103 protein-coding genes and 1 pseudogene (1 of these 104 cut by a window edge) are annotated in these 113860 nt (G+C 68.4%); 48 read left to right on the top strand and 56 right to left on the bottom strand.

The genetic code is table 11. The features are described 5' to 3' along the window. On the top strand, nt 1–506 hold the 3' portion of the coding sequence (locus MKK50_RS11070; protein ID WP_253373078.1) for a cytochrome ubiquinol oxidase subunit I. 910 nt of this gene lie to the left of the window's left edge; only the last 506 of its 1416 coding nucleotides appear in the window; its start codon lies off the left edge, out of view; it ends in the stop codon at nt 504–506. 60 nt (nt 507–566) lie between these two features. Here the strand turns inward: MKK50_RS11070 and MKK50_RS11065 are convergent, their stop codons facing one another. From MKK50_RS11065 to MKK50_RS11050, 4 genes are all read right to left on the bottom strand, one after another. After that, nucleotides 567–1262, bottom strand: coding sequence for a response regulator transcription factor (locus tag MKK50_RS11065; RefSeq protein ID WP_499022238.1), 696 nt, complete (start codon nt 1260–1262; stop codon nt 567–569). Nucleotides 1263–1456: 194 nt separating this feature from the next. Then, a complete protein-coding gene (locus MKK50_RS11060) occupies nt 1457–2353 on the bottom strand; it encodes a GGDEF domain-containing response regulator (RefSeq protein WP_253373074.1) in 897 nt (298 codons plus the stop codon). A 105-nt stretch (nt 2354–2458) separates the two neighbouring features. Then, nucleotides 2459–2896 (bottom strand): hypothetical protein, encoded by a 438-nt coding sequence (locus tag MKK50_RS11055; RefSeq protein WP_499022235.1) that lies wholly within the window; start codon nt 2894–2896, stop codon nt 2459–2461. Between the two features lie 171 nt (nt 2897–3067). Then, nucleotides 3068–3313 carry a hypothetical protein gene (locus MKK50_RS11050; protein ID WP_253373071.1) on the bottom strand — a complete coding sequence of 82 codons (246 nt, stop codon included), beginning with the start codon at nt 3311–3313 and terminating at the stop codon, nt 3068–3070. Between the two features lie 453 nt (nt 3314–3766). Here MKK50_RS11050 and MKK50_RS11045 point away from each other — a divergent pair, with 453 nt between their 5' ends. Next, on the top strand, nt 3767–4597 hold the full coding sequence (locus MKK50_RS11045) for an FTR1 family iron permease (RefSeq protein WP_253373069.1): 831 nt from the start codon (nt 3767–3769) through the stop codon (nt 4595–4597). Nucleotides 4598–4790: 193 nt separating this feature from the next. Here the strand turns inward: MKK50_RS11045 and MKK50_RS11040 are convergent, their stop codons facing one another. The 4 genes from MKK50_RS11040 to MKK50_RS11025 form a co-directional block, all read right to left on the bottom strand. Further along, entirely contained in the window at nt 4791–5264 is a 474-nt protein-coding gene (locus MKK50_RS11040; protein WP_499022233.1) for an arsenate-mycothiol transferase ArsC, read from the bottom strand. Between the two features lie 307 nt (nt 5265–5571). Next, nucleotides 5572–6096, bottom strand: a complete 525-nt coding sequence (locus MKK50_RS11035; protein ID WP_253373065.1) for a UPF0262 family protein — start codon at nt 6094–6096, stop codon at nt 5572–5574. Between the two features lie 170 nt (nt 6097–6266). Then, nucleotides 6267–7562 (bottom strand): histidinol dehydrogenase, encoded by a 1296-nt coding sequence (hisD, locus tag MKK50_RS11030; protein ID WP_499022231.1) that lies wholly within the window; start codon nt 7560–7562, stop codon nt 6267–6269. A gap of 31 nt (nt 7563–7593) precedes the next feature. Beyond that, nucleotides 7594–8049: a DUF2948 family protein gene (locus MKK50_RS11025; protein ID WP_499022229.1), complete on the bottom strand. Its 456-nt coding sequence runs from the start codon at nt 8047–8049 to the stop codon at nt 7594–7596. 306 nt (nt 8050–8355) lie between these two features. Here MKK50_RS11025 and MKK50_RS11020 point away from each other — a divergent pair, with 306 nt between their 5' ends. Continuing rightward, nucleotides 8356–8736, top strand: coding sequence for a hypothetical protein (locus tag MKK50_RS11020; protein ID WP_499022227.1), 381 nt, complete (start codon nt 8356–8358; stop codon nt 8734–8736). A gap of 94 nt (nt 8737–8830) precedes the next feature. On the opposite strand, the gene murA is transcribed toward MKK50_RS11020, so the two are convergent. Continuing rightward, nucleotides 8831–10120 carry a UDP-N-acetylglucosamine 1-carboxyvinyltransferase gene (gene murA / locus MKK50_RS11015; protein WP_499022225.1) on the bottom strand — a complete coding sequence of 430 codons (1290 nt, stop codon included), beginning with the start codon at nt 10118–10120 and terminating at the stop codon, nt 8831–8833. Between the two features lie 294 nt (nt 10121–10414). After that, nucleotides 10415–10564, bottom strand: a complete 150-nt coding sequence (locus MKK50_RS11010; protein WP_253373058.1) for a hypothetical protein — start codon at nt 10562–10564, stop codon at nt 10415–10417. 572 nt (nt 10565–11136) lie between these two features. On the opposite strand from MKK50_RS11010, the gene hemA reads away from it, so the two are divergent. Genes hemA through MKK50_RS10995 form a run of 3 tightly spaced genes read left to right on the top strand, consistent with a single transcriptional unit; the run spans nt 11137 to nt 13595 of the window. After that, complete coding sequence (gene hemA / locus MKK50_RS11005) at nt 11137–12525, top strand: 5-aminolevulinate synthase (protein WP_499022223.1); 1389 nt, start codon at nt 11137–11139, stop codon at nt 12523–12525. Between the two features lie 39 nt (nt 12526–12564). Further along, entirely contained in the window at nt 12565–13131 is a 567-nt protein-coding gene (locus MKK50_RS11000; RefSeq protein WP_499022221.1) for a hypothetical protein, read from the top strand. Next, entirely contained in the window at nt 13128–13595 is a 468-nt protein-coding gene (locus MKK50_RS10995) for a hypothetical protein (RefSeq protein ID WP_499022218.1), read from the top strand. Before MKK50_RS11000 ends, MKK50_RS10995 begins: the two co-directional genes overlap by 4 nt. A gap of 6 nt (nt 13596–13601) precedes the next feature. Here MKK50_RS10995 and MKK50_RS10990 read toward each other — a convergent pair whose 3' ends face one another. After that, a complete protein-coding gene (locus tag MKK50_RS10990; protein WP_499022216.1) occupies nt 13602–14156 on the bottom strand; it encodes a DUF2059 domain-containing protein in 555 nt (184 codons plus the stop codon). Between the two features lie 205 nt (nt 14157–14361). Here MKK50_RS10990 and MKK50_RS10985 point away from each other — a divergent pair, with 205 nt between their 5' ends. Next, a complete protein-coding gene (locus MKK50_RS10985; protein WP_499022214.1) occupies nt 14362–14667 on the top strand; it encodes an alkylphosphonate utilization protein in 306 nt (101 codons plus the stop codon). Between the two features lie 25 nt (nt 14668–14692). Here the strand turns inward: MKK50_RS10985 and MKK50_RS10980 are convergent, their stop codons facing one another. After that, nucleotides 14693–15424 (bottom strand): MBL fold metallo-hydrolase, encoded by a 732-nt coding sequence (locus MKK50_RS10980; RefSeq protein ID WP_499022213.1) that lies wholly within the window; start codon nt 15422–15424, stop codon nt 14693–14695. Nucleotides 15425–15804: 380 nt separating this feature from the next. On the opposite strand from MKK50_RS10980, the gene MKK50_RS10975 reads away from it, so the two are divergent. The 3 genes from MKK50_RS10975 to MKK50_RS10965 all read left to right on the top strand — a co-directional run bounded on the left by MKK50_RS10975 (nt 15805) and on the right by MKK50_RS10965 (nt 18919). Beyond that, a complete protein-coding gene (locus tag MKK50_RS10975) occupies nt 15805–16968 on the top strand; it encodes a helix-turn-helix transcriptional regulator (RefSeq protein WP_499022211.1) in 1164 nt (387 codons plus the stop codon). 137 nt (nt 16969–17105) lie between these two features. Next, on the top strand, nt 17106–18488 hold the full coding sequence (locus MKK50_RS10970; RefSeq protein WP_499022209.1) for a class II 3-deoxy-7-phosphoheptulonate synthase: 1383 nt from the start codon (nt 17106–17108) through the stop codon (nt 18486–18488). 281 nt (nt 18489–18769) lie between these two features. Continuing rightward, nucleotides 18770–18919 (top strand): hypothetical protein, encoded by a 150-nt coding sequence (locus tag MKK50_RS10965; protein ID WP_253373041.1) that lies wholly within the window; start codon nt 18770–18772, stop codon nt 18917–18919. Between the two features lie 163 nt (nt 18920–19082). On the opposite strand, the gene MKK50_RS10960 is transcribed toward MKK50_RS10965, so the two are convergent. Continuing rightward, nucleotides 19083–19628 (bottom strand): hypothetical protein, encoded by a 546-nt coding sequence (locus MKK50_RS10960; protein ID WP_499022207.1) that lies wholly within the window; start codon nt 19626–19628, stop codon nt 19083–19085. 424 nt (nt 19629–20052) lie between these two features. On the opposite strand from MKK50_RS10960, the gene MKK50_RS10955 reads away from it, so the two are divergent. Continuing rightward, on the top strand, nt 20053–20916 hold the full coding sequence (locus MKK50_RS10955) for a YicC/YloC family endoribonuclease (RefSeq protein WP_499022284.1): 864 nt from the start codon (nt 20053–20055) through the stop codon (nt 20914–20916). A 34-nt stretch (nt 20917–20950) separates the two neighbouring features. Then, complete coding sequence (gene gmk / locus MKK50_RS10950; protein ID WP_253373035.1) at nt 20951–21622, top strand: guanylate kinase; 672 nt, start codon at nt 20951–20953, stop codon at nt 21620–21622. Between the two features lie 175 nt (nt 21623–21797). On the opposite strand, the gene MKK50_RS10945 is transcribed toward gmk, so the two are convergent. From MKK50_RS10945 to bluB, 4 genes are all read right to left on the bottom strand, one after another. Beyond that, nucleotides 21798–23546: an ABC transporter ATP-binding protein gene (locus tag MKK50_RS10945; protein ID WP_499022282.1), complete on the bottom strand. Its 1749-nt coding sequence runs from the start codon at nt 23544–23546 to the stop codon at nt 21798–21800. Between the two features lie 100 nt (nt 23547–23646). Continuing rightward, complete coding sequence (locus tag MKK50_RS10940) at nt 23647–24861, bottom strand: MFS transporter (RefSeq protein ID WP_499022206.1); 1215 nt, start codon at nt 24859–24861, stop codon at nt 23647–23649. 262 nt (nt 24862–25123) lie between these two features. Further along, the gene (locus tag MKK50_RS10935) at nt 25124–25639 is read right to left on the bottom strand and encodes a L,D-transpeptidase (RefSeq protein ID WP_253373033.1); all 516 of its coding nucleotides are present in this window, start codon (nt 25637–25639) and stop codon (nt 25124–25126) included. Nucleotides 25640–25832: 193 nt separating this feature from the next. Further along, a complete protein-coding gene (gene bluB / locus MKK50_RS10930) occupies nt 25833–26498 on the bottom strand; it encodes a 5,6-dimethylbenzimidazole synthase (RefSeq protein ID WP_499022204.1) in 666 nt (221 codons plus the stop codon). A gap of 514 nt (nt 26499–27012) precedes the next feature. On the opposite strand from bluB, the gene MKK50_RS10925 reads away from it, so the two are divergent. After that, on the top strand, nt 27013–27408 hold the full coding sequence (locus tag MKK50_RS10925; RefSeq protein ID WP_253373028.1) for a DUF2794 domain-containing protein: 396 nt from the start codon (nt 27013–27015) through the stop codon (nt 27406–27408). A 43-nt stretch (nt 27409–27451) separates the two neighbouring features. Here the strand turns inward: MKK50_RS10925 and MKK50_RS10920 are convergent, their stop codons facing one another. The 7 genes from MKK50_RS10920 to MKK50_RS10890 all read right to left on the bottom strand — a co-directional run bounded on the left by MKK50_RS10920 (nt 27452) and on the right by MKK50_RS10890 (nt 37439). Continuing rightward, nucleotides 27452–29626, bottom strand: coding sequence for a TonB-dependent receptor (locus MKK50_RS10920; RefSeq protein WP_499022201.1), 2175 nt, complete (start codon nt 29624–29626; stop codon nt 27452–27454). 419 nt (nt 29627–30045) lie between these two features. Continuing rightward, nucleotides 30046–30666, bottom strand: a complete 621-nt coding sequence (gene eda, locus MKK50_RS10915) for a bifunctional 4-hydroxy-2-oxoglutarate aldolase/2-dehydro-3-deoxy-phosphogluconate aldolase (RefSeq protein WP_499022199.1) — start codon at nt 30664–30666, stop codon at nt 30046–30048. A 155-nt stretch (nt 30667–30821) separates the two neighbouring features. Further along, nucleotides 30822–32651 carry a phosphogluconate dehydratase gene (gene edd / locus MKK50_RS10910; RefSeq protein WP_499022197.1) on the bottom strand — a complete coding sequence of 610 codons (1830 nt, stop codon included), beginning with the start codon at nt 32649–32651 and terminating at the stop codon, nt 30822–30824. Between the two features lie 150 nt (nt 32652–32801). Continuing rightward, entirely contained in the window at nt 32802–33017 is a 216-nt protein-coding gene (locus MKK50_RS10905) for a hypothetical protein (protein ID WP_499022195.1), read from the bottom strand. A 153-nt stretch (nt 33018–33170) separates the two neighbouring features. Further along, the gene (locus MKK50_RS10900; protein ID WP_499022194.1) at nt 33171–34178 is read right to left on the bottom strand and encodes an Hsp33 family molecular chaperone; all 1008 of its coding nucleotides are present in this window, start codon (nt 34176–34178) and stop codon (nt 33171–33173) included. Nucleotides 34179–34452: 274 nt separating this feature from the next. After that, nucleotides 34453–36564, bottom strand: coding sequence for a carbohydrate porin (locus MKK50_RS10895; RefSeq protein WP_499022192.1), 2112 nt, complete (start codon nt 36562–36564; stop codon nt 34453–34455). Between the two features lie 362 nt (nt 36565–36926). Then, on the bottom strand, nt 36927–37439 hold the full coding sequence (locus MKK50_RS10890) for a DUF2147 domain-containing protein (RefSeq protein ID WP_499022190.1): 513 nt from the start codon (nt 37437–37439) through the stop codon (nt 36927–36929). 375 nt (nt 37440–37814) lie between these two features. On the opposite strand from MKK50_RS10890, the gene ndk reads away from it, so the two are divergent. Together ndk and MKK50_RS10880 are read left to right on the top strand one after the other, a co-directional pair. Continuing rightward, the gene (ndk, locus tag MKK50_RS10885; protein WP_253373012.1) at nt 37815–38237 is read left to right on the top strand and encodes a nucleoside-diphosphate kinase; all 423 of its coding nucleotides are present in this window, start codon (nt 37815–37817) and stop codon (nt 38235–38237) included. Nucleotides 38238–38419: 182 nt separating this feature from the next. Then, nucleotides 38420–38800: a hypothetical protein gene (locus MKK50_RS10880; protein ID WP_253373010.1), complete on the top strand. Its 381-nt coding sequence runs from the start codon at nt 38420–38422 to the stop codon at nt 38798–38800. Nucleotides 38801–38893: 93 nt separating this feature from the next. Here MKK50_RS10880 and MKK50_RS10875 read toward each other — a convergent pair whose 3' ends face one another. The 7 genes from MKK50_RS10875 to MKK50_RS10845 form a co-directional block, all read right to left on the bottom strand. Continuing rightward, on the bottom strand, nt 38894–40030 hold the full coding sequence (locus tag MKK50_RS10875) for a M48 family metallopeptidase (RefSeq protein WP_499022188.1): 1137 nt from the start codon (nt 40028–40030) through the stop codon (nt 38894–38896). Between the two features lie 7 nt (nt 40031–40037). Next, nucleotides 40038–41327: a YjgN family protein gene (locus tag MKK50_RS10870; protein WP_499022186.1), complete on the bottom strand. Its 1290-nt coding sequence runs from the start codon at nt 41325–41327 to the stop codon at nt 40038–40040. Between the two features lie 389 nt (nt 41328–41716). Beyond that, on the bottom strand, nt 41717–41950 hold the full coding sequence (locus MKK50_RS10865; protein ID WP_253373004.1) for a YbdD/YjiX family protein: 234 nt from the start codon (nt 41948–41950) through the stop codon (nt 41717–41719). Between the two features lie 7 nt (nt 41951–41957). Further along, nucleotides 41958–44015 carry a carbon starvation CstA family protein gene (locus MKK50_RS10860; protein ID WP_253373002.1) on the bottom strand — a complete coding sequence of 686 codons (2058 nt, stop codon included), beginning with the start codon at nt 44013–44015 and terminating at the stop codon, nt 41958–41960. Nucleotides 44016–44315: 300 nt separating this feature from the next. Continuing rightward, nucleotides 44316–44942, bottom strand: coding sequence for a TPM domain-containing protein (locus MKK50_RS10855; protein ID WP_499022183.1), 627 nt, complete (start codon nt 44940–44942; stop codon nt 44316–44318). Beyond that, nucleotides 44932–45720, bottom strand: coding sequence for a TPM domain-containing protein (locus MKK50_RS10850; protein WP_499022181.1), 789 nt, complete (start codon nt 45718–45720; stop codon nt 44932–44934). The genes MKK50_RS10855 and MKK50_RS10850 overlap by 11 nt, the downstream gene beginning before the upstream one ends. A gap of 22 nt (nt 45721–45742) precedes the next feature. Beyond that, nucleotides 45743–46378: a LemA family protein gene (locus tag MKK50_RS10845; protein ID WP_499022179.1), complete on the bottom strand. Its 636-nt coding sequence runs from the start codon at nt 46376–46378 to the stop codon at nt 45743–45745. Between the two features lie 243 nt (nt 46379–46621). Here MKK50_RS10845 and MKK50_RS10840 point away from each other — a divergent pair, with 243 nt between their 5' ends. Both MKK50_RS10840 and MKK50_RS10835 read left to right on the top strand, forming a co-directional pair. Further along, entirely contained in the window at nt 46622–46936 is a 315-nt protein-coding gene (locus tag MKK50_RS10840; protein ID WP_499022177.1) for an Rdx family protein, read from the top strand. Between the two features lie 102 nt (nt 46937–47038). After that, the gene (locus tag MKK50_RS10835; protein WP_499022175.1) at nt 47039–49180 is read left to right on the top strand and encodes a sensor histidine kinase; all 2142 of its coding nucleotides are present in this window, start codon (nt 47039–47041) and stop codon (nt 49178–49180) included. A gap of 31 nt (nt 49181–49211) precedes the next feature. Here MKK50_RS10835 and MKK50_RS10830 read toward each other — a convergent pair whose 3' ends face one another. From MKK50_RS10830 to MKK50_RS10815, 4 genes are all read right to left on the bottom strand, one after another. Beyond that, nucleotides 49212–50048: an aldo/keto reductase gene (locus tag MKK50_RS10830; protein WP_499022173.1), complete on the bottom strand. Its 837-nt coding sequence runs from the start codon at nt 50046–50048 to the stop codon at nt 49212–49214. A 128-nt stretch (nt 50049–50176) separates the two neighbouring features. Beyond that, nucleotides 50177–50956, bottom strand: a complete 780-nt coding sequence (locus MKK50_RS10825; RefSeq protein WP_253372989.1) for a Crp/Fnr family transcriptional regulator — start codon at nt 50954–50956, stop codon at nt 50177–50179. A 222-nt stretch (nt 50957–51178) separates the two neighbouring features. After that, complete coding sequence (gene glgA / locus MKK50_RS10820; RefSeq protein ID WP_499022171.1) at nt 51179–52705, bottom strand: glycogen synthase GlgA; 1527 nt, start codon at nt 52703–52705, stop codon at nt 51179–51181. A gap of 253 nt (nt 52706–52958) precedes the next feature. Further along, entirely contained in the window at nt 52959–54590 is a 1632-nt protein-coding gene (locus MKK50_RS10815) for an alpha-amylase family glycosyl hydrolase (RefSeq protein ID WP_499022170.1), read from the bottom strand. A 327-nt stretch (nt 54591–54917) separates the two neighbouring features. On the opposite strand from MKK50_RS10815, the gene MKK50_RS10810 reads away from it, so the two are divergent. Further along, a complete protein-coding gene (locus MKK50_RS10810) occupies nt 54918–57464 on the top strand; it encodes a glycogen/starch/alpha-glucan phosphorylase (RefSeq protein WP_253372983.1) in 2547 nt (848 codons plus the stop codon). A gap of 268 nt (nt 57465–57732) precedes the next feature. Here the strand turns inward: MKK50_RS10810 and MKK50_RS10805 are convergent, their stop codons facing one another. The 3 genes from MKK50_RS10805 to MKK50_RS10795 form a co-directional block, all read right to left on the bottom strand. Further along, the gene (locus tag MKK50_RS10805; protein WP_499022167.1) at nt 57733–58674 is read right to left on the bottom strand and encodes a ferredoxin reductase domain-containing protein; all 942 of its coding nucleotides are present in this window, start codon (nt 58672–58674) and stop codon (nt 57733–57735) included. Nucleotides 58675–58717: 43 nt separating this feature from the next. Then, nucleotides 58718–59041: a hypothetical protein gene (locus MKK50_RS10800; protein ID WP_499022165.1), complete on the bottom strand. Its 324-nt coding sequence runs from the start codon at nt 59039–59041 to the stop codon at nt 58718–58720. A gap of 181 nt (nt 59042–59222) precedes the next feature. After that, complete coding sequence (locus tag MKK50_RS10795) at nt 59223–62153, bottom strand: EAL domain-containing protein (RefSeq protein WP_253372977.1); 2931 nt, start codon at nt 62151–62153, stop codon at nt 59223–59225. 301 nt (nt 62154–62454) lie between these two features. On the opposite strand from MKK50_RS10795, the gene MKK50_RS10790 reads away from it, so the two are divergent. Together MKK50_RS10790 and MKK50_RS10785 are read left to right on the top strand one after the other, a co-directional pair. Next, nucleotides 62455–63462, top strand: a complete 1008-nt coding sequence (locus tag MKK50_RS10790; RefSeq protein WP_499022164.1) for an MraY family glycosyltransferase — start codon at nt 62455–62457, stop codon at nt 63460–63462. 11 nt (nt 63463–63473) lie between these two features. Beyond that, nucleotides 63474–64397, top strand: a complete 924-nt coding sequence (locus MKK50_RS10785) for an NAD-dependent epimerase/dehydratase family protein (protein WP_499022162.1) — start codon at nt 63474–63476, stop codon at nt 64395–64397. Between the two features lie 4 nt (nt 64398–64401). On the opposite strand, the gene MKK50_RS10780 is transcribed toward MKK50_RS10785, so the two are convergent. The 6 genes from MKK50_RS10780 to MKK50_RS10755 form a co-directional block, all read right to left on the bottom strand. Further along, a complete protein-coding gene (locus MKK50_RS10780; RefSeq protein WP_499022159.1) occupies nt 64402–66375 on the bottom strand; it encodes an SDR family NAD(P)-dependent oxidoreductase in 1974 nt (657 codons plus the stop codon). Nucleotides 66376–66478: 103 nt separating this feature from the next. Continuing rightward, nucleotides 66479–67330, bottom strand: coding sequence for a DUF1206 domain-containing protein (locus MKK50_RS10775; RefSeq protein ID WP_253372967.1), 852 nt, complete (start codon nt 67328–67330; stop codon nt 66479–66481). Between the two features lie 6 nt (nt 67331–67336). After that, nucleotides 67337–67678, bottom strand: a complete 342-nt coding sequence (locus tag MKK50_RS10770; protein ID WP_253372965.1) for a hypothetical protein — start codon at nt 67676–67678, stop codon at nt 67337–67339. Between the two features lie 25 nt (nt 67679–67703). Beyond that, nucleotides 67704–68270 (bottom strand): Uma2 family endonuclease, encoded by a 567-nt coding sequence (locus tag MKK50_RS10765; RefSeq protein ID WP_499022157.1) that lies wholly within the window; start codon nt 68268–68270, stop codon nt 67704–67706. Between the two features lie 71 nt (nt 68271–68341). After that, the gene (locus tag MKK50_RS10760) at nt 68342–68902 is read right to left on the bottom strand and encodes a Uma2 family endonuclease (RefSeq protein ID WP_499022155.1); all 561 of its coding nucleotides are present in this window, start codon (nt 68900–68902) and stop codon (nt 68342–68344) included. A gap of 90 nt (nt 68903–68992) precedes the next feature. Further along, nucleotides 68993–70441: a homospermidine synthase gene (locus MKK50_RS10755; RefSeq protein ID WP_499022154.1), complete on the bottom strand. Its 1449-nt coding sequence runs from the start codon at nt 70439–70441 to the stop codon at nt 68993–68995. A gap of 272 nt (nt 70442–70713) precedes the next feature. Between MKK50_RS10755 and MKK50_RS10750 the strand changes: the two genes are divergently transcribed. Beyond that, nucleotides 70714–70902: a hypothetical protein gene (locus MKK50_RS10750; protein WP_003604239.1), complete on the top strand. Its 189-nt coding sequence runs from the start codon at nt 70714–70716 to the stop codon at nt 70900–70902. A gap of 159 nt (nt 70903–71061) precedes the next feature. On the opposite strand, the gene MKK50_RS10745 is transcribed toward MKK50_RS10750, so the two are convergent. Further along, complete coding sequence (locus MKK50_RS10745) at nt 71062–71619, bottom strand: GNAT family N-acetyltransferase (RefSeq protein WP_499022153.1); 558 nt, start codon at nt 71617–71619, stop codon at nt 71062–71064. A 178-nt stretch (nt 71620–71797) separates the two neighbouring features. Next, nucleotides 71798–72964, bottom strand: a complete 1167-nt coding sequence (locus tag MKK50_RS10740; protein WP_499022152.1) for a type III PLP-dependent enzyme — start codon at nt 72962–72964, stop codon at nt 71798–71800. Between the two features lie 683 nt (nt 72965–73647). Between MKK50_RS10740 and MKK50_RS10735 the strand changes: the two genes are divergently transcribed. From MKK50_RS10735 to MKK50_RS10720, 4 genes are all read left to right on the top strand, one after another. Beyond that, nucleotides 73648–75267 carry a glucan biosynthesis protein G gene (locus MKK50_RS10735; protein ID WP_499022150.1) on the top strand — a complete coding sequence of 540 codons (1620 nt, stop codon included), beginning with the start codon at nt 73648–73650 and terminating at the stop codon, nt 75265–75267. Continuing rightward, complete coding sequence (locus tag MKK50_RS10730; RefSeq protein ID WP_499022148.1) at nt 75240–75776, top strand: GNAT family N-acetyltransferase; 537 nt, start codon at nt 75240–75242, stop codon at nt 75774–75776. The genes MKK50_RS10735 and MKK50_RS10730 overlap by 28 nt, the downstream gene beginning before the upstream one ends. Nucleotides 75777–75919: 143 nt before the next feature. Further along, nucleotides 75920–77008, top strand: a complete 1089-nt coding sequence (locus tag MKK50_RS10725; RefSeq protein WP_253372950.1) for an alkene reductase — start codon at nt 75920–75922, stop codon at nt 77006–77008. 98 nt (nt 77009–77106) lie between these two features. Then, the gene (locus MKK50_RS10720) at nt 77107–77802 is read left to right on the top strand and encodes an HAD hydrolase-like protein (RefSeq protein ID WP_499022146.1); all 696 of its coding nucleotides are present in this window, start codon (nt 77107–77109) and stop codon (nt 77800–77802) included. Here the strand turns inward: MKK50_RS10720 and MKK50_RS10715 are convergent. Next, nucleotides 77796–78293 (bottom strand): outer membrane protein assembly factor BamE, encoded by a 498-nt coding sequence (locus MKK50_RS10715; protein WP_499022144.1) that lies wholly within the window; start codon nt 78291–78293, stop codon nt 77796–77798. The two genes, MKK50_RS10720 and MKK50_RS10715, sit on opposite strands and share 7 nt — an antisense overlap. A 260-nt stretch (nt 78294–78553) precedes the next feature. Here MKK50_RS10715 and MKK50_RS10710 point away from each other — a divergent pair, with 260 nt between their 5' ends. The 11 genes from MKK50_RS10710 to MKK50_RS10660 all read left to right on the top strand — a co-directional run bounded on the left by MKK50_RS10710 (nt 78554) and on the right by MKK50_RS10660 (nt 89331). Next, a complete protein-coding gene (locus MKK50_RS10710) occupies nt 78554–79120 on the top strand; it encodes a ubiquinol-cytochrome C chaperone family protein (protein WP_499022142.1) in 567 nt (188 codons plus the stop codon). Then, a complete protein-coding gene (locus MKK50_RS10705; RefSeq protein WP_499022140.1) occupies nt 79117–79635 on the top strand; it encodes a YceD family protein in 519 nt (172 codons plus the stop codon). The genes MKK50_RS10710 and MKK50_RS10705 overlap by 4 nt, the downstream gene beginning before the upstream one ends. 163 nt (nt 79636–79798) lie before the next feature. Further along, on the top strand, nt 79799–80857 hold the full coding sequence (gene plsX / locus MKK50_RS10700) for a phosphate acyltransferase PlsX (RefSeq protein ID WP_253372941.1): 1059 nt from the start codon (nt 79799–79801) through the stop codon (nt 80855–80857). 33 nt (nt 80858–80890) lie between these two features. Then, complete coding sequence (locus MKK50_RS10695; RefSeq protein WP_253372939.1) at nt 80891–81871, top strand: beta-ketoacyl-ACP synthase III; 981 nt, start codon at nt 80891–80893, stop codon at nt 81869–81871. Nucleotides 81872–82079: 208 nt separating this feature from the next. Continuing rightward, nucleotides 82080–82406 (top strand): integration host factor subunit alpha, encoded by a 327-nt coding sequence (locus tag MKK50_RS10690; protein WP_253372937.1) that lies wholly within the window; start codon nt 82080–82082, stop codon nt 82404–82406. A gap of 53 nt (nt 82407–82459) precedes the next feature. After that, complete coding sequence (locus MKK50_RS10685; protein ID WP_499022136.1) at nt 82460–82942, top strand: MerR family transcriptional regulator; 483 nt, start codon at nt 82460–82462, stop codon at nt 82940–82942. A 128-nt stretch (nt 82943–83070) separates the two neighbouring features. Continuing rightward, nucleotides 83071–83490 (top strand): hypothetical protein, encoded by a 420-nt coding sequence (locus tag MKK50_RS10680; RefSeq protein WP_499022134.1) that lies wholly within the window; start codon nt 83071–83073, stop codon nt 83488–83490. A 139-nt stretch (nt 83491–83629) separates the two neighbouring features. After that, a complete protein-coding gene (locus MKK50_RS10675) occupies nt 83630–84103 on the top strand; it encodes a 4-aminobutyrate aminotransferase (RefSeq protein ID WP_499022132.1) in 474 nt (157 codons plus the stop codon). 259 nt (nt 84104–84362) lie between these two features. After that, complete coding sequence (locus tag MKK50_RS10670; protein WP_015950814.1) at nt 84363–86315, top strand: PrkA family serine protein kinase; 1953 nt, start codon at nt 84363–84365, stop codon at nt 86313–86315. 88 nt (nt 86316–86403) lie between these two features. Continuing rightward, on the top strand, nt 86404–87702 hold the full coding sequence (locus tag MKK50_RS10665; protein WP_499022129.1) for a YeaH/YhbH family protein: 1299 nt from the start codon (nt 86404–86406) through the stop codon (nt 87700–87702). Between the two features lie 57 nt (nt 87703–87759). After that, nucleotides 87760–89331, top strand: a complete 1572-nt coding sequence (locus MKK50_RS10660) for a SpoVR family protein (RefSeq protein WP_253372927.1) — start codon at nt 87760–87762, stop codon at nt 89329–89331. 165 nt (nt 89332–89496) lie between these two features. Here the strand turns inward: MKK50_RS10660 and purN are convergent, their stop codons facing one another. The 3 genes from purN to MKK50_RS10645 form a co-directional block, all read right to left on the bottom strand. Then, nucleotides 89497–90156 carry a phosphoribosylglycinamide formyltransferase gene (gene purN, locus MKK50_RS10655; RefSeq protein WP_499022127.1) on the bottom strand — a complete coding sequence of 220 codons (660 nt, stop codon included), beginning with the start codon at nt 90154–90156 and terminating at the stop codon, nt 89497–89499. After that, nucleotides 90153–91220, bottom strand: a complete 1068-nt coding sequence (gene purM / locus MKK50_RS10650; RefSeq protein ID WP_253372923.1) for a phosphoribosylformylglycinamidine cyclo-ligase — start codon at nt 91218–91220, stop codon at nt 90153–90155. The genes purN and purM overlap by 4 nt, the downstream gene beginning before the upstream one ends. 106 nt (nt 91221–91326) lie before the next feature. Then, nucleotides 91327–91563, bottom strand: a complete 237-nt coding sequence (locus MKK50_RS10645; RefSeq protein WP_499022125.1) for a DUF6429 family protein — start codon at nt 91561–91563, stop codon at nt 91327–91329. Nucleotides 91564–91707: 144 nt separating this feature from the next. Here MKK50_RS10645 and MKK50_RS10640 point away from each other — a divergent pair, with 144 nt between their 5' ends. The 4 genes from MKK50_RS10640 (at nt 91708) to ppx (ending at nt 97807) form a co-directional block, all read left to right on the top strand. After that, on the top strand, nt 91708–92820 hold the full coding sequence (locus MKK50_RS10640; protein WP_499022123.1) for an AI-2E family transporter: 1113 nt from the start codon (nt 91708–91710) through the stop codon (nt 92818–92820). Between the two features lie 61 nt (nt 92821–92881). Then, complete coding sequence (locus MKK50_RS10635) at nt 92882–93631, top strand: P-loop NTPase family protein (RefSeq protein ID WP_499022122.1); 750 nt, start codon at nt 92882–92884, stop codon at nt 93629–93631. Between the two features lie 139 nt (nt 93632–93770). Beyond that, on the top strand, nt 93771–96137 hold the full coding sequence (locus tag MKK50_RS10630) for an RNA degradosome polyphosphate kinase (RefSeq protein ID WP_253372917.1): 2367 nt from the start codon (nt 93771–93773) through the stop codon (nt 96135–96137). 116 nt (nt 96138–96253) lie between these two features. Beyond that, nucleotides 96254–97807, top strand: a complete 1554-nt coding sequence (gene ppx, locus MKK50_RS10625) for an exopolyphosphatase (RefSeq protein ID WP_499022120.1) — start codon at nt 96254–96256, stop codon at nt 97805–97807. A 77-nt stretch (nt 97808–97884) separates the two neighbouring features. On the opposite strand, the gene MKK50_RS10620 is transcribed toward ppx, so the two are convergent. Then, complete coding sequence (locus MKK50_RS10620) at nt 97885–98184, bottom strand: hypothetical protein (protein ID WP_499022118.1); 300 nt, start codon at nt 98182–98184, stop codon at nt 97885–97887. Between the two features lie 520 nt (nt 98185–98704). Next, entirely contained in the window at nt 98705–99907 is a 1203-nt protein-coding gene (locus MKK50_RS10615; protein WP_499022116.1) for a pyridoxal phosphate-dependent aminotransferase, read from the bottom strand. 439 nt (nt 99908–100346) lie between these two features. Here MKK50_RS10615 and MKK50_RS10610 point away from each other — a divergent pair, with 439 nt between their 5' ends. The 5 genes from MKK50_RS10610 (at nt 100347) to pyrH (ending at nt 107789) form a co-directional block, all read left to right on the top strand. Further along, the gene (locus MKK50_RS10610) at nt 100347–102329 is read left to right on the top strand and encodes an acyl CoA:acetate/3-ketoacid CoA transferase (protein WP_499022114.1); all 1983 of its coding nucleotides are present in this window, start codon (nt 100347–100349) and stop codon (nt 102327–102329) included. A gap of 527 nt (nt 102330–102856) precedes the next feature. Continuing rightward, nucleotides 102857–104527, top strand: a complete 1671-nt coding sequence (locus MKK50_RS10605) for a methyl-accepting chemotaxis protein (RefSeq protein WP_499022280.1) — start codon at nt 102857–102859, stop codon at nt 104525–104527. Nucleotides 104528–104763: 236 nt separating this feature from the next. Further along, nucleotides 104764–105834, top strand: a complete 1071-nt coding sequence (locus MKK50_RS10600; protein WP_253372906.1) for a 30S ribosomal protein S2 — start codon at nt 104764–104766, stop codon at nt 105832–105834. Nucleotides 105835–105979: 145 nt separating this feature from the next. Further along, nucleotides 105980–106900, top strand: coding sequence for a translation elongation factor Ts (gene tsf / locus MKK50_RS10595; protein WP_253372904.1), 921 nt, complete (start codon nt 105980–105982; stop codon nt 106898–106900). Between the two features lie 166 nt (nt 106901–107066). Then, complete coding sequence (gene pyrH / locus MKK50_RS10590) at nt 107067–107789, top strand: UMP kinase (protein WP_253372902.1); 723 nt, start codon at nt 107067–107069, stop codon at nt 107787–107789. A 106-nt stretch (nt 107790–107895) separates the two neighbouring features. On the opposite strand, the gene ppa is transcribed toward pyrH, so the two are convergent. Beyond that, on the bottom strand, nt 107896–108435 hold the full coding sequence (gene ppa, locus MKK50_RS10585) for an inorganic diphosphatase (RefSeq protein WP_499022112.1): 540 nt from the start codon (nt 108433–108435) through the stop codon (nt 107896–107898). A 226-nt stretch (nt 108436–108661) separates the two neighbouring features. Continuing rightward, nucleotides 108662–109168, bottom strand: coding sequence for a GNAT family N-acetyltransferase (locus MKK50_RS10580; protein ID WP_499022109.1), 507 nt, complete (start codon nt 109166–109168; stop codon nt 108662–108664). Between the two features lie 137 nt (nt 109169–109305). On the opposite strand from MKK50_RS10580, the gene MKK50_RS10575 reads away from it, so the two are divergent. Beyond that, on the top strand, nt 109306–110031 hold the full coding sequence (locus MKK50_RS10575; RefSeq protein ID WP_499022108.1) for a fused DSP-PTPase phosphatase/NAD kinase-like protein: 726 nt from the start codon (nt 109306–109308) through the stop codon (nt 110029–110031). An 8-nt stretch (nt 110032–110039) separates the two neighbouring features. Beyond that, nucleotides 110040–111035: a WcbI family polysaccharide biosynthesis putative acetyltransferase gene (locus MKK50_RS10570; protein ID WP_499022107.1), complete on the top strand. Its 996-nt coding sequence runs from the start codon at nt 110040–110042 to the stop codon at nt 111033–111035. Nucleotides 111036–111094: 59 nt separating this feature from the next. Here MKK50_RS10570 and lpxD read toward each other — a convergent pair whose 3' ends face one another. After that, nucleotides 111095–112150: a UDP-3-O-(3-hydroxymyristoyl)glucosamine N-acyltransferase gene (gene lpxD / locus MKK50_RS10565; RefSeq protein WP_499022106.1), complete on the bottom strand. Its 1056-nt coding sequence runs from the start codon at nt 112148–112150 to the stop codon at nt 111095–111097. Nucleotides 112151–112313: 163 nt separating this feature from the next. Next, a pseudogene (gene bamA / locus MKK50_RS10560) lies at nt 112314–113723 on the bottom strand (outer membrane protein assembly factor BamA); the annotation flags it as partial. On the opposite strand from bamA, the gene MKK50_RS10555 reads away from it, so the two are divergent. Further along, the coding region (locus MKK50_RS10555) for a BamA/TamA family outer membrane protein (RefSeq protein WP_499022104.1) at nt 113623–113860 on the top strand (238 nt) is incomplete at its 3' end. The pseudogene bamA and the gene MKK50_RS10555 sit on opposite strands and share 101 nt — an antisense overlap.

Here is a 113860-nt window from a genome sequence, read left to right as displayed (position 1 = left end):
CCGGCGTGGTGCCGGGCCTGAAAGACGTGACGCCGGACAAGCGCCCGCCGGTCTGGCCGGTGTTCTATGCCTTCCGCGCCATGGTCGCGATCGGCATGGCGATGCTCCTCCTCAGCCTGTGGAGCCTGTATCTGCGCTGGAAGGGTACGCTGTTCACGAACCGCGTCTTCCTCACCTGCGCCATGCTGATGACGCCTTCGGGCTTCGGCGCGGTGATCTTCGGCTGGTTCACCGCCGAGATCGGGCGCCAGCCCTACATCGTCTACGGTCAGCTCAAGACGGCGGATGCCCATTCGCCGCTCACCGCCCAGGCCGTGACGACCTCGCTCATCGCCTTCGTCGTCGCCTACGCGATCATCTTCGGCTTCGGCAGCTACTATCTCGCGAAGCTGCTGCGCAAAGGCCCCGAGCCGTTCGAGCCCTCGGTGCGCGGCGAAGATGTCGGCCGCAAGCCGAAGCGTCCCCTCTCGGCGCTGGACGAGAAGCTGGAGCCGCGCTCGATCTAGAGCGCATTCCCATCAAAGGCCGGCCGGCGCTTCGGAAAATGGTGCGTCGGACCTGGGCCTTCAGGCTCGGGCGGCGTGGGCGGTGTGGCGTGTCGGGCTGCGCGGCGTCTCGGTGTCGAGCACCGGGGCGAGACCGAGCTGGCGTGCGAGGGTGACGAGATCCTTGAGGCGACCGGTCTGCGTCTTGCGGCGCAGGTTCAGCCGATGGGTCTCGACCGTCCGGACGCTCAGCGAGAGCCGCCGGGCGACTTCCTTGTTGCTGAAGCCGGCGCTGAGGAAGCGTAGAACCTCCGCCTCGCGCGGGGTGAGCCCGATGGCCGAATCCTCGGCGGCCGGGCGGGCGGACGACGAGGCGGGCGATGTGCCCTTCGCGAGGGCGAGCACGCTGGCGCAGACCTCGTCCGCCGGGGTTCCGCAGCCGATGAAGGCGTCGGCGCCGGCGGCGATCAGCCGGTTCATCGCCGGCGCGTCGAGGGTCCGGAACACCGCGAGCACCCGCAGCCAGGGCCGCCCGTCGCGCAAGGCCGCGATCCGCGCGCAGCCGGCCTCCGCTCGCGCCCCGTCCACCGGGACCAGCGCCACGGCCGGCACCGGACCGCCGCGGGCCAGATCGTCCTCGCCGATGGTCCGCAGGGCCGGCGCATGCTCCAGCTCGGCGCGCATCCGTTCGTCGAGCCCCGCCGGCTCATCGACGATCAAAAGCTCGACAGCCCGGCCCGCCGTGTGGCTGGCGGTGTGCTTGACGGCCTGACTCATGCCGCTCCCCTCTCGTCCCGCCGCAGAACGGTGCGGCTTGTGCGGATGGAGAAGAACAAGAGTCGTTCCAGCGGTTTAGGGGGCTCTATTGCCCCGAAACGTTCCCTCGCGGAGCCGTCCGGCGATCACCGTCCCGCTTCGGGACGAAGCGGTCACCTTACCCGCGGCGGCCAGGCCGCCGGGCTGCGAACGTCTCACGCCGTCCGGGAGAGGATGAGGTCGGACATCGCCGAGACCACGCGATCGCGGCCCGTCGTCTTGGCTTCGTACAGGGCGATGTCGGCCCGCTTCAGAAGGCCCTCGACCGTCTCGCCCTCGGACCATTCGCTGACGCCGAAGCTGCAGGTGAGGCGCACCGGCCCCTTGGTCGAGCGGATGCGGAGATCCGATGTCTTGAGGCGCAGGCGGGAGGCGATCGCTTCGGCCTCCGCGAGGCGCTGACCGGCCAGCACCACCGCGAACTCCTCCCCGCCCAGGCGCCCGGCAATGCCCTCCGCCTCGATCAGTCCCGCCACCGCCTTGATCGCCGCGTCGCCGACATCGTGGCCGTGCTCGTCGTTGATGCGTTTGAAATGGTCGATGTCGAGGATCACGGCGCAGAGATGCCCGAACGACCCAGCCTTCTGGGCGGCCTCGCGCGTGCGCCGGAGGAAGGCGCGGCGGTTGAGCAGGCCGGTGAGCGAATCGGTCTCGGCAAGCCGGATCAGGTCACTCTGGAGCGTGGTGAGGCGCTCGGCCGCCCGCAGCCGCGCCTGCAATTCCTCGGCGCCCGGCGGCTTGTCGATGAAGTCGTCGGCGCCGCTGTCGAGAGCCTCGGCGAGGTTGCGGGCGTTTCGGGCCGAGGACATGGCGATGATCGAGAGCGGACGGCTCGATTCGGACAGCAGGCGGGCCGACCAGCACAGCTCCAATCCACTCAGCGGACGGACTTCCAGACTGGTGATCAGGGCACGGACCTTCGGATTGTCGGTGATGTAGGTCAGCGCCTCACCGGAATCCGTGAACTGTGTCACCACATGCCCCCGCGGTTCGAGCATGCCGGCCACGATCCGCAGGACGACGCGGCTCGAATCCACGATGACGATGTGCACGGCTCTACCCCCGCTGACCGGCGGAGATTGTGCGCAAGACAGGTTAAAGGGCCGTCTAGACTCCGTAGCGCGCTGAGGAAGGGAGGCGCTGCTCCGGGAAAGGCCCTACCGGGTACGGGTCGGCAACCGGACCGACACCACCTGGGCGCCGCTCTCCTCGACCTCGGAGCGGGGTGCCGGATCGGTCCAGACGCCCTTGGAATCCTTCGAGAGGACGCGGGCGCCGTGTCTCCGGGCTGCGGGGCGGAGACGGGTGGAAGCGGGCCGCTCGATCACGGTCAGGGTCGGGCGCGCGGCGGGGGCGTCGCGGATGCCGGCGGCGGTGGGGATGCCGTAGGTGCCGTAGCCCCAGGCCGGCGGCACGAGTCGGCTCGTGCTGGGCAGGCGCGTGAACGGCGCGCCGAGATAGGCGCCCTCGATCGCCGGACCGGCGAAGCGGTATCCGCCACCGCCATACCCGTAGACGTAGGGGTCGGCGGCAGCGCCCGAGGCGGCGCCGAGGGCGAGCAGAGTAGCGAGACCGGCGGCGAGGGCTGGGCGCATGGGGCGGGGCTTCTCCGGTGGCGCATTGGCGAAACAGGCGCGATTCATGAAACCAAATCGGCGGCGCCTATGCTCGTTCCGCTCCCCCTCGTCCCGCCAGCCGATGCAGAATGCTGAGACGGGCGCTCCGCCGGCCGATGGCGTTCGCGCGGGTCGTCGTCGTTTCGGTGCTCAGCGGCAGATCGTGACGCGGCGGACGATCCAGCCCTCGCCCTCGATCCACAGGCGGCGGCGCTGCTTGTTGCAGTTGGCGCTCTCCTCGTCGCTCTCCGAGGTCGCGGCCGCCTGGGAGACCTGCGCGGCCTCGGCGACCTGGGTGGTGCTGCGGCCCGTGCCGGGTGCAGCGAGGCTCGGCATCGCGGTCAAGCCGATCAGGGCGAGGCCGAGGACGGCCGCGGCGGTGGAGTGCGCGTTCATGATATCCTGCCCGCGCGCCGCGGCGGGCGCGCTTCAACGGTTCGGTCGGGGCGGCCGGTCTCCCGCCGTGCAGGCGCCGCCGCATATTGAATCAACAATCCACAACGTGGCCGTTGGGTTTCGCGTGACCTTCCGGAAAGCGGCAAAAATTTGTCTCCGTCTCCATGCGTTGTCCGTGCTGTTGCCTGCGGCGACGGAGCGCGATCCCGTGTGCCCGGTGCGATGCTTGCGAGAATGGTACAAAGGGTTGTACTGGCACGCGAAGCGAAACATCGGGCTTCGTCGTCCGAAACTGGGCCGCTCTTCTTGTTAGGAACGTTTCCAAACTGCGTTTTGCATCAGAACATCATTGTAATGTGACAAGTATTGGCGATGCCGCGCGGCGCGGCCTCGCCGTTGAGGCAGACAATTCGCCGGGACGCGCGTTCCGCCGATCGAAACGGGAGCAATCGGATGACGGACGGATCAACGTTCGTGCAGGCTTTCATCATCCTGTTCCGTGAGGGACTGGAAGCTCTGCTGGTGATCGCGGCGCTCGTTGCCTTCCTTCGCCGTGCGAATGCGGCGGAGCGAATCGCGCCGGTCTACATGGGCGCGCTCGCGGCGATCGTCGCCAGCATCGTCATGGCGTGGGTGTTCGCGACCTTCTACGACGGCAACCACAGCGACCTGTTCGAGGCCGTCGTGATGCTCGCGGCCGCGGTGCTGCTGTTCTACATGAGCGGCTGGATGTTCGTCCGCCAGGATCCGAAGGCGTGGCAGGCGGACCTCAACCGGCTGGCCGAGCGGGCGCTCGGCGCGGGCACCATGCTCTCGCTCGCCGGCATCGCCTTCCTGGCGGTGTTCCGCGAGGGCGCCGAAACGATCCTGTTCGTTCACACCCTGGCCAAGACTGCCAACGGCTTCGATGCCGCGTTGCTGGGCGGGCTCGCGACGGCGACCCTGGCGCTGGTGGCGATGTTCGTGGCGATGCAGTGGCTGGCGCTGCGCCTGCCGCTGCGCCCGATGTTCGTGGTGACCTCGGCCTTCCTGTTCTTCATGGGCCTGCGGATGGTCGGCCAGGCGTTCCAGGAGCTTCAGGAGCAGGCGCTGATCCCCTTCACCACGGACGGCGTACCCGCCTTCGTCTCGGAATGGGGCCTGAGCAATGGCAGTTGGGAGGCGCTCGGCACCCAGCTCGCGATCCTGGCCGTGGCCGCTGCGGCGGCCCTCGTCAGCCTCCGGCGCAAGGGCGGCGGCGGCAACGAGGCGCGCGAGGGGCGGCCGGTCTCGGCCGCCTCCTGATCCCGGCGATAGGGCTCCTCGCTCGGGGAGCCCTTTTGCTTTCACGCCGCCGCCAGCGGCGGTGCTTTCGTTTCAGCGCCCCGCCCTTGATACCAAATCCGTTTGGTCTCTTCGAGATGGCGGATTTGGACTTCGCTCAGGCGCCGCGCGGGCTTGCTGATCCGATCCCCGCTTGGATCAAGCGGAAACCGTATCACACCTTCAGCCGGGACTTGATCCGGTAGGTCAGTCCGTCGCGTACATCGCGGTAGCCGTCGAGGCGCTGCTCGCGCGTGCCCTCCTGCACCAGGGTCGGGTCCGGCGTCGGCCAGTACTCGACATCCGCCGCCAGGGTGTGCGTCAGTTTCAGCGCCCGGTGGTGCGCCTCCGGCGAGAGGGTGATGATCAGGTCGAAGTTCAGCCCCTCCCAATCCTCGAGCTGCTCGATGGTGCGCGGCTTGTGGCGGGAGGCATCGATGCCAATCTCGTCCAAAGCTGCGACCATGAAGGGATCGCTCGGCTCGCCCGTGCGCACGCCGGCGGACTGCACGTAGGTGGATTTGCCGAAGTAATGGCGCGCGATCGCCTCCGCCGCCAGCGAGCGCACCGCATTGAAGTTGCACATGAACAGGACGGACTGAACCCGCCGCTTCTTGGGTCCGGTCCCGGGAATCGTGTCGTCCGTCATGCCCCGCCCGGGTGCTTCCCACGAAACCCCCGCCGCGCCGTCAGGCCCGCAGAAGAGCGATCGACGGCCGCAAACCCCGTGGAGCGCTCAGAGAGCATCGTCCCGAACGGGCGCCGGCTTGTCGGAAAAGACGATGCAAACACCGTGACCCCTCGCGAAACGCCCACGCCGACTTGCGCCGATGCACCACGGATCGGGCGTTTCATGAGGTGCTCGCGCACACGCTGATATAGATCCGCCCCGGAATTCCCGAAAGCGGATCGTTCTGCCGGGCGCTCCACCTTCGGGCAGGATAAAGCCGCGATCGTCAGCCCTTCCAGTGAAGGGCGAAGATCAGGGTGAACAGGCGCCGCGCCGTATCATGGTCGAGATCGACCTTGCCTTCGAGGCGCTGCCGCAGCAGCTCGGACGCTTCGTTGTGCAGGCCCCGCCGCCCCATGTCGATCGCCTCGATCTGCGTCGGCGAGGCGGTGCGGATCGCGCTGTAATAGCTCTCGCAGATCATCTCGTAATCGCGGATGACCCGGCGGAAGGGAGTGAGCGAGAGCAGGTGGGTCATCACCGGCTCGCCCGCCTCGGTCGCGATCGCGAAGGACAACTTGTTCTCGACGAGGCCGAGGTCCAGCCCGTACGGGCCCTCGTCGCGCTCGGGGATCGTGAAGGAGTTCTCCTCCAGAATGTCGTAGATGGCGATGGCGCGCTCGTGCTCCTGGTCCGGGTTGCCCCGGCCGATCGAGCCCTCGTCGAGACGCACCGCCGCAAGCCGATTTCGCGGCTTCGCCGGTGCCTCGCCCTGCGCGTCTTGCGCCCCCTGGTTCGCTTCGGCCTTCATCGCCGGCGCCTTCTCGCGTCGGCACCCGAATCCGGGCGCCCTGTTTCCGTCACATGAGCCGAAAGCCGGGCTCGCACGCAAGCTCTCCGGACGATCGATCCGAAACGTGGTTCCCGCCGACCCATCGTGTATCGTCCCGAAAGCCGGCAACCACCTTTCGGGACGATCCTCTAGAGGTTGAGCCGGATCGACACGGAGCGGGCATGCCCGTCGAGACCCTCGGACTCGCCCAGGACGATCGCTGCGGGCCCGAGCGCCCGCAGCGCGGCCGGATCGCAGCGCAGGATCGAGGTGCGCTTCATGAAGTCGAGCACCCCGAGCCCCGAGGAGAACCGCGCCGAACGGGCCGTCGGCAGCACGTGGTTCGGCCCGCCGACATAATCGCCGATGGCTTCGGGCGTGTGCGCGCCGAGGAAGATCGCCCCCGCGTTCCGGATTTTGAGCGACAACGCCTCGGCGTCCTCCGTCTCGATCTCGAGATGCTCGGGGGCGATGGCATCGACCAGCGGCACTGCCTCGTCGAAATCCCGGACGCGGATGATCGCGCCGTAATCGCGCCAACTGGCGCGGGCGATCTCGGCGCGCTTCAGGGTTGCCAGCGCACGCTCGACCGCGGCCTCGGTCGCGTCGGCGAGTTCATCCGAATCGGTGACGAGCACCGCCTGCGCCGCGGTGTCGTGCTCGGCCTGGGCCAGCAGGTCGGCGGCGATCCAATCAGGGTTGGCGTGACGGTCGGCAAGGATCAGCACTTCGGAAGGGCCGGCGATCATGTCGATGCCGACCTGCCCGAACACCCGGCGCTTGGCCGCCGCGACCCAGGCATTGCCGGGGCCGACGATCTTGGCCACCGGCGCGATGGTTTCCGTGCCGTAGGCGAGCGCGGCCACCGCCTGCGCCCCGCCGACGCGGTAGATCTCGGTGACGCCGGAGAGCGATGCTGCGGCCAGCACCAGCGGGTTGAGCTGCCCCTCGGGCGTCGGCACCACCATGACGATGCGTGGCACGCCCGCGACGCGGGCCGGCACCGCGTTCATCAGCACTGAGGAAGGATAGCTCGCGGTGCCGCCGGGCACGTAGAGCCCGACCGACTCGATCGCGGTCCAGCGCCAGCCGGCGGTGACGCCGAGATCGTCGGTGGAGAGGTGGTCCTCGGGGATCTGGCGGCGGTGATAGGCCTCGATCCGCTCGGCCGCGAGAGCCAGGGCGGCGCGGGCCTCAGGGGGGCAGGCGGCCACCGCCGCTTCCACTTCCTCGGCGGTGATGCGCAGGGAGGCCGGTGAGAAATCCTGGCCGAGCCGGTCGAAGCGGCGGGTGTAATCGACGAGCGCCGCGTCGCCGCCGGAGACGACCCCCGCGATGATCCCGCGCACGGTCTCGTCCACATCCTCGGAGATCTCGCGCTTGAGGCCGAGCAGGCGCTTGAACGCCTCCGCGAAATCGGGAGAGCGGCTGTCGAGACGGATCATCGGGCGATATCGGCGGTTCGGGGGCGGGGGGTCACGGGCGGTTCTCGACGAGGTTGCGCACGGCCTCGTGGTCGGGGCGGCCATCGGCCTCCCAGACGGGGCCGAGATCCTTCAGGCGCACCTCGACGCATTCAAGTTCGAGCCGGATCGCGGCCCCGCCGGAAAAGACCAGGGTGGCGATGCCGGAGGGTGCCTCGGTTTCCTCGAAGGTGATCGCGAGAAGGCTCAGCGGATCGCCGGAAGTCGCCCCCGGTGTGATGCCCTTGGCCTTCACGGAGAGCACGCACTCGAAATGCAGGCCCGAGAGGCGGCGCCGGGGCGGCTGGCCCGGCGACACCGACCAGTCGAAACGGCGCGCCGCCAGGGCGAAGCGGTGCTCGCCCGGCAGCCATGCGAGATCCTCCGCCCGCAGGATCGCGTCCTGAAGGTGGGCGGAGATGACGGCGAGATCCTCGGCATCGAGGGCGGCGAGCTTGAGAAGCTCCATCATTGACGCTCCGGGCTCCCCGACCGAACGCGCGGGAAGCGGATTTCGAGGCGTAGGTAGCGACGCGACCCGCCTGCGGCAACCGGCAGCCGGACGGGTCGCAGCGTGCTTCCGCGACCGGAAGGCCGGCTCGGCACCCGAGAGAGCACCCCGGACGGGACCGCGTGCCGTGCCCGATGCGCCACCGAGCGCCGTGTCCGAGTGTGGATTGCGGGGGGCGCGGCTCTTTTGGGCTCATCGTGCGTTCATGAGCGCATGGCTAAGGTCAGCGTGACTTTTCCAAGTCATCCGGAGGGGATGCGGACGATGCAAAACGGAGTTCTGGCCATGGGGCGCACCTTGGGGGTCGTCCTGGCCCTCGGGTTCGTGGCGAGCCCGGCGAGCGCCCAGTACTATCGCGACGGCTATGACGGTCCGCGCCGCTACGACGACGGCTACAGCCGCCGCTCACGTGGCGACGACGAGGGGTACGGTCGGCGCCGCTACGGCGACGATGAAGGCCGTCGCCGCCGCTTCGACGATGACGACGACGGTCCGCGCTTCCGGGGTCCGCCCCGCGGCGGACGCGGCGGCAGCGTCTGCATCACCGCCCGCGGCAGCTGCGCGACGGGCTTCGCGCCTCCGAACGCGCCCTGCGCCTGCGATATCCCCGGCTTCGGCGTGAAGCGCGGTGCCATCGCCCGCTGATCTCTCAGGGATCGTCCGAACTGGATCGGCCTGCACCGCGCGGTGCAGGCCTTTTTCGTGAGAGGCCGAACGGAAGGATCGGCGCCGTGCGCCTTCAGGCCCGCACGCGCTCGATCTGCGCGCCGCAGCGGGCAAGCTTGGCTTCCAGCGCCTCGAAGCCGCGGTCGAGGTGGTAGACGCGGTTGATCTGCGTCTCGCCCTCCGCCGCGAGCGCGCCGATCACCAGTGAGACCGAGGCGCGCAGGTCGGTGGCCATGACGGGTGCACCCTTCAGGCGCTCCACGCCCTCGACGATGGCGAGATCGCCGTCGAGGCGGATCCGCGCGCCGAGGCGGGCCAACTCCTGAACGTGCATGAAGCGGTTCTCGAAGATCGTCTCGCGGATGCGCGACTGGCCCTTGGCCAGCGTCATCAGCGCCATGAACTGGGCCTGGAGATCGGTCGGGAAGCCGGGGAACGGATCGGTCGTCACGTCCGCCGGGCTGATCCCGCCGCCGTTGCGGCGCACCCGGATTCCGTCGGGCAGGGCCGTCACCTCGGTGCCGGTGGAGGCCAGGGTCTCGAGCGCCGAAGCCAGCAGGTCGGTCCGGGTGTTGACGAGGGAGACGTCGCCCCCGGTCATCGCTACCGCCATGGCGTAGGTGCCGGTCTCGATCCGGTCGGGCAGCACCTCGTGGCGGGTGCCGCCGAGGCGTGCCACGCCCTCAACAACGATGCGGGAGGTGCCCGCACCCTCGATCCGCGCGCCCATCTTGATCAGGCACTCGGCGAGATCGACGACTTCCGGCTCGCGGGCGGCGTTGTCGATCACCGTGGTGCCGTAGGCCAGGGCCGCCGCCATCAGGGCGACGTGGGTGCCGCCGACCGTGACCTTGGGGAAGTCGATCTCGGCGCCGCGCAGCCCGTTCTTCGTCTTCGCAACCACGTAGCCGCCGTCGATCTCGATCTCGGCGCCGAGCTTCTCCAGGGCCATGAGCAGCAGGTCGACCGGCCGGGTGCCGATGGCGCAGCCGCCGGGCAGCGACACCTTGGCCTCGCCGAAGCGGGCGAGCAGCGGCGCAATCACCCAGAAGCTCGCCCGCATGGTCGAGACGAGTTCGTAGGGCGCGGTGGTGTCGATGACGTTCGAGGCGGTGAGCCGGACGGTCTGGCCGGTCTCGGCGGTCTGCCCCGGCCGCTTGCCGACGACCATGTGATCGACGCCGTGATTGCCGAGGATGCGCGTCAGCGCCGCGATGTCGGCGAGCCGCGGCACGTTGATGAGTTCCAGCGTCTCCCCGGTGAGAAGGCTCGCGATCATCAGCGGCAGTGCCGCGTTCTTGGCGCCCGAAATCGGGATCGTGCCGTTGAGCGGCGTGCCGCCGGTGATGTGGATGCGGTCCATCGGGATCCTCGGAGCACCCCCGTTCCGATCGCGGAGGTCGCCTTGCGTGCCGGGCGCGCGGGCGCCCCTCGTTCAGGGTGGAGGTATAGGCGGTATCCGGCAAAAAGAAGAAGCGTGGCCGTTCGGTTCCATTCCGCGCCCGGAGCATCGCTCCCTCGGTGGGTGCAAGGGCGGCAGGCCGGGCGACGGGCGCGAGAGCATTGTCCTGGATATCGGATCCGGGCCGATACTCGAGCCCTCTGATTTTGCATCGTCTTTTTCCGAAAGCCGGGGACCACCTTTCGGGACGATGCGCTAACTCTTCTCGGCCGGTTCGGTCGGCTGCGTCTTCGTGGGTTCGGGGGCGTCGTCGGCCCGGCTCCGGGCCTGTGCCTTGCGGCGGCGCAGGTTGTCGCGCAGGGCCGCTTTGAGGCGGGCGGCGCGCTCCTCGTCCTTGGTCGCCATCTCGCGTTCCGAAACGATTTCACCCGGCGGAGCGCCCGTCATGCCGGTGCGCGTTCGGCCGTTATGGGCAAAGGCCGTATCCCGATTTTGTCTCCTTCGCCAGCGCATCGGCCGCCCCGCACGGGCCTTGCTCCACGCCGCGACCCATCGTCACCCAAGGCGAATCAGCGGGCATCGGTTCTCGCAAGCGATCACAAAGCCGCGCCAGGACGGCATCGTCAGGGCGAACATTCCATGTTGGCGCCTGGATGCGGGCGAGATCGCAGGTCCCTTCGAGCCTGTGCAAAGCAGGAATGTCTCGAACTCACCTTGAACCAGTTCGAAATAACCTCCTATCTTGCGGTCACGGCAGCATCGGCGCGGGACTCGTCCCGGACGGGATGCGAAAGCCGCCGGTCGGACGATGACGCACGGCGAAGGCCGTGCCGCTCCCTGGGGGCTGAACCTCGGGAGACCACCGCCCCGGCCGCGAACGGTTCGGCCACGCTCTCCGGGGTAGGGCTCGGACCCGAATTCTTTGAACCGAGGCGTCCCAAGAAGAACGCCCGGCCAGCCGAAAGCGTCGAGGACGGATGCCCGTGAACCTGATGCCTGTGAACGCGGCCGACAGCGCCACCCAGCCCGACGAGTCGATCGTCGGCGGTGATGGCGGCGTGGACGAGGCCGGTGCTAGCAATGGCCGGGCCAAATTCGAGCGGTCGCCGGTCCGCCCCGCCGGCCTGCGCACGGATTACGACGGCCATTTCCGTGCTGCCCTCGACCGGCTGCACAGCGAGCGCCGCTACCGCGTCTTCGCCGACATCGAGCGGATCTCCGGTCGCTTTCCGCAGGCCACGTGGCGGCGCCCGGAGGGCGGCAACCGCGAGATCACGGTGTGGTGCTCCAACGACTATCTCGGCATGGGCCAGCACCCCGAGGTCGTCGCGGCCCTGACTGACACGGCCGCCCGCTGCGGCGTCGGCGCCGGCGGTACCCGCAACATCGCTGGCAACAACTCGCCGCTGGTCGATCTGGAGCGCGAACTCGCCGACCTGCACGGCAAGGAGGCGGGCCTCGTCTTCACCTCGGGCTACGTCTCGAATCAGGCCGGCATCTCGACCATCGCCAAGCTGCTGCCGAACTGCCTGATCCTGTCGGACGCCTTCAACCACAATTCGATGATCGAGGGCGTGCGCCATTCCGGTTGCGAGAAGCGCGTCTTCCGCCACAACGACCTCGAGCATCTCGAGCAACTGCTCGCCGAGGCCGGCGACCGGCCCAAGCTGATCGCCTTCGAGTCGGTCTACTCGATGGACGGCGACATCGCGCCGATCGCCGCGATCTGCGACCTCGCCGATGCCTACGGCGCCATGACCTATCTCGACGAGGTCCACGCGGTCGGCCTCTACGGCGAGCGCGGCGCCGGCATCGCCGAGCGTGACGGGGTGATGGACCGGGTCGATGTGATCGAGGGGACGCTCGCCAAGGGCTTCGGCTGCGTCGGCGGCTACATCACCGGTTCGGCGACCCTGTGTGACGCGGTCCGCAGCCACGCGGCCGGCTTTATCTTCACCACCGCCCTGCCGCCGGCCGTGGCCGCCGCGGCGCGCGCCTCGGTGCGCTACCTCAAGCGCTCGAAGCTCGAGCGCGAGGCGCATCAGCGCCAGGCCGCCCGCACCAAGGCGGCCCTGGAGACCGCCGGCCTGCCGGTGCTGCACACCGAGACCCACATCGTGCCGCTGATGGTGGGCGACGCCGAGCTGTGCAAGGCGGCGGCCGACCACCTGCTGGAGCATCACGGCATCTACATTCAGCCGATCAACTACCCCACCGTCCCGCGCGGCACCGAGCGCTTGCGGATCACGCCCTCGCCCTTCCACGACGACGAGCGGATCGGTGCGCTGACGGCCGCGCTGGTGGAAACCTGGGATACGCTGGATCTGCCGCGGGCCGGTACGGTGTTCGCCGCCGCTGCGGAGTAGCCTTTTCACGAAGGCCGCGGCATCGGCTACACTGTCTGCATGGCCCCAGCCTTCGATCGTACCCGCCTCCTCCAGGCCTTCGAACGGCTCGGCGCGGATCTGTCCGCGCGGGGGCTGTTCGTCGAACTGGCCGTGTACGGCGGCGGGGCGCTGATGCTGCAATTCGCGTGGCGGCGCGGCACCGACGATGTCGATGCCGTAGTGCGCGAAGGCTTCGACGAGGCGGCTCTGGCGCCTTCGGTCGCGCGCGTGGCGCAAGAACTCGGGTTGCAGCCCGATTGGCTCAACAATGCGGTCGGCATGTTCACGCCGCTGGATGAGGACGAGGCCCTGTTCACGGCCGCCGGCCTCTATCCGGCCGACGGGACACCGGGTCTGCGCACCTTTCTCGCCGCGCCGCGCTACCTTCTCGCCATGAAGCTGCACGCCCTGCAGAATCTCGATCGCGGCGAACGCGACCTGCGGGATGCGCAGGCCCTGGCCGCCCATCTCGGCATCGGCGAGGTGGCCGCGCTGCACGACCTCTACGTGTCCGTTTACGACGAGGCGCCCCCGGATGAGGCGGGCCTGCGCTTCCGGTCGGTGCTTCAGGATGGCCCGCAATGAGGCCCGTCACCTTGCGCTCGGTGGTCGAGCGGGCGCGCGCGGATGGCGACTGGGATCACCACCTGCAGAACTTCCTCGATGCCTTCTACGCGCTCGACGGCGACACCGCCGCCCAGGGGGCGATGATCGCCGAGGATCCGGGCTTTCTGGGAGACGCGCGGCCCGATGCCTTCCTCGGCGGGGTCGGCGAGCACCTCGCCCGGCGCTGGCGGTTGCCGTTCATTCCGCCTTGGGTGCGGCACGAGGCCCGCTACCTCGACAAGGCCATGTTCGTGCCCGACGAGCGCAACCTGCGCAATTACCTGCTCTGCGTCAGCCCGGTCTCGTTCCGACCGCGGCTGATCTTCACCGGGCCGGACCCGCTCCAGCGCGCCCGCTTCCCCTATCACCGTGGCGTGGTCCGGATGCCCCTGACCTTTCCGCAGGGGCCCGCAGCCACGGCCTTGTTCGAGCCGGAGCGGTGAGGGGTCTCAGCGCCGCTTGACCTCGTTCGACCAGCCATGCGCCGCGGCAGCCTTCTCGACCTTCTCCTTGAGCTGCGGCAGCAGCGTGCCCATCCATTGCTGCATGCCCGTCAGCATCGCCTGGCTCAGTTGCGGCTGCGCCTTGACGAGGTTCTTGCCCGCCGGCGTGGCGTAGAAGCTGGCCACCGCCTTCAGATCCTCCTTCGAGAGGACGGAGGCGAAGCTGAGGGCCTGGATCGCGAGCAGGTCGTCGTAATTCTCCGAGAGCGTGGGCATGACGACCTCGTCCACCATCACCTGGGCCTTCTTCGGGTCCGTGAGACCCATCTGCTGCATCACCCCGGCCATCGGTGCCTTCATCGCCGCGAGCACCGCGGCCCGGTCTCCCTGCGACGCGGCGACGACCTCACGGGCGGCGGCCAAGCGCTCGGGATCGGCGGTGACGGCCGGGGTGGCGGGTTTGGTGGGCGCCTGCGCCGCGGCAGGAACGGTGCCGGCGACGAGGGCCGGCGTGCAGAGCAGGCCGAGGCCCAGCAATCCGGAGAGCATTTTCTGGCGCATGGTCGGAGTGTTTCCGGTCGTGAGCATGGGGTCGGGCTGTCGAGCCGAGCGGAACGACGCGCAGGCAACGGTGATCCTTGGAGCACCCGGCGCCAACTCCCGCAACGGTAGTCGGTTCGGAGCCATGCCCGCAACGCGCTTGTCGGCCGGCCTGAGGCACCGCTATGGCCGCGCTCACGGCGGCGTGACCGCGGGGAGCCAGACGATGCCGGATACGGACGACACCTACATCTACGACGAAGCGCTCGGCGAATGGCGCCCCGCCGGCGCGGCGGCGGCCGAGACGCCGGATGCGCGGGCGGCCGTCCGCGACGCCGCGGGCAACATCCTGGCCGACGGCGATGCGGTCACCCTGATCAAGGATCTCAAGGTCAAGGGCGCGAACCAGACCCTGAAGCAGGGCACCGTCATCCGGTCGATCCGCCTCACGGACGATCCGGAGGAGATCGATTGCCGCCACGACAGCATCAAAGGCCTCGTCCTGCGCACGGAATTCGTGCGCAAGCGCTGATCGCGCGGAGCGAAACGGGGCGGGCTCAAAGCGTGACGACGAGCCCGTCCTCGGCCGCGATGTAGCCGTCCGGCGGGTGCGCGATCATCTCCGGGCTCATATGCGTGAGCATCAGCCGCTTCGGGGCGATCTCGGGCAGGCGCCGCTTCAGCGTCGCCCAATCGAGGTGGAATTTGACCGGACGCTCCACGGTGTAGCCCTCGGCGATCATCAGGTCCGCCCCGCGCCCTGCGGCGACGATGTCCTCCACCCACTCGGTGTCGCCGGTATAGCTGACGACCTTGCCCGCCGCCTCGATCCGCAGGGCGTGCGCGGGCGCGCCGGAGGGGTGGCACATGGTGAAGGCGGCGGCACGTACGCCCCCGGTCTCGACCGGGCGCCCGGCTTCCATCTCCACGACCTCGACGGAGAATCGGCGCTCGGCCGTGCTTGAGCCGGGAAACAGCACCTCCATCGCCGCCGGAAGGCGCGTCGCCGTGCCCGGCGGCCCGACCACGGTCAACGGCTCCGTGCGGCCGCTGACGAGCTGCCCGTCGAGGATCAGCCAGGGCAGGCCGCCGAAATGGTCGCCGTGAAGATGGGTGAGGAACACCGTGCGGATGCGGTTCGGCTCGACGCCGAAGCGCCGGATCGCGATGAGCGCGGAAGCGCCGCAATCGATGAGGAAGGCGCCGCCGGACGCATCGACGTGGAAGCAGGTGTTGAAGCGCCCGCCCGAGCCGAACGCGTCTCCGCAACCGAGAACTTGGAGCTGCATGGTTCACTCTCCCTGCTTTCGATCCCGGCGGGGATCTCGGTCACTGGGCGCCGCGATCAATCATCTCCGGTCGACATTGATCGCGCTCGTTCATCGGCGGGCGTCTCCCGCGTCTCGGTGAGAGGCAGGTCTACTGTCCCGAGAGCCCGGTTTCGTTTCATTTGTTAATCTGCTGGAAAAGGACAAATTCGGCGTTCCATACTGAGTTTCGCGTTCCGGCAGGGTGTGGATGCTGCCGCTGTGCGGCATGGAATTGCTTCTCCGGAGACAACATCCGGAAAAATACTAGTCCAGTGAGCCGGGCGCAGTATCCCGCGGCTTGCGGAGGTGCCAAATTCAGGCCGTGCGATCGCGTTCGTTCCGTTGTTCTCGCCGGCTTCATGACGATCCATTCCCACCCCTTTCCCGCTGCCATCCGCTCGGCCGCGATCGAGCCGGCCGGCATTCTGTCGGACGAGGGCGCAGCCCTGATCGACCGGATCTACGAGGCGGCGGCCCTGCCCGAGCTGTGGCGCGAGGTTCTGATCGAACTCGCCCGCTTCGCCGGCGCGCCGGAGGCGGTGATGATCGTTTCGACCGGGACGCACTATCGCGACTTCGTGACGACCTCTCCCGAGTTCGACGCCGTGGTGAACGACCATCTGCGTTTTCCCGGCAACGTCCGCACGGAGCGGCTTCTGGCGTTGCGCCATCCCGGCTTCCTCACCGACCTCGACGTCGTGACGGAGGAGGAGATCGCGACGCTGCCGCTCTATCAAGACTTCCTGATCCCACGGGGTTACGGTGCGGGCACCGCGACGACCGTCCTCGTGCCGAGCGGCGACAGCGTGATCGTCCATTGCGAGCGCGCCCGCGCCGAGGGCGATTTCGGCCCGCAGGTGCTTTCCGCCCTCAACGGCCTTCGCCCCCATCTCGCACGGGCCGCCCTGCTCTCCGCACGCCTGGAAATGGAAAGGGTGACCACCACGACCCGGACGCTCGAAGCGCTCGGCCTGCCGGCGGCCGTGCTCGGAAGCGGCGGGCGGGTCATCGACGCCAATCCTTCCCTGGTCGCGATGATGCCCCACACCCTGAGCGACCAGCCCTTGTGGCTCGCCGTGGTCGATCCGGCCGCCGACCGGCTGCTGCGTGAAGCCGTGGCACAATCCGCTCAGCCGCGGGCGATGCCGGTGCGCTCGATCCCGATCGCCGCCAGCGGCGAGCGTCCCCCGGTGATCCTGCATCTCGTGCCGATCCGCGGCGCGGCCCACGACGTGTTCGTCCGCGCCCGTTTCGTGCTGATCGCCACACCCGTCGTGGCGCAGGACGTGCCGAGCGCGGACGTGGTCCAGGGGCTGTTCGACCTGACCCCGGCCGAGGCCCGGCTCGCCGCATTGATCGGGGCAGGCGATGCCCCGGCGCCGGCCGCGGCCAAGCTCGGGATCACCCCCAGTACTGCCCGTTCCGTGCTCAGGCGCATCTTTCAGAAGACCGGCGTGTCGCGCCAAGCCGAGCTCGTCGGCCTCCTCGCCGGCCGGGGCGCCGGGTCGGGATTGCACGAATAACGGACGATGCGCCGGCCGATACTCAGCTATGGCGTCGGCCAACTCGCAACTTCTGAAAAACCGCTCTATAAGCCCGGCTTCGCGCGAGGCGGGAGGGCCCGCGCGCATCACCCGATCGGGTGAGCGGAGAGAGTATCATGGCCGAGCGGTGGACCCCCAAAACCTGGCGCAACCTGCCGATCCAGCAGGTCCCGTCCTATCCGGATGCGTCCGCGCTCCAGGCCGTCGAGGCGCAACTCGCGAGCTTTCCGCCGCTCGTTTTTGCCGGTGAGGCGCGCAAGCTGAAGGCGGCCCTGGCGCGCGTCGGGGCGGGCGAGGCCTTCCTGCTGCAAGGCGGCGATTGCGCCGAGAGCTTCGACGAGCACTCGGCCGACAATATCCGCGACTTCTTCCGCGTCTTCCTGCAGATGGCGATGGTGCTCACCTTCGCGGGCGGCTCGCCCGTGGTGAAGGTCGGCCGCATTGCCGGGCAGTTCGCCAAGCCGCGCTCCTCGCCGACCGAGACGCTCGACGGTGTGGCGCTGCCGAGCTACCGCGGCGACATCATCAACGGCCTGACCTTCAACGAGGAGGCGCGGATCCCCGATCCGCGCCGCCAGCTCGAAGCCTACCGGCAGTCGGCGGCGACGCTGAACCTCCTGCGCGCCTTCGCCACCGGCGGCTACGCCAACCTCGAGAACGCGCATCGCTGGATGCTGGGCTTCGTGAAGGACAGCCCGCAATCCTCGCGCTACCGCGATGTGGCCGAGCGGATGTCGGATGCGCTCGACTTCATGCGCGCCATCGGCATCAACCCGGAGACGCATCAGGAGGTCCGCACCACGGACTTCTACACCAGCCACGAGGCGCTGCTGCTCGGCTACGAGGAGTCGCTGACCCGCGTCGATTCGACGAGCGGGGACTGGTACGCCACCTCGGGCCACATGCTCTGGATCGGCGACCGCACCCGCCAGCCGGACCACGCCCACGTGGAATATGCCCGCGGCATCAAGAACCCGATCGGCCTCAAATGCGGGCCCTCGACCACGGCCGAGGGGCTGATCCGCCTGATCGATCTCCTCAACCCGGAGAACGAGGCCGGCCGCCTCAGCCTGATCTGCCGCTTCGGCGCGGACAAGGTCGGTGACCACCTGCCGGGGCTGATCCGCACGGTGCAGCGCGAGGGCCGCAACGTGGTGTGGGTGTGCGATCCGATGCACGGCAACACCATCGCCGCCGGCCGCTACAAGACCCGGCCGTTCGAGCGGGTGATGCAGGAGATCGAAGGCTTCTTCGGCGTGCACCGCGCGGAAGGCACGATCGCCGGCGGCATCCATCTGGAGATGACCGGCAAGGACGTGACCGAATGCACCGGCGGCGCCCGTGCGCTGACGGCCGACGACCTTCAGGACCGCTACCACACCTACTGCGACCCGCGCCTCAACGCGGAGCAGGCGCTGGAGGTGGCGTTCCTGACTGCCGAACTGGTGAAGCACGAGCGCGCCGAGATCGAGCACCCGCGCCTCGACGCGGCGGAGTAGCCTCGGTCCGATCGGAATGCGAAAGGGCGGGTGCGATCGTGCAGGATCGTGCCCGCCCTTTTCGTTGTGCGCATCCATGTGCAGCGAAGGCCCCTGCGCCCCGACCCGCAGCCGACAAAAGATTTCGGCGAAGCACCACATCGGCGCGCGTCAAGAATGTTTCTCGCGACCGAGCTTGGTTATCATCCTCTTAAGCAATCGGCTTCGGAGGCGGCATGGCGGTATCGGCGACCAGAAAGACTTCTCGCATTCGCAGTCTCTGGCCGAGTTTGAATCCGAGAGTGCCATCCGCCGCCGCGCCTCTGCTGGACCGGCGCTCGATCGACCTGAGCCCGATCGAGGCCGAGGTGCGACGGCCGCCACATGACCTCACGGCCAACGAACTCATCGCCATGGCCCGCGCCGCCCGGGCGCGCCGCCTCGATCCGTGAGCGGACGTTCCACCGCTCGGTGACGGCGAAGTCCTGATTCTGCGGCCGCGACGGCCAGAGCATCGTCCTGGATATCGGATCCAGGACGATGCTCTGGCCTTTTGTTTTTACATCATCCCGAAAGCCGGCAACCCGCTTTCGGGATGATGCACTGGGCGGGCGCCTACTGTACCAGCGCCAGACGGCTGCGTGCCTCGGTCGCCCCCGTGCGGATCGGAGGCTCGCTGTGACCGGCGAAAAAGTCCTCGACCATCTCGCGCAGGATCTCGGCCAGGTCGCCGCCGCGATCCGCCTCGACATGCACGTCGCTGCCGATGCAGCGGCCAAGGCCCGGCGTCGTGTTGCTCGCCAGGCTGAGGAGCCGCTCGTTGTACTCGGCGCCGAGTCCGTTCACCGCGATGAAGTTTCGCCCACCCAGCACGGGGCCGTACTTCACGGTGATCCGGTGCTCCTGATCGGTATCGTTCTGCAGCGTGGCGGTGAAGCCGACGAAATCGTCGCGATCCACCTCCGGGGCGGGGCAGGTGATCCGGCCGTGCTCGATACCGTCCTCTTCCAGCACCTCGGCCATCAGGTTCAAGGCCTCGGTGATCGGAGCCAGCGCCCGAACGCCGTCCTGAAGAAGCTGGGCCTGGATCCGATGCTTCTGCGCGTCGGCCGCACGCAGGCGAGCCCGGAAGCGGTTCTTGATGTCGAAGGGGTTCGTCATGGATGGGTCCCCGCTCGAATGTTCGGCGCCCTTTGATCGACTTAGAAGTTAGGAAGACAGGTAGTACACGTCAAGCTGATGCACAGTATTCATGCCTGCTTGGACGCTGGGCTCTTGCTTCATTATGTGACTTGGATGTTTTTTGTGCAGAATAGGGCGGCGCGGTATTGGTGCGGTGCACGCGCGCAGCGCCGGGCCGGCCTTCCGCCCGCCCCTGCATTGCGCTCCCTCACGGAAAGCGCGTATCCGACAAACCGACCTTTTCCGGAGTCGTTCCCCGCCATCAGCGGCCGAGCACCGACGGAGGACGAGCGGGAGCGACGCGCCTTTGGCCAACACCAGCCAAGACACGACTGATCAGGACACGACCAGCCAAGGCACGACGAGCGAAGGCACGGCGAGCGAAGGCACGACCCTCGCGAGCATGACCGGGTTTGCCCGCTCCGCCGGCACGACCGGCGCGGTGCAGTGGTTGTGGGAGATCCGCACCGTGAACGCGCGCGGACTCGACATCCGCGTGCGCGTGCCGAACGGCTTCGAGGCGGCGGGGGAGGGAGCTCGCGCCGCCCTGTCGAAGGCGCTCTCTCGCGGCCAGTGCCAGCTTGGTCTGACCTTGACGCGGCCCGAGGCGGCGGTGCGTGTGCGCATTGATGAGCACCTGCTGGCGAGCCTTGCCGCGGCGGTCGCCCGCGTGCCGCGCCCCGCCGAGGTCGGCCCTGCGACGCTCGACGGCCTGCTCGCCGTGCGCGGCGTCGTGGAGACCGAAAGCGAAGCCGGGACCGACCCTGAAGCGCTCAATCGGGATCTCGCAGCTGGGATCGAGACCCTCGTGGCCGACCTCGTCTCCGCCCGCCGGGCGGAAGGGGCGCGGCTCCACGCGGTCGTGAGCGGCCAGATCGCGGACATCGCCCGCCTGACCCAGGCTGCCGAGGACTGCCCCGCCCGCCGGCCCGAGGCGGTGCGCGCCCGGCTTGGCGAGGCGGTGGCAGCACTCGTCGGCGCCGGGGGGCTCGACCCCGACCGCCTGCATCAGGAGGCGGTGCTGCTCGCTGCCAAGGCGGATGTGCGCGAGGAACTCGACCGCCTGCGTGCCCACCTCGCGGCCATCGGCGAGCTGCTGGCTCAGGGCGGCGCGATCGGCCGGCGGCTCGATTTCCTGGCCCAGGAACTCGGCCGCGAAGCCAACACGCTGTGTGCCAAGGCGGGCGACATCAGCCTGTCGCGGATCGGACTCGACTTGAAGGCCGTGGTGGAGCAATTCCGCGAGCAGGTGCAGAACGTCGAATGAGAGCGAGAGACATGCGCAGCGGAAGTTTCGCCCGATGACGCAGGACGCCACGCACGGCCGCCCGGACATCGCCCGGCGCGGGCTGATCCTGATCCTGTCCTCGCCCTCGGGCGCGGGCAAGACGACACTGACCCGTGCCATCGCCCAGCGGCCCGAATGGGGCCTCGACCTGTCGATCTCGGTGACGACGCGCTCGCGCCGCCCTTCGGAGATCGACGGGCGCGACTACCGCTTCATCGACCGCGAGGCGTTCGAGGATCTTCGCACGCGCGACGACCTGCTCGAATGGGCCGAAGTCCACGGCAACTTCTACGGCACGCCGCGCCGCCCGGTCGAGAAGACCCTCGGGCAGGGCCGGGACATGATCTTCGACATCGACTACCAGGGCACCCGCCAGGTCCGGCAGCGGCTGCAGGACGACGTGGTGACGGTGTTCATCCTGCCGCCGAGCTTTTCCGAGTTGCGCAACCGCCTGGAGCGACGGGCGGAGGACGCCCCCGAGACCATCGAGCGGCGGCTGGCCAACGCCCGCAACGAGATGCAGCGCTGGAGCGAGTACGACTACGTCATCGTCAACGACGACCTCGACGAGTCGTTTCGCGCGCTTCAGTCGATCCTGGCCGCCGAGCGCCTCAAGCGCACCCGCCGCACCGGCTTGCCGGGCTTCGTCGACGGGCTGCTGGCGGAGGCCGGGCAGGGCGGCTGATACGGTTTCTAGAGCATCATCCCGAAAGGTGGCTGCCGGCTTTCGGAAAAAGATGATGCAAAGACAATAGGCTAGAGCATCGTCCTGGATCCGATATCCAGGACGATGCTCTAGCCTATCACTTCGGTTATCGCGTGTGTCCCCCTCTCCCCGCCCGGCGGGGAGAGGGGGCGCCTCACTCTGCTGCCGTGCGCGGACGATCCGAAAACGATTCCTCGACCTGGGCGGCGTGCAGGCGGCGGTAATAGCCGTCGCCGGCCAGCAGCGCGTCGTGGCGGCCCTGCTCGGCGATGCTGCTCTCGGCCACCACCACGATGCGGTCGGCGTGGCGGATGGTGGCCAGCCGGTGGGCGATGACGAGGGTCGTGCGCCCCTCCGCCAGCTCGAACAGCGAGGCCTGGATCTCCCGCTCGGTCTCGGTGTCGAGCGCCGAGGTCGCCTCGTCGAGGATCAGGATCGGCGGGTTCTTGAGGAAGGCGCGGGCGATCGCGAGCCGCTGCTTCTGCCCGCCCGACAGCTTCACGCCGCGCTCGCCGATCACCGTGTCGAGCCCCTCGGGCAGGGCGGCGATCAGCCCATCGAGCCGGGCGCGGGTAGCGGCGTCCATGATCTCGGCCTCGCTCGCACCGAGACGGCCATAAGCGATGTTCTCGCGGATCGTGCCGGCAAACAGGAACACGTCCTGCTGCACGATGCCGATCTGCCCGCGCAGCGAGGCCAGCGTCAGGTCGCGGATGTCGTGGCCGTCGATGGTGATGCGCCCGGCTTGCCCCTCGTAGAAGCGCGGAATCAGCGAGAGGAGCGTCGTCTTGCCCGCCCCCGAGGGGCCGACGAAGGCCACCGTCTCGCCCGCGCGGATCGTCAGATCGACGCCGGCCAGCACCGGCCGGTCCGGGCTGTAGCCGAAGCGCACGCCTTCGAAGCGGATCTCGCCCTTGAGCGGCGGGGCGGGGATGGCGCCCGGCCGGTCGGCGATGTCGGGCTCGGTGGCGAGTAGTTCCTGGTAGCGGCGAAAGCCGGCGATGCCCTTCGGGTAGGTCTCGATCACCGCCCCGATCTTCTCCAGCGGCCGGTAGAACACCGCCACCAGAAGCAGGAAGCCGACGAACCCGCCGGCCGTCAGGTCGCCGCGCACCACGAAGGCGGCGCCGCCCAGGAGCACCACGATCTGCACGAGGCGCAGGCCCAGATAGTTGATCGACAGGGCGCCCGCCATCAGCCGGTAGGCTTCGAGCTTGGTGGTGCGGTATTTCAGGTTGTCGGAGGCGAACAGCGCCCGCTCGTGCGCCTCGTTGGCGAAGGCCTTCACCACGCGGATGCCGCCGACATTCTCCTCGATGCGGGCGTTGAAGGCCCCGACGCGCCCGTACTGCGCCTGCCAGTTGCGGGTCATGCGCCCCCCGTAGCGGATGACGATGAAGGCGATCAGGGGCAGGATCGCCAGCGTCATCAGTGCCAGCGGCGCGTGGACGAGGAACATCAGCGCGAAAGCGCCGAACAGCGTCATCACCGCGATGAACAAGTCCTCGGGCCCGTGATGGGCGACCTCGCCGATCTCCTCGAGATCCTTGGTGACGCGCGCCACCAGATGGCCGGTCTTCTGCCCGTCAAAGAACCGGAACGAGAGCTTCTGCAGGTGGTCGAAGGCGCGGGCGCGCATCTCGGTCTCGATGTTGATGCCGAGCACGTGGCCCCAATAGGTGACGACCACCATCAGGCCGGCATTGGCGACATAGAGCAGCGTCAGGCCCATGGCCGCGAGCAGGATCAGGCTCCAATCCTGCTGCGGCAACAGCCGGTCGACGAAGGCTTTGACCGCGAGCGGAAAGCCGAGTTCGAGCAGGCCGGAGAGGACGGCGCAGCCGAAATCCACCAGGAACAGCGTCCGGTGCGGCCGGTAATAGGCGAGGAAGGCCTTCAGCATGGCGTGGCTGTGACGGGTCTTCTGGCCCGGAAGCGGGCGGCTCTCCGGCGCATAGGCGAGGGCGCGTCGTCGCGCCAGCGGCGCCGACGCGGGGCGGCCCTCACGAAGCCGCGTGGTCGGCTGCCAGCGTCCGGCCGATCGCACCGCGCAGGAGCAGCACGGCCAGCCCGTAGAGCGGCACCGCGAGGGCGAAGTAGGCGGGCCAGCCGACCGCCCCGGCGAGTGCCGGCGCCCCGACCCGCAGCGGCAGGGCGGCGAAGAAGGCGGCGCCGAAGAGAAGCGCGTAGTCGGTGGCGGGCTGCGGCCCCTGGGCCCAGCGGTAGATCATGTTGAAGACCGGCACGCCGAGGCCGCCGCCGCACAGGATGCCGAGAACCGCTGCCGCGAGGCCGAGATTCGGCACTCCCTGCGCGGTCGCCCACAGCATGAGCAGGCCCGACCCCGCGACGCCGAGGGCGGAGACGGTGATGAGCGGCAGCGTGCCGACGCGCCGCACGAGGAGGCCGGAGACCAGCGCCATGACGAGGTTGATGCCCGAGGCGAGCCCGCCGGTGACGAGGCCGACTTGCGCGAGCGGCACGCCGAGGTCGAGCAAGGCGAGGTTGTTCGAGCCGGTGAGCGCGAACATCGCCGCGAAGTAGAGGCCGAGCACCAGCACGCGCCCGCCGAGCAGCCGCAGCCGTCCGAGCGCCAGAGGACTGCGCTGCGCCTCCGCCGAGACCCGCCGCAGGGCGCGCTCGGGATAGCGCAGCATCGGCAGGAGGCAGAGCCCGTTCAGCACCGCCACGGCAAGCACGGCGTTGTGCCAGCCGAGCCGGTCGTACTCGGCGATCAGCACCCCGGCGCCGAACAGGCCGCCGAGCGAGGCGCCGCAGAGCTTGGCCGAAGCGACATAGGGCCGGCGCTCCGGGCCGACCGTCTCGACCACGAGGGCTTCGAGCGCGATGTCCATGGTGGCAACGCAGAAGCAGGTCGCGAGTGCGAGCCCGAACAGGAGCGGCAGCGGCCAGGCCTCGCCCCGACTCAACACCAGCAGCAGGGCGATGGTCGCCCCCTGCATCAGCACGATCCAGCCGAGCCGGTGCGGCAGGCGCGGCAGGTGGATGCGGTCCACGAGCATGGCCCAGAGGAAGGTGAGCCCGACCGGCAGGTTGATGAGCTGGAGGAAGCCGACCTCGGCGAGATCGATGCCGCGGGCCCGCAGGATCAGCGGCGCGCCGCCGGTGAGGAAGCCGAGCGTCGTGCCGAAGGTGATGTAGAGGCAGAAGAACGGCGCCAACTGCGCCGCCCGACCGAAATCGTCTCGCTCAGGCATCGCCGCCTTGTCGCATGCGGGTTCGAGACCGCTCACGCACTCGAACCCCCTCGATCGACCGGAGGGCTGCCGCGAACCCGCCCCTGTCCATCTGTCATCCCAGGTCCTTCGCGCCGCGATGCCGACTCACCGCTCCATCTCACCGCTTCACGGGCCGCCCGGCGCATGTCGGGGCTGCGAATGGCTCCGGTGCGGTCGCAGGGAGGGCCCGTGGGGGTGCGGCCCGCGCGGCGTTGCGGATGGCTGCGGCTCGAACCGCCGTTCAGCGCATGACATACACGTCGGTGCCGACGGTGACGCGCCCGAACAGGTCGGCGATGTCTTGGTTGTACATGCGGATGCAGCCGTAGGACGCGAAGGTGCCGATCGAATTCGGCCGGTTGGTGCCGTGGATGGCGTATTCGCCGCCCCGCAGAGTCATCGCCGCCACGCCCATCGGATTGCTCGGCGAGCCGCCGCGAATGAGGTTGGGCAGGCGCGGGTTGTCGCGCTTCACCTCCGCCGGGGGCGACCAGTCGGGCTGGTAGTACTTGCCGTCGATCTGCGTGGCGCCGCTCCACTGCTTGCCCGGCTTGCCGACCGCAACGGGGTAGCGGATCGCCGTGCCGTCGCCGTTGACGAGGTAGAGCCGGCGCTCGGTGGTGCGCACCACGATCGTGCCTGCTCCGATCCCCTCGGCGAAGGGTACGACTTCCCGAGCCTGTGCGGCACCGGCCGCGCACAGCACTCCTGCGAGCGCGCCCGCGAGACGCACCCTGTACTTGATTGTCCTGAACATCGAAGACCGCCTTACGAAGCTGGAGCGTAACTGTCGAAGACGATCCGCCGTTCCAGCTTGCCGTTCTGCTTTACGCGCGCAAGAAAGCGGGTCTCATGCACCGCCTCTTGGCAGCAGAGCGAATCCCGGGCTCGGAATTTCCCGAAAATTTTAAGTAACGGCGGCGAGTCCCGGCAACGTCCCCGGTGCTCCCTCAGCGCTCGTGGAGCCGGACCGCTTCCGGGTGCCGCTCCTGCCAGCCGTGGCGGACGAGTTCCGGGTCGGCATGCTCCTCGACCGGGTGGCCGACACAGAGATAGGCGATCAGATCCCAGCCCTCCGGCACGTCGAGGGCATCCGTCACGAGGCCGGGGTCGAGGATCGAGACCCAGCCGACGCCGAGCCCGTGGGCGCGGGCGGCGAGCCAGAAGGCATGGATGCAGGCCGCCACCGAGTAGCGCAGCATCTCCGGCATGGTCGCGCGGCCGAGGCCGTGGCCGGCGCCCGTCCCGGAATCGCAGAACACCGCGAGATGGACCGGCGCCTCGCGCAGGCCCGCGAGCTTCAGGCGGGCGTAGAGAGTCCGTTGTTCGTCGGCATAGGTCGCGCAGGCTGCGGCGTTGCAGCGCTCGAAGCTGGCGATGACCGCCGCGCGCCGTCGAGGCTCGGACACCCGTACGAACCGCCAGGGCTGGCTGTTGCCGACGGAGGGCGCCAGCGCCGCCAGATCGAGGCAGGTTCGCAGCGCGGCCTCATCGACCGGATCGCCGGAGAAGCGCCGCACGTCCCGTCGCCACGCGAACAGATCCGCGAGGCGGGCGCGGAAGGCGTCGTCGAAGAGGGGCGGAGAGGTCGCCGCGGGGGGAGGGGACTCTGGCATGGCCGCCGCTTCTCGCGCCGGCGGGCTCGGCTGCCAAGATGGTTATTGGGGGCTGCGGCCCCGGCTCCATGCCGCGAGTATCGTCCCGAGGGGTGGCACCGGCTTTCGGGCTGATGCACCAGCGAGAAGCGGGAGCCTCGACACGAAAAAAGGGCGGCGCTCCGAGGAGGCCGCCTGAAGTCCTTGGGTCTCGAAACCCCTGGATGCCGGCTTGCCGAGATCCGCGGCATTGCCCGAGGGCTGGGGAGCTCGGGTTCAGGCGCCGCCGCGGTGGACAGACCGACGAGGTTTCAGGTCACAGTGAAAGCGTGTCGCGGTGGCGATGGCAAGGCGAGTCTGCGGCGGGACGGTGAAGTTTGCCACCTCACCGTGCGGCGACGCACATGCGTCTCGCGCCCCGCGCCGAAACCCCGCTTCACCAACGATGGCCGGCGAAGCACCTTGCGGGTGCCTGCCGCGAGGCCCATCATCTCCCCCACGCCGCAGGAACGCCGGCACCGATACGGGAGTGACGATGAGCGAGGGGCAGAGCGTCGATCACCGCTCGAACGACCGGGACAGCCCAATGGCGCCGCAAGCGACGCCACAAGTCATCCCGTTTCCGTCGCCCACCACCCCGCAAGTCGCCTTCCAGCGCGACGAGTTGCGGACCATCTTCAACCTCTACGGACGGCGCGTCGCCGAGGGCGAATGGCGCGACTACGCCCTCGATTTCCGCCGCGACAAGGCGGTGTTCTCGATCTACCGCCGCGCTTCCGAGATGCCGCTCTACCGGATCGAGAAGGATCCCAAGCTCGCCCGCCGCCAGGGCGCCTACGCGGTGATCGCGGCGAGCGGCCTCGTGATGAAGCGCGGCAACGACCTCGCTCGCGTCATCGGCGTTCTGGAGGGGCCGCTGCGGGCGGTGTAATCCCCGCCTCCGAGGTCTCCGGAGGCGGGATCAGGCGGGGCGGCTACCAGCGCACGATGACTTGAGCCCGGACCGTGCGGGGGGCGCCGGGCAGGATATTGTTGTTGTTGTGCGCCGAGACGATGTAGTTGCGGTCGAACAAATTCTCGATGTTCACCTGCGCGCGCACATTTTCGTTGATCCGGTAGAACAGGCCCATATCGAAGCGCGAGTAACTTGGGAGACGCACGGTCTGATCCGAGGTCGCGAAGGTGTGGGACTGGTTGATGAAGCCGACGCCGACCGAGAAGCTCGGGTCGATGTCGAACTTGTTCCACAGCGTGATGGCGTTCAGCGGAACCAGCCCGACGAAGTTTCCGGCAACGATCGCCGGGGACAGATTGCTGGTGATGCGTGCATCTGTGAAGGCGTAGCCGCCCGCGATCGACCACCAATCGGTGAGGTAGCCGTTGGCGCCGATCTCCGCGCCCTGCGTGTTGGTCCGGCCCGAGGTCAGGAAGAAGCCGGCCCGATTCGGGTCGGGGATGCGCTGGTTGCTGCGGTCGAGGTTGAACAGCGCACCGGTGATCTGAAGCACGGGGGAGACGTCGTATTTCACGCCGACTTCGGTGTTCTCGAATTTCTCCGGCTGGGCGATGGCGAGCCCTGGGCTCAGCGTGCTGAACTGGTCGCCCGACGAGGGCAGGTACGAGATGCTGTAGCTTGTGTAGAAGGCGAGGTTCTGCAGCGGCTTCACGACGAGGCCGGCCCGCGGCGAGACCAGATCATCCACGCGGGCGTTGGTGACATTGGTGCGCCGGTCGGTCGCCGCGAAGTCGAAATGGTCGAAGCGCAGGCCGCCGATGAGTTGCACATGCTCGTTCAGCTCGACCTGATCCTGCACGTAGGCCGCGGCGAGGCCGAGGTCGTAGACGCTGTTGGCGCCGGTCGTATTGCGGAAGTTGATGCCGACCCGGCTCAGCGGCGCAAGCGGATTGACGGCAAGGCTCAGCGGCGCGCCCGGCGTCGCGAAGAAGCCTTCCTCGCGGAAGCTCAAGCCTTCCTGGTAGCCGAGTTCGAACCCGGCGAGCAGGGTGTGCTTCACGGGACCCGTCAGGAACTGGTAGGTGAGGTCAGTCTGGTTGAAGTAGTTCGTCCGGTCGGTCTGGCTGTTATAGGCCGAGATGTTGACCGCCGTTCCGGCCGCATTCACAGCCCCACCGGGGAAGACGTTCTGGTAGAATTTTTCGTAATCGGCGATGCGTGACTGGCTGCGCATCACGACGCCGTTCTCGAAGACGTGGTCGAGCTGCGCCGTGGCGATGTGGGCGTTGACGTAGGTCGGCGACAGGAACGGGTTGCCGAAATAGGTCGTCCGGTTGTCGCGATACCGGTAGGGCCGGCCGAACTGCGAGGGGAGTCCGCGATCGGTGGTGCGGTCGTCGTGGAAGAATTCGTAGGAGAGGCGCAGCGTTGTCTGCGGCCCGAGCAGGAACGTCATCGTCGGGTTCACGCCGTAGCGGCGGATATCGACGAAGTCGCGGTAGGTCGCCGTATCCTCGAACACGCCGTTCATGCGGAAGAACACACTGTCGGAGACGCGGTCGCCGACATCGAGCGCCACGCGCTTGTTCGCGAACTGGCCGCCCTGGGCCACGATCTCGCGGGTCGGGACGCCGTCGGCCTCCTTGAGCACGCGATTGATGACGCCGCCGCCGCCGCCGCGGCCGAAGATCATCGCGTTCGGCCCCTTCAGCACTTCGATGCGCTGGATGTTGTAGAGGTCGCGGTAATACTGCACATCGTCGCGGATTCCGTTGACGAAGAAGTCGGCATTCGAGCGCTGGCCGCGGATGATCAACTCATCGCGGTTGCCCTCGCCCTGGGCCTGGATCACGCCCGGCACGTAGCGCGTCGCCTCGCCGATCGACTGGAAGCCCTGGTCGAGGATCTGCTCCCGCGTGATGACCGAGACGGATTGCGGCGTATCGAGCAGGGGCGTCGGCGTCTTGGTGGCGCTCCGAGTCGCCTTTCCGAGATAGCCGACCGTGACGCCGCCCTGCGGCTCAAGGCGCAGGCCCCCGCGGCTGAGGCCCTCGACGGCCAATTCATCGAGCGCGACGGCGACAGGGGATGCCGTCACCGGAACGACAGGTTGTGCCTGTACAGGCCCTGCCAGTGCAGCGGTCGTCCCCGCCAGAATCGCAAAGGCGACTTCACTCGTTCCAGGACGTCTCAAGTTCAAGCCCCCGTCTTCTTCGTAATATTTGACGACGTCGTTCCGCCGTCTTGGCGGTCATGACGGCATCGCCTGACGGGGATCAAGCGGGTGGGGCTTTATAACAAACGACAGAAATCGTGCTTTTGCTTGGAATAATTCGCAATTTGCGGTCAAGTCGCTGAAACTGAGTGCCTATTTTTCAGCATAGAAGCGTTAAAATCTATACAATGCAGCAACAATGTTGCTGCGAAGGCACAGTATTGCTTGGAGCCATTGTAATCTGTACGCATGGTTTCGGCCCAGGGGGCGACGAGACGCCGACCGACACCAGGCGAATCGCGGCGGGCCCTGCTGTCCAATGTGCCTTTGACAGGCGCGAAGGTTGCGGAGCCTCGCCCTTTTCAGGTGGGAATGCGACTGGCTTGCGCGATGATGCCCTACCGGGCAGGCCGCAAAGTCGCGGCGGCTTCGGCGAACCGGCGGATCGCCGCCGGGTCGGGCTTGCCGGCGGGGACCACCCAACTTCCTCCGACGCAGAGCACGGCAGGATGGGCGAGCCAGTCCGCGGCGGTCGCCTCGGTGATGCCGCCGGTGGGGCAGAAGCGCACCTGTCCGAATGGCGCGGCGAGCGCCTTTAGCGCCTTCAACCCGCCCGCGGCTTCCGCCGGGAAGAACTTGAAGCGGTCGAGCCCGTGGTCGAGGCCGCGCATGATGTCGGCGGAGGTCGCGACACCCGGCAGGTAGGGAACGCCCGAGGCGAGGGCCGCCTCCGTCAGCGGCGCGGTCAGCCCGGGGCTGACGATGAACTTCGCGCCTGCCCCGATGGCAGCATCGAGGTCGCGCGCATTCAGCACCGTTCCGGCACCGACCACCGCGCCCTCGACGCTCGACATCGCCCGGATCACGTCGAGCGCCGCGGGGGTGCGGAGGGTGACCTCAAGGGCGGTGAGGCCGCCGCCGACCAGCGCCTCGGCGATGGGCACCGCGTCGGCGGCATCCTCCACCACCAGCACGGGGATGACGGGAACGGAGCGCATCAGCGCGTCGATGATGCTCATCGGGGTCTCCTCCGGTGTCGGTTCTGCTGATCGCGCGTCTTCGGGGCGATGCTCTAGAGCATCGTCCTGGATATCGGATCCAGGCCGATACTCTAGCCTTCTGATTTCACATCGTCTTTTTCCGAAAGCCGGGGACCACCTTTCGGGACGATGCTCTAAAGACCCGCCGCCGCCAGCATCGCCGAGCCGCCGCGCTCGGCCTCGTCGGCGCCCTGGCGCATGAAGGCGAACAGCTCGCGGCCGGTGCCGACGCCGTCCGGCGGCCGCACCGCGTCCTCGCGGCTGTCCCACTCGGCCGCATCGACCAGCACTTCCAGCAAGCCCTGCTCGGCCGAGAGCCGGACGACGTCGCCGTCGCGGATCCGGCTGATCGGGCCGCCGCCAATGGCCTCGGGGCTGAGATGGATCGCCGCCGGCACCTTGCCGGAGGCCCCCGACATCCGCCCGTCGGTAACGAGGGCCACCTTGTGGCCGCGGTCCTGCAGCACGCCGAGCGGCGGGGTCAGCTTGTGCAGCTCCGGCATCCCGTTGGCCCGCGGGCCCTGGAAGCGCACGACCACGACGACATCGCGCTCCAACTCGCCCGCCTTGAAGGCGGCGATGACGTCGTCCTGATCGGAGAAGACGCGGGCCGGGGCTTCGATGGTGCGGCGCTCGGGGTCGACCGCGCTGGTCTTGAAGGTGGCCCGACCGAGATTGCCCTTCACCAGCCGCATCCCGCCATCCGGCTGGAACGGGCGGGCGGGGGGGCGCAGCATGGCTTCGTCCAGCGGCTCGGCCGGCGCGTCCTCGAAGGTGAGATCGTTCCCGTCCCCCAGAAGCTTCGGGTCGCGGGCGTGATCGCGCAGGCGCGTGCCGGCGACCGTCAAGAGGTCGTCGTGCAGGAGGCCGGCATCGATCAACGAGGCGATGACGTAGGACATGCCGCCGGCCGCGTGGAAGTGGTTCACGTCGCCCGCGCCGTTCGGGTAGACCCGCGCGATCAGCGGCACCACGCCGGAGAGCCGGTCGAAATCCTCCCAATCGACGACGATGCCGGCGGCCCGCGCCATGGCCGGTATGTGGATCGCGTGGTTGGTCGAGCCGCCGGTGGCGAGCAGGCCGACGATGGCGTTGACGATCGCCCGCTCGTCGATGCAGCGCCCGAGCGGGCGATAATCGTTGCCGTTCCAGCCGATCTCGGTGAGCCGGTGGATCGCCGAGCGCGTCACCGCCTGCCGCAGCCGCGTGCCGGGATTGATGAAGGAAGCGCCGGGCATGTGCAGGCCCATCACGTCCATCATCATCTGGTTGGAATTGGCGGTGCCGTAGAAGGTGCAGGTGCCGGCCCCATGATAGGAGGCGGACTCGCTCTCCAGCAGTTCCGCGCGGCCGACCTTGCCCTCGGCATAGAGCTGCCGGATGCGCTGCTTCTCCTTGTTGGCGAGGCCCGAGGGCATCGGGCCGGCCGGGATCAGGATCATCGGCAGGTGTCCGAAGCGGAGCGCGCCGATGATCAGGCCGGGCACGATCTTGTCGCAGATGCCCAGCAGCGCCGCGCCCTCGAACATGCCGTGGCTGAGCGCGACCGCCGTGGAGAGGGCGATGGTATCGCGGGAGAACAGCGACAACTCCATGCCGCGCTGGCCCTGGGTGACGCCGTCGCACATGGCGGGCGTGCCGCCGGCCACCTGGGCCGTCGCGCCCACTTCGCGGGCGAACAGCTTGATCTGCTCCGGATAGCGTCCGTAGGGCTGATGCGCCGAGAGCATGTCGTTGTAGGCGGTGACGATGCCGATGTTCATGGCGCGGCCCGCGATGATCGCCGGCTTGTCCTCGCCGGATGCCGCGAAGCCGTGGGCGAGGTTGCCGCAGGCGAGCATCGGGCGGTGCACGCCCGCCTCCCTCTCGCGCTCGATCAGGTCGAGATAGGCACGGCGGCTGTCGCGGGAGCGCGCGATGACGCGCTCGGTGACCGCGGCGACCTCGGGATGAAGCTCCGGCATGGCTCGTTCGCCTCGTTCGGATATCGACGGCACGGACAGGCCCGCAAGAACGGGGCCCGCGCACCCCTTAACATGGAGAGACTCCAAACGGGATCACGCTTGTGAGAACGTTTTCATCAATCCAACTGCGAGCTTCGACGCGCGGAAATTTCAGATTGCGACGGCCTGTGCCACGTCGATCGTGCCGCCGCTCACCTCACCCGCGATCACCGCGAAGGTCCGTGCGCCGGGCCAGTCGTCGAATGGACGACTACGGCCGCCGCATGACTGAGCAAGCGAGGTGGAGAGGAGATGATCGATGTGGTCGGGAGGCATCTTGACCATCACCGTGAGAAACAACGCCACCGCGTCGTCTACGCCCGTCACGATAGCGGTCTTGTGGCCCTCTGCGCCTGAGCCGAAGATCGGCGGGGTGCCACCCGCCGATCCTCACCCCTGATCTCATACACGTTCGCATTCCTGCAAACGTCGCCAGTTCATTGAGCTGCTGCCGTCGCAGAACGGACGGAGCGAACGACGTCACGCCCCCGGCGCGGTCGCGATATCCCGCTCGACCTCGGCCGGATCGAGCACGTAGCGGCGCGAGCAGAACTCGCAGGTGATGGACACGGTGCCGTCATCCGCGACCATGTCCCGCCGCTCCTCGGCCGAGAACGAGCGGATCATCCCCAACACCCGTTCTTGCGAGCAGCGGCAGCGCTCGACCACGCTCTGCGCATCGAACACGCGCACGCCGCGCTCGTGGAACAGGCGGTAGAGCAACCGCTCGCTCGACACCGCCGGATCGACGATTTCGTGGTCCTCCACGGTGTTCACGAGGCTGCGCGCCTCGGTCCAGGCATCGTCGTCACGGGGGGCGCCGGTGAGAATCTCGTGGCCCTCCGGTGCGTCGCCGGGCGGAAGGTCGGCTTGGCGCATCCGGTCGGGCGAAGTCGGCAGGAACTGCACCAGCAGGCCGCCGGCCCGCCAGCGGCTCTCCCCGCCCTCCATCTGCTCGGCCACCGCGAGGCGGACCAGCGTCGGGATCTGCTCGGATTGCCGGAAGTATTGGTGCGCGGCTTCTTCGAGGCTTTGGCCCTCGAGAGCGACGACGCCCTGGTATCGGCTCTGGGTTGGCCCCTGATCGATGGTCATGGCCAGATGCCCGCGACCCATCAGGTCGGCGGCGCGCGCCTTCGGGCCGAGGGCGGCCACCGGCTCCGCATCGAAGCGGGCGGTGGCCCGCACCCGGTCGGGCGCCTCGAAATCGACCACCAGCATGTTCACCGGTCCGTCGGTCTTGGTCTGGAGCTGGAAGCGGCCTTCGAGCTTCAGGGAGGCGCCAAGCAGCACGGTGAGTGCCGCCGCCTCGCCGATCAGCCGAGCGACCGCGTCGGGATAGCCGTGGCGGCGCAGGATGGTGTCGATCGAGGGCCCGAGCCGCACCGCGCGGCCGCGCAGATCCAGCGCTTCGACGGCGAACGGCAGAACGGCGTCGTCGTCGCCTTCGAGCGAGGGTGTGAAAGAAGGGGCGTGTCCGGAGCTCATGGGCTCTCCGTATCCGGGCTGGATGAAAAAGAGGAGCGGGAGGGCGGCCGGTCCGGCGCCGTCGCGTCGAACCGACGGAGGCGCACGAACCGGCGCACGTCCTCGGCGCTCCTCATATGGGGGGCACCGTGCCCCGGCGCGAGACCGGCGCATGATGCCCTCGGCCGGCCCCACCACGCAAATAGTCCGCACGCGGCCGCACTTGTCGTTTCCGCATCGTCTTTCTTCCGAAAGCCGGCGGCCACCTTTCGGGACGATGCTCTGGCCGGACGGCTCAGAAATCCGTGTGCAACCGCGTGCCGAAGAAATCGGCCGGGCCCCGGTCGCGGTTGTAGGCCGGGTTCTCGACGTGCTGGTAGTCGAAGGACATCGTCACCGCCTTCGTCAGGTTCATCGCGTAATAGACCTCGACCGCCCGCTCCGGCGCGTAATTGTCGAGGCGGCCGTCGCCGATCAGGAGTCCGAGCCCGCCATTGGCGAAGTAGGCGCGGTGAGAGGTCGAGATCCGGTTCGCGGCGGCGCCGACGCCGACCGTGTCCTGCGGCCGGCCCCAGGCGGCGCCCTTGAGCGAGAGGCCGCCCGAGACCGAGCCGTCGATATCGGTGAAGGACAGGTTCTCGTTGCGCCCGTCGTTGACGCTCGCCCGCGCGAACAGGCCGAGATCGGCGGTCAGCGTCTGTTCGAGATTGACGTAGGCACCGCTCTTGCGCCGAGGCTCCCGCGTCGCGGCGGCCGCCGTGTTGATGTCGGCGAAGGCGCCCGTCTGCGTCAGTGCCACGATCTGCCGGAAGTTGGAGGTGTTGCCGACATTCGAGAACAGGCCGAGGCGTAAGCGGCCCGGCTGGTCGAGCACGGGCAGCGTGTGGCGCTCCTCGAACTCGATGACGGCCCCGGCCCGCTCGAACACCCGCGGGTCGAGCACGTCGGAGGAGGGCTCCTTGGGCACCTGCGTGTAGGCGGCGCGGACCGCAAATTCCGCGCGGTTGTACTCGACCATCACGCCTTGCGTGAAACCGGGGAGGTTGGCCGGGAAGTCCCAGGCGGCCGCGGCCCACAGGCCCCAGTTCATGAAGTCCACCCGCGGGTCGTGGGCGTAGACGTTGCCGTCGAAGAAGTCGCCGAGCGCGAACTTGCCGGCGATGACCGTGATGCGCTCGACGTCGCGCGTGCCGGCGATGGAGTTCGGCCCGTCCGGCACCGCTTCCGTCTCGCCGCCGAGCCCGAAGGTCTGGCGGACGAAGTAGCGGTTCGAGCGCAGCTTCGGGAAGGGGGCGCCGGCCTTCTGCGCCTCGCCGTTGACGAAGCCGGCCACGCCCAGCGTGCGCGACAGGCCGAAGCCCTGGCTGAATTCCGGATTGTAGTAGAGTTCGGTGCCCTCGAAGAGCTTGAGGCCGAGGAACAGCGTCGCGGTCGTCGTCGCCTGCGCCTGATCCGGCACGAGGCTCTGCGGCCCGCGATAGGGGGCGCGGAAGCCCGTCACGCCCTGGTTCACGAAGGTGGTCTGGCCGTGCAACGAGAAGCGGGTGTCCTTCGGGGGCTCGTCCTCTTCCTCCGGCACTAGGGTCAGCGCCTGTGGGTGCCAGATCAGCCGCGCCATCATCTGGTTGGAAACGAAGCCGGTGCGGGTCGTCACCGGTCCCCCGTCGAGGCCCGGCAGCGTGCCGAGGCCGAAGCGGCCGCTCTCGCCGAGGTCGCTGTAGCGGTAGTCGATCCCGAGCGAGAGATGCGGATCGACCGCGAATTGCACGCCGGCACCCAGCGTGAAGCCGAGATAGGAGACGTTGCGAGAGGCCGTCGCCGTCGGGCCGCCGGCCGGATCCGGAAAGGTGGCGAGCACCCGGCCGTTGGCACCCGTGAGCCCGGCGGTCGCGTAGATCAGGTTGTTGCCGAAGGCGTAGCCGAGCCGCGCGCGGGCGGCTCCGAACACGTCCGTCTTCTCGCGGATCAGCGCGAAGGGCGGATCGATCGCCTCGTAGCCGAAGCCCGGTGCATCGGAGCGTGCGCCGCGCTTGAGATTGGCGCCGGCGAGGTCGGCTTCGATCCCGTAGACGAGGGCCCCGTCCTGCCCGTTCCAGCCGGCAAAGGCGCCGCCGACCACCGTGGTGGCGTCGCCGCCGAGGTCGCGGCTGCCGGTAGCATCACCCGTCGAGAGCGTCCGAACGCGGCGCGCGCCGATCGTGGTCGGGCCGAAATCGTAATTGCCGAAGGAAGCGCCCGCGCTGCCCTGCACCCCGGCATAGAAGCCGGACCAATCGATGAAGCGGGGCGTTGCGCGCTCCGCGAGGTCCGCGGCCATGCCGGCGCAGGCATGAAAGCCGAGGATCGCGGCAAGCCCTGCCGAGACGGCCCCCTGTTTCGCGATTGTCCCCGCGCGCGCCTTGAACACTGCGCCAGCCCCCGCCGCCACCCCTTGAGCGGCCTAGCAGATGCCGTTGCCGCCGCAATGCGCCCACGACCCGCCGAAGCACGAGGCTTCAGAACGGTTGCGCGGGCGCCACGATGTCCGTGAGAAGCCGAAACATCCGACAGGACGATGACGGACGCGCCGTCACAGCCCGCGGAAAGGTGTGCGAAGCTGGGACGATCGCACGTAAGCGGTCCCAAAAAGATAAATAAGTGCCTGTGGGTGCTTGCTGCATCGCACCGTCACGCTAACTTTTGGGCGGACTTGATCCCCATCAGGTTTGTCGAACTTCAGGGCGCGCCAGCAAAGGCGCGCCCCTTTTTCCCTAAAATGTTCGGCGCGCATCACTCCGCGGGAGCGGCCGGCACCTTGGCCGGGGCCGGCTTCGCAGCGGTTTTCGCAGGGGTCGCGGCGGCCTGCTGGTTCACGTCCGGCACGCGGGTCCAGGTCTGCGAGCCGCACAGCACCTTGAGCATGCAGCCCTGCACGCTCAGTTCGCCCTCGCTCTCGCGCTCCAGGCTGACCTGATAAATCTTGCCCTCGTCGGCGTTGTAGATCTCGCCGGCAAAGCCCGCATCTTCCGGCTTGAGGTTTTCGAGGAGCGTCAGCCCGATGATCGGGCGTGCCCGCTTCTTCGGATCGGGGTTCTTCACATCGTTGCGCGGCGCCCCGGCGTCGTCGGTCGGAGATTTCAGCCACACCACCTTGCCGCAGGCGTTGCCGCCGCTCGGCCCGCAGCGGTCGATGCGGATCTTCGCGCGTCCGTCCCCCGTCAGCCACGTTCCGGAGAGGTCTTTGGGGGCGGCGAAGGCGGCGTTCGAGGCCAGGAAAGCGGCGAGACCGAGAGCGATACGCATGAATGGCTCCTGAGGCTGGGCCCAAAGATGGGCTGAGGCTTGCGGAGGAAGGGTCGCCCCGGCAGCGAGCGGGGGCAGGCGAACCGTCCACCCATTGAGCCGCCGCAATCCGGCGATTTTTCGGCGGTGTTGCGCTAAAGCCATGGCGGCGCCGAAAAAGGCCGAGCTTGCCGTGATTCCGCTCGCATGGGCATCCGTTGCCTGTCAGCGGGTTGACGGTGGTTGAGGGCCTACCGGTCCACCGCTATAAGCCCGGCGCGCCGGGCGCCAGCCGGGCCGTCGACTGCCGACACGGTCGATCTCTCGGGTGGCTTTCGAGCCCGCCCTCCTTCAGCGCGTCGCGCGACCCCTTTCTCCAACGAACCGGACCGGACCATGGCCAACGAGCGCACCTTCTCCATCCTCAAGCCCGACGCGACCCGCCGCAACCTCACCGGCGCGGTCAACGCCGTGATCGAGGCTGCCGGCCTGCGCATCGTCGGCCAGCGCCGCATCCGCATGACCCGCGAGCAGGCGGAGAAATTCTACGAGGTGCACAAGGAGCGCCCGTTCTTCGGTGAGCTGGTCGAATTCATGACCTCGGGCCCCGTAGTCGTGCAGGTGCTGGAAGGCGAGAATGCCGTCGCCAAGTACCGCGAAGTCATGGGCGCCACGAACCCGGCCCAGGCCGCCGACGGCACCATCCGCAAGCAGTTCGCAGAGTCGGTCGGCGAGAACACCGTTCACGGCTCCGACAGCGCCGACAATGCCCGTCTCGAGATCGCGCAGTTCTTCAACGACGCCGACATCGCCGCCTAAAGCACGGTTCTCGCCGGCTTTCGTAACAGGGCCGGCGAGAAACACGCTCGCGCTTGCGCGGGGCTGACCTTCCGGGCGCAATCCGGCCGAGTGTGACTCTCCTGCCCTAGCGGTGCAGGGCGAGCGGCCCGAAGAACGGAATCGATCGACGATTTCCCGTCTCTCTTCGGATTTTCGCTCCCATGCGCCTCACGTTTTCGCGCACCGGCCGCCTGCTCGTCGCGGCCGGCCTCGTGTCCCTGCTCGCCGCCTGCAACACCGCCGGCCGCTCGACGCAGTACACCTCGCTCGAAGGCTACGTGCCCGATCCGACGCTGAAGACCGCGACCAAGACCAACCTGACCGGCCGCGTGCGCCACGCCTGCACCGTCACCCAGGCCCGGTTCCAGAAGGTTCCCGAAGACGCGCTCGCCGCGCCCTGCGGCTGCTATGCCGAGCGTACGCTCTCTGCCCTCGACAAGGACGAGATCGCTTCCTACCGCACCACCGGCTACTTCAACGACAGCGCGCGCGCCAAGGCGCTGAACGCGCTCGATAGCTGCAAGCTGCCGCGTCCGGTCTGATGGGATAAGGGGCGGCGCTGAGCGCCGTCCCTTCGAGAGATGCAGGGCTCGAACCCGCACCTTTGATAGCTCCCGGTCTTTCGGAGCCGGAATCTACAGCTTCTCGGTCGGCGCCGTGGTGTCCCCGTCGTCCGGCTTCGGCTTCTCCGGTTTGGCCGGCTTCGGGCAGATGCCCTGGAGGCTCTTCCACTCCGCCTCGGACAGGATGCCGGGGCCGGCCGGTTTCTGCCCTGCCAAAGACCGGATCCGCGCGGACCGCTCTGCCGTGACCGGATGGGAGCGCAGGAACGAGGTCGCGTCCGGCTTCTCGTCATCCGCGTCGGTGATGCGCTCCAGGATCGCGGCGAGCGCGGCCCCGTCCCCGCCGGCCCGCTTCACCGCCGCCACCGCGTAGGCATCCGCCGTTCGCTCTGCGTCGCGTGAGTAATTCGCCGAGATCGCGGCCTGCCCGATCGTTACCAGCACCGTCGAGCCGGTGAGATCGCCGAGCACGAGACTCAGCAGGAACGAGGTGCCGCCGGCCGTGATCACCGAGCGCATTGGATCGCGGGCGGCGACGTGGCCGAACTCGTGCGCAAGGATGCCGGCCAGTTCATCGCCGCTCTTGGCCTTGGCGATGATGTCCGAGAGCAGGATCACCCGTCCGCCCGGAAGGGCGAGCGCGTTGGCAACCGTGTGGCGGCGCACGCTGACCTGAGGAGTCTCCGGCAGCGCCATGCCCTCGGCAAGCCGCGCCGTCAGCCGATCGAGCACCGCCCGCGCCGCCGCATCGTTGCAGAGCGGCGGGTCGCCGAGCAAGCCGACGATCTGGGTATCGACGCTGCGTCCGAGTTGCGCTTCGATCGCCCGCGGGACCAAGGGGGCGAGCAGGTTCGAGGCCGCCGGCACACCGTAGACAGCCGTCATCAGCACGGAGACGCCCGCCGCGATCGACCAGAGCACGAGGCGGGTCAGGCCGCCCCCGCTCTCGGTCCGGCTCAGGTCGGGACATCGCGCCTTCAGGGCTTCCGCGAACGTCTCGTCGGCGAACTCGATGCTCTCCGATCTCTGCGTGTGGTTGATCCGCATCAGCGGTGGGGCGGCGTCGGCCGCGCGCAGATCGAGCAGGCTCCAGTCGCGCGAAACGTCCCCGCCGGAGACTTCGAGCCGGAACGTCAGCCTCAGCGTCACCGGCCGGGGCCGGGCGCTGAGGCCATCGAAGAACGTGCCGGTCGTGGTGATCGCCTCCATCGGCGGGCTAGAATCCGATCTCGAGGGCGCCGCCGACATCGAGCGCGTCAGCCAGCCCCTCGTTGAGGCCACTGGCCGGGGCGCGCGTCGAGGCGAGCACCGCTTCCAGCGCCGGCAGGTTCTCGATCTGCATCGTGGTCGCCACCGCGTGCCACAGCCTCACCGTGATGATCCGGACATAGAGCACGTTCGTTCCGAGGATGGCCCCGAGATAGAGCAGCACGCTCGATGCAATGACGAAGGCGTGGATGCCCGCATTCTCGCCCTCCATGGCGATCAACGGCACGAGAAGGGCGAAGATGATGCCGAGAACGATGATGAAGCCGAGCACCGCCAGCATGTAGACGAAATAGGGGAAGTAGAACTGGCGCGCCTTCAGCGAGGAGGCCAGCCGCGCCTCACCGAGATGGGCTGCATTGAGGAACGCGCGGGTCTCGCGCGCCCGATAATAGGGGATCAGCAGGAGCGCGAGCGGGATCGACACGCTGGCGGCGATCCCGACGGCGCTGGCGTAGGACACGAGCGGCGAATCCTCGTAGGCCGGATTGAAGATGAACTTGCTCTTCTCGCTCGCCGGATCCTGAATCAGCAGATCGCTCGGGATGTCGAAGCCGGTCGCTGCCAGCAGCGCCACGACGCTCAGCAGAATCGGCAGCAGCGCGGTGATGTAGAACATCATCCACGGCATCAGGATCGAGCGGCCGGTCGCGGTCGAGCGCATCCGGCTCTGGCCGATCAGCGTGTGGTCGATGCGGTAGCGCTCCAGCGCCGCGCGCATGAAGGGGAAGGCCAGGCCGAAGCTGAAGAAGGTCGCGAGCCACCACAGGCAGGCGCGTCCGGCATAAGCGAAGCCCGACCCGTCCTGCCCGAGGCGTATGCCGCGCCAGCGCGTGCGCGAAGCCCGGTAGCGCCGGCCGCGGAACAGCGCGTATTGCCCGAGCACGAACAGGCCGATGAAGGAGATCGGCGCAGCCAGCGCCGCCAGCACGGGGCTCAGGAGACCGACGACGAACAGGACGATGTAGATCGGCACCAGGATGGCAAGCGCCACGAGGAAGCCGAGGAACAGCTCCTTGCCGGTGCCGAGATACTCGGCCGGGCTGCCGGCGACGACCGTGCGGCTCCAGAAGTACCGCCGCAGATTGGTGATGTACCAGAACCGGTAGATCGAGAAGGTGACCAGCGAGAGCAGGAAGCCCTTGACGACGATGCCCGTCAGCCCCGGCGCCTTCCGGTCGAACGCAATCTGTCCCGTCCGCGCCCCAGCCGGGCCCGGCACACCTGCCAATTGATCCATCGTTGCAGTCCCCCTCGTTGCTGGGAGACTAGAATCCGCGCTGGTTGCGTTGCAACAGCCGTCGCACACAATCGTTGCTTTAGGAACGATCGGTCACTGGAAAGCCGGTGCAGCGACCGCGCGTCGCCGAGTTTTCATGGTTAATTTCACGTGAAAACCGCGTCGCGACCGTTTCTCGACAACTGTCGCTGAGTCGACGGCGGGCGCCGCACTCAACTCCGATTCTGCCGCTCGTCTCGCTGCGATGTTGCGCGCAGCGATACTGCGCTCGCGGGCAGACCGCTGAACATGCTTTCAAAAGAAAACGCCGGGCCCGATCACGGAGCCCGGCGTTTTCACATGACGTCACCACACGAGGAGCGAACTGTCCCCCGGGGGATAATGGAGCTTCAGCAGCAGCGGAAACCTGATGTGTTTCCGACCCCGAAGCGAGCGTTCTCGCGGTTGCGAAAGAACTCCCGCTCGGTCATCGGCGCCTGATCGGGATGGGTCTTGGCGATATGGGCGACATAAGTGCCGTAATCGCCCTGACCCACCATCAGCCGCGCGCCGTCGCAGACGCACTTGTTGAAAGCCTGAAGGCGTTCGCGAAAGCTCTGCATCGACGTTGCGGTTCCGCTCATGACACGCTCACTCCGCTGGGACGAGTCTGGGATCTGCTTCCAGCGCCGTCCAGCGATCGGCGCGGTAGGCTTTCACGCAGGCCATGACGCCGAACACCGCGATCGCCACGACGAGGCCGACGAAGAACACGGCGAGGGCCGCGTCGATGCGATCGTTGAAGACGATCTTGTGCATGTCCGCCATGCTCTTGGCCGGGCCGAGCACCTTGCCTTCCGCGATCGCCGCCGAGAAGCGGTCGGCGTGCGCGAGGAAGCCGATCTTCGGATCGGGCGAGAAGATCTTCTGCCAGCCGGCCGTCAGGGTGCAGATGCAGAGCCAGACGGTCGGGATGATGGTGACGAAAGCGTAGCGCTCGCGCTTCATCTTGAAGATCACCACGGTCGCCAGCGTCAGTGCGACGGCGGCCAGCATCTGGTTCGAGATGCCGAACAGCGGCCACAGGGTGTAGATGCCGCCCAGCGGATCGGTGACGCCCTGGTAGAGGAAGAAGCCCCAGGCGCCGACGCACAGAGCGGTGGCGACCACGCTCGGACCCCAGGCCGAGGTATCCTTGAAGCGCGGCGAGAGCAGGCCGAGCAGATCCTGCAGCATGAAGCGGCCGGCGCGCGTGCCCGCATCCACCGCGGTCAGGATGAACAGGGCCTCGAACAGGATCGCGAAGTGATACCAGAAGGCCATCATCGCCTTGCCGCCGATGGCCGAGGAGATGATGTGCGCCATGCCGACCGCGAGGGTCGGCGCGCCGCCGACGCGCGAGATGATCGAGTGCTCGCCGACATCCTTGGCGGTCTGGGCGATGACGTCCGGAGCGATGGGGAAGCCGAGCGCCGTCACCGCAGCGGCGGCGGTTTCCGGCGTGCCGCCGAGCAGGGCGCCCGGGGAGTTCATGGTGAAGTAGATGCCCGGGTCGATCACGCTGGCGGCCACCAGCGCCATGATCGCCACGAAGCTCTCCATCAGCATGCCGCCGTAGCCGATGAAGCGGGTGTCCATCTCGTTGTTGACGAGCTTCGGGGTCGTGCCCGACGAGATCAGGGCGTGGAAGCCCGAGACCGCGCCGCAGGCGATGGTGATGAACAGGAACGGAAACAGCGAGCCCGCCCAGACCGGGCCGGTGCCGTCGACGAACTTCGTCGTGGCCGGCATCTGCATGTGCGGGGCGACGACGACGATGCCAAGCGCGAGGCCGACGATGGTGCCGATCTTGAGGAAGGTCGAGAGGTAATCGCGCGGGGCGAGCAGCAGCCACACCGGCAGGATCGCGGCCACGAAGCCGTAGCCGATCAGCATCCAAGTGAGCTGGGTGCCGGTGAAGGTGAAGGCGGGACCCCAGGTGGGGTGCTCATTGATCTGACCGCCGCCGACGATCGCGGCCATGAGCAGGACGAAGCCGATGATCGACACCTCGCCGATCTTGCCCGGCCGGATGTAGCGCGCGTAGAGGCCCATCAGGATCGCGATCGGGATCGTCGCGCCGACGGTGAAGGTGCCCCACGGGCTCTCGGCCAGTGCCTTGACCACGATCATCGCCAGCACGGCGAGCAGGATGACCATGATCATGAAGGTGCCGAACAGGGCGATGACGCCGGGGATCACCCCGAGTTCGGCTCGGATCAGTTCGCCCAGGGAGCGCCCATCACGGCGCATCGAGATGAACAGGACCATGAAGTCCTGCACCGCGCCCGCGAGCACGACGCCGGCCAGGATCCAGAGCATGCCGGGCAGGTAGCCCATCTGCGCGGCGAGCACGGGGCCGACCAGCGGGCCGGCGCCGGCGATGGCCGCGAAGTGGTGGCCGAACAGGACCGACTTGTTGGTGGGAACGTAGTCGAGGCCGTCGTTGTGACGGTGCGCCGGGGTCTCGCGCTTCGGGTCGAGGCGCATCACCTTGTCGGCGATGAAAAGGGAATAGTAGCGGTATGCGATGAGGTAGGTGCAGACCGCAGCCACCACGACCCAGAGGGCGTTGATCGATTCGCCCCGTTGCGTGGCGACCACCGCCAGCGCCGCAGCGCCCAATGCCCCGACCAGGGCCCAGGGCCCATGCTTCTGTATTGCGCCCATGCGACGCCTCACTCCGTCATTGGCCGCATTCTTGATGCAGGCGGCCTTTCACCGATCTGTGTGGCGCAATTTTTCCTGCGATACCAGTTGCGGTGAGCACACAGCTGCCGGTTCCCTCTGCACCCGCAGTGACATCCGCCATCCCGCGTTACCCGAACCTCAGGATGAAGGCGCCGCGATGCCGCCGACGCCCGCGCCAAGGGCAACTCGGGAAACGGGTCTCCGGACGGTGCCGATGATTCGGAGCACGGCCTCGTGCGGCCCGAACGGCATCGGCCGTGGGGAGCGCGTTCGAACGTTCTAGTCGAGCACGATGACGCGGTTGGGGAGTTGATTGCTGCCGTGGCTGCCCGGCAGCTCAGCCTTCAGCACGGCACCGACCTGATCCACCGCCGAGACGAGCCCCTCGCCGAGGGCTCCGCGTTCGGCCGCACCGAGCAGCTCCGAGACGATGGCGCGCCACCGCGCCTCGTCTACGCGGGCCCGCACGCCCTTGTCGGCAACGATCTCGGCATAGCGCTCGGCGAGGGCCACGTAGACCAAAACGCCGGTGCGTCCCCGCGTTCCGGTGAGACCGTGTGCGAAGAACTCGCGGCGCGCAGCGGCGTGAGCGCGCTCACGCTGCCAGCGTCGCGGGGTGAGGGTGATCCGGAAACGCTCGTTCAGGGTCAGCAGCAGCGTGGCGAGCACGGTCGCCGCCTGAGCGAGCGCAATCTCGCCCGCACCGAGATCGGTGAGCAGGATCAGCGGCCAGGGCAAGGCCAGGGCGACCGCCAGAGCCAAAGCGAGGCCGGGGGAGCGATAGAGGCCGGCGCTGGCCGCGACCAGCACCACGATTTCGCCGGTCGTTCCGGTCTCCGCCCGCCCGATCGCTGCTGCGATCCGCTCCCGCGCGGCGGGATCGAGGATGGTCGTGCTACCAGTCACCGGACGCTCCCCCGCCGCCGAACGAGCCGCCCCCGCCGGAAAATCCTCCGCCTCCGCCATCCGAGAAGCCGCCGCTCCAACCACCGGACGGCCCCGGAATCACGACGAAGCCGCCGCCCCGGCCCCGCCGCCCGCCGCCATTCATCCGCGTCAGCACGACGACGAGGGCGATGATGACGATGATCCAGAAAATCACCGTGACGGGATCGACCGTGTCTTCCCGCACCGGCGCGCGGCGCTGCCACTCGTCGGCATCGCCCGAGAGGATCGGGAGGATGGCGTCCACCCCCGCCTCCACCCCGCCGGAAAAGTCGCCCTGGCGGAAGCGGGGCGTGATCGCCGTGGTGATGATCGTCTTCGACAACGCATCGGTGAGCGCGCCTTCGAGTCCGTATCCGACCTCGATGCGAACCTTGCGCTCCTTCGGGGCGACCAGCAGCAGCACGCCGTTGTTGGTCTTCTTCTGACCGATGCCCCAGGCGCGGGCGAGGCGGTTGGCGTAGTCCTCGACCGTGAGATCCTGAAGGCTCGGCACGGTGGCGACGACGAGTTGATCGCCCGTCTTGTCCTCGTGGGCCTTGATCTTGCCGTCGATCCGCGTCCGCGTCTCCGTCGAGAGGATGCCGGCCGCATCTACCACCCGGCCCGTGAGCTTGGGGAAGTCGGGCTCGGCCGCGGCGGCGAGACCGAAGGAGCCCACAACGAGCAGCAGCGCGAGCCACAGCGCCGACAGCGGGCCGAATGCGGGGCGCCGAGCGATCCGATCAGGACGCATCATCACCGGTTCAGGGCCGGACGAACTAGAACTTCACGTTCGGCGCGCGCTCTGCGCCCGGCGTCGAGGTGAAGGTCTCCATCGGCTTTGCCTCAGGGTAGAACCACGAGGCGACCCACCGGCCGGGAATGGTGCGGATCTCGGTGTTGTAGGCCTGGACCGCCTGGATATAGTCCCGCCGCGCCACGGCGATGCGGTTCTCCGTCCCTTCGAGTTGCGACTGGAGGGCGAGGAAGTTCTGGTTCGATTTGAGATCCGGATAGGCCTCGACCGAGGCGAGCAGCCGCCCGAGCGCTCCTGAAAGCTGGTTCTGCGCCTCCTGGAACTGCTTGAACTTCTCCGGGTCGCTCACCGTCGAGGCATCGACCTGCACGCTCGTCGCCTTGGCCCTGGCTTCCGTCACGCGGGTCAGGGTCTCCTGCTCCTGCTTGGCATAGCCCTTCACGGTCTCGACGAGGTTCGGGATCAGGTCGGCCCGGCGCTGGTACTGGTTCTGCACCTCGCTCCAGGACGACTTCGCCTGCTCTTCCAGGCTCGGCACCCGGTTGATCGCCCCGCACCCGGCCAGGCACGTCGCAAGCCAGAGCGCCGCGAGGGCAGAGACGACCCGGCTGAGGATGGAGGGGCGGGAGGGGGTCGCGGGACTGAGGGAATGTGACATGGCAGGCGATCTCTGAGGCGAGCTTGGCGGCGAAGCTGGTCTTGGAGATAGGGGCGGCTTGCCGCTGCGGGAAGGGGCGGCTGCCGAGTCGTTGCTTCAGCTTCTACAGAGGGATTTGCCTAAAGGACTGTGTTGCGTTGAACATGTCGTTGACAATGGATCGTCTGTCTCCCTGTCCTTGTAGAAGTCTTGCGTGATGCACGCCGCTTGACAGCATGCTTCGGACAACGATGTAATATTCATATGAGCAATGCGACCGCCCTCACTCCTGCCGATCCCCGCATCACCATCACCTACTGCACGCAGTGCCAATGGCTGCTGCGTGCGGCGTGGATGGCGCAGGAACTCCTTTCCACTTTCCGCGACGATCTCGGCGAGGTCGCCCTGCGGCCCGGCACGGGCGGGGTGTTCGTGATCGAGTTCGATTCCGAAATCATCTGGGAGCGGGTGCGCGATGGTGGCTTCCCCGATGTGAAGGTGCTCAAGCAGCGGGTCCGGGATCGGCTCGATCCGGGGCGGGATCTCGGGCATGTCGATCGGGCCGGGCGGGAGGGCTGAACCGGGGCAGTTGGCACGTATGCCCGCGCTGGGGCATGATGAGCGGGCGCCATCCTCAAAAACCCTTCAGCGCAAACGCCGCGGGACGCCTTGATCCGACGCATGCTCTCCCGGCTCGGCCAGCGTGGCTTCTCCACGCAGTTCTACCTGATCATGCTCGTGATCGCGCTGATCGGCCCCGGCCTGATCTTCACTGCGATCCTGCTGACCCGCTACGCTGCCACCGAGCGCGCCCGCTTCGAGCAGGATGCCCGGGAGAACGTGCGGGGTATCGCGCTCTCGATCGACCGCGACACGGCTGGGCTCGTCTCGGTGCTGCAAACGCTCGCCACCTCGCCACGGCTCAAGGACGGCGAGTTTGCCAATTTCGAAAATCAGGCGCGCCTCGTGCGAGAGGCGGTCGGCCTCGATCTCGTGCTGCGCCGGCCGGACGGACAGCAGATCGTCAACACCGCCCTCAAGCCGGGCGCCCCCCTGCCGGTGACGGCGCTGCCGGTCGATCGCGAAATGATCGAGAGCGGGCAGCGCTCCATGGTCACCGGCTTCCTTGCGGGGGCCATGCCGGATCAGGCGCATTACGCCGTCGCGGTGCCCGTGCGGATCGACGAGGCGACCGCCTTTCTCCTCAGCTTCTCGGTGCCCCTGAACCGCATCGCCGGCATCCTCGGCCGCGAGCAGGTCCGGGGCTGGGTCACGGGAGTCTCGGACCGTGACGGCGTCGTGCTCGCGCGACTGCCGGAGATGCCGGGCGTGATCGGGCAACCCCGGCTCGCGACCCTGCGCCAGACGATGACGGGGACGCCCGGCGTCTGGGAGGGGCGCGACCGCAACTTCAAGCCCGTCACCGTGGTCGAGGCGCGCTCGCGGCTCAACGGCTGGACCGTGGGGGCGAGCATCCCGCGCGAACTGGTCGAAGCGCGGCTGCGGCGCTGGATCTGGGCCTTCGGCGGCTTCGGCCTTCTCGTGCTCGCCACCTCCTCGGTGCTCGCCGTCCACCTCTGGTCGCGGGTCTCGAAGCCTCTGCGCCAGCTCGCGGCGACGGGGCCGGCCCTGGCGCGGGGGCAGGCGATCCCACGGATTGCCTCGCCGATCCACGAGATCCGCCGCCTTGCCGACGTACTTTCGGAAGCCTCGCTGCGGCTGCGTACCCGTAGCGACGAGCGCGACCGGGCGCTCGCCGAGACCCAGCGCGGCCTTGCGGCTTTGCGGGAGAGCGAGGCGCGCTTCCGCCACATGGCCGATTCGGCCCCGGCGCTGATCTGGATGACCGACGAGACCGCGGAGGTGGTCTTCGCCAACATGCATTTCGACCACCTGTTCGGTCGCCCGGCCGCGGAGATGGCCGGCGGTGGCTGGGCGTCGATCGTGCATCCGCCGGATCTACCGGCTTTCCAGGCGACATTCCAAGAGGCGTTCGAGCACCGGCATCCGTTCCGGGCCGAGATGCGGGTCGTCGATCGCAACGGGGAAATCCGCTGGCTGCGTTGCGAGGGTGTGCCGCGCCTCGACGATCACGGCACCTTCCTCGGCTTCACAGGATGCAGCGTCGATGTCACCGACGCCAAGCGGGCCGAGGAGCATCTGCGCCTGCTCATCAACGAACTGAACCACCGGGTGAAGAATACCCTGGCCACCGTCCAATCGATCGCCATGCAGTCCCTGCGCGGGCTCGACGGCGAGGAGGCGCTCGCGGCCCGCGCCGCCTTCGAGGCACGGCTGCTGGCGCTCGCCCGTGCCCACGACGTGCTGACCCGAGAGAGCTGGGAGGGCGCCGAGCTGAAGACCGTGGTGGGCGACGCGATCCGCCCGCTGGAGGCGGGAGAGGGGCAGGAAACGCGCTTCGTCGTATCGGGCCCGCGCCTTCGCCTCGCGCCGCGGCTGGCGCTGTCCATCGCCATGGCCCTGCATGAACTCGGCACCAATGCCGTGAAGTACGGAGCCTTGTCCAAGGAGGGTGGGCGGGTGACGATCACCTGGACCGTGCAGCGCCGGCCCGAACTCTCGCTCTCTCTGCGCTGGACCGAGAGCGGCGGTCCGCCGGTCTCACCCCCGACCCGCCGCGGCTTCGGCTCGCGCCTGATCGAACGCAGCCTTGCCCGCGAGCTCGCGGGCAAGGTCGAGCTGCTCTACGAGCCGGACGGCGTCGTCTGCACCATCGAGGCGCCCGTGCCGCCACCGAGCCTGCTGGAGCGCAAGGGCGGCACGCAACTCGCTGCGACGAAACCGCTGCCGCTGGCAGGGTGAAAGCCGCTCCCGGGGCGGCCCGTGCCGGGCCTTACTGGAACGTCGTCGGGTCCGGCCCGATCCGGCCGTCGGCCCGGTCGAGGCCGGCGATGGCCGCGTGATCGTCCGGCGTCAGCGAGAAGCCGAACACGTCGATGTTCTCGTGCATCCGGGCCGGCGTGGCCGATTTCGGGATCGCGACGAAGCCGTTCTCGATGTGCCAGCGCAGCACCACCTGGGCCGGGCTGCGCCCGAGGCGGTCGGCGATCCGGGTGATGGCGGGCTCATCCAGCACCTGCGCCTGGCCCAAGGGGCTCCAGGCCTCCGTGACGATGCCGAGCCGAGCATGTGCCGCGCGCAAAGCGTGCTGCTGGAAACGCGGATGCAGCTCAATCTGGTTGAGGACGGGGGTGACGCCGGTCTCGTTCACGAGCCGATCGAGCTGATCCTCGGTGAAGTTCGAGACACCGATCGAGGCGGCGCGGCCCTCTTCCCGCAGACGGATCAGCGCGCGCCAGCTGTCGAGATAGAGCCCCCGGTCGGGACAGGGCCAGTGGATCAGGTAGAGATCGACATGGTCCAGGCCCAGCCGGGCGAGACTGTCGTCGAAGGCCTGACGCGTCGCATCGTAGCCCTGCGCGTCGTTCCAGAGCTTCGTCGTCACGAACACGTCGGCCCGGGAGACGATTGTCTCCCGCAGGCCGCGCCCGACGCCTGCCTCGTTGCCGTAGGCCGCGGCGGTGTCGATCGAGCGATAGCCGCTGCCGAGCGCCGTGCCGACGAGGGCAGGCGTTTCCGCTTCCTGCAGACGCCAGACGCCGAAGCCGAGCTGGGGGATGGACCGTCCGTCGTTGAGAGCGATCTGTGGGACGGGATCGGGGGCTGTCATGGCGTTTTATGTTCTCATGCGCTGCCCGAGCGACAGGCCGGGGGCAGGGCGCGGAGAATCGGCATGATCGTGCCTGCCGTATAGGCATCCTTCCGAGGGGCAGGCCTGCGCGCGCGTCAGGGCCAGCGTCAGTGTCCGGTGCGAGCCATGTCCGTGGCGGCTTCGAGATCCGGCATCCTTATGAGGTGCAGGTAGGTCGGATCGAAGTCGCAGAACGCCTGCAGGCGCTTGACGTCCGGAACGTGGAGCTGGCGGTCCTTCAATTGGATCAGCCCGGCAAGGCGCAGATCGCGCAGGATGCGGCTGACATGGATCGTCGTGATACCGAGGATGTCGGCGAGCATCGGTTGGGTCAGGGGCAGCGGGCAGTCCCGCTCCCCGGCCGCTCCGACGAGCTGCTGGCGCAGCAGCAACTCGCAGAACAGGTGGGCGATGCGCTTGTCGGCCGAGCGCTGGCCCATGCTGGCCAGCCATTCGCGCAGGATGCTCTCATCGACCAGGGTCGCCCACCACAGAGCCCGGGAGAGGCGCGAATCGCGGAAGACCAGGGCATCGACCCGATCCTGCGGGATGTCGGCGACGGTGCACGCGGTCAGCGCCGCGATGTAGTGGTCGGACGGGCCGAGCACGATCGATTGCAGATCGCAGAAATCGCCCGGGAGGAGCAACCCGAGGATCTGGCGCTGTCCATCATTGATGAGCTTGTAGCGGAAGGCGTAGCCTTCGAGCACGAGGTGGACACCCGCCGCCCGGTCGCCGGCCCGCACGATATCCTGCTGCGCCTCCAGGCTGCGGCTGGATCGCGATAGGTCGGCCAGCAACGCCTTGTCGCCGGCATCGAGATCCGCGCCGTAGCGAAGCCTTAAGATCAGAGGGTTCGTGCGCGTGAGCGTCACAGTCGCGTCCATGCACGCACAACGCGGATTGCGTCGTTCCGTGCCATGGAAGCAAAAGGAGATTTTGCCGGAAACCGTCCCTGCGAACGCGATGTTCCCGCAACGGTGTCGGGCGTCATCGCCAGTCCGATTGGCCCCTTCGCAAGGGCGGATGTGGACTTCTTTGGAGCGCCGCGTGGGCCTGCTGACACGGTTGCCCGCTCGATTCGGGCGGAAACCGTGGCGGCCTGCGTCTCAGGCCGCCTTCCAACGGCGGGCGGTGTGGTTGCCGAAGGCGCGGGCGTAGAGGTTGCAGTAGTTCAGCGCCGCCCCGTCCCAGCCGAAGGAGCGGGACATGGCGCTGCGCCGCATGGTGTTGAGGCGCTTCTTCTGGCCGAAGGTCTCGAAGGCGCGGCGTATCGCCGAGGTCAGCCCCTTCGGCGAAGCCTCACCGAAGGTGAAGCCGGTGACCCCGTCCTCCACCGTGTCGTTGAGGCCGCCGGTGCGGCGCACGATCGGCAGGGAGCCGAAGCGCTGCGCGTACATCTGCGCCAGCCCGCAGGGTTCGAAGCGCGAGGGCATCAGAAGGAAATCGCTGCCGGCGAAGATGCGGCGCGCCTCGGTTTCCCGGAAGCCGACATAGACGCCGACATGGTCGGGATGGCGCCCGGCGAGATCGCGCAGGGCCTCCTCGAACCGGCCCTCGCCCTGGCCGATCACCACGAGCTGGCCGCCCTCGGCGACGATCGACTCGGCGGCGCTGATGCTGAGGTCGATCCCCTTCTGGTGCACGAGGCGCGAGACGATGGCAAAGAGCGGCCCGCGGGAGACCGCCATGCCGAAAGCTTTGCGCACCTCGTCGGCATTGGCCCGCTTGCCCTTCCAGTCGTCGGTCTCGAAGCGGGTGGCGAGGTGCGGGTCGGTGCGCGGATCCCAGCTCTCGTCGATGCCGTTGAGAATGCCGGTCAGGCGGCCCTGTGCGGCGCGGGTGCGGAGCAGGCCGTCGAGGCCACAGCCGCCTTCGGGCGTGGTGATCTCGCGGGCATAAGTCTCGCTCACCGTGGTAACGTGCGAGGCGTGATAGATGCCGGCCTTGAGGAAGGAGAGTTGCCCGTAGAACTCAACGCCATCCATCTGGAAGGCGTGGTCCGGTACGCCGACCCGGCCGAGATTGTCGCGGTGGAACAGGCCCTGGTAGGCGAGATTGTGGATCGTCAGCACGCTCGGGCGGCGAATGCCCAGCCAGGACATGTAGGCCGGGGCCAGCGCAGTCTGCCAATCGTTGAGGTGCAGCAGGTCGGCCGACCAGAACGGGTCGATGCCCCCGGCCAGTTCCGCCGCCGCCCGGCTGAGGCGGGCAAACCGCAGGTCGTTGTCTCCGAAATCGCCGCGCTCGTCGCCATAGGGCGTGCCGTCGCGCTCATACAGATCGGGGGCAACCAGCACGTAGACGCCAAGGCCGTCCGGCGTGGTGCCGAAGCCGAGTTCGCAGCCCGGAACGCCGGCAAAGCTGCCGAGCCGGGCGATCATCGTCAGGTTGTCGAGCCCGGCGAGAACCTGCGCGTAGCCGGGAATGAGAACGCGGACGTCGTAGTGGCGACGCAGGGAGCGGGGCAGGGCGCCCGCAACCTCGCCGAGGCCGCCGGTCTTCACGAAATCTGCCATCTCGGGGGTGGCGTAGAGAATGCGGGGGAGGAGAGCGTTGCCTAATCGGGGCTCGGGCTCGAAGGCGGCAGTCGGTGGATCGGTGACCGGGAGCCCACCGAGATCCACATAAGCCATCGATTGACCCCTACGCCACCGGCGCGGCTCGTGAAGGGCGGGAACCGCCGCTGCTGCGCTCGGCATTGCAATGCTCCGGAAGGCAATCCGTTCCGTTGCATCGCACAATTCAGGCCATGTTCAGACCGATATTTGTGGGTGAGTGCCTGCGCTTCCATCATGGGTTGTCTGCGCTGGGCGAATGGCGAAAGTGTCCTGCGCATCCATCCCGGTTTTAGGCGGGTTGAATGCACAGAGTGCAGTGCCGCATCGATCAGCCCTGTCGGATTGCCGGCTTCAGGATGACGCCTTCATCGGGTGCGAGCCGGATATGGTCGTCGGCCCTGTCACCCGCCCGTCCCGAATGGGTCGAGAGCAGGATCGTCCAGCCCCCATCCTCCAAGGGGATCGTCCGTTCCAGGCTGCCGAAATTGAGCAGGATGCGTAAGACGTCGCCACCCGAGGCGCGCTCGAAGGCAAAAACATCGGCGGCGAGATCCGCTGAGAGCGACAGGCCCCGCCAATCTCCGATCGACAGGGCCGGATGGTCACGGCGCAGGGACAGGAGCCGGCGGTAGAGCGTCAGGATCGAGCGGGAATCATCGCGCATCTCGTCGACATTGCGCCGCTCCGCATCCGCGCTGAGCGGCAGCCACGGCGTACCGGTGGTGAAGCCCGCATTGGGTGCGTCCTCCCACTGCATCGGCGTGCGCTCGGGGTCGCGGCCATGACCGGGTTCGTTGCGCCCCCATGGGTCCTGTGCCTGCTCAGGCGGCACCAGAACGCGAGCGAGACCGATCTCGTCACCGTAATAGAGCGTCGGCGTGCCGCGCAGCGTCAGCAGCAGCATTGCCGCGACGCGGGCCTGTGCCTCGCCGACGCGGGCGGCAATGCGGGGCTGATCGTGGTTGCCGAGCACCCAGTTCGGCCAGCCGCCGTCGGGGAGGGCCATTTCATATTCCGCTACCAAGGCCGCCACCGCGTCGGCGCGCCACGGTGTCTGGATGAGCTGGAAGTTGAAGGGCAGATCGGCCCCGGTCAGGCCGGGCCCGTAATAGGTCACCAGCCGCTCGATCGGCAGATAGATCTCGCCGATCAGCACCCGCTCGCCGTACTCGCGCAGGACCGCGCGCATCCCGGCGATGACCGCGAGCACCTCCGGCCGATCGCAGGAATAGACCTGCTGGAAGCGGTTGATCCCGGCCTGATGCGGCTGAAACTCGGGATTGTGCGGGTTGTCGCGAAATCCCTCGTCCTTGATCAGGTGCCAGATCACATCGACGCGGAAGCCATCGACGCCGCGGGCCAGCCAGAAGCGCAGGGCGTCGTGCATCGCCGCCCGCACTTCGGGGTTGCGCCAGTTGAGGTCCGGCTGCTCGGGCAGGAAGGCGTGGTAGTAGTACTGGCCGGTGGCCGGATCACGGGTCCAGGCCGGGCCGCCGAAATTCGAGAGCCAGTTGTTGGGCGGCCCGCCATCGGGGGCGGGATCACGCCAGATGTACCAGTCGCGCTTGGCCGCCTCGCGGCTCGCCCGGCTCTCGGTGAACCACGGATGCTCGATCGAGCTGTGGTTGGGCACGAAGTCGAGGATCACCCTGAGCTTGCGCCGATGCGCCTCGGCAATCAGCGCGTCGAAATCCTCCAGCGTGCCGAACAGCGGATCGACTGCGCAGTAATCGGCCACGTCGTAGCCGAAATCGGCCATCGGCGAGCGGTAGAACGGCGAGATCCACACCGCATCGACACCGAGCCAAGCGAGGTAGTCCAGCCGTGCCGTGATCCCCCGAAGGTCGCCGACGCCATCGCCGTCGGTGTCCTGGAACGAGCGGGGATAGACCTGATAGACTGTCCCGCTCTGCCACCAAGCCGCTTCGGAGCCGTTCGTCCCGGATATCGGACCGCCCATCGGACCTCCCGCGATGCTGCCCTCGACGCCGTGCGCATCGCCCGAGGAGGGTTAGGGCCGTTCAGCAAGCCTTCAAGCGGCCGGGGTTATCTCTGGCGCGAGGCGCCGGCCGATGCGTCGGGGATGTGTCTACCATGACACAGTCCTGTGGGCACACGACTTGCGAAAGCTTTGTTCCGACGCATGTGTCTCGACAAGTCCTGCGACCGGCAACACCATGGCGGAGCAGGGCGACAGACCACGTCGCGGGTCATCGTGCCGCCGCAAGAAGCGGCCAGACTTTGCGTCCGTCCGACATCCTCGGCTGCAACGAAGGGGGATACCCAGGTGCTGAACGAAGCTCTGTCCGTTCTCGTCCGGAACGGCGAAGCGGACGCTCCCGCTTCATCGGCGAAGTCCGCAAGGGCCGCCGCCACATATGTTAAGCCCCGCCCCGTTGCCGATGGCGATGCGGTGGTTGAATTGCGCGAGGCCATCCGCGCCAAGCTCCACTATGCTCTCGGCAAGACGTCCGATGTCGCCCGCGAGCGCGACTGGTTCGCCGCCACGGCGCTGGCGCTGCGCGACCGGATCATCGACGCCTGCTACGGTGCGCAAGCCGCCGACGTGCCGGAGAAGCGGGTCTATTATCTCTCGCTTGAGTTCCTGATCGGCCGGCTGCTGTCGGACGCCATGAACAATCTCGGCCTCGTCGAGACCACCAAGGCCGCGCTGCGCGACCTCGGCGTCGATCTCGCCAGCGTCGAGGGGGCCGAGCCCGATGCGGCACTCGGCAATGGCGGCCTCGGGCGGCTCGCCGCCTGCTTCATGGAAAGCATGGCGAGCCTGTCGATCCCCGCGATCGGCTACGGCATCCGCTACGATCACGGCCTGTTCCGCCAGTCGCTTGAGGACGGATGGCAGCGTGAGGCGCCGGAGACCTGGCTCGCTGAAGGCAATCCGTGGGAGTTCCCGCGGCCGGAGGCGACCTACAAGATCGGCTTCGGCGGCCACGTCACCATGACGAGCCAGGGCGACCACCACATCCGCCGCCACTGGCACCCGGCCGAGACCGTGAACGCCGTGGCCCACGACGTGCCGATCGTCGGCTGGCGCGGCAAACACGTCAACGTCCTGCGCCTGTGGAAGGCGGAGGCCGACGCGCCGGTCGAGCTCGCGCGCTTCAATGCCGGCGACCATGTCGGCGCCGTGGCCGGCCGGGCTCGAGCCGAGGCGATCTCGCGGGTGCTCTACCCGAGCGATTCCTCCGCCGAGGGGCAGGAACTGCGCCTGCGCCAGGAGTTCTTCTTCACCTCCGCCTCGCTCCAGGATCTCGTGCGCCGGCACGTGGCGGAGCGCGGCTCCCTACGCTCCCTGCCCGACCACGCCGCGATCCAGCTTAACGACACCCACCCGGCCATCGCCGTGCCGGAGCTGATGCGCATCCTGATGGAGGATCACGACCTCCCCTGGGAGGATGCGTGGCAGATCACCTCCAACACGCTGCACTACACCAACCACACCCTGCTGCCCGAGGCGCTGGAGACCTGGCCGGTGGAGCTGATGGAGCGGCTGCTGCCGCGCCACATGCAGATCATCTACCTCATCAACTGGCTGCATCTCGAAGAGCAGAGCAAGAACGCCAAGGGCGGCGCATCGGGCGGGGCGTTCGACGTGTCCACCGTCTCGCTGATCGACGAGTCGCACGGCCGGCGCGTGCGCATGGGACCGCTGGCCTTCCACGGTTCGCGCCGGGTCAACGGCGTCTCGGCGCTCCACAGCGAGCTCTTGAAATCGACCGTGTTTAAGGATCTCCACGCGATCGAGCCGGAGAAGATCCTCAACAAGACCAACGGCATCACCTTCCGCCGCTGGCTGCACAACGCCAACCCGGAGCTGACGGCGCTCGCCGTCGAGGCGGCGGGCGAGGGCGTGCTCGACGATCCGACACAGCTCGAACGATTGGTGCCGTTCGCCGACGATCCGGAGTTCCGCCAGCGCTACGCGGCGGTGCGGACAATCCGCAAGCAGCGCCTCGCCCAGGTCATCGCCGAGCGCACCGGCATCACGGTCGATCCGTCGGCGCTGTTCGACGTGCAGATCAAGCGCATCCACGAGTACAAGCGCCAGCTCCTCAACCTGATCGAGACGGTGGCGCTTTACCAGGCCATCAAGCAGGCCCCCGACAAGGACTGGACGCCGCGGGTCAAGATCTTCGCCGGCAAGGCGGCGCCGAGCTACGTGCAGGCTAAGCTCATCATCAAGCTCGCGGGCGACATCGCCAAGGTCGTCAATGCCGATCCCGAGATCGGCGACCGGCTGAAGGTGGTGTTCCTCCCGAACTACTCGGTGAGCCTGGCCGAAGTCATTATCCCGGCCGCCGACCTCTCCGAGCAGATCTCGACCGCCGGAATGGAAGCCTCGGGCACGGGCAACATGAAGCTCGCGCTCAACGGAGCGCTCACCGTCGGCACGCTCGACGGCGCCAACATCGAGATCAAGGACCATGTCGGCGCGGAAAACATCTTCATCTTCGGCCTCGACGCCGAAGGAGTGCTCGCCCGCGTGAGGGAGCCGGCCTACGCTACCCAGGCGATCGCGGCCTCGCCCCGGCTGGCCGCGGCGCTCGACGCCATCGCCGACGGCACGTTCTCGCCGGACGATCCGGCCCGCTTCGCGCCGCTGGTGGACGAGTTGCGCCACGGCGACCGCTACCTGACCACGGTCGATTTCGAGGATTACTGGCGCGTCCAGCGCGAGATCGACGCGGCCTGGAAGCGCCCCGCTCAATGGTGGCGGACAGCGATCCTCAACACCGCGCGCATGGCGTGGTTCTCCTCCGACCGCTCGATGCGGGAATATGCTGAGGAGATCTGGCGGGTGAAGGTGGCCTGAACCCGGCAGCCGGTTGAATCGAGAAAGGGGCAGGGCGGGTGATCCGTCCTGCCCCTTTTCTTTTGACCGAGAAGGGCAGGCAGTGCCCGATTGGTAATGCGCTGTCCGGAACAGGTTCGTCCGAACCATACCCTCATCCTGAGGCGCCTGCTTCAGCGGGCCTCGAAGAATCCTCCAGAGCCCGCGCGGCTTTTGGAAGACCCTTCGAGGCTGCTTCGCGGCGCCTCGGGATGAGGGAGGTAGACCGGAAAAGCGATTTGAAGGGAGCCTATGCCCCCGCCTCGAGCGGGATCGCGTAGAACCGCGCGCCGGCTGCCGCGGCCAGAACCTCCACCGCGCCCAGCGTCGAGGGGCAACCGGAGGCGTGCACCACATCGGTGGTCCGCAGGCTCGGGATATGGGCGGTGAGCGGGCCGGGGCGCACATCGGGCCCCCGCTGGCGGTGGCGGTCGGCGGCGAGCGTGATGCGGGTGACGCCGGTGGCGCGCAGCCATTCGAGCGACGGCCGCATGTAGAGGTCGAGGGGATCGCGCGCGCCGACCACGAGGCAGATCTCGCGAGCCGGCTCGATGTAGCGCGCGGCGCGGGCAATCGCCCAGATGCCGGCGAATCCGGTCTCCGCCGCGACCAGCACGAGGCGACCGCCGCCGGGCCGATAGGTGCCGTTGCCGACGGGGCCCTTCACCTTTACCGCGCGGCCGGGCTCGACCGGGCAACCGAACAGGGCGGTGAGATCCTCGGCGCACTCGCCGCGCAGGTGGAAGACGAGTTCGTTCAGCTCCGCCCCGCCCTCGACGCCGAGCGTCGGTGTGAGCGTGACCGGGCGCCCGCCTTTGAGCGTGACGACGACTTGGTCACCCGGCTCGAACGGAAGCCGTCGCTCCAGGGTCGCGACCACTTGAAGGACTCGCGGCGCCAAAGCCGTGATGGAGTCGATGCTGCCGGTGCGGCGCGCGAGCGTCCGGGCCGGCGTCTTGACCGGCCGGATCGTCGCGTCCGGATCGGGCGCGGATAGCGTCACCGCCTCTGCCCGCCGCGCCCGAACGGGCAGCCGCCGTGAGGCCGGGCCGGCGCCCTGGCCGAGGAGCCCGGTCATCGGGGCGATCACGCCGTCCGCCAGCGCGGTCTCCAGGGAGGTGTCGCCGGGGGAGACCCGCAGGGGCTGGCCGTTGACGACAAGCGAACAACGGGCGCTCGTGGGAGCACGCATGGCGGCAACCCGCTCCGATCGGATGAGAGGTGTTTGGAAAGGATCAGAGCGGGGTGTGGATCAGGCGCTCGACCAGCGCGGCCCAGCGCGCGCGGACGGCCCGCGCCTCCTCGCTCAGCGTTTCCGCGTCCGCGAGGCCGAGGCTGGTCCGAAGCGCCTCGCTCTCTCGGCGCTCGGCGGCGAGTGCTGCCTTCATCATCGCCACTTCAAGGCGCAGGCGCACGAGATCCGCCTCATCCGCTTCGAACGTGGAGGGCAGGGGGGCGGGGACTTCCGCCGGAGCCTCCGTCACCGCTTCGGGCGCCTCCGCAACGACCGCCCGCGGCTGTGCCGCGACGGCGAGATGCGCGTGGATGGGCCGCGTCATCAGGCGGCGCATCGCGCTGCCGGTGGGGGCCGGGCTCCTGCGTCTCGTCGCCTCGATCATCGTCCATCCTCAGTCCGGCGGGTCCGCCGCAGCGGCGTCCCGGATCGTTCGGATGGACCTTCCCGCAACATGGTTAAGGGAGGTTTAAACAGAAGCGCGAGACCCCCGCGTCATCGCGGGATCAGGCGGCTTCGGGCGCGGCGCCGACGAGCTGGCGAGCCTGGAGCACGGTCATCGGCTCGCCGAAGGCCGCCCCTTGCGCGTAATCGCAGCCGAATTCCTGCAGCACCTGCGCATCTTCCTCCGATTCGGCGCCCTCGGCGATGGTGGCCAGACCGAGTTCCTGCCCCATCCGGAGGACCGAGCGCAGCATGGCGGTGCGGCCCTGGCCCATCTGGCGCACGAAGCTCTGGTCGATCTTGATCGTGTCGAAGGGGAAGCGCTGGAGATAGGAGATCGCCGAGTAGCCGGTGCCGAAATCGTCGAGGACGAGCCCGGCACCGAGATCGTGGATGCGGGCCAGCATCTGGGCGGCGTATTCCGGGTTCTCCATCACCAGTCCCTCGGCCATCTCCAGTTTGAGCGAGCCGGGCAGCACGCCGGTGCGGGCGATCACCGTCTTCACGTCGTGAAGGAGGTCGTGGCGCAGGAGCTGGCGCGAGGAGACGTTGACCGAGGCGAAGATCGGCGGCTCTACGTCGAGGGAGCGCTGCCAGGCGGCGAGTTCGAGCGCCGTGCGCTCGATGGCGAAATTGCCGAGCGGGACGATGACGCCGGTCTCCTCCGCCACCGGTAGGAAGGTCGAGGGCGGGATGCGTCCGAGCTTCGGGTGATCCCAGCGCAGCAGTGTCTCGAAGCCGGCGACGGTACGGTCTTCGAGCCGGACGATCGGCTGGAACAGCACCTTGATTTCGTTGCGCTCCAGCGCCTTGCGCAGATCCGCCTCCAGCATCAGCCGGTCGGAGCGTTCCAGCCGCATGTTGGCGCGGAACACCTCGATCCGGTCGCCGCCGCCGCGCTTGGCCTGGATCATCGCCATCTCGGCGTTCTTGAACACCTCCTCGCGCCGCGTCTGCCCGCTGCCCTGGTGGCCGGCGCCCTGCGCCGCCTCGTGCAAGGCGATGCCGATGGAGACGGTGAGGAACACCTCGCGGTCGGCATAGGTGACCGGGGTGGCGATGGCGCGCCGGATCATCTCGGCGAACGAGAGGATGCGGTCGGGTTCGCGCTCGGAGAGCAGGATCACCGCGAATTCGTCGCCCGCTACCCGCGCCAGGGTGTCCTGCGGGCGCAGCAGCCGGCCGAGCCGACGCGAGAGCGTGAGCAGGATCGAGTCGCCCGCCGAGAGGCCGATGGCGTCGTTGATCGCCTTGAACCGGTCGATGTCGAGGGCGATCACCGCGGGCTTCAGGCGCGGATCCTGGCTCGCCAGCGCCAGCGCGGCCTCCAGCCGGTCGTGGAACAGCTCGCGGTTGGGCAGGCCGGTGAGGCTGTCATGCACCGCGTCGTGCAGCAGCCGCTCTTCGGCGGTCTTGGCTTCGGTCACGTCGCTGATCGTGCCGACGATGCGGATCACCTCGCCGTCGGTGCCGATCACCGGCCGCGCCTTCAGCCGGTACCACGCGTAGGGACCATCGGCCGAGCGCAAGCGGAAGTCGTGTGTGATGCGCCCGCGCCGCTCCTCGATCACGGTGTCGAGGGCCGCCGAGTAGCGCTCCACGTCGAAGGGATGGAGCAGGCCGAGCCAGTTCGCCGCCGGCCCTTCGAGGGTGCCGCGCTTGAGCCCGAGCTGCGCCTCGATCTCGGGACCGGCGAAGACGCGGTCACCCGGTACGTCCCAGTCGAACACGATGTCGCCCGCCCCCGTCAGCGCCAGCGCCCGGCGCTCGGTGTCCGAGACGAGGCTGTGGCTGAGGCCGCCGCCGGCGAAAGCGTGCTGCATCACCGTGAAGCCGATCAGCATGACGATGAGCACGAGGCCGCCGATGAGCGCCGGCTGCACGAGGTCGGAGCCGATCTGCCCGGTGATGGCAAAGCCCGCCGCCACAACCCAGACCAGCAGCAGCAGCCAGGTCGGCACCAGCAGGATGGCGCGGTCGTAGCCGTTATGGACGGCCAGATACAGGATCAGCAGCAGTCCGACGCCCGCCACAGCCGCGATCGAGATGCGCGCTACGCCCGCCGCCACCGGCGGGTCGAACACCGCGAGCGCCACGAGGCCGGCGAGGAAGGTGAGCCAGAAGAAGGCGACGTGGCTGTAGCGCACGTGCCAGCGCGACAGGTTCAGGTAGGCGAACAGGAACACGAGCAGGGTCGCGCCGAGCACGGCTTCGGCCGAGGCCCGGTAGATCCGCTCGGCGAGTTCGGTGACGGGAAACACCCGCTGCAGGAAGCCGAAATCGATGCAGGCATAGGCCAGTACCGCCCAGGAGAGCGCGGCGGCGGCGGGGAAGATGATCGCGCCCTTCACCACGAAGATGATGGTGAGGAACAGCGCGAGCAGCCCGGCGATGCCGATGATGATGCCCTTGTAGAGGGTGAGCCCCGAGGTCTTCTTTCGGTAGGCATCCTGATCCCAGAGGTAGACCTGCGGGATGTTCGGGCCCTTCAGCTCGGCGACGTAGGTCACCGTGGTGCCGGGATCGATGGTGATCAGGAACTGGTCGGCGTCGAGGCTCTCGTCGCGCTCGGGCCGGATGCCCTCGCTCGCGGTGATCGCGGCGATGCGCGAGCCGCCGAGATCGGGCCAGATCACCCCGGAGCCGACGAGGCGGAAGTGGGGGGCGACCAGCAGGCGGTCGATCTGCTCGTCGGTGTCGTTGGTGAGCGCGAACACCATCCAGTCGGGCCGCGCGCCGGCCTCGCGCGCCTTGACCGCGATGCGCCGCACGATGCCGTCCTTGCCCGGTGCGGTGGAGATCTGGATCAAGTCGCCGTCGGAGCGGTAGCGCTCGATCGTCGGCGTCAGGTCGATGGCGGGCGCGTCGAGGGTGACGCGCACGGCCTCGACCGCGTAGGCGGGCGTGGTGGTCCCGAGGAGGCCGGCGAGGGAACCCGCCACGGCCGTCAGGATCGCGAGGGCCAGGGCAAGGGCCAGGGAAAGCGTGCGCAACGGGCGATTCTTGACAGCCAGCTTGAGCGGTGGGGGCGAGCGGCCAAGTCGTATCGGCGGCTCCCCGCCCCCGCAAGGCGAGCCGGCCGGGGACGCGCGGCCCACCCACCGCTCTTTCGGCGGACCACGTCAGGCGGATCGCGTGGCTTTGCGGCCAAAACAAGTTGGGATCGGTCGCCGCGGTCTCGCTTGGGCAGGTGCGGGCGGGTAGAGCGGGCGATATGCGAATGATTGAAACACGCAGTCTGAAATCCCTCCCCCGCAGAGGGGGGAGGGCTGTCGCACGCCCTCTTACGACCCGATGACCCTCGCCCCGCTCCTCGTCGTACCGCTGGCGGCGCTCCTCTCCGCCGGTCTCATCGTGCTGCTGAAGCCGCTCTTGCAGCGCTACGCGCTCGCACGGCCCAATGCCCGCTCCAGCCACCGGGTGCCGACGCCCCAGGGCGGCGGCATCGCCATCATCGCTGCCGCGCTGCTCACGGTGGCCGTTCTCGCCGCGCCGACCGGAATTGCGCTCGGGGGCATCGAGCTGCCGGTGCTGGCTCTCTCCGTGATCGCCCTTGCCGTCGTTGGCGCCGTCGACGACATCCGGCCACTGCCGGCTTCGCTCCGTCTCGTGATCCAGGCCGGTGCGGTCGCCGCCGTCGTGATTACCGCCGAAGGCCGCCTGCTCCCGGACGTGCCGCTGGGGCTTGAGCGCGCTTTCACGATCCTCGCCGGGCTCTGGTTCGTGAACCTCGTCAACTTCATGGACGGGCTCGACTGGATGACGCTGGCCGAGTTCGTGCCGCCCATCGCCTTCCTGTTCGCCCTCGGCCTCGCGGGCCACACCGCGCCCGAGCCGACCCTGGTCGCCGGCGCGCTGCTCGGCGGGCTTCTCGGCTTCGCCCCGTTCAACCGGCCGGTGGCACGGCTGTTCATGGGCGATGTCGGCTCGCTGCCGGTCGGGCTGGTCGTGGCGTGGCTGCTGTTCCGCCTCGCGGGGGAGGGTAGCTTGGCCGCCGCGCTGATCCTGCCGCTCTATCCGATCGCCGACGCGACGCTCACTCTTCTGTGGCGCCTGCGGCGGGGTGAGGCCGTCTGGAAGGCCCATCGCAGCCACTATTATCAGGTCGCCACCGTCCACGGGTTCTCCGTGCTGGAGACCGTCGGCTCGGTCTTCGCCGTGCAGGCCGTCCTGGCCGGGCTTGCGGGCGTGACCTTGCTTTGGCCGTCTCGGACCGTCACGCTCGTCTGCCTCGTCCTCTCGGCGGGGCTGGTCGGATGGCTGCTGCGCCGGTTCGCGACGCCGCGGGCTGCCAGCGCGTGAGGGGATGACGGGTGAGCGGAAAGCTGATCGCGCTGACGGGAGCCACTGGCTTCATCGGACGCCACCTGCTGCGGGCCCTCTCGGAGCGGGGCTACCGGGTCCGCGTGCTGCTGCGCCGGCCGGTGGAGGTGCCGGAGGGCGCCAGCGGCGCCGTCGTCGGCGATCTGGCCCGGCCGATGAACATGGCCGCTGCGCTTACCGGTGTCGATGCGGTGGTGCATTCGGCGGGCCTCGCTCACGCCATGTCCGGCGCACCCGAGGACGACTTTCGCAACTCGAACACCGAGGCGACGCGTAAGCTCGCCGAGGCGGCACAACGAGCCAAGGTGGGCCGCTTCGTCTTCCTGTCCTCGATCCGGGCGCAGGCCGGTTCGAGCGCCCCTGCGCCCGTCTCCGAGGCGGACGCGCCCGCGCCGACCGATCCTTACGGCCGCTCGAAGCTCGCCGCCGAAGAGGCCCTGGCCGAGACCGGGCTCGATTGGGTCGCCCTGCGCCCGGTGCTCGTCTACGGCGAGGGTGTGAAGGGCAACATGGCAGCGCTGCTCAAGCTCGCCCGCACGCCCTATCCCCTGCCGCTCGCGAGCCTGACCGGGCGCCGCTCGCTGGTCTCGGTCGAGAGCCTCGCGGGCGCGGTGGCGACCGCGTTGGAGGCGCCCGGCCCCCTGCGGCGTCCGCTGGTGGTGGCCGATCCCGACCCGCTGACCCTGCCCGAGATGCTCGCCGCGCTCCGCGTTGGCCTCGGCCGCCGGCCCGGTCTCATACCCTGCCCGGTGCCGTTGATCGGCCTCGCCTGCCGCGCCACCGGCCGCGAGGCCGCCTTCGACCGGCTGTCCGGCTCGCTTATTGCCCGCGCTGAGGGGCTGGAGGCCCTGGGTTGGCGGCCGGCGCAGGCGTCTCGGGACGGTCTCGCAGCCCTTGCGCGGACGGGCGACTGAAGTCTTACGCGGGCGTCGCCGCGGCGGCTCGGAGCGACGCCGCAGTTCCTGCTGGTTCCGGGCTTGGAACGGCCCCGGCGCGATTGCGGAAATCCGGGATCGCCTCCTCGAACACCGCCTCCGCCGCCGCCCGGTCCCCCGCGGCCACGGCCTCGTGCAGGCGCGCGATCCACCCTTCCAGCACGGTGCGGTCGGCGAAGACGGGCTTGGCCGCCATCACGCCCTCGATGCCGGCGAGCGTCACGCGCGGCTCCTCCTTGGCGAACAGGATCTCGTTGAGCCGCTCGCCCGGGCGCGCGCCGGTGACCTGGATCTCGATATCCTCGCCGGGCTCGAAGCCCGCGAGCCGGATCATCCGCTCGGCGAGATCGCGGATGCGCACGGGCTGGCCCATCTTCAGCACGTAGACCGCCGCGCGCTGATCGCCGGTATCGCCGCGCCCCTCCGCATCGGCGTGGGAGGCCGCCGTGAGCACGAGGTCGGAGGCCTCGCGCACGGTCATGAAGTAGCGCACCATCTCGGCATGGGTCACCGTAACGGGGCCGCCGCGGGCGATCTGCGCCTTGAACACCGGCACTACGGAGCCGGCCGAGCCTAGCACGTTGCCGAAGCGCACGGCGATGAGCCGGGTCGCCTCCGCGCCGCTGCGTTCCGCGTCAAGCGATTGGGCCACCATCTCGGCGAAGCGCTTGGTGACGCCGAGCTGCGAGACCGGTTCGATCGCCTTGTCGGTCGAGATCATCACCAGGGCGCGGGCGCCCGCGGCCACCGTCGCCTCGGCGACGTTGATCGAGCCGAACACGTTGGTCTTGATGCCCTCGGCCCAGTCGCGCTCGAGATAGGGCACCTGCTTCAGCGCGGCGGCGTGGAAGACGTAGGTCGGCCGGAAATCGCGGAGGATCGCGCGCAGCCGTTCGCGGTCGCGGATATCGGCGAGCGCACCCTCGACCGTGGCCTCGGCGTGGAGCAGGGCCGGGCCGTTGAGGACGGCGTGCAGGGCCGGCTCCGAATTCTCGATGACGAGCAAGGCCGAAGCGCCGAAGGCGACGGCGCGGGCGCAAATCTCCGCACCGATCGAACCACCGCCGCCGGTCACGACCACGCGGGCGCCGGTGAGGAAGTTTTCCAGCCGCGGCCGGTCGATGGCGACGGTGGGGCGCAGAAGCAGATCCTCGATCTCCAACGGCGCGAGTTCGGCGTCGCGCATTCCCTCGCCAAGGCTGGTGACGCGGGCGAGCGGCAGGCCGAGCCGCCGGGCGCGGGCGATGAGGTCATCGGGCTCGGATTCGGGCGCCAGCGCGCTCGGCGTCGCCACAAGCCGGCGCACCGGCAGGCCGCGGTTGGCGAGATCGGCCACCACCTGTTCGAGGTCGCGAAACCCACCGAGCACGGGCACACCGCGCATCATCTGGCCCGCCTCATCCGCCCGCGGCGAGAGGATGCCCTTCGGGGAGAGGCGCTTGACCGAGCCGGATTCGATCGCCCGCAGCACGATCTCGATATCGGCGCCGCGGCCGAGCAGCAGCGTCGGCGTGGTGGCGGCGCGGGCCTGGCTCTGCCGGGAGCGGGCGTATTTCAGGTAGCGGAAGGCCAGCCGCGGCCCGCCGAGCAGGAAGATCTGCAAGACCCAATAGAGGAGGATCGCGACCTTTCCGAAGAAGTAGAACCCGTAGAGGTTCGAGGAGACCAGCACGTAGTCGAGTACGAGCAGCGTCAGCGCGGTGACGCTGGCCGCGCGCACGATGCCGGCGAGGTCGGGCAGCGAGGCGAAGCGCCACTTGGTGCGATAGAGCCGGAACCACGCGTAGATCAGCCCGGCATAGGCCAGGAACGGCGGCAGCAGCAGCGGCAGCGCGTGCAGGCGCTCGGCCAGCGCTCCGTCCTGAAAGCGAAAGACGAAGGTCAGCACCACGGCCGCCGCGGTCGCGGCGAGGTCGTGGACGACCATCACCGCCGTCTTGAAGGTGCGCTTCTGCATGGTGCTTCGTGTCAGAGCATCGGCCCGAACGATGGAGACCGGTTTTCGGCACAAGGCCGATGCTCCAGGCGGAGCGCGGTATCGGCGCCGACCGGGGGGATTGTCAACGCGCGGCGCGGACCGCCTTGGCCACCGCCCCATCCCCTTCGTCGAGATCCGGGGCGTCGATGTGGCGATAGCGGGCCTGGATCAGGCCGAAGGCGCCGAAGGCGAAGTGGCCGGCGGCGACGATGGCGAGCAGCACCCAGCCGTAGGGTTGCGCCCGCAGCGCCGAGAAGGCGCCCGAGAGACCCGAGGCGTCGGAGGAGGCCTGCGTCCAGGCGGCGGTGAGAACGAAGCCGCCGATCATCAGGAAGACGAGCCCTCGCGCCGCGTAGCCGAACCGGCCGAGCTGGTCGATCCAGGCCTCGGAGCCGGCGGGAAGGGAGAGTCGTTCGGTGACGTTGCCCTTCCAGGCCTTGGCGGCGTAGCCGATCCCGGCGGCGGCGATGCCGAGCCCGACGATCCCGACGAGCCAGGGGCCGAGGGGCTGGTCGAGCAGCCACTTGGTCCAGTCTCGCACCCCGTCGCCGCCGGCCGAGGCGCGGCCGATGCCGAAGGCGAGGCGGGCCGCGGTGAGGCTGAGGCCGGCATAGATCACGGCGCTGATCAGGTGGGCGCCGCGCACGGCGAGCGCCTTCGGCGAGCGCCCGCGCCGGTCCGCGTCGGTCACGCCTTCGAACAAGCGCCATACGGCGAAGCCCGCGAGCCCCAGCGCGATCAGCCCGACGACGACGGCGCCGAACGGGCCGCCGAGCACGGCACGGATCGCGCTCTTGCTGTCGCCGGCCGAGCCGCCCTGTCCGAGGGCGGCGAGCACGGCGAGCGCCCCCACGACGCAGTAGACGAAGCCGCGCGCGCCGTAGCCGAAGCGGGCGAGGTGCTCCAGGGCGTTGTCGTTCCGACTCCAAGCCATCCCGGTTCAGTCGCGCTCGCGGTCGGGCTTGCCCGCCAGCGCCACGTAGAAGCCGAGCCCGTCGCCCGACGGCAGGGTCTGGAGCCGCTCGATCCAGCCGCGGCGCTTGGCGTCGAGGAGCTGGCGCCCGATTGGCTGGAACAGGGTTTCGCCCCCGCCCTCCGGCGGCGGATCGAGGCGGATCGCCACGGTCTTGCCCTTGGCGAAGCGGCTGCGCTCCAGCATGTCGGTCAGCGAGGCCTCCGCGGTCGGGCGGTTGGTCCCGCGCAGGTCGAGCACCGATTCCGCATCGGTGACCCCGAGCGAGCCGCGCAGCTTGTTGGCGTAGAAGTCTTCGAAATGGGGCAAGGCCGGTCCCGCGCGGGTTCGTCGTCTAGAAGGCGATGTCGTCATAGATCTCGGCAACGGCCAAGCGGCCGCCGAGTTCGGGCAGGTCGATCGCGCCGCCCAAGTCCCTGGCCTCGAATGCCCAGCCGCTATCGGGTTCTCGCCGCCACACCTCGACACGCGGCTCGTCCTGATAGGCGATCAGGAACAGTTTGAGCGAGGCGATGCTGCGATAAAAGTCGGTCTTTAGGCCGCGGTCCCGGCTCATAGTCGATGGTGAGAGGACTTCTGCCACGAGGACGGGATCGCGGGCATAGCCGTCCTTCAACGGGGGCCCGCAACGCACCACCACGTCGGGGATCGGTGCGAAGGTGTCCATGCTGTCGCTTAGCACGGAGATTCCGGGAATCGCGCGGCAGCCGCGGTCGCGTCCGAACGGTCGAAGATGCCGGACCAAGTTCGCGACGATCTGCTGATGCCGCTCACTCTGTGGCGCCATCAGCACCGGCTCGCCGTCGATCAGCTCCCAGCGCTCCTCGTCCGGAAGGTCGGCGACCCAGGCTTGATACGCCGCCACCCGCATGCCGGGGTCGCGCCGAAGGGCGAGCGCCATCGTGAGACCTCCGAAACCGGCCGCGATGCTAGCACCGCCTCCGAGCCAAGCAAGCGGCGTGCGGCGGGGGGTCAGAAGCTGAGGCGCGCATAGATCTCCGCCACGGACACCGTGCCGCCGAGTTCGGGCAGGTCGATGACCGCGCCGGGCCCGGCGACTTCAACCGTCCAGTCCGGCGCCCGGCGCCAGACCTCCACCCGCGCTTCGTCCTGCTGCACGAGCAGGAGGACGGCGAGTGACGGAACGGACTGATAGAACTCAGTCTTGCGCCCGCGGTCGATAACGAGCGTCGAAGGCGAGAGGACTTCGACGATCAGGAGCGGATCGTCGGCATAGCCGTCGGGCAATTCGGCGCCGCATCGGACGACGGCGTCTGGGATGGGCGCATAATCATCGAACGCTTCGCTCAGGATGCCGAGACCTGGAACGGCCCAGCATCCTCTTGCGTCGGCAAGATCGCCGAGTGTTCTCAGGAGGTTGTAGACAATTCTTTGGTGGCGGTCCTTGGAGGGCGCCATCAGCACGGGGATGCCTTCGATCAGTTCCCATCGCTCGTGATCGGGGCGGCCGACGACCCATTCCTGATACTCGGCGACCCGCATGCGGGTATCGCGACGCGCGGCGACAGCCATCGCTCAGCCTCCTGTGCGAAGGCACGCACCGTAACAAAAAAGGGCCGCCCCGGACAGGGCGGCCTCTCAAAGCTTTCGTCCGAAGTACCCTCAGCCGTGCACGAGCACGTTGCGGAACTGCCAAGGATCGCTCGGGTCGATGTCCTCCGGGAACAGGCCGGGGCGGTCGGTGAGCGGGGTCCAGTCGGTGTAGACGCCCACGACCGGGCCGAGATACGGCGTCTGCACTTCCAGGCAGCGGCGGAAGTCGATCTCATCGGCCTCGACGATGCCGGCCTCCGGGTTCTCCAGTGCCCAGACCATGCCGGCGAGCACGGCGCTCGTCACCTGCAGGCCGGTCGCGTTCTGGTAGGGGGCGATCCGCCGGGTCTCCTCGATGGAGAGCTGCGAGCCGTACCAGTAGGCGTTCTTCTTGTGGCCGTAGAGGAGGACGCCCAGCTCATCGATGCCGTCGACGATCTCGTTCTCGTCGAGGATGTGCTGGCGCTCCTGCACCTTGCCGGCGTTGCCCCACATCTCGTGCAGCGAGAGCACGGCGTCGTTGGCCGGGTGATAGGCGTAGTGGCAGGTCGGGCGGTAGACCGCCTCACTGCCCGCGCGGACCGTGTAGTAGTCCGCGATCGAGATCGCCTCGTTGTGGGTCACGAGGAAGCCGAACTGCGCCTGCGCGGTCGGGGTCCAGGAGCGCACGCGGGTGTCGGCGCCGGGCTGCAGCAGGAAGATCGCGCAGCGCGAGCCCTTGGTCTGCTCCTCGGCATTGGCGGGCTTCCAGGTCTCGTGCGTGCCCCAGCCGAGTTCGGCCGGCTGGTTGCCCTCGGAGACGAAGCCCTCCACCGACCAAGTATTGACGAACACGCCCTGGGGCTTGGGGTTCTTGGCGCGCTGGGTGTCGCGCTCGGCGATGTGGACGCCCTTGACGCCGAGCTTCTGCATCAGCCCGGCCCACTCCTCGCGGGATTTGGGCTCCGGATCGGTGACGCCCGTATCCGCCGCGATGTTCAGGAGCGCCTGCTTGACGAACCACGAGACCATGCCGGGATTGGCGCCGCAGCACGACACGGCGGTCGTGCCGCCGGGCGCGGCGCGGCGGGCGGCGAGGATATTCTCGCGGAGCGCGTAGTTGGTGCGGTCGGCCTGGCTCAGATCCTTGTCGAAGTAGAAGCCGGCCCAGGGCTCGGCCACCGTGTCGATGTAGAGCGCGCCGAGTTCGCGGCAGAGTTCGAGGATGTCGCGCGAGGAGGTGTCGACCGACAGGTTCACGCAGAAGCCCTGGCCGCCGCCCTCGGTGAGGAGCGGCGTGAGGACGTCGCGGTAGTTCTCCTTCGTCAGCGCGACCGTCTCGAAGCGCAGGCCGTGCTTCTCGGCCAGATCCTTATGGGTATCGACCGGATCGATCACGGTGAAGCGGGCGCGGTCGTACTCGAAATGGCGCTCGATGAGGGGCAGGGTGCCCCGGCCGATCGAGCCGAAGCCGATCATCACGATCGGGCCGGTGATGCGACCGTGGACGGGCCAATCCTTCTTCGGGCCATCGGACATGCGCGGACACTCCTGTCGGGCTGCTCGTTGTTTGAGAGCGGCGTGATTGATGCTTGGAAGTGACGAGCGGATGACGGTTCGACGTCTGCCGGTCAACCGGTCGATCCGTTCGGATGTTGCGGAACGGTGAAGATTCCAGGGTTTCAGCTATGAGGTGAGTGCAGGTCTGGGACCGGATGGCGTCGGAGGCGTGCGCCGAAAAGTCGGCTTATGCTGCACCGCAACAAGGGAGTGACGCTCAAGGCCGACAGCACGCACAAGGAACTCGCACCATGCTGACCGTCCTCACCGCACCGTCCATCCATCCCGAAATCGAGACGATCGATCGCGATCCGGGCATCATCACGCTCCTCGCCGCCCTCGTCCGAGCCGGACGCACGGCCGCCGGTCAGGCCCGCGCCTTCCACGAGGGGGCCAGCCGCCTGTCCTTCTCCGCGACCGCGTGGCCCTATCACCGCTGAGCCGGTGATCCGTGCCGGTGCTCCCGGCCCCTTCCACGACGACCACCCGAGACCGAACCAGGGTCCGCTGCCGCTCCTGCGCGTCGATGGGCCCTGTTTCGCACGTGATCGCGCACTCAATCCGATGACGGGAAGCGGGCGCCGTAGCCCGGCCTCGCCTCAGGCGGCGTGTCGTCGCGCCACGACCGCGGCGGCCTCGGCCGCGACCTCCGGCAGTTGCTCGAACGCGCCGGTCGCGCGCAGCACGCCCTCTGCGCCCGCGAGCGCTTTGGCCGCCAGTTCCAGTCCGAGGAAGCGCTCGCGCTCGAACGGACCGGGCATGTAAAGCCCTGCCGCCTTCTCCGGGGAAAAGCCAAAGCGGGCGTAGTAGGGCGCATCCCCCACCAGAAGCACGGCGCCATGGCCGAACGCCGCCGCTTCGGCGAGCGCAGCCCGCATCAGCGCTCCGCCGAAGCCGGTGCCCTGAACTTCAGGATCGACGGCGAGCGGGCCCAGCAGCAGGGCCGGCCGGCCGCAGCCGGTCTCGACATCCCACAGCCGGACGGTGCCGACGAGCTTCTCCCCCCGGACAGCCGAGAGGGCGAGGCCGCGCGCGGGAAGACGGCCCTCGCGAAGGCGCTGCGAGGTCTTCAGGAAGCGGCCGGGGCCGAAGCAGGCGTCGAGCAGGTGCTCGCGGGCCACGACATCGGAGGCGGTTTCATTGCGGATCTGGATCACGGCCGTACCCTCCCAGGTCGCTGAGAAGCGGGGGGAAACAGCCCTCGCACCCGCCGAGGCGGGCCGTCCGGGACACAACGACATGCGCGTCTCGTGAGACGCGCGGCACTTCTGGCGGAAGAGGCGTGAACGAAGCCTGACCGCGGCCGGCCCGCCGGAGCGGGGCTGGCCTCACGGTTCAGATCACGATCTGCTCGAGCGGCGGGAAGCCGTTGAAGGCGACCGCGGCATAGGTCGTGGTGTAGGCGCCCGCGCCCTCGATCCACACCTTGTCGCCGATCGAGAGGGAGACCGGCAGCGGGTAGTGGTTCTTCTCGTAGAGCACGTCGACCGAATCGCAGGTCGGGCCGGCGACGACGCAAGGGCTCATGCGGTCCTCGTCGTGGTCGGTGCGGATCGCGTAGCGGATCGACTCGTCCATGGTCTCGGCCAGCCCACCGAACTTGCCGATGTCGAGATAGACCCAGCGCACCTCGTCCTCGGCCTCCGACTTCTTGGAGACCAGCACGACCTCGGCCTCGATCAGGCCGGCATTGCCGACCATGCCGCGGCCCGGCTCGATGATCGTCTCCGGGATGCGGTTGCCGAAATGCTTGGTGAGCGCGCGGAAGATCGCGTCGCCGTAGGTTTCCACGCCCGGCACCTGCTTGAGGTACTTGGTCGGGAAGCCGCCGCCGAGGTTGACCATCGACAGGCCGATGCCGCGCAGCGCGCATTCCCGGAAGATCTCGGAGGCCGAGGCGAGCGCCCCGTCCCAGGCTTCCGTGTTGGCCTGCTGCGAACCGACATGGAACGAGACGCCGTAGGCATTGAGGCCGTGCCGGTGGGCGTGCTCCAGCACGTTCACTGCCATCTCCGGCTCGCAGCCGAACTTGCGCGAGAGCGGCCAGTCGGCGCCCGCGCCGTCGCAGAGGATGCGGCAGAAGACCTGCACGTCACCGGCCTCGATGCCGGCCGCCTCGCTCGCACGAACGATTTTCTCGACTTCGGCCTGGCAATCGACGGCGAAGAGGCGGATGCCGAGCTTGAGCGCGCGGACGACGTCGCGCTCCTTCTTGATGGTGTTGCCGAAGGAGATGCGGTCGGCGGTGGCGCCGGCGGCGAGCGCCATCTCGATCTCGGCCACGGATGCCGTGTCGAAGCAGGAGCCCATCTCGGCGAGCAGGCGAAGCACTTCCGCGGCCGGGTTCGCCTTCACGGCGTAGAACACGCGGGTGTCGGGCAGCGCGCGGGCGAAGGCCGTATAGTTGTCGCGCACGACATCGAGGTCGAGGACCATCACCGGGCCCTCGTCCCGGCCGAGGTCGCGGCGCGCGCGCAGGTAATCGCGGATGCGATCGGTCATTGGTCGTCCCCACCACAGGTTCGAGGCGCCGTCGAGGGCGCGAGATCGAATCGTGACGGTCCCGGAAGGACCGTCGGCGTCAGGGGGCGATGCGTCGCTTCCGCTTCGCGCTTTGGAGACGCGGAACGGTCAGCGGGCGCGAGAAGCACCCCGGAAGCTGCCGTGGATTGGATGGGGGAACCCCAACCGCACGCCGGGCAAGGATAAACAAGCCTCTTCGGTGTCGGCCTTTGGAGGGCCGACGAGACCAAAAAAGCCCGTTCGTCGTTGCTTTAAGCTGCGTCCCCCGTGGAGAGCGGGGTTCGCCGGTTTCGCCTCCGGCTGCCGGTTGTTGTTAGGGTCTGGTGTCACCACCCGGATGCCGGCCGTAGGGATCCACCCTTTACGACCATCGATCCTTTAAGACCCCTGGCGGCTGTCCGGCAGTTGACCGGATGCCCACCAACCGACACGCGGCCACAGGCACGTGCGAAATTGGGCAGGCGGCATATACGGCCGGGTGCTCTCGACCACAAGGGAAAAACGGGTCCGCTCCCCCCGATTTCCGGCCGGATCGGATGAGATTTCGGCGTGGCGCGCGATTGTTGCGTGAAAGACGCAGCTGCGCATCGCACAAGCCCGGCCGGCCCCTTTCCAATCCCGACCGAAGCGGCCATTGAGCCGTGGCATTTCGGGATGGGATCATGATCCGCGCCAAAGGCCATCACGCCCCCAACGGCCATGCCAAGCAGGCCGTGCCGACGGGCGTGCCCTCGCGGCGGGGCGTGATGTCGGGGCTGGCTGCCGCCGGCCTCGCCGCAGCCCTGCCGGCTTGCGCCGAAGAGGAGGCAAGGAACCTTCCTTTCGAGCCCGGCATGGTCGAGCGCCGGGCACAGGCGCTCGCGGCGCAGCCCTTCGACGGCCGCTTCCCGCCGCTGCCGGCACCATTCGCGGGCCTCGATTACGACGGCTATCGCGACATCCGCTTCCGGAAGGACCATGCGTTTCTCGGCGAGGCCGGCGGGCCGTTCCGGCTTCAACTGTTTCACCGCGGCTTTCTCTATCCGCGCCCGGTCTCCGTGAGCCTCGTGCGCGACGGGATCTCCACGCCGATCCCGTACGATCCGGCTCTGTTCGATTTCGGCCGGACCCGGATCGAGGGGACGCTGCCGAGCGACCTGAACTTTGCCGGCATCCGCATCCACGCGCCACTGAATCGGCCCGACCGCCTCGACGAACTCATCGTCTTCGCCGGTGCCAGCTACTTCCGTTTCCTCGGCCAGGACCAGCTCTACGGACTCTCCGCCCGCGCTCTCGCGATCGGCACGGATTCCGACAAGGAGGAGTTTCCGTTCTTCCGCGCCTTCTTCATCGAGGTGCCGCCCGCGGATGCGAAGACGCTGACGATCCACGCCCTGCTCGACAGCCCCTCGGTGGCCGGCGCCTACCGCTTCACGGTCGCGCCGGGCCGAAACACGACCGTGCGGGTGAGCGCGACGCTCTACCCGCGGCAGGATCTGTCCTCCGTCGGTCTCGCGCCGCTGACCTCGATGTTCTTCATCAGCGAGACCGATCGCGGCCACAGCGACGATTACCGGCCGGAACTGCACGATTCGGACGGGCTCCAACTCGCCACCGGCGCCGGCGAATGGCTGTGGCGGCCGCTCGACAATCCGCAGGGCCGGCGGATCTCGACCTTCCTCGACCGCGACCCGAAGGGGTTCGGGCTGATGCAGCGCGACCGCGACTTTGCCAGCTACCAGGATCTGGAAGCCGGCTACGAGCGGCGTCCCGGTTACTTCGTCGAGCCGGAGGGAGCCTGGGGCGAGGGCAGCGTCGTTCTGATGGAACTACCGACCGACAACGAGACCGCCGACAACGTCGTCGCCTTCTGGCGCCCGAAACAGCCCTATCCGGCGGGCAAGCCGGCGCGGCTCGCCTACACGATCCGCTCGCAGACGGGCGAGGATCTCCACCCGAACGGCAAGGTCATGAACACCTTCGTCGCCGAGCCCGCCGCGAGCGGCGCCGCGCGCCGGGCCGCGGATGCAGCCGCCCTGCGCAACCGGCGCTTCCTGATCGACTTCGGCGGTGGGGCGCTGGCAAAGCGTCTCGGCGATCCGGCGCCGCCCGAAGTCGTCGCCAGCGCCAGCAGCGGCCGGATCACCGCGACCTCGATCGTACCGAACCCGCATGTCGGCGGGTTTCGCGTCGCCCTCGACGTGCAACTCGATGGGCCGGTCGCGACCGAATTGCGGGCCTATCTGAGACAGGACGATCAGGCCCTGACCGAGACATGGTCCTATCCCTGGAGCGTCGCGTGAGCACCCGCAGCGAGCGTATCGCCGCCCGCCTGCCGGTGGAGGTTCGGCCGGCCCGACTCGCCGACCTCGACGCGCTCGTCTCGCTTGAACACGCCGCTTTCAGCACCGACCAGGCCGAGCGCAGGGCGATCCGCCACGCGATCCGCTCGGTCAGCATGACCCTCCTCGTCGCCGTCGCGCGCGAGCGGGCAGAGGGCGGTGAGGTCGAGATCCTTGTCGGGGCCGCCACGACGGAGCGGCGGCGCACCAGCCGCGTCGCCCGGCTCTCCTCGCTCGCCGTCGCGCCCGCCCGCGCCGGCCTCGGGCTAGGGCGCCGCCTGCTCGAGGCCGCCGAGGCCGATGCCCGCGCCCATGGCTGCGAACGGCTGCGCTTGGAGGTGCGGGCCGACAATGGCGGCGGCATCCGGCTCTACGAGCGGGGCGGCTATGCGCGCACCGGGACGAAGCCGGACTACTACGAGGACGGCATGGAGGCGTGGTGCTACGAGAAGGCACTGCCGGAGGGGTAACGTTGGCTTGTGCACCGCAGCGCAGGTGCGCCAGCGCACTGGCGAACGGGTCGGCCAGATACAAGTTTCAGCCCACCCGAAGGCGGCTCTCGCGCCTGCACCGCAGCGTTTTTGAGAGCCGCTCCCTCTCGATAGAGTATCGAATGCCCTCAATCTTTGACCCGATCACGCTCGGCGCGTTGAAGCTGCCGAACCGTATTCTCATGGCCCCGCTGACCCGCGCCCGCTCGACGCGGACCCACGTTCCGACGCCGCTGATGGGCGAGTATTACGCGCAGCGAGCCAATGCCGGCCTCATCATCTCCGAGGCCACCGGTATCAGCCAGGAAGGGCTCGGCTGGCCCTACGCGCCGGGAATCTGGTCCGATGAGCAGACCGAGGCCTGGAAGCCGGTGGTGAAGGCCGTGCACGACGCGGGCGGGCGCATCGTCTGCCAGCTCTGGCACATGGGCTACCTCGTCCATTCCGATTTCCTCGGCGGCGAGGCGCCGGTCGCCCCCTCGGTCGCCACCGCGCCCGACGAGGCGCACACCTACGACGGCAAGAAGCCCTACAGCCAGGCGCGGGCGCTGCGCGAGGACGAGATTCCGCGGCTCATCGCCGATTACGAGCGCGCGGCGAAGAACGCTGTCGCGGCGGGCTTCGACGGCGTGCAGATCCACGCGGCGAACGGCTACCTGCTCGACGAGTTCATCCGCGACGGCAGCAACAAGCGCAGCGACCGCTACGGCGGCTCGGTGGAGAATCGTGTGCGGCTGGTGACGAAGGTGGCGCAGGCGGTGGCCGGCGTGGTCGGCGGGGACCGCACCGGCATCCGCTTCTCGCCCAACGGCCCGATCCAGGGCGTGGACGATTCCAACCCGCACGAGGTCTTCGGCTTGGCCGCCGAGATGATGGAGCGCGCCGGCCTCGCCTTCATCGAGATGCGCGAGCCGGGCCCGGACGGCACCTTCGGCAAGGCGACGGTGGCGCCGGTGGCGCCCGTCATCAAGGAGCGCTTCGGCGGTCCGGTCATCCTCAACTGCGACTATGACGGCGAGCGCGCCAAGCAAGCGGTTGCCTCGGGCGAGGCGGACGCTATCGCCTTCGGCCGGCCCTACATCGCCAATCCCGATCTGGTCGAGCGCATCGCCAAGGGCCTGCCCTTCGCCAAGGACGACATGAAGACCTGGTACAGCCAGGGGCCGGAAGGCTACGTCGATTATCCGGCGCTGTCGCAGAAGGCGGCGTAAGGCGAGCGCCGGCCTGCCGAGCCGGCGTCGAACGATCGAAGGTAGGAGGCGGTCCCACGCAAGCGGGGCCGCCTTCCGCCGTCTTGCAGGCCCGCGTCTTGGAGAGGCCCGATCCCGTGAGCGCCAGGACCCCGGAGGGCGCTGCGGTCGCCCGTTACCGCCTCGTTGCCTTCGACTTCGACGGCACGCTCGCCGACACCTTTCCCTGGTTCTGCGCCAACCTCAACGACGTGGCCGCGCGCTACCGCTTCCGCCGGGTCGAGGCGAGCGAGTCCGAACGGATACGGGGCTTGAGCGCACGGGCGATCCTGAAGGATCTCGGCATTCCCTCCTGGAAGGTCCCGCTGATCGCCCGTCATATGCGCGCGCTCGCGACCCGCGACGCCCCTCAGATGCGGCTGTTTGCCGGCATTTCGGAGATGCTCGCGGGGCTCGATGCGGCGGGGTTCACACTGGCCGTGGTGAGTTCCAACAGCGAGGCGAATGTCCGCTGTGCTCTCGGCGCGTCGGCCGTTGACATCCGGCACTATGCCTGCGGTGCCTCGCTGTTCGGCAAGGCGCGCCATCTGCGCGCGGTCGCGCGGGCGGCGGGCATCGATCCCGCGGCGATGCTGGCGGTGGGCGACGAGATCCGCGACGCGGACGCGGCGGCGCAGGCCGGATGTGACTTTGCCGCGGTGGCCTGGGGCTACAACAGCCCCGCGGCTCTGGCCGGTACGAGGCCGGCCTTCCTGTTCGCCGAGCCGGACGCGGTGGCGCGGGCCCTGGTGGGCCCGCCCGGACGCCCTTACTGACCGGCTCGGGCGCCGGGGACGACCGAGGCGCCAGCGCCACTGCCGAACGGCTCGTAGCGGGTCAGGCCGCGGAAGAGCTGGCTGATGAACGCACGGTCGGAGCCGCTGGCCGGCGTCGTGCGCTCGATGAAGTCGAACACGCGTCCGTCCTGCAGGCCGTAGAGCGCGACGCGCTCCACCTTCATGCCGGCGTTGAAGTAGACCGCCGTGACCTTCTGATCCTCGATCTGCTCGCCGAGGAACATCACCGTGCGGCGGGTGTTCTGGCTGATGTAGTACCAGGACTTGTTGCCGACCGTGGAGACGGTGGACGGGGTGCCGAGGATTTGCAGCACCTGTTCGGCGCCCATGCCCGGCTTCACCGTGGCCAGGGCCGCCTGATCGATCTGATAGCCGTGGCGGATATCCTCGCCGATGCAGCCTGATACGCCGATCGCGACGGAGCCGATAACGGCCGCGCGGGCAAGCGACGAGACGAGACGGCGCGACATCGGCCCCCCTGATTTCCAGCCAAAAAGGGCCTGCATCCGCGGCGCGTTTCAACTCGCGCGTCTTCGGACTTGCACCCTGGTCCGCGGTTGCCGTACCGCGGGGTTATGGCTTTGACAAGGCAAGCTCGGCCACAGCGTCGGCACATGCGGTGGGACCGAACCCATCACCGTGGATATCGGATCCGCGGAGATGGGTTCGGCCTCGATCTTCGCATCGTCTGCTTCCGAAAGCCGGCCGCCACCTTTTGGGACGACGCACGATGATCGCGGGCTTATTCCGCCGCGCCGACCGGCGGCGGCGGACGATCCAGTCGCTGCATCGGACAATCGGCGAAGCCGCGCGCCGGCCCGGCCTCTATACGGCGCTCGGCGTGCCCGACACCGTGGAGGGCCGGTTCGAGGCGTTGAGCCTGCACGTTATCCTCGTGCTGCGCCGCCTCGGTCAGTTGCCGCCGCCGGCCGCGGACGTGGCGCAGGATCTGGTCGATTCCGTCTTCATGCAGCTCGACTCCGAGCTGCGCGAACTCGGCATCGGCGACATGGGCGTCCCGAAGCGCATCAAGAAGCTCGGTGCCTCGTTCTATGCCCGGGCTGGGGCCTACGGCGCCGCGCTCGATGCGGGCGACCGGGCCGGGCTGGCCGAAACGCTCGCCCGCAACGTGCTCGACGGCGTCGAACCCGATGCCGCCCGGCCGCTGGCCTCCTACGTCGTGGCCGCCGCCGCCGCTCTGGGGGCCCAAGATCTCGACGGCCTGCTCGGCGAGGGGCCGCGCTTCCCGGAGCCCGTCGGCGCGACCGCGGAAGACGATTCAGGAGACCATCGATGACGCCGAAGCCGCAGGGGCCGCTCTCCCGCTCCGTCAACGTCGAGCGCCTGCCCAAGGACCGCGCCGAGATCGTCGTCGAGGCGAATCCGGCCGAGTGCGAGGCGCTGGCCCGCGACTTCAAGATCCCGGCCCTCCGCGACCTCGTCGGCCGCTTCACCTTGAGCGGTTCGCTGACCCGGCTGCGCGCCGTGGGCCGGGTCGAGGCCATGGTGACCCAGGTTTGCACCGTGACGCTGGAGCCGTTCGAGGCGAAGGTAACCGAGCCCGTCGAAATCGACTTCACCAATGCCGACATCCTGGAGGACACCGACGCCGAGGATGTCGATCTCCCCGATCCGATCGTGAACGGGCGCGTCGATTTCGGCGTGCTGACCGCGGAGTTCCTGGCGCTCGGCCTCGATCCCTACCCGCGCAAGCCCGGCGTCGCCTTCGATGCGGTCACGGTCGGCGAGGACCCGCTGCCGTTCTCCGATCTCGCGGCACTGCGGGCCAAGCTCGGTGGAGAAAAGGGTTGATCGATGGGCCACCAGCCCTCCGGTGAGCCTCATCGCGACGATGGGTGAGTTTTTGTTTGCCCGGCGGGGCGCTGCCGCTATTTTGCGCCGCCGATTCCGGGGCCTGTGATGCCCCTTCACGCTCGCTGCCCGCCGGCTTGCCCCGCGGCGTCCCGAAGGAACCATGTCGAACCGCGTTTGCATCTCGCTCGACGCCATGGGCGGCGATCACGGCCCCACGACCGTCGTGCCCGGTGCGGCCATCGCCCGTGAGCGCCACCCCGAACTCCATTTCATCCTGTTCGGTGACGAGGCGGTGGTGCGCCCCCTGGTCGAGGCCGAGCCGCGCCTGACCGGCGCCGTCGAGATCCGCCACACCACGGTCTCGATCGCCATGGACGACAAGCCGAGCCAGGCGGTGCGCCAGGGCCGGGGCAAGTCCTCGATGTGGCGGGCGATCCAGGCGGTGCGCGACGGCGAGGCCCAGGCCGCCGTCTCGGCCGGCAACACCGGCGCCTTGATGGCGATGTCGAAGATCTGCCTGAAGACCATGGCCGGCATCGAGCGCCCGGCCATCGCCTGTCTGTGGCCGACGGTGCGCGGTGAGAGCGTGGTGCTCGATGTCGGCGCCACCATCGGCACCGATGCGGAGCATCTCGTCGAGATGGCGGTGATGGGCTCGGCCATGGCCCGGATCGTCCTCGACGTCGAGCGCCCGACGGTCGGCCTGCTCAACGTCGGCACCGAGGAGATGAAGGGCAACGAGGCCGTGAAGGAGGCCGCCCGCCTCCTGCGCGAGTCGGAGCTGGCCAATTTTTCGTATCACGGCTTCGTCGAGGGGAACGATCTCGGCCGCGGCACCACGGATGTCGTGGTGACGGAAGGCTTCACCGGCAACATCGCCCTCAAGACGGCCGAGGGCACGGCCAAGCAGATCGCCTCTTATCTCAAGGCGGCGATGGGGCGGACCCTCTCGGCCAAGATCGGCTACCTGTTCGCGCGCCAAGCCTTCGCGGCTTTGCGCGAAAAGATGAACCCGAGCCGGGCCAATGGCGGCGTGTTCCTCGGGTTGGAGGGCATCGTCATCAAGAGCCACGGCTCGGAGAACGCGCAAGGCTTCGCCGCCGCCGTCGATCTTGCCCACGACATGGCACGTTACGACCTAATGCGAACGATCCGCGACATGCTGGAGCAGACGCCCGCGGTCGCCGCCGGGCTCGAAGCCGGCTTGGTCGAGAAGTGAGCTTGGCAGAGAAGTGAGAGAGGGACGGATCTGATGGCGCATCGGCGCTCCGTCGTGGTCGGCTGCGGGGCGTACCTGCCCGAAACCGTCGTCACGAACACAGACCTCGCCGAGCGCGGGATCGAAACCTCCGACGAGTGGATCGTCCAGCGCACCGGCATCCGCCAGCGCCACATCGCGCGCGTCGACGAGACGACCTCGGTGCTCGGCACCCGCGCGGCGCTCGCGGCCCTCGACGATGCCGGGCTCTCGCCCGCCGACATCGATCTCGTGATCTGCGCGACCTCGACGCCCGATCACACCTTCCCCTCCACCGCCACCCAGATTCAGGCGGCGCTCGGCATCGAGGGTGGCTTCGCCTTCGACCTCCAGGCGGTCTGTGCCGGCTTCGTCTACGCGGTATCCACCGCCGACCGCTACCTCGCGACGGGCGGGGCCAAGCGCGCCCTCGTCATCGGCGCCGAGACCTTCTCGCGGCTGCTCGACTGGGAGGACCGCACCACCTGCGTGCTGTTCGGCGACGGCGCGGGCGCCATCGTGCTGGAGGCCCGCGAGGGCGAGGGGACGAGTGCCGACCGCGGCGTGCTCTCGAGCTGCCTGCGCTCGGACGGCCGCCACCGGGCCAAGCTCTACGTCGATGGTGGGCCCGGCTCGACCGGCACCACCGGCAAGCTGCGCATGGAGGGCCGCGAGGTGTTCCGCTTCGCCGTCGGCTCCGTCACCGACGTGATCGAGGAGGCGTTCCGCGCCTCGGGCACCACCGCCGACGACCTTGCGTGGTTCGTGCCGCACCAAGCCAACCGCCGGATCATCGAGGCCTCCGCCGACAAGCTCGGCATCGCCCGCGAGAAGGTGGTGCTCACGGTCGATCGGCACGGCAACACGTCGGCCGCCTCGATTCCCCTGGCGCTGGACGCCGCCCGCCGCGACGGGCGTATCCGCGAGGGCGACCTCGTGATGATCGAGGCGATCGGCGGCGGATTTACCTGGGGCGCCGCGCTGATCCGCTGGTAGGCGAAAGGCCACGGGGCGGGCCTGGATTCCTGTCAACCGCAAGGTTCGGTTGACCGTCGCCCCTCTGCCGATTAGCGTGTTCGATCATAGAGATACACGGCGGGATCCTGTGTCGAGGGACCCGCACGGCATTTGAGCGGAGGCTGCATCCGCGCGTCCTGAGAAGGACGGTGCGGTTGTCGAGCAACTCGGCCGGAAGGGGGAGCGCATGGCAGGCAAGACGGTCACACGCGCCGATTTGAGCGAGGCCGTCTACCAGCAGGTCGGCCTGTCGCGGGCCGAATCGGCGGCCCTGGTCGAGACGGTGCTCGCCGAGATCTGCACCTGCCTGTCCGCGGGCGAGACGGTGAAACTGTCCTCGTTCGGCTCCTTCGTCGTGCGCTCCAAGGGCAAGCGCATCGGCCGCAACCCGAAGACCGGCGTCGAGGTCGAGATCGAGCCGCGGCAGGTGATGGTGTTCAAGCCCTCGAACGTGCTCAAGGCCCGCATCAATGGCGGCCACGTCAATGGGCTCGATATGGATGAGGACGAGTGACCTGGCCAAGCCGCTCCGGTCCTGTCCCGCACAATCTGGTTTGAGGCGCTGCCATGGGACTGCCGTTGGAATCGCCCGCCCTTGATTCTCCCGCCGGTGACGAGCGGGGCGAGAAGAGTCCCGGCGCCTTCCGCACCATCACCGAGGTGTCCGAGGAACTCGGCGTTCCGCAGCATGTCCTGCGCTTCTGGGAGAGCCGGTTCAGCCAGATCAAGCCGACGAAGCGGGCCGGCGGCCGGCGCTACTATCGGCCGGAGGATGTCGATCTCATCAGAGGCGTGAGCTGCCTGCTGCGCGGAAAAGGCTACACGATCCGCGGGGCGCAGCGCGTCCTCAAAGAGAACGGCGTGCGCTTCGTCCAGGCGCTCGGCCGGGGCGAGGCGGAGGTCGGCGCGCCGACCGGTATCGACCGGGACGAGGAGAGCGTCGAGGCCGCCGCCTCGGATCGCCGGGCGCTCGAGGGGGCGCTCGCCGAATTGCGTGCCTGCCGAGCTCTGCTCGCCGGCCTCGACGAGGCGGATCACGAAGCCACCTGAGGCGGATCGACGGCCGCGATCGAAACGCGAAAACTCGCTTGCGCGCAAGGCATTGGCTGGCCTCGCGGATTTCGACCCGCTTGCGTGATGCGAGCTGAACTTTACCGGCGGATCGGCGTTGAGGCGCCATGGCTCCCCCTCGCTCTCGGATGTCTCCGACCCAGGAACTCATCGCCCGCGTGATGCGGATCGTGCGCGCTTGCCCGGAAGCTGCCAACGAGGTTCTGGAATTGATGTTCCTCGTCAGCCAGATCGAGGCCGCAACGACGGTCGATCGGGAGTACCGTGACGCGCGGCGGGTCATCAGCCGGCTGAGGGCGCCGCTCTGGGATATGGGCCCGGCCGACCGGGAGACGCTGCTCAAGGCCGCCGATACCATCCGCCGCGCCTGCGATCTGGGCGATGGGGACATTCCGGCCGCACCCTTCGCCGATCTGGGCGAGCGCGCGCGCGTCGAGAAAGCGTTGACTCAGGCGCTCGCCGGCCAGCTCGATGACGCGCAGATTGCGCGGGTGGCCGGCACGGTCGCCGCCGCGCTGCAGCACTGAGCAGGCGCCGCGTTCGGCAAGATTCGGTCAGCAAGATTCGAAGGCGCAAGCCTCGACGCGGGCCGCGGCCCTCCCCACATCGTCGTTGGCGCCCGGCGGCTCTCCGGCGGGTTGCCCGACGACGCTCGAGGAAACGCCGATGGATCTGCCGACCACTGCCGCGAGACCGGCCACGAGACCGATTGCGGCGCTGCCCGCCGCCTTCGCCGCCGCCTGGCTCTGTCTCGCCGGGCCCGCCCTTGCGCAGACCACCGTCACCAAGAGCGAGACCGTGCCCGCCGGCAAGCAGGCCCGTCTCGTCATCGTGCCGAACCTGAAGAAGGATTGCTCTGCCGGTCCGATGCCCGAGATCAAGGTGGTGACGCCGCCGAAATCCGGTTCGCTCATCACGAAGGCCGGCAAGCTGAAGACGCCGGCCAAGTACCGCTGCCCCAACAAGGACGCCGAGGTTCAGGCGATCTTCTACCAGCCCAACGGCGGCTATACGGGCTCCGACGGGGTCGTGGTGGAGATCAAGAACTCCGATGGCGAAATCGAGAAGCGCGACATTCGCATCACCGTCGGCAAGGACGATAAGTCCAAGGACGAGAAGAAAAGCGGCACCGATCTCTGATCGGATGAACCATTTCGTGCGTCGTCATGCTGCGATGCAGCAATTCTGACGGATTTCAGGGGCTTCCGGTCTTCGGCCGGAGGTTTCTGCCTCTGGTCCGGGGCCGGTCAAGCTCGGGCTAAATCCCGGCCAGCTTTGAGTGTGTCCCGTTTCACACGCAAAGCAGCGCTCCTGTGGGCGGTGCGACAAAACCCGCAATGTCAGTTGCGTTCGACCCGAGACAGGATGAAGCTGTCATCAGCCTGAAGGGGGTGTTCGAATGCCGCTGCACTCGACGAACGACCTGTTCCAGAGCTTCGCTCGCGGCTATGAAGCGCGCCGCGACACGGAGATGACGCTCTCCGAGTATCTCGAGGCGTGCCGCGACAACCCGCTGATGTACGCCTCCGCCGCCGAGCGCATCCTCGATGCGATCGGCCAGCCGGAGATGGTGGATACCGCCCGCGACGCCCGCCTCGGCCGGGTGTTCATGAACCGCACGATCCGGGTCTACCCGGCCTTTGCCGAGTTCTACGGCATGGAGGAGACGATCGAGCGGATCGTCTCGTTCTTCCGCCACGCCGCGCAGGGGTTGGAGGAGCGCAAGCAGATCCTCTACCTGCTCGGCCCCGTCGGCGGCGGCAAGTCGTCGCTCGCCGAGCGCCTCAAGGCGCTGATGGAGGTCCACCCGGTCTACGTGCTGAAGGCCGGCGACGAAGTCTCCCCGGTCTTCGAGAGCCCGCTCGGCCTGTTCGATCCCGAGGTCATGGGCCGCGAGATCGAGGAGCGCTTCGGCATCCCGCGCCGCCGCCTCACCGGCCTGATGAGCCCCTGGGCCCTGAAGCGCCTCGACGAGTTCGACGGCGACATCTCCCGCTTCAAGGTGATCAAGGTCCGGCCCTCGCGCCTGCGCCAGATCGCCATCGCCAAGACCGAGCCGGGCGACGAGAACAACCAGGACATCTCCTCGCTGGTCGGCAAGGTCGATATCCGCCGCCTCGAAACACTCTCGCAGGCCGATCCGGACGCCTATTCCTACTCGGGCGGCCTCAACCGGGCGAACCAGGGCGTTCTCGAATTCGTCGAGATGTTCAAGGCGCCCATCAAGATGCTGCATCCCTTGCTCACCGCGACGCAGGAGGGCAACTATGTCGGCACCGAGAATATCGGCGCGATCCCCTTCACCGGTGTGATCCTGGCGCACTCGAACGAGGCCGAGTGGCAGTCGTTCAAGACCAACAAGAACAACGAAGCCTTCATCGACCGCATCTACGTCATCAAGGTGCCCTACTGCCTCCGGGTGACGGAAGAGCAGCGCATCTACGAGAAGCTGATTTCAAGCTCCGAGCTCTCCACCGCCGCCTGCGCGCCGGGCACGCTGGAGATGCTGGCCCGCTTCTCGGTGCTCTCGCGTCTGCGCGAGCACGCCAACTCCAACCTGTTCTCGAAGATGCGGGTCTACGACGGCGAGAGCCTTCGCGAGGTCGATCCCCGCGCCCGCTCGATGCAGGAATACAAGGATACCGGCGGCGTCGACGAAGGCATGGATGGGATCTCGACCCGCTTCGCCTTCAAGGTGCTGGCCGCGACCTTCAACCACGACACCACCGAGGTCTCGGCCGATCCGGTCCACCTGATGTACGTGCTGGAACAGGCGATCCGGCGCGAGCAACTGCCGCCGGAGACCGAGAAGCGCTACATCGAGTTCATCAAGACCGAGCTGGCGCCGCGTTATGCCGAGTTCATCGGCCACGAGATCCAGAAGGCCTATCTCGAATCCTACCACGATTACGGACAGAACCTGTTCGACCGCTACATCGACTACGCGGACGCCTGGATCGAGGATCAGGACTTCAAGGATGCCGAGACCGGCCAGCTCCTCAACCGTGAGCTCCTGAACCAGGAACTGACCAAGATCGAGAAGCCCGCCGGCATCGCCAACCCCAAGGATTTCCGCAACGAGGTGGTGAAGTTCGCGCTGCGCTCCCGGGCGCAGCACGGCGGGCGCAACCCGTCCTGGACGTCCTACGAGAAGTTGCGCGAAGTGATCGAACGGCGGATGTTCTCTCAGGTCGAGGAACTGCTGCCCGTGATCTCCTTTGGATCCAAGAAGGACAGCGACACCGAGAAGAAGCACGGCGAGTTCGTCGATCGCATGACCGATCGAGGCTACACCGAACGGCAGGTTCGGCGGCTCGTGGAATGGTACATGCGGGTGAAGCAGGCGGGTTGAAGCCGAGCCCTTCGGCATCCGCCGCCGCACTTCCGCACCTTTGTCCCCGAGCGGGGACGTGAGACTTGAAGGCGCTGAGCGACCCCGGATGCACATCGTCGACCGTCGGCTCAATCCAGGTGGTAAGAGCCTCCCGAACCGCCAACGCTTCCTGCGCCGGGTCAAGGACGTCGCACAGCGCGCGGTTCGGGAATCCGCCCGAGAGAAGGATATCAAGAACCTCGGCAAGGACGGGCGCATCACCGTGCCCGGCGACGGGGTGCGCGAGCCGCGCTTCTCACGCCAGCCGGGCACGGGCCATCAGGATTACATCCTGCCCGGCAACAAGACCTACGTGGAGGGCGACCGCATTGAGCGCCCGCCGGGCGGCGGGGGGGGCGGCGGCTCCGGTGAAGGCGGGGACGGCGGCGAGAATGGTGAGGACGCCTTCCACTTCGTGCTGACGCGCGAGGAATTCCTCGACCTCTTCCTCGAAGATCTCGAACTGCCCGATCTCGCCAAAAGGCGGCTGGCGGTGGTCGAGACCGAGGGCCTGCGCCGGGCCGGCTACACCGTCTCGGGTTCGCCGGCCAACCTCGCCCTGTCGCGCACTTTGCGCAATTCCATGTCCCGGCGCATCGCCCTCAAGCGGCCGAAGCTGGAGGAGGTGGCGGCGTTGGAGGCGGAGATCGCCGCGGCCGAGGCCGCGAACGATCCGCGCCTGCCCGATCTGCAACTTAAGCTGCTCGGCTTGCGCGAGCGCTCCAAGCGCATCCCCTACGTTGATCCGATCGACCTGCGCTTCCGCCGGTTCGAGCCCTATCCGAAGCCGATCGCCCAGGCCGTGATGTTCTGCCTGATGGACGTCTCGGGCTCGATGACTGAGCACATGAAGGATCTGGCCAAGCGCTTCTACATCCTGCTGCACATCTTCCTGACGCGCCGCTACAAGCACGTCGAGATCGTCTTCATCCGCCACACCGACAAGGCGGCCGAGGTGGACGAGGAGACCTTCTTCGGCTCCCGCGAGACCGGCGGCACGCTGGTCTCCTCGGCGCTCGCCGAGATGAAGCGCATCGTCACCGAGCGCTACTCGCCGGACGACTGGAACATCTACGCCGCGCAAGCCTCCGACGGCGACAACGTCTCCTCCGACGGACCGACCTCGACGGAATTGCTGCGCGCCCACATCCTTCCGGCCTGCCAGCACTTCGCCTATCTCGAAGTCGGCGACGAGAACGGCCCGCGCGCCGGCTTCGTGGAGCACCGCACCACCCTGTGGCGGACCTACGAGGCCCTGGCCAAGGCCGGCGAGCCGCTCGCCATGCGCAAGGTGAACCACCGCCGCGACATCTACCCCGTGTTCCGCGAGCTGTTCGGCCGCAAGGATGCGCGGGCGGAGGCATGAGCCAGCGATCGCCCTTCCGTCAGGAGGGGCGACACAGCGTCGAAGAGAAGGGCCGACATGGTCGCGAGCCTGAGCCGCACGAAGTCGACGGCGCCCAAACCGGGCGAGCTGCTGTTTTCCGGCAATGACTGGGACTTCGAGACGATCCGGCGCATCCACGACGCCTGCGAGGCGGTGGCCGGGCCCGAACTCGGCCTGTCGTGGTACCCGAACCAGATCGAGATCATCACCGCCGAGCAGATGCTCGATGCCTATGCCTCGATCGGCATGCCGCTGTTCTACAAGCACTGGTCCTTCGGCAAGCACTTCGCCCAGCAGGAGGCGAGCTACCGCCGCGGCCTGATGGGGCTCGCCTACGAGATCGTCATCAACTCCGATCCGTGCATCTCCTACGTCATGGAGGAGAACACGGCGACGATGCAGACGTTGGTGATCGCCCACGCCGCCTTCGGCCATAACCACTTCTTCAAGAACAACTATCTGTTCCGGCAGTGGACCGATGCAGAGGGCATCCTCGACTATCTCGACTTCGCCAAGAGCTACATCGCCCGCTGCGAGGAGCGCTACGGGCATCAGGCGGTCGAGCATGTGCTCGACGCCGCCCACGCGCTGATGAGCCAGGGCGTCCACCGCTATCCCCGCAAGAAGCGGCCGGATCTGGCGAGCGAGCAGCGCCGGGAGCGCGAGCGCGAGGAGCACGGCGAGCAGATCTATAACGATCTCTGGCGCACCCTGCCGGCCAAGACCGGCGGACAGAAGGGCGACCCGGCGCTGGAGCGGCGCCGGGCGCTGCTCGAACTGCCGCAGGAGAACATCCTCTATTTCCTGGAGAAGGTCGCACCCCGTCTGCGGCCCTGGCAGCGCGAGATCCTACGCATCGTCCGCCTCGTGGCGCAGTATTTCTATCCGCAGCGTCAGACCAAGGTGATGAACGAGGGCTGCGCCACCTACTGCCACTACCGGATCATGAACGCGCTCTCGCAGAAGGGGCAGCTCAGCGAGGCGGCCTATCTCGAGTTCCTGCAATCGCACACCAACGTCATCCGCCAGCCGACCTTCGATGACCGCTCCTTCGGCGGCCACAACCCCTACGCCTTGGGGTTTGCCATGATGCAGGACATTGCCCGCATCGTGGAGCAGCCGAGCGACGAAGACCGCGAGTGGTTCCCCGACATCGCCGGCCGCGGTGACGCCATGGGCGTGCTGCGCGACTGCTGGGAAAACTATCGCGACGAAAGCTTCATCGCGCAGTTCCTGAGCCCGAAATTGATGCGCGACATGCGGCTGTTCCACGTGACCGACGATCCCGACGAGCCGGAGATGCGCGTGGAGGCGATCCACGACGAGCGCGGCTACCGCAAGATGCGGCGCTCCTTCGCCCGCCAATACGACGTGGCGTGGCTCGACCCCGACATCGAGGTGGTGGACGTTGATCTGGAGGGCGATCGCCGGCTCATCCTCCACCACAAGGCGCTCAACCGCATCACCCTGCAGCGGGAGGATGCCCGCCGCGTGCTCCAGCACCTCGCCGATTTGTGGGGCTACGACGCGGTGCTGAAGGAGGTCGATCCGGCCACCGGCGCGGTGCTGGTCGAGCACTCCGCGAGCGCGCGGCCGATCTTCTTCTGATTTTTTGTCCCATCCGACCGCTCCGATCCTCATCTTTGGCGGCGGCGCGGGGCACCCTCTCGAAGAATCATCCAAGATTCGGGTCGGACTCGGCGCATCCTTCGAGAACGCTTCGCGGCCGCTCGGGACGAGGCCGCGTGCCGGAATGGGCGATGGATACGGCGCTCAAAGCGAAAGGATCGCGACCTCTGCGTCGCGTGCCTGAGCCTTGAAGCGGACTCGCCCCCCGTTCAACGCCGCGCCACCGCCCGCGATCAGCGCCAGCGCCGCCGGGTAGAGCCGGTGCTCCTGCACGATCACCCGGGCACTCAGCGTGTCGGCGTCGTCGCCCGGCAACACCGGCACGGCGGCCTGCGCCACGATCGGCCCGGCATCGAGTTCCGGCACGACGTAATGCACGGTGCAGCCGTGCAGCCGCACGCCTGCCTCCAAGGCGCGCTCGTGGGTGTGCGTGCCCTTGAACAGCGGCAGCAGCGAGGGGTGGATGTTGATCATCCGGCCCGTCCAGGCCTCGACGAAGGCATCTGTGAGGATGCGCATGAAGCCGGCGAGCACGATCAGCTCGATGCCCGCTTCGTCCAGCTCCGCCTGGAGCGCGGCATCGAAGCTCGTCCGGTCGGGAAACGCCTTGTGGTCGATGGCGCGGGCCGGGATGCCGGCCTCCCGCGCCCGGTCGAGGCCGGCAGCGTCGGGGCGGTTCGAGAGCACGAGCACGATCTCGGCCGGATAGTCCGGCGCGCGCGCCGCCTCGATCAGCGAGGCCATGTTCGAGCCGCGGCCCGAGATCAGGATCGCAACGCGCTTCTTCGTCACCGGAGCGCTCACAGGGCGAGCTGCCCCTTGAACGTCACCGGCTCCGTGCCTCGCTCGGTGATGTGCCCGAGCCGCACCGGTGCCTCGCCGGCCTCGGTCAGCGCGTCCGCCACGGCATCGGCCGCGTCGGCGGCGGCGACCACAACCATGCCGATGCCGCAGTTGAAGGTGCGCAACATCTCGGATTCGGCGACGCCGCCCTCGCGCGCCAGCCAGCCGAAGACCGGCGGTACGGCAATCGCCGAGAGGTCGATCGCGATGCCGACACCGTCGGGCAGGACGCGGGGGAGGTTGTCGGGGAAACCGCCGCCGGTGATGTGGGCGAGCGCCCGGATGCCGCCGGCCCGCTTCAGCGCGGCGAGCAACGGCTTCACATAGATCCGGGTCGGCTCCAGCAGCGCTTCGCCCAAGGTCCGGCCGGGCGCGAACGGCGCGTCGGCGTCGTAGCCGAGGCCGGTCTTGGCCACGATCCGCCGCACCAGGGAGAAGCCGTTCGAGTGGACGCCCGAGGAGGGCAGGCCGAGCACGACGTCGCCGGGCAGGATGCCGGGGCGCGGCAGCAACGTGCCGCGCTCGGCCGCGCCCACCGAGAAGCCGGCCAGATCGTAGTCGGCGCCGTCGTAGAGGCCGGGCATCTCGGCGGTCTCGCCGCCGATCAGCGCGCAGCCCGCCTGCCGGCAGCCTTCCGCGATGCCGCGCACGATGTCGGCGCCGACCCCCGGCACCAGCTTTCCGGTGGCGTAGTAGTCGAGGAAGAACAGGGGTTCGGCGCCCTGGACGATGATGTCGTTGACGCACATCGCCACGAGATCGATGCCGATCGTGTGGTGGCGTCCGGTCTCGATCGCGATCTTTACCTTGGTGCCGACGCCGTCGTTGGCGGCGACTAGGATCGCATCCTTGAAGCCGGCCGCCTTGAGGTCGAACAACCCGCCGAAGCCGCCGATCTCGGCATCGGCGCCCGGCCGGCGCGTGGCGCGCACCAGCGGCTTGATCGTCTCGACGAGCGCGTTGCCCGCGTCGATGTCGACGCCGGCTTGCGCGTAGGTGAGCCCGTTTCCGTCCTGCGCCGTCATCGCCGCCCCGTCGTCCGGTAATCGCTGATCATGCCAAAACCCGCTGCCACATCGCGGCGCGCTTGGCCACCGTCACCGGCGCGGGGCGGCATGTTCGGGCACAGCATCATTCCGGGCTGCGGGCGAAAAGCGCCTCGAACAGGCTCGCAGAACGGTCCAGCCCCGCTGGCGTGAGCCGAACCGACCGTGCCTCGTTGGCGGGATCCAAGATCAGTCCCTTGGCGTGAAGTCGGCCGAGTGCGTCCCAGGAGTGCTCCTTCCAAGCGCGGTCGCCGTCGTGCAGCGTGAGCCGAAGCAGGGCCAGAACCGCGGCGTCGATCCGTTCGGTGTCCTCGGTCTCCATGGCGTCCTGTCTCCCTTGAAGTGACGCGGCTATCGAACGCCCTCCCGCCGCGTGCGGCAAGGTTCGCCGAAAGACCCGCCTTGACCCCGAACGCCACGCTTCCCACTGTCCGTGCCGGACAAAGGCGGCAAGGAAGAGATCTCGATGCGTGGGCGGGCAATCATCGGGCTCTCGATCCTCGCGGTTCTCATTTTCCTGCTCTACGAGCTGCGCGAGGTGATGCTGCCCTTCGTGGCGGGGCTGGCGCTGGCCTATCTGCTCGATCCGTTGGCCGACCGGCTGGAACGGCTCGGCCTCGGGCGGCTTGCCGCCACGCTGCTGATCCTGGCCGGATTTGTCGTCGGGTTCGTGGTGCTGCTCATCATCGTGGTGCCGCTGGCTGCCGGGCAGATCGCCTCGCTCGTCAATTCCTTGCCGACCATGGTCGGGCGCCTGCAGAGCATCCTCGTGGAGCGGGCCGGGCCGCTGCTCCAGCGCGTCGGCGGCAGCGAGGTCGTCAACGAGCTGCAATCCTCCGTCGGCACGCTGGTGGGGCAGGGCGGGGCGTGGTTCCTGGCCTTCCTGAAGTCGCTCTGGACCGGGAGCCAGGCCCTCGTCTCCATCGCTTCGCTGCTCGTCGTCACGCCGGTCGTCGCCTTCTACGTGCTGCACGACTGGGACCGGATGATCGCTGCCCTCGACGGCTGGGTGCCCCCGCGCCACCGTCCGACGGCGCGGCGGCTCGCGGGCGAGATCGACGGGGCGGTGACCGGCTTCGTGCGGGGGCAAAGCCTCGTCTGCCTGATCCTCGGCTCGTTCTACGCGATCGGCCTGTTCCTCGTCGGGCTGAACTTCGGCGTGTTGATCGGGATGATCTCGGGCTTCCTCACCTTCATCCCCTATGTCGGCACGCTCACCGGCTTCATGCTCTCGGTCGGCGTCGCCCTGGTGCAATGGTGGCCCACCGGCGATTGGCTGCATATCGGGCTCACCGTCGGCGTGTTCCTCGTCGGGCAGTTCCTGGAGGGCAACGTGATCTCGCCCAAGCTCGTGGGCGACTCGGTCGGCCTCCATCCGGTCTGGCTGATGTTCGCGCTGCTGGCCTTCGGCTCGCTGTTCGGCTTCCTTGGTCTCATCCTTGCCGTGCCGGTCGCCGCCTCGATTGGTGTCGTCGTGCGCTTCGGCATCGAGCGCTACCTCGAGAGCAAGCTCTACCGGGGCGACGGGCCGCTGCTGATCGGGGAATCTGGGAACGCGACGCTGCCCGCCCGCGACTGATCGCCCGCAAGGGCCGTGCGGGCGTCGGCCGGTGTCGAGCAACTTCGTGTAAGGTGCGAGGATGCGCGACACAGCTCCCCCGCAGCAGCTCACCTTCGACCTGCCGCTCGATCCGCGCTTCGGCGCCGAGGATTTCCTCGTCAGCCCCTCGAACGAGGAGGCCTACGCCCTGATCGAGGCGTGGCCCGACTGGCCCGACACCGTGTTCCTGCTCCGCGGCCCGCCCGGCAGCGGCAAGAGCCATCTCGCCTCGATCTGGGCGACGCGGGCGCAAGCCTGGACGGTCTCTGCCGCCGACGTCACGATGGATCGGGGTTCCCATCTCATCTCCAACGGCGCCCTGGTGATCGAGGACGTGGAGCGCGAGGCGGGCCGCGACGAGGCGGCTCTGTTCCATCTGCTCAACCTCGCCCGTGAGCGCCGCTTTCCGGTGCTGCTCACGGCCTGCGGGCCGTTGGACGGCTTCGGGCTCAAGGTCGCCGACCTGCGCTCGCGGCTGAGGCTCGCCCCCGGCGCCGAGATCGGCCCGCCCGACGACGCGCTGCTGAAGGCGGTGATCGTCAAGCTGTTCGCCGACCGGCAGCTCGGCATCGACACCTCGGTGGTCGATGCCCTGGCCCTGCGCATCGATCGCTCGCTGGCCCGCGTCCGCGAGGTCGTGGCCGAACTCGACCGCGATGCGCTCGGCCGCCGCCGCCGCATCACCCGGCCGCTCGCGCTCGCCGTCCTCGACCGGATGGAGGCCGCCGCCGGGGGCGAGGAGGGGCAAGAGGCGGAAGGCGAGGCGGAAGACGACGTGGACGTGTCGTGAGACGCCCCTCCGTTGTCACGAAACCGTCAAACCGGTTCGGCCGCCCTATGTTAGGGAGCCGCGCAGCAGAGCAGGGGGCGGAGCCGTTCCCGGTCGCATCGTGACCGGGACGCGCTTTCGAGCGGAAGGGAGCCAGGCGTTGTCGGAAGTGGAGTCGGATGTCGTCGCCCGTGATACGGAGGCGACCGAGACCGAAGAGACCAGCCTCGCCACCGAGCGGGGTGTGCGCAGCGAATCCGCCCGCGCCCGCACCGCCCGTGCCGCCCGAATCATCGCTGCGGAGAAGGCTGCCGAGAAGCCTTCGGAAGCCGACGACAAGGCGGAGAGCGATGCGGCCGAGGCTGCCCGCGAGCCGGTGCTGGAGGCGGGGCGATCGCTCCGCCATTCGCCCGAGCGCTTCGTGAACCGCGAGCTGTCCTGGCTCCAGTTCAACCGCCGGGTTCTGGAGGAATCCTCCAACCCCAACCACCCGCTGCTGGAGCAGCTCCGCTTCCTCTCGATCTCGGCCAACAACCTGGACGAGTTCTTCATGGTGCGTGTGGCCGGCCTGCACGATCAGGTCCGCGCCGGCCTCGTTGTGCCCTCGCAGGACGGCCTGACCCCCTCCGAGCAACTCGCCCGCATCGGCACGGAAGTCTCGCGGCTGGCGCTGGACCAGCAGGATCGCTGGCGCGCCCTGCGCGAGGAGCTGAACGGCAACGGCATCCACCTCGCGGACCCGGCGGAGCTGTCGGCGGAGCACCTCACTTGGCTCGACGACTACTTCCTCACCTACATCTTCCCGGTGCTGACGCCGCTCGCCATCGATCCGGCCCACCCGTTCCCGTTCATCCCCAATCTCGGCTTCACCGTCGCGCTGATGATGGTGCGGCCCCGTGACGGGCGCACCCTGCGCGCCCTGATCCGTCTGCCGTCGCTGCTCGACCGTTTCGTGCGCCTGCCCGACGTGGCGGGCGACGGTACCGCCCGTTTCATCGCCATTGAGCAGGTGATCGCGAAATACGCGAGCCGTCTCTTCCCCGGCTACTCGTTGAAGGGGCAGGGCGCCTTCCGCGTCGTGCGCGATTCCGATCTCGAGATCGAGGAGGAGGCGGAAGACCTCGTCCTGCACTTCGAATCGGCGATCAAGCGCCGCCGCCGCGGCGTCGTCATCCGTCTGGAGATCGAGGCGGGCATGACGGAGGAGCTGCGCGCCTTCGTCGCCGACGAATTGGAGATGGCGCCCGATTCGGTCTTCGTGGTCGAGGGGATGCTCGCGCTCAACGAGCTGTCGCAGATCGTCGGGATCGACCGGCCGGACCTCAAGTTCAAGCCCTACAATCCGCGCTTCCCCGAGCGCATCCGCGAATCCGGCGGCGACGTCTTCGCCGCAATCCGCCAAAAGGACTTCATCGTCCACCACCCCTACGAGTCGTTCGACTCTGTGGTGCAGTTTCTGGCGCAAGCCGCCCGCGACCCGAATGTCGTGGCGATCAAGCAGACGCTCTATCGCACCTCGTCGAACTCGCCGATCGTCGCCGCGCTGGCCGAAGCCGCGGAGGCCGGCAAGTCGGTCACCGCGCTGGTCGAGCTGAAGGCCCGGTTCGACGAGGAGGCCAACATCCGCTGGGCGCGCAACCTCGAGAAGGCGGGCGCGCAGGTGGTGTTCGGCTTCGTCGAGCTGAAGACCCACGCCAAGCTGTCGATGGTGGTGCGCCGCGAGGGCGACCGCCTCGTCACCTACTGCCACGTCGGCACCGGCAACTATCACCCGATCACCGCGAAGGTTTACACGGACCTGTCCTTCTTCACCGCCGACCCGGCCATCGCCCGGGACGTCTCGCGCATCTTCAACTTCATCACCGGTTACGCCGAGCCGGCGGAGTTGGAGCGCATGGCGGTGTCGCCGCTGACCCTGAAGCCGCGCCTGCTCCAGCACATCGAGGAGGAGATCGCCCACGCACGGGCCGGGCGTCCGGCGGCGATCTGGATCAAGTGCAATTCGCTGGTCGACAGCCAGATCATCGACGCGCTCTACGATGCCAGCCAGGAGGGCGTGCAGATCGACTGCATCGTGCGCGGCATCTGCTGCCTGCGGCCGGGCATTCCCGGCCTGTCCGACACGATCCGGGTGAAATCGATCGTCGGACGCTTCCTCGAACACGAGCGCGTCTACGCCTTCGGCAACGGCGCCGGGCTGCCGCATCCGAAGGCCACCGTCTATATTTCCTCGGCTGACCTGATGCAGCGCAACCTCGACCGGCGGGTCGAATCCCTGCTGCCGATCACCAACCCGACTGTGCATCAGCAGGTCCTCGACCAGATCATGCTGGCGAACCTCCTCGACAACCGACAGAGCTGGCGTGTACTGGCATCGGGTGCGAGCGAGCGGATCAGCCCTGCCGAAGGGGAGGAACCGTTCAATGCGCACAAGTATTTCATGACGAATCCGAGCCTGTCCGGGCGCGGCAAGTCGTCGAAGAAGTCGAGCCCGCGGGCGCTCAGCCGCCGCGCCCAGCGGTCCTGACCACAGCCTGCACCGGGCCGGTCTCCGGCCCGGCACTATCGTGAGTGTCCGGCCGGTTCCGGCCCGGCACCATCGTGAGCGCCCCTTGCGGGGGTGCTTCCCTGAGAGGGGGCTGCATGGGTCCGACACGTCCTCACCTGACGCTCGCCCACTCCGCCGAACGGCCGGCCCCGATGTTGACTGGCATGACGTTCGAACCCGTCGCGATCATCGATATCGGCTCGAATTCGGTGCGGCTCGTCGCCTATGACGGGCTCCAGCGTGCCTCGACGCCGCTCTACAATGAGAAGGTGCTGTGCGGGCTGGGCCGAAGCGTCTTCTCCACGGGCCGCCTCAACGAGGATTCCGTGCAGCGGGCGCTCACGGCCCTCCGCCGCTTCCGCGTCCTGTGCGACACGATGCGGGTCTCCCGCATCTTCGTGCTGGCCACCGCCGCCGCGCGGGACGCGGCCAACGGCCCGGCCTTCCTGGACGCCGCGCGCGCGGCGCTCGGCCAGGAGATCCAGCTTCTCTCCGGCCGGCGCGAGGCGGAGCTGTCGGCGCTCGGCGTCGTCTCCGGCTTCTACGCGCCCGATGGCGTGGTCGGTGACCTCGGCGGCGGCTCGCTCGAACTCGTTGACGTCAACGGCACAACGGTCGGCCAGGGCGTGACCATGCCGCTCGGCGGGCTGGCGCTTCAGGATCTCTCCGAGGGCTCTCTCAAGAAGGCCCGCAAGATCGCCCGCGAGCATCTGAAGAAGGCCGAGCCGCAGCTCGACACGCTGCGCGGGCGCACCTTCTACGCGGTCGGCGGCACGTGGCGGGCGCTGGCCCGGTTGCACCAAGCGGCCCGCGATTATCCGCTCCACGTCATGCACGGTTACGCGGTGGAGCCTTCCGACGAGCTGAGCTTCCTCGAAATGGTCGAGGCGAGCGACGCCGCGACCCTGCAGGAAGTCGAGACCATCTCCGAGGCGCGCCGGCCTCTGCTGGCCTTCGGCGCGGTGGTGCTCGAAGAGATCATCCGGGCGGGCCGTCCGCGCGAGATCGCGATTTCCGCCTTCGGCGTGCGCGAGGGCCTGCTGTTCGAGCAGCTCGACCGCGAGACGCGCCTCACCGACCCGCTGATCGTCTCGGCGCAAGAGTTGAACGTGCAGCGCGCCCGTTCGCCCGGCCACGGCGAGGAGCTGCGCGACTGGACCGACCAGTTCATCACCAGCTTGGACGGGCCCGAGACCGCGGGCGAGCGCCGCTTACGCCACGCCGCCTGCCTGCTCTCGGATATCGGCTGGCGGGCGCATCCCGATTACCGCGGCGAGCAGAGCCTCAACGTGCTCGCCAACGCCGCTTTTGCCGGCATCGACCATCCCGGCCGCGCCTACCTCGCCCTGTCGGGCTACTTCCGCCACGAGGGCGTGGCGCCGGAGAAAGCGAGCCCGACCCTGCGGATGCTCGCCGGCCCGCGCCTGTTCGACCGCGCCCGCCTCGTCGGGGCGCTGATGCGCGTCGCCTTCCCGGTCTCGGCCGGGATGGCGGGGCCGCTCAAGCGGATGCCGCTCACGGTGGAGGACGGCAAGGTGGTGCTGCGCCTACCCACCGAATGGGCGGAACTCAACGGCGAGCGCCTGCTCAGCCGCGTCCGCGGCCTGGGCCGTGTCGTGGGGCTCGATGGGCGGATCGAGATCGGCTGAACCGGTCGCTCGCGATCCGCTCGTCGATCCACGCCCCATCGCGCCGATGCACGTCGCCTCGGCGATCCGTTCGCTGCTCAGCCCGACAGCCGGGTGTGGGCCACCGCGATCTCACGTTCGGCGTCGGCCATCAGATAGGCGATCCGCGGTCCGTCGAGGTTGGCATCCGTGAGGCGCTGGCGCAGGTCGGCCTCGTACTTCTTCTCCTCGGCGCGCCGCGGCGGCGGCAGCAGGCGCAGCAGCATCGGGCTGGCGATCTCGCTGCGGACGAGGCCGCGATGGTTGGCGAGCCGCCGCAGGCTACTGGCGAGGTCTTCGAGCTTCGATTCCGGCAGATACTGGCGAGCGGACGTTCTGGCTCGGGCAACCTGAGACATGGCGCAACCTTTCAGCGACAATCTGCAAAAGATTGCCTGGGACCGGTTCGTTTTCCCTTGAGAAAGACCGTTAACGCTCCGCCTGCCAATACGCTGCGCTCGGCCCCGGACCGGGGGCGTGCCGGTCGGGAGCGAGGGAATTCGGATAGGTGGGCCTTGCGCCGGAATCGCGGTTCCTGTTCCCCGCGCTCCCGACGCACCTGCAGCCGCTCGGCCCACTGAGCGTCACAGGAACGGCGCAGAGAACTGGTCCGCACCGCCCCGTCACTGCCGGCCCCGCCACCACGCAGGCCCGAGAGGGCTCGCGAAACCATCGGGCGCATCGGCCGCGGGGAGGGCCGATGTAGAGGCCCACGCCGCCGACGGCAACCGTGCCGGGGCGCTCTCCCGCGACTGCGACGCTTCGCCCGAGCGCGCTTAGAGCATCGTGCCTGGATACCGGATCCGGGCCGCTGCTCGAGCCTTCGAATTTTGCATCGTCTTTTTCCGAAAGCCGGGGACCACCTTTCGGGACGATGCTCTAGCGCAGCGACCCGCAGAAGCGCTGGATGCGGCGGCAGGCCTCTTCCAGCGTCTTGTTGGAGGTGGCGTAGGAGATGCGCAGGTTCGGACCCAAGCCGAAGGCCGAGCCATGGACCGCGGCGACGCCCTCGGCCTGGAGCAGTTCGGTGACGAAATCCTCGTCCGAGCCGATGGTCTTGCCGGTCTCGGTCGTCTTGCCGATCAGTTCGGCGCAGGATGGGTAGACGTAGAACGCGCCCTCCGGCGTCGGGCACTTGAGGCCGTTCGACTGGTTGAGCATCGAGACCACGAGGTCCCGCCGCTCCTGGAACGCCGCCTTGAAGCGGGCGAGGTGCTCCTGCGTACCGTCGAGTGCCGCCACCGCCGCCCATTGCGAGATCGAGGAGGCGCCGGAAGTCTGCTGGCCCTGCACGAAGTCCATCGCCTTGATGAGCTGTTCGGGGCCGGCGGCGTAGCCGATGCGCCAGCCGGTCATGGCATAGGCCTTCGAGACGCCGTTCATGGTCAGCGTGCGCTCGTAGAGGCCGGGCTCGACCTGGGCCGGGGTCACGAACTCGAAGTCGCCATAGGTCAGGTGCTCGTACATGTCGTCGGTGAGCACCCAGACATGCGGATGCCGCATCAGCACGTCGGTGATCTTCCGCATCTCGTCGCGGGTATAGGCTGCGCCCGACGGGTTCGAGGGCGAGTTGAGGATGATCCACTTGGTCTTGCCCGTGATGACGCGCTCCAACTCCTCCGGCTGGAGCTTGAAGTCGTGGGCCATGTCGGTCTCGGCGAAGACCGGCGTGCCGCCACACAGGATCACCATCTCCGGGTAGGAGACCCAATAGGGGCGGGGGATCACCACCTCGTCGCCCGGGTTCAGGGTCGCGAGCAGCGCGTTGTAGATGACGTGCTTGCCGCCGGTGCCGACGATGGTCTGCGAGACCTTGTAGTCGAGCCCGTTCTCGCGCTTGAACTTCTTGACGATCGCCTCACGCAGCGGGTTGATGCCGGAGACGGGCGGGTACTTGGTCTCGCCGCGGCGGATCGCGTCGATCGCCGCCTCCTTGATGTGGTCGGGCGTGTCGAAATCCGGCTCGCCGACCGAGAGGCTGATGACGTCGACGCCCGAGGCTTTCAGCTCGCGCGCCTTCTGGGTCATCGCGATGGTCGCGGACGGCTTCACCCGCGAGAGGGCGTCGGCGAGAAAGCCCATGGGAGATCTCCGAAAGGTCTTCGAGTGTGCGGTGGCCCGAAAGATGTCCCGGGCATCGCGGCTCTCGTAATCACGTGCCGCGACACGAGCAAGCGCGGCAGGCGGGAGGCTGCTTCCCAGTTCCCGCGGCGGGAACGGCCTCTCCGCAGCCGCCGCTCGTCAGAGACCATCTGCAATTTTTCTCAATCTGGAACGAAGTGTTTTTCAGGCGTACGCTGAGAAGGTTTTCGGGTATTGTCACAGACGAAGTGTGCAGTTTCTTGCAGTGCGATAGCACAACAGTGCACCGCAATGATAATTGTATGCAGAATTCAGCCGCCTCTGTGGGGCCGGGACTTGCCCGGACTCATGGGGGCGGCCGACAATATTCCGGGCGGAAGCGGCAAGAGGCGGGCGGTACCGTCCGGCCGGGCCAGGAAAGCGGAGGACGGCGGGCCCTATGAAGAAGAACAAGGTCATCACGGCCGAGGAAGCGATCGCGCTGATCCGCGAGAACGACGTCCTCACCACGACCGGCTTCGTCCAGAGCTGCATCCCGGAGGCGCTGCACGCAGCGTTGGAAAAGCGCTTCGTCGATACCGGTTCGCCGCGTGGCCTGACCTTGATCATGACCGCGGGCGCGGGCGACAGCAAAGGGCTGGGCACCGGCCGCCTGCATCATGACGGGCTTCTCTCCCGCGTCATCGCCGCCAATTTCGGGCGCATGCCGAAGGTGGCCCAGGCGGCGCAAGCCAACCTGATCCGCGGCTACAACCTGCCCCAGGGCGTGATCTCGCAGCTCTACCGCGCCTGCGCCGCCGGCCAGCCGGGGCTGTTCTCGAAGGTGGGGCTGAAGACCTATGTCGATCCGCGCCACGGCGGCGCCAAGGTCAACGAACTGACCACCGAGGACATCGTCAAGCTGGTCGAGGTCGATGGCGAAGAGTGGCTGTTCTACACCGCCACCAAGATCGACGTGGCCTTCATCCGCGCCACCTCCGCCGACCCGTCGGGCAACCTCTCCTTCGAGAAGGAGGCGCTGACCCTCGACTGCCTCGCCCAGGCCATGGCCGCGCGCAACAACGGCGGCATCGTCATCGCCCAGGTCGAGCGTATCGTCGATGACGGCTACCTGCTGCCCAAGGACGTGCGGGTGCCTGGCATCCTCGTGGACTGCGTCGTCGTGGCCGAGCCCGAGATGCACCGCATGAACTACGGCGTGGTCTACGACGCGGCGCTCGCCGGCGAAATCCGCGTACCCGTCACCGGCATCAAGCGGATGCCGCTCAACGAGCGCAAGATCATCGCCCGGCGCGCCGCCTTCGAACTGCCGCCCAACGGCGTGGTCAATCTCGGCGTCGGCGCGCCGGAGGGCATCTCCTCCGTTGCCAACGAGGAGAAGATCACCCCCTACATCACCCTGACGACGGAAGCCGGCGCCGTCGGCGGCGTGCTCGCTTCGGGTTCGAGTTTCGGCGCGGCGACGAATGCCGACTGCATCATCGACCAGAACCAGATGTTCGACTTCTACGACGGCGGCGGCCTCGACATGACCTGCCTCGGCATGGCCGAGTGCGACGGGGCCGGCAACGTCAACACCTCGAAGTTCGGGGGCAAGCTCAACGGCTGCGGCGGCTTCATCAACATCTCGCAGAACGCCCGCTCGGTCGTCTTCGCCGGCACTTTCACCGCGGGCGGCCTGGAGATCGCGGTGCAGGACGGTCAGGTGAAGATCGTCCAGGAGGGCCGGGCTCGGAAGTTCGTCACCCAGGTACAGCAGAACACCTTCTCCGGCCCCTACGCGGTCGAGCGCTCGCAGCCGGTGATCTACGTGACCGAGCGCTGCGTCTTCCAACTGACGAAGGATGGGCTCGAACTGATCGAGGTGGCACCGGGCATCGATATCGAGCGCGACATCCTCGCCCACATGGATTTCGCCCCCGTGGTGCGCAATCCGGTGGCGATGGACGCGCGCATCTTCCGCGAGGATCCGATGGAGCTGATCTCGGATCTGCTCAACCTCGACCTGAAATCCCGCGTCAGCCTGGATGCCGAGCGCAATATCCTCTTCATCAACCTGGAGGGCTGGTACTGCCGGGTGAAGAGCGACATGGACGAGTTGCGCATGACCATCGTCGAGGCCTGCCGCAAGGCCGGTCAGCGGGTCAACGCCGTGATCAACCACGACGGCTTCCGGCTCAACGAGAACCTCTACGACGACTATGCCGGGATGATCCAATATCTCCAGGCGAACTACTACGCGACGACGACCCGCTACGCGACCAGCGCTTTCCTCCGCCTGAAGATGGAAGAGGCGCTGACCAAGCGCGGCGTCGCCCCCCACGTCTTCGAGCGCAAGGAGGAGGCCCAGGCCTTCCTCGGCACGACCGAGGACAAGAAGGCGCGCAAGATGATCTCGCCGGCGGTGGCGTCCGCCGCCTGAGGACGAGCGTTCCAGCCTCGGGAGCCCTCCCGCGCCGAGAGCGAAGAGGATCGCAAAAGGTCTTCCGGTCCTCGTGGCCTCCGAAGCCCTGCCGCGCCGGGGACGGACCGGCGCGGCTTCGAGGGCCGCGTCGGGGTGCACCTTGAGCGTATCCGCGCGTCGCAGCTTCAGCGGCGAGGTGCCTCGTTCGAAATCTTGCCGATTCCAAAAACAGGCATGCGAAAGCCGCCATGTTCTGCGCCGCGATGATCGCAGGCACTTCAGCGATGACGCGAGCGCACTGAGCGAAGCTGCACCTCATCTTGGCGGCGCAATCGACGTCCTGAACGCAACTTGATTTTGCACTGACGGATTGCCGACCGATTTGTCGGGGGCGTGAAGGTGCAAGCAGGGACTCTTGAGCCGGTCTGACGCGATCGGGTCGGGTGCGGCTCCAAGTTGTCCTTCTCGACGCAAAGATAACTTTTATTAATCGAAATGCGCAAAGAACTCGGTGTCTCCGACTTCGACGCAGGTATCCCGTGAGAATGACACTCAAGCGCACCCTCATGGGGCTGTTTGCACTCATGCTGCTGTTCGCCGTCGGGCAGGGCGTGCTTGCCCTGGTCAAGCTCGACGCGATCGGCGAGCGGACATCGGAGATCCTGGACAGCACGATCCCGTCGATCAACGAGGCCCACACCATCAACGCGTTCGTGATTCGGACGCGACTCTGGCAGTTCCGCTACGTGACGGCCGAGAGCGAGACCGCGCGAGCCGACAGCGGCGAGAAGGTCAAGACCTTCATGCGCGACCGCAATGCCAAGGTCGAAGCTTATCGGAGGCTGATCTCCTCGCCCGAGGAGCAGCAGGTCTATAACGATCTTCTGGCCAAGCTGGAGCAGTTGAAGCCCGATTGGGACCGCCTCCGCGCCTTCCGGCCCGACCAGCAGGATGAAGCGCTCAACTATTTCCGCGGTCCCATGAACACACGCTACCTCGCCGTCTCCGAGGCGGCGCGGGCCCTCGTCGATGTCAACATGGCCACAAGCAAGGTTGCCGACGCCGCGATCCGTGCCGAGCAGGCCACGGCGGTGAAGGTCACCCTGGTGGCGCTCTGCGTCACGACGCTGACGGCGATCGGTGCGATGATCTTCTCCTTCCTCGGCGTGTCGCGCCCGATCGAGCGGATGACGGCGGCGATGCGCCGTCTGGCCGGCGGCGACACCGATGCGCCGATCCCCTTCGCTCAGCGGCGCGACGAGATCGGGGCGATGTCCGCGACCGTCCTCGTCTTCCGCGACAACCTGCTGCGGGCCCGCGCGCTCGAGAAGGAAACCGAGCTCGCCCGCGCCTCGGCGGAAGAGCAGCGCAAGGCCGGCATGCGCGAGATGGCCGACGGTTTCGAGCACGCCGTCGGCGGCATCCTTGGCACGGTGACCGCGGCGGCGACCGAGTTGCAGGCCACCGCCCAGAGCATGACCGCGATCGCAACGGAGACCGCGGCACAATCCACCGCCGTGGCCGCCGCGGCCGAACAGGCGGCCGGCAATGTCGGCATGGTCGCCGCCGCGAGCGAGGAGCTCGGTGCTTCGGTGCAGGAGATCGGACGGCAGGTCGCCGGCTCGGCCGAACTCGCCGGGGTCGCAGCCGGCGAGGCCGGGCAGACCGTCGCCCTGGTCCGCGATCTCTCGGAGGCCGCCGCGCGGATCGGCGATGTGGTGGCGCTGATCTCGACCATTGCCGGACAGACCAATCTGCTCGCGCTCAACGCCACGATCGAGGCGGCGCGCGCGGGCGAGGCCGGGCGCGGCTTCGCGGTGGTGGCCGCCGAGGTCAAGGAACTCGCTAACCAGACGGCGCGGGCGACCGAGGAGATTTCGGCCCAGATCGCCCGCATCCAGGGGGCGACGGGCGAGGCCGTCTCGGCGATCGACGGGATCAGCAGCCGCATCCGCGAGATCAGCGGCGTCGCCACCGGCATCGCGGCGGCGGTGGAGGAGCAGGGCGCGGCCACCCAGGAAATCGTGCGCAATGTCGGTCAGGCCTCCACCGGCACGTCCGAGGTGACGAACAACATCGCCGGGGTCGCCTCGGCGGCCGACGAGACCGGGGCGGCGGCGTCCCAGGTGCTGCACTCGGCGTCGGACCTGTCCCAGCAGGCCGAGCGCCTGAACACGGAGATGTTCCGCTTCCTCGCCACGGTGCGTGCGGCCTGAGGCCTCGCCCCACCGCCTCGTCAGACCGACGGAGCGTGACACGGAGTTCGACATGACGGCGGGGCCGGGACGCGGATGTCGTCCCGGCCCCGCCTTGCGTCATCCGCTCCCATCTGCTAACGCCCCGCCCATCCCACACGCGGAGCCGGCCCCATGCCTGAATGGGGCGTTTCCGGTGGCCGGCCGATTGGCCAGCTACTCCTCCGCGGCGGTATCAACCGGAGAGACCAAAAATCATGGCCGTCGATTTCTCTATGCGCCAGCTCCTCGAGGCCGGCGCCCATTTCGGGCACCAGTCGCACCGCTGGAACCCGAAGATGCAGCCCTACATCTTCGGCACCCGTAACAACATCCACATCATCGATCTCGCCCAGACGGTGCCGGCGCTGCACGCCGCCCTCCAGGCGGTGAGCGACACGGTCGCCCGCGGCGGCCGCGTGCTGTTCGTCGGCACCAAGCGCCAGGCGGCGGATTCCATCGCCGAGGCGGCCAAGCGCTCGGCCCAGTACTACGTCAACTCCCGCTGGCTCGGCGGCATGCTGACCAACTGGAAGACCATCTCCGGCTCGATCCAGCGCCTGCGCAAGGTCGATGAGACGCTCGAGGGCGGGGCCGTCGGCCTCACCAAGAAGGAGCGCCTCATGCTGACCCGTGAGAAGGACAAGCTCGAGAAGGCGCTCGGCGGCATCAAGGACATGGGCGGCGTGCCCGACCTGCTGTTCGTGATCGACACCAACAAGGAGCAGCTCGCGATCAAGGAGGCCCAGCGCCTCGGCATCCCGGTCGCCGCCATCGTCGACACGAACTGCAACCCGGACGGCATCTCCTACATCGTCCCGGCCAACGACGACGCCGGCCGCGCCATCGCGCTGTACTGCGACCTCATCGCCCGCGCGGCGATCGAGGGCATCGGCCGCGGCCAGGGCGCGCTCGGCCTCGACGTCGGCGCCTCCGAGGAGCCGACCGCCGAGGAGCTGCCGCCGGCCAACGACGACGTCGCGGCGGCCTCCGTCGCCTCCGACTCGATCGCCCAGGCCGACGTCGCCGCGCTTGCCGAGTCGACCGAGCACTTCGAGCAGCTCGCCGCCCCGCGCGGTGCGCCCGACGACCTGACCAAGCTCAACGGTGTCGGCCCGCAGCTCGTGCAGAAGCTCAACGATGCCGGCGTGTGGCACTACTGGCAGATCGCCGCCATGCAGCCCGAGGACGTGGCCAAGCTCGACGCCGACCTGAAGCTCAACGGCCGCTTTGCCCGCGACGGCTGGGTCGAGCAGTCCCGCGCCTTCGTCGAAGCTGCCGCGGCCTAAGTCCCGCGTTCGCCGCCGGGCTTTTTCGCCCGGCGGCCCGATCGTCATCTTCCTGCAAAGCCCGGTGCTTTCAAAGAGCGCCGGGCTCATTCACTTGAAGACCCGTTCTTCAAGACCCGCGCTTCAAGACCTCGAGAGGATCGCCATGGCCAACATCACCGCCGCACTCGTGAAAGAGCTTCGCGAAAAGACCGGCGCCGGCATGATGGATTGCAAGGGCGCGCTCAACGAGACCAACGGCGACCTCGAAGCGGCGGTCGATTGGCTGCGCAAGAAGGGTCTCGCCAAGGCCGCCAAGAAGGCCGGCCGTGTCGCCGCCGAGGGCCTCGTGGCCGTCGAGTCCGCCGGCCGCCACGCCGCGGTGGTCGAGGTGAATTCCGAGACCGACTTCGTCGCCCGCAACGACGGCTTCCAGGCCTTCGCCCGCGAGGCCGCCAAGCTCGCGCTGAACACCGACGGCACCCTGGAGGGCCTCCAGGCCGCGACCTTCCCCGGCTCGTCCGAGACGGTCCAGGAGAAGCTCTCGAACCTGATCGCCACCATCGGCGAGAACATGACCCTGCGCCGCGTCGCCAAGCTCGAAGTGAGCAAGGGCGTGATCGCGTCCTACGTCCACGGCCAGATCAATGATGGTCTCGGCAAGATCGGCGTGCTCGTCGCGCTCGAGTCCGAGGGTGACGTCGAGTTCCTCTCCACGCTCGGCCGCCAGATCGCCATGCACGTCGCCGCCACCAACCCGACGGCGCTCGACGCCTCGGGCGTCGATCCCGCCGTGGTCGAGCGCGAGAGCAACATCCTGCGCGAGAAGAACGCCGGCAAGCCGGACCACGTGATGGCCAAGATCGTCGAGAGCGGCCTGAAGAGCTACTACAAGGAGGTCACCCTTCTGGAGCAGCCCTTCGTCCATGATGGCTCCAAGACCGTCTCGCAGATCCTCAAGGAGGCCGCGGGCAAGGCCGGCGGCGAGGTCGCGATCAAGGGCTTCGTCCGCTACGCGCTGGGCGAGGGCATCGAGAAGGAAGAGGGGCCGGACTTCGCCGCCGAAGTCGCGAGCATGTCGCGCTAAAAGCCCGGCGAGGACGCTCGGGAGCCTGACTCGGCTCCGGTGTCGTCACCGATCCTCACAGGTCGTCATACGGGGCGGCGGCAGCGATGCCGTCGCCCCTCGACGTTCGGCCCCCCGTCTTGTTAGAAGCCGCGGCGCCCCGAACCCGAGACGACGAGGATCTTCGATGCCGGAGACGACGACCTACCGCCGCGTCCTCGTCAAACTCTCCGGGGAGGCCCTGGCCGCCCCCGACGGCTTCTGGCTGCATCCGCCGATGCTGGCGGCCCTGGCCGAGGACATCGCGGCCACGATCTCCCGCGGGATCCAGATCGCGGTGGTGGTCGGCGGCGGCAACCTGATCCGCGGGGCGCGCATCTCCCAGGCGGGCTGGATCGACCGGGCGACGGGTGACTCCCTCGGCATGATGGCGACGGTGATGAATTCGCTCGCCATCGAGACCGCGCTCAATGCCGCGGGCGTCCAGGCCCGCACCATGTCGGCCGTGTCGATGCCCACCATCTGCGAGACCTATGCCCGCCAGCCGGCGCTGCATCACCTCGACAAGGGGCAGGTCGTCGTGCTCGCGGGCGGCACCGGCAACCCGTATTTCACCACCGACACCGCGGCCGTCCTGCGGGCGGCGGAACTGCGCTGCGACGCGGTGCTGAAGGCAACGCAGGTGGATGGCGTCTATTCGGCCGATCCGAAGCACGACCCGGACGCAATCCGCTACGATCGCATCACCCACGACGAGGCCATCGCACGCGATCTCAAGGTGATGGACACCGCCGCCTTCGCCCTGGCGCGGGAGAGCCGCCTCACCATCGTCGTGGGCTCGGTCCACGCCCCGAGTTCGATCAACGCGATCCTGACGGGTGGCTCGGTCTCGACCCGCGTGGTGCCGTAGGCACCGGCGTCCTGCTTAGATCCCTCGCCCCGCTTGCGGGGAGAGGGGGAACGCGGTGCAGGGCCGGCAAGCACGCTTGCGGCCCGCTCCTGTCGTCGGAAAAGAATCAGCTGGCCTTCTGGGCCTTGGCGCGCTCGATCCCTTGGAGGATCAGGCGATGGGCCTCCGCCTTGTCGCCCCAGCGCACGACCTTCACCCACTTGCCGGGCTCCAGATCCTTGTAGTGCTCGAAGAAGTGCTGGATCTGGCTGATCGTGATCTCGGGCAGGTCGGTGTAGTTCTCGACGCGGTTGTAGCGCTGGGTCAGCTTGCGCGAGGGCACGGCGATGATCTTCTCGTCCTCGCCGCCGTCATCCTCCATCACCAGCACGCCGACCGGGCGCACGCTGATGATCGCACCGGGGATGATGGCGCGGGTGTTGGCCACCAGCACGTCGCAGGGGTCGCCGTCGCCCGAGAGGGTATGGGGGATGAAGCCGTAATTGCCCGGATAGAACATCGGCGTGTAGAGGAACCGGTCGACGACGAGGGTGCCGGCGTCCTTGTCCATCTCGTACTTGATCGGCTCGCCGCCGAGCGGCACTTCGACGATCACGTTGACGTCGTCCGGCGGATTCTTGCCGATCGAGATGGCGTTGATGTCCATGGGCCTGTGCTCTCTGAAATCCGGCCGTCGGACGCGTCGCCCTGTCCGGCGGGTGCATCGTGCGGGGGCGGCTTACGCTGCCGCACCCATCGATCGATGTCTTAGATTGTGCGAGCGGGAAATGAAATCGTCCCTCTGGCCAAGTTGTACGCTGACCGCTCCCTTGTAGCGGAAAACGCCGGTTTGCGCTCTCCGGCCCTGATCCCGGCCTCTCGCGCCGACGCGGTCAGGTGAACAGGTAGCCGATCTTCGGCAGGCCGAAGCCGGAGACGCGCTCCACCGATTCCGGGCCGGCCACGCCGCCCAGGCCCTCGTAGAACCCGCAGGCACGGGCGTTGTCGGCGAGCGCCCAGACCCCGATGCGGGTGAGTCCGCGGTCGATCAGGTCGTTGCGCACCGCCCGGAACAGGCGGGTGCCGAGCCCGAGGCCCTGGAATTCCGGGGCGATGTACAGTTCGTCGATCTCTCCGTCCGCCCGCATGGCCCGGTCGCGCGCCCGGCCGTAGGCGGCATAGCCCGCGATCCGCTCGCCGAAGGCGATGACGGCGAATCCGCGCCCGCCGCCGATCATGTCGCGCCAGGTCTCCGGTCCGCGCCGGGCCAGGAAGCGCTCTAGGGCGATCCCCGGGATCACGCCCTGATAGGCCTCGCGCCACGCATCGTCGAAGATCGCCGAGAGGCTGCCCGCGTCCGCGGCGCGGGCACGGCGGATGTTCACCGTGGTCGTCGTCATGGTGTGGTCCGATTGCGAGCCGATGCCGCATGATGCTGGCAAAGCGAGCGGTTCGGCAACAGCCTGAAACGGGGTGCGTTGTCGCCCGAATCGCGGGCTGTTAGAGGGACGCTCCGACACGCCTCTCGCAGCCATCCGTGTTCAACCGCTTCCTTCCCCCCGAGACTCGCTACGCGCGGCGCATGGCCCGCATCGCGAAGTTCGAACGGCCGATCGACGGCTCCGTATCTCGGGCGAAGGCCTGGGCGAACATGCTGCTGGTCGATCACGGGATCTTCCGTCTCGCCTATCTCAACCGGCACCGGATCGGCACCGGGATCGTCTGGCGCTCGGCCCAGCCGACGCCGCACCAGCTCGCGTGGTTCAAGCGCCAGGGCGTGCGCACCATCGTGTCGCTGCGCGGCGGACGCGAGCACGGCTCCTGGCCCCTCCAGCGCGAGGCCTGCGAGCGGCAGGGGCTGAAACTCGTCGAGTTCGTGCTGCGCTCGCGCGAGGCGCCCTCCCGCGAGACCCTGCTGACGGCGCGCGACTTCTTCGCCAGCCTCGAATACCCGGCGGTAATGCACTGCAAGTCGGGAGCGGACCGGGCCGGGCTTGCCGCGACCCTGTTCCTGATCCTGCACGAGGGCCGCCCGGTGCGGGAGGCCTTGCGCCAGCTCTCGCCGCGCTACGGCCATTTCCGCTTTGCCAAGACCGGCATCCTCGATGCGTTCTTCGCGACCTATCTCCGCGAGGGCGAGGCGCGGGGCCAGAGCTTTCTGGAGTGGGTCGAGCACACTTACGACCCGCAGGCGATCACCCAGAACTTCCGCGCCGGTTTCTGGTCCGACGTTGTCGTCGACCGCCTGTTGCGGCGCGAGTAGGCGCCGCCTTGGCCCTCAGGCTGTCCCGGCTGCTCAAGGCCGTGTCTCTCCTCTGGACCGGACGGCGTGGGCCGGACGAGGCCGGACTGAACGGTCCCCGGATCGCCGTGATCGGCAATTGTCAGGCGAAGGGCGTGGCGGAGGCCGTGCGCATCCTCGTGCCGGGCGCGCGGGTGCGGCTGATCCCGATGAGCACGCTGGGCAAGCGCGAGCGCAGCCTCGATGCCTTCGCCGCGGCGCTCGGCGATTGCGATTACGTCTTCTCCCAACCCTTCCCCATGGGCTTCTTCCCCGAAGGCGGCTCGGAGGCGCTGCGCGAACGGCTGCCGCGGATGCGCCTGTTCCCCTCGATCGTCTTCACGGCGTTCCACCCGGACGCGGTCTATGTCGGCGACCTCGCCTCGGTGGCGCGGGTGAGGCTGGTGCCGTCACCGCTCGGCAGCTACCACTCGGCGATCACCCTGTTCGGCTTTCTCCAGGGCCTCTCGCAGGAGCGGATCGTCGGGCTGTTCCGCGAGGACGTGTTTTCGCGCCTCGGCTATCTCGATGCCTGGGGCTTGGCCGCCACGGACCTGATCGCATCGAGCCGTGCGATCGGATTCGACCTCTCGGGCGATCTGCTGCGCTGGTCGCGGGGCGGCCTGTTCATGCACAACATCAACCATCCGCGCCTTAGCGTGCTGGGCGACATCGCCGGGCGGCTGCTGCGGGAAGCCGGGCTCACGCCGCGTCCTGTGGCGGTCGAGGCCTACGCGCCGGATGGGCTTCTCGACGATGCGATCTGGCCGGTCTATCCGCCGGTGGCGACGCTGTACGGCGTGCCGGGCTCCACGGTGTTCAAGCGCCGCCAGCGCCGGGGCGCACCGCCCGAGACGCTCGGTCTCGACGCGTTCGTCGCGGAAAGCCTCGCGATCTATCGCGGGCAGCCGCGCGAGACCCTGACCTGTCACCGGATCGAGCACTGGGCGGCCTCACCGGACATCCGCCAGCTGTTTGTGACGTGAACCCGTAACGGGTTCCCAAAGGGCAAGCCCTTTGGCGGGTTTCAGGGCGGAGCCCTGCGTTACCCCTCCGCGTCGTCCTTGCCCGAGCGTTCGGCGAGGCGGGCCAGCGTCGTCATCTCACGGAACCATGTCCGCACGGGCTTGGCCGGGGTGCCGCCCCAGCGCGAGCCCGGCGGCACGTCGCGGTTGACGTTGGAGGAGCCGGCGATCTGCGAGCCCATGCCGATGCGCAGGTGGCCGACGACGCCGACTTGGCCGCCGAGCACGACGTAATCCTCCAGCGTGGTCGAGCCGGAGATGCCGACGCCGGAGACGATTACGCAGTGGCGGCCGATCACCACGTTGTGGGCGATCTGCACGAGGTTATCGATCTTGGTGCCCTCGCCGATCACTGTGTCACGCGAGGCGCCACGGTCGATCGTGGTGTTGGCGCCGATCTCGACGTCGTCCTGAATGATGACGCGGCCGACCTGCGGCACCTTGAGATGCCCGCCCGCGCCCATGGCGAAACCGAACCCGTCCTGGCCGATCCGGGCGCCGGGATGGACGATGACGCGGTTGCCGACCAACGCATGGGTCAGGGTCGCCCCCGCACCGATGGAGCAGTCGCGGCCGATTCGCACGTTGGGGCCGATCACGGCATTCGGGCCGAGCACCGTGCCCGCGCCGATCTCGGCGCCGGGGCCGACGACGGCGCCGGGATCGATGCGCACGCCGTCCTCCAGCCGCGCCTGCGGGTGGACGTGGGCGCCGGGGGAGATCCCGGCCGCGGCAAACAGCGAGCCCGGCCGCATCGCCTCCTCGTAGAGGCGTGCCAGAAGCCCGGCATAGGCGCGGTAGGGATCGCGGGTGACGAGGGCGATGGTGCCGGCCGGCATGCGGGGGGCGAAGCGCGGCGAGACGAGGCAGGCCAGCGCCCGCGTCGTGGCCAGCGCGTCGGCGTAGCGCGCGTTGTCCATGTAGGCGAGTTCACTCGGCCCCGCGGTCTCCAAGGGGGCGGCGCCCGTCACCGCTTGCGACGGGTCGGTGCCCTCGGGGAGTGGCACGCCGCAGGCCTCGGCGACGGCCCCGAGGGTCAGGCCGGCTTTCGGCGTGATGAAGACGGGATTTGACATGAGGTTCGACGCCGGCAGGGAAGGGAGCTGAGCGCCGCTATAGCGCTCTTGCCCGGAAGGGGCATCCGCTCGGAGCGGAACGGACGGGTCGCCACAAAGCAAAAGAGCCGTGCCTGACCGGGATACGGTCAGGCACGGCTCTTTCAAGTCAATGCTCTGAGGATCAGAAGCGCGAGCCGCCGGAGAAGCGGAACGCCTGGAGCTGGTCTTTGCCGACCTTGCCCAGAGCCGTCTGGACACCTTCGTCCTTCGACAGCGCGTAGGCGTAGTCGAAGCGGATCGGGCCGAGCGGCGAGTTCCAAAGGATCGAGGCACCGACCGAGGAACGGATCGTCGCCTTATCGCGGACGTTCACGCACTCAGGCTCGACCGTGATCGCGCCGGCACCGAAGTTCGTGTAGTTGCAGCCCGATCCCGGCGCGAAGCCGTTGATGAAGTTGTCGCCGTTCACGTCGAAGTTGCGACGACCAGAGTAGCCGAACAGCGTGCCGGCATCGGCGAACAGCGCGCCCTTCAGGCCGAGATCCCGGGGCAAGCCCCAGATCGGGAACTGAACTTCGACGGTGGCGCCGAAGTAGGTCGTGCCGCCGATTGCGTTGGAGCGGGCGTCGGCGATGCCGATATCGCGCGGGCCGAGGCCGTTCGGAGCGAAGCCGCGAACGAGCGATGGGCCGAGGAAGAACTGGTCGGTGATGCGCAGCGGCTGATCGTCGAGGTTCGAGACGTGACCGCCCTGGAGGCGCACGAAGCCGACCACGTCCTCCCACAGTTCCTTGTAGTAGCGGGCGTCACCCGTCACGCGGAAGAACTTGGAGTCGCCGCCGATGCCGGCGACGTCAGGCTTCAACTCGCCGTAGAAGCCGTTCGTGGGCCGCTGGAGATTATCCAGCGTCGAGTAGGCCAGGGTGACGCCCGCGAGCGAGGTCAGCACGTTGCCCTGCTGGCCCTTGAGCGCGATCGAGGCCTCGCCGTCGAAGGCGCAGTTCGGATAGGCCGGGAGACCGCCCACATCGCGGCCGCTCGACGGGTCGATCGTTCCGGCAGGGTTCGGCTGCGTGTAGCCCGGGATCGCCACCGAGCAATCGTTATAGGGCCGCTTGATGGTGTTCGGGACCCGCAGCTCGGTGTTGTAGATCGAGTAGCGGAAGGTGACGCCGAATTCCTCGGTGATCGGCAGGCCGAGGCGGAGCTGACCGCCGTAGACGGTCGTTTCGTAGCGCGACCAGCGGGTCAGGTCGGAATACTTGTAGAAGGCGTCGAAGCCGGCGGCGAGGCGGTAGCCGAGGAAGTACGGCTCGGTGAACGAGAAGTCGATGCCGCGGGCGAACTGGCCGCCCTGCACCGCGAGGCGCACGTACTGGCCGCGGCCGAGGAAGTTCGACTCGGAGACCGAGACCTCGCCGATGATGCCGTCCTGGGTGGAGTAGCCGCCCGCCACCGAGAACGAGCCCGTGGGCTGATCCTCGACGTCGATGTTGACCATCACCCGGTCCGGCGCGGAACCGGGCCCGTTGGAGAAGCGCACCTTCTTGAAGAAGCCCAGTCCGTTCAGCCGGCGCTCGGCGCGGTCCACCCAGGACGGCATCATCGGCGAGGTCTCGGTCTCCGAGTCGAACTTCCTCGGCCGCGGCCAGTATGTCCGACTTGCGGTGCAGTCGGGCGAGTATGCCCGCGGTGTCGATCTCTCTTTCACCGAGCCGTACTTCCTCG

Origin of the sequence: Methylobacterium sp. J-043 (assembly GCF_022829505.1) — a bacterium.
Classification (GTDB): domain Bacteria; phylum Pseudomonadota; class Alphaproteobacteria; order Rhizobiales; family Beijerinckiaceae; genus Methylobacterium; species Methylobacterium extorquens_A.
The sequence above is the reverse complement of the archived record's forward strand: the minus strand, read 5'-3'. Positions and strand labels throughout refer to the sequence as shown.

What these genes read in the sequence shown, in the direction of transcription:
- MKK50_RS11065 (WP_499022238.1), bottom strand. Translation starts at nt 1,262, where the DNA reads ATGAGTCAGGCCGTCAAGCACACCGCCAGCCACACGGCGGGCCGGGCT.
- MKK50_RS11055 (WP_499022235.1), bottom strand. Translation starts at nt 2,896, where the DNA reads ATGCGCCCAGCCCTCGCCGCCGGTCTCGCTACTCTGCTCGCCCTCGGC.
- MKK50_RS11050 (WP_253373071.1), bottom strand. Translation starts at nt 3,313, where the DNA reads ATGAACGCGCACTCCACCGCCGCGGCCGTCCTCGGCCTCGCCCTGATC.
- MKK50_RS11045 (WP_253373069.1), top strand. Translation starts at nt 3,767, where the DNA reads ATGACGGACGGATCAACGTTCGTGCAGGCTTTCATCATCCTGTTCCGT.
- MKK50_RS11040 (WP_499022233.1), bottom strand. Translation starts at nt 5,264, where the DNA reads ATGACGGACGACACGATTCCCGGGACCGGACCCAAGAAGCGGCGGGTT.
- MKK50_RS11035 (WP_253373065.1), bottom strand. Translation starts at nt 6,096, where the DNA reads ATGAAGGCCGAAGCGAACCAGGGGGCGCAAGACGCGCAGGGCGAGGCA.
- hisD (WP_499022231.1), bottom strand. Translation starts at nt 7,562, where the DNA reads ATGATCCGTCTCGACAGCCGCTCTCCCGATTTCGCGGAGGCGTTCAAG.
- MKK50_RS11025 (WP_499022229.1), bottom strand. Translation starts at nt 8,049, where the DNA reads ATGGAGCTTCTCAAGCTCGCCGCCCTCGATGCCGAGGATCTCGCCGTC.
- MKK50_RS11020 (WP_499022227.1), top strand. Translation starts at nt 8,356, where the DNA reads ATGCAAAACGGAGTTCTGGCCATGGGGCGCACCTTGGGGGTCGTCCTG.
- murA (WP_499022225.1), bottom strand. Translation starts at nt 10,120, where the DNA reads ATGGACCGCATCCACATCACCGGCGGCACGCCGCTCAACGGCACGATC.
- MKK50_RS11010 (WP_253373058.1), bottom strand. Translation starts at nt 10,564, where the DNA reads ATGGCGACCAAGGACGAGGAGCGCGCCGCCCGCCTCAAAGCGGCCCTG.
- hemA (WP_499022223.1), top strand. Translation starts at nt 11,137, where the DNA reads ATGCCCGTGAACCTGATGCCTGTGAACGCGGCCGACAGCGCCACCCAG.
- MKK50_RS11000 (WP_499022221.1), top strand. Translation starts at nt 12,565, where the DNA reads ATGGCCCCAGCCTTCGATCGTACCCGCCTCCTCCAGGCCTTCGAACGG.
- MKK50_RS10995 (WP_499022218.1), top strand. Translation starts at nt 13,128, where the DNA reads ATGAGGCCCGTCACCTTGCGCTCGGTGGTCGAGCGGGCGCGCGCGGAT.
- MKK50_RS10990 (WP_499022216.1), bottom strand. Translation starts at nt 14,156, where the DNA reads ATGCGCCAGAAAATGCTCTCCGGATTGCTGGGCCTCGGCCTGCTCTGC.
- MKK50_RS10985 (WP_499022214.1), top strand. Translation starts at nt 14,362, where the DNA reads ATGCCGGATACGGACGACACCTACATCTACGACGAAGCGCTCGGCGAA.
- MKK50_RS10980 (WP_499022213.1), bottom strand. Translation starts at nt 15,424, where the DNA reads ATGCAGCTCCAAGTTCTCGGTTGCGGAGACGCGTTCGGCTCGGGCGGG.
- MKK50_RS10975 (WP_499022211.1), top strand. Translation starts at nt 15,805, where the DNA reads ATGACGATCCATTCCCACCCCTTTCCCGCTGCCATCCGCTCGGCCGCG.
- MKK50_RS10970 (WP_499022209.1), top strand. Translation starts at nt 17,106, where the DNA reads ATGGCCGAGCGGTGGACCCCCAAAACCTGGCGCAACCTGCCGATCCAG.
- MKK50_RS10960 (WP_499022207.1), bottom strand. Translation starts at nt 19,628, where the DNA reads ATGACGAACCCCTTCGACATCAAGAACCGCTTCCGGGCTCGCCTGCGT.
- MKK50_RS10955 (WP_499022284.1), top strand. Translation starts at nt 20,053, where the DNA reads ATGACCGGGTTTGCCCGCTCCGCCGGCACGACCGGCGCGGTGCAGTGG.
- gmk (WP_253373035.1), top strand. Translation starts at nt 20,951, where the DNA reads ATGACGCAGGACGCCACGCACGGCCGCCCGGACATCGCCCGGCGCGGG.
- MKK50_RS10945 (WP_499022282.1), bottom strand. Translation starts at nt 23,546, where the DNA reads ATGCTGAAGGCCTTCCTCGCCTATTACCGGCCGCACCGGACGCTGTTC.
- MKK50_RS10940 (WP_499022206.1), bottom strand. Translation starts at nt 24,861, where the DNA reads ATGCCTGAGCGAGACGATTTCGGTCGGGCGGCGCAGTTGGCGCCGTTC.
- MKK50_RS10935 (WP_253373033.1), bottom strand. Translation starts at nt 25,639, where the DNA reads ATGTTCAGGACAATCAAGTACAGGGTGCGTCTCGCGGGCGCGCTCGCA.
- bluB (WP_499022204.1), bottom strand. Translation starts at nt 26,498, where the DNA reads ATGCCAGAGTCCCCTCCCCCCGCGGCGACCTCTCCGCCCCTCTTCGAC.
- MKK50_RS10925 (WP_253373028.1), top strand. Translation starts at nt 27,013, where the DNA reads ATGAGCGAGGGGCAGAGCGTCGATCACCGCTCGAACGACCGGGACAGC.
- eda (WP_499022199.1), bottom strand. Translation starts at nt 30,666, where the DNA reads ATGAGCATCATCGACGCGCTGATGCGCTCCGTTCCCGTCATCCCCGTG.
- edd (WP_499022197.1), bottom strand. Translation starts at nt 32,651, where the DNA reads ATGCCGGAGCTTCATCCCGAGGTCGCCGCGGTCACCGAGCGCGTCATC.
- MKK50_RS10900 (WP_499022194.1), bottom strand. Translation starts at nt 34,178, where the DNA reads ATGAGCTCCGGACACGCCCCTTCTTTCACACCCTCGCTCGAAGGCGAC.
- MKK50_RS10890 (WP_499022190.1), bottom strand. Translation starts at nt 37,439, where the DNA reads ATGCGTATCGCTCTCGGTCTCGCCGCTTTCCTGGCCTCGAACGCCGCC.
- ndk (WP_253373012.1), top strand. Translation starts at nt 37,815, where the DNA reads ATGGCCAACGAGCGCACCTTCTCCATCCTCAAGCCCGACGCGACCCGC.
- MKK50_RS10880 (WP_253373010.1), top strand. Translation starts at nt 38,420, where the DNA reads ATGCGCCTCACGTTTTCGCGCACCGGCCGCCTGCTCGTCGCGGCCGGC.
- MKK50_RS10875 (WP_499022188.1), bottom strand. Translation starts at nt 40,030, where the DNA reads ATGGAGGCGATCACCACGACCGGCACGTTCTTCGATGGCCTCAGCGCC.
- MKK50_RS10870 (WP_499022186.1), bottom strand. Translation starts at nt 41,327, where the DNA reads ATGGATCAATTGGCAGGTGTGCCGGGCCCGGCTGGGGCGCGGACGGGA.
- MKK50_RS10865 (WP_253373004.1), bottom strand. Translation starts at nt 41,950, where the DNA reads ATGAGCGGAACCGCAACGTCGATGCAGAGCTTTCGCGAACGCCTTCAG.
- MKK50_RS10860 (WP_253373002.1), bottom strand. Translation starts at nt 44,015, where the DNA reads ATGGGCGCAATACAGAAGCATGGGCCCTGGGCCCTGGTCGGGGCATTG.
- MKK50_RS10850 (WP_499022181.1), bottom strand. Translation starts at nt 45,720, where the DNA reads ATGATGCGTCCTGATCGGATCGCTCGGCGCCCCGCATTCGGCCCGCTG.
- MKK50_RS10845 (WP_499022179.1), bottom strand. Translation starts at nt 46,378, where the DNA reads ATGTCACATTCCCTCAGTCCCGCGACCCCCTCCCGCCCCTCCATCCTC.
- MKK50_RS10840 (WP_499022177.1), top strand. Translation starts at nt 46,622, where the DNA reads ATGAGCAATGCGACCGCCCTCACTCCTGCCGATCCCCGCATCACCATC.
- MKK50_RS10835 (WP_499022175.1), top strand. Translation starts at nt 47,039, where the DNA reads ATGCTCTCCCGGCTCGGCCAGCGTGGCTTCTCCACGCAGTTCTACCTG.
- MKK50_RS10830 (WP_499022173.1), bottom strand. Translation starts at nt 50,048, where the DNA reads ATGACAGCCCCCGATCCCGTCCCACAGATCGCTCTCAACGACGGACGG.
- MKK50_RS10825 (WP_253372989.1), bottom strand. Translation starts at nt 50,956, where the DNA reads ATGGACGCGACTGTGACGCTCACGCGCACGAACCCTCTGATCTTAAGG.
- glgA (WP_499022171.1), bottom strand. Translation starts at nt 52,705, where the DNA reads ATGGCTTATGTGGATCTCGGTGGGCTCCCGGTCACCGATCCACCGACT.
- MKK50_RS10815 (WP_499022170.1), bottom strand. Translation starts at nt 54,590, where the DNA reads ATGGGCGGTCCGATATCCGGGACGAACGGCTCCGAAGCGGCTTGGTGG.
- MKK50_RS10805 (WP_499022167.1), bottom strand. Translation starts at nt 58,674, where the DNA reads ATGCGTGCTCCCACGAGCGCCCGTTGTTCGCTTGTCGTCAACGGCCAG.
- MKK50_RS10800 (WP_499022165.1), bottom strand. Translation starts at nt 59,041, where the DNA reads ATGACGCGGCCCATCCACGCGCATCTCGCCGTCGCGGCACAGCCGCGG.
- MKK50_RS10790 (WP_499022164.1), top strand. Translation starts at nt 62,455, where the DNA reads ATGACCCTCGCCCCGCTCCTCGTCGTACCGCTGGCGGCGCTCCTCTCC.
- MKK50_RS10780 (WP_499022159.1), bottom strand. Translation starts at nt 66,375, where the DNA reads ATGCAGAAGCGCACCTTCAAGACGGCGGTGATGGTCGTCCACGACCTC.
- MKK50_RS10775 (WP_253372967.1), bottom strand. Translation starts at nt 67,330, where the DNA reads ATGGCTTGGAGTCGGAACGACAACGCCCTGGAGCACCTCGCCCGCTTC.
- MKK50_RS10765 (WP_499022157.1), bottom strand. Translation starts at nt 68,270, where the DNA reads ATGGCGCTCGCCCTTCGGCGCGACCCCGGCATGCGGGTGGCGGCGTAT.
- MKK50_RS10760 (WP_499022155.1), bottom strand. Translation starts at nt 68,902, where the DNA reads ATGGCTGTCGCCGCGCGTCGCGATACCCGCATGCGGGTCGCCGAGTAT.
- MKK50_RS10755 (WP_499022154.1), bottom strand. Translation starts at nt 70,441, where the DNA reads ATGTCCGATGGCCCGAAGAAGGATTGGCCCGTCCACGGTCGCATCACC.
- MKK50_RS10750 (WP_003604239.1), top strand. Translation starts at nt 70,714, where the DNA reads ATGCTGACCGTCCTCACCGCACCGTCCATCCATCCCGAAATCGAGACG.
- MKK50_RS10740 (WP_499022152.1), bottom strand. Translation starts at nt 72,964, where the DNA reads ATGACCGATCGCATCCGCGATTACCTGCGCGCGCGCCGCGACCTCGGC.
- MKK50_RS10735 (WP_499022150.1), top strand. Translation starts at nt 73,648, where the DNA reads ATGATCCGCGCCAAAGGCCATCACGCCCCCAACGGCCATGCCAAGCAG.
- MKK50_RS10730 (WP_499022148.1), top strand. Translation starts at nt 75,240, where the DNA reads ATGGTCCTATCCCTGGAGCGTCGCGTGAGCACCCGCAGCGAGCGTATC.
- MKK50_RS10725 (WP_253372950.1), top strand. Translation starts at nt 75,920, where the DNA reads ATGCCCTCAATCTTTGACCCGATCACGCTCGGCGCGTTGAAGCTGCCG.
- MKK50_RS10715 (WP_499022144.1), bottom strand. Translation starts at nt 78,293, where the DNA reads ATGTCGCGCCGTCTCGTCTCGTCGCTTGCCCGCGCGGCCGTTATCGGC.
- MKK50_RS10710 (WP_499022142.1), top strand. Translation starts at nt 78,554, where the DNA reads ATGATCGCGGGCTTATTCCGCCGCGCCGACCGGCGGCGGCGGACGATC.
- MKK50_RS10705 (WP_499022140.1), top strand. Translation starts at nt 79,117, where the DNA reads ATGACGCCGAAGCCGCAGGGGCCGCTCTCCCGCTCCGTCAACGTCGAG.
- plsX (WP_253372941.1), top strand. Translation starts at nt 79,799, where the DNA reads ATGTCGAACCGCGTTTGCATCTCGCTCGACGCCATGGGCGGCGATCAC.
- MKK50_RS10695 (WP_253372939.1), top strand. Translation starts at nt 80,891, where the DNA reads ATGGCGCATCGGCGCTCCGTCGTGGTCGGCTGCGGGGCGTACCTGCCC.
- MKK50_RS10690 (WP_253372937.1), top strand. Translation starts at nt 82,080, where the DNA reads ATGGCAGGCAAGACGGTCACACGCGCCGATTTGAGCGAGGCCGTCTAC.
- MKK50_RS10685 (WP_499022136.1), top strand. Translation starts at nt 82,460, where the DNA reads ATGGGACTGCCGTTGGAATCGCCCGCCCTTGATTCTCCCGCCGGTGAC.
- MKK50_RS10680 (WP_499022134.1), top strand. Translation starts at nt 83,071, where the DNA reads ATGGCTCCCCCTCGCTCTCGGATGTCTCCGACCCAGGAACTCATCGCC.
- MKK50_RS10675 (WP_499022132.1), top strand. Translation starts at nt 83,630, where the DNA reads ATGGATCTGCCGACCACTGCCGCGAGACCGGCCACGAGACCGATTGCG.
- MKK50_RS10670 (WP_015950814.1), top strand. Translation starts at nt 84,363, where the DNA reads ATGCCGCTGCACTCGACGAACGACCTGTTCCAGAGCTTCGCTCGCGGC.
- MKK50_RS10665 (WP_499022129.1), top strand. Translation starts at nt 86,404, where the DNA reads ATGCACATCGTCGACCGTCGGCTCAATCCAGGTGGTAAGAGCCTCCCG.
- MKK50_RS10660 (WP_253372927.1), top strand. Translation starts at nt 87,760, where the DNA reads ATGGTCGCGAGCCTGAGCCGCACGAAGTCGACGGCGCCCAAACCGGGC.
- purM (WP_253372923.1), bottom strand. Translation starts at nt 91,220, where the DNA reads ATGACGGCGCAGGACGGAAACGGGCTCACCTACGCGCAAGCCGGCGTC.
- MKK50_RS10645 (WP_499022125.1), bottom strand. Translation starts at nt 91,563, where the DNA reads ATGGAGACCGAGGACACCGAACGGATCGACGCCGCGGTTCTGGCCCTG.
- MKK50_RS10640 (WP_499022123.1), top strand. Translation starts at nt 91,708, where the DNA reads ATGCGTGGGCGGGCAATCATCGGGCTCTCGATCCTCGCGGTTCTCATT.
- MKK50_RS10635 (WP_499022122.1), top strand. Translation starts at nt 92,882, where the DNA reads ATGCGCGACACAGCTCCCCCGCAGCAGCTCACCTTCGACCTGCCGCTC.
- ppx (WP_499022120.1), top strand. Translation starts at nt 96,254, where the DNA reads ATGGGTCCGACACGTCCTCACCTGACGCTCGCCCACTCCGCCGAACGG.
- MKK50_RS10620 (WP_499022118.1), bottom strand. Translation starts at nt 98,184, where the DNA reads ATGTCTCAGGTTGCCCGAGCCAGAACGTCCGCTCGCCAGTATCTGCCG.
- MKK50_RS10615 (WP_499022116.1), bottom strand. Translation starts at nt 99,907, where the DNA reads ATGGGCTTTCTCGCCGACGCCCTCTCGCGGGTGAAGCCGTCCGCGACC.
- MKK50_RS10610 (WP_499022114.1), top strand. Translation starts at nt 100,347, where the DNA reads ATGAAGAAGAACAAGGTCATCACGGCCGAGGAAGCGATCGCGCTGATC.
- MKK50_RS10605 (WP_499022280.1), top strand. Translation starts at nt 102,857, where the DNA reads ATGACACTCAAGCGCACCCTCATGGGGCTGTTTGCACTCATGCTGCTG.
- MKK50_RS10600 (WP_253372906.1), top strand. Translation starts at nt 104,764, where the DNA reads ATGGCCGTCGATTTCTCTATGCGCCAGCTCCTCGAGGCCGGCGCCCAT.
- tsf (WP_253372904.1), top strand. Translation starts at nt 105,980, where the DNA reads ATGGCCAACATCACCGCCGCACTCGTGAAAGAGCTTCGCGAAAAGACC.
- pyrH (WP_253372902.1), top strand. Translation starts at nt 107,067, where the DNA reads ATGCCGGAGACGACGACCTACCGCCGCGTCCTCGTCAAACTCTCCGGG.
- ppa (WP_499022112.1), bottom strand. Translation starts at nt 108,435, where the DNA reads ATGGACATCAACGCCATCTCGATCGGCAAGAATCCGCCGGACGACGTC.
- MKK50_RS10580 (WP_499022109.1), bottom strand. Translation starts at nt 109,168, where the DNA reads ATGACGACGACCACGGTGAACATCCGCCGTGCCCGCGCCGCGGACGCG.
- lpxD (WP_499022106.1), bottom strand. Translation starts at nt 112,150, where the DNA reads ATGTCAAATCCCGTCTTCATCACGCCGAAAGCCGGCCTGACCCTCGGG.